Origin of the sequence: Vibrio sp. YQ_11 (assembly GCF_043103065.1) — a bacterium.
Taxonomy (GTDB): Bacteria; Pseudomonadota; Gammaproteobacteria; order Enterobacterales; family Vibrionaceae; genus Vibrio; species Vibrio parahaemolyticus.
In genome coordinates, this window is the sequence record NZ_JBICJM010000052.1 from 57,672 (window position 1) to 173,014 (window position 115,343).

A 115,343-nucleotide genomic window follows, 5' to 3' on the forward strand; every position below is an offset into this window, starting at 1 on the left:
TGCTGTTCTTCTACAGCAAAAATGAAGCAACCAAACCATTACCAGAGAGGGTGACATTCAAATGAAGAAGTGGATTGTAATTCTATTTGCTATGTTGCCATCTCTTGCGATGGCAGCAGGGGCCAACGTTCCGCTTGATAAAGCAAACGTGGACCTAACGGATAAAGCTTCGCTACAAAATGGCGCGAAGTTGTTCATGAACTATTGTTTTGCTTGTCACTCTACGCAATACCAGCGTTATGAGCGTGTAGCAACAGACTTAGATATTCCAGCTGACCTAATGAAGGAAAATCTGATTTTCAACCCTGAAGCGAAAATCGGTGACCTCATGGTTAATGCTATGCCACCGAAGCAGGCGGCAAACTGGTTTGGTGCTCCACCACCGGATCTAACTTTGGTAGCCCGAGTGCGTGGTGCGGATTGGTTGTACACATACTTACGCTCTTTCTATGTTGATCCATCTCGTCCATTTGGCGTGAACAACATCGTATTCCCAAGTGTTGGTATGCCGCACGTTCTTGAAGAACTGCAAGGTATTCCAACGCCAGTGTACGGCACTAAGATGGTTGATGGTGAAGAAGTCAAAGTGGTTGTTGGTACTGAGACAAACGGTACTGGCGAATTAAGCGAAGGCGAATATGACAAAGCGGTTGGTGACTTGGTGAACTTCTTGGTTTACGCCGGCGACCCAGTTCAACTTGAGCGTCATGCTTTGGGTTGGTGGGTAATGGGTTTCCTAGTTCTACTAACGATTGTTGTCGTGATGCTTAAGAAAGAGTATTGGCGTGATGTGCATTAATTGTGCTATCATACCGTGCTAATTCCCAATTTTAATTGATGGATAATGGAGGCTTAGCCTCCATTATTTTTATTTGTAAGTGTACTGGAGGGCTCCATGGCTGTAGCTGCCAATAAACGTTCTGTGATGACTCTTTTCTCAAGTGCATCAGATTTGTATAGCCATCAGGTTCGCATCGTACTAGCTGAAAAAGGCGTAAGTGTTGAAGTTGAGCTTGTTGATGAAGCTAATCTTCCTGCTGAGCTTGTTGAGCTAAACCCATATAAATCAGTGCCAACTCTTGTTGACCGTGAGCTAGCTCTTTACGATTCAAAAATCATCATGGAGTACTTGGACGAGCGTTTCCCTCATCCACCTCTAATGCCGGTTTACCCAGTTGCTCGTGGTAACAGCCGTTTGATGATGTACCGTATTGAACGTAACTGGTACTCACTAGCTGAAAAAATTGTTAAAGGTAATGCAGAAGAGTCAGAAAAAGCGCGTACGAAACTTCGTAACGATCTACTGACTCTAGCGCCAATTTTTGCTGAATACGAATACTTCATGAGTGAAGAATTCAGCCTAATCGATTGTTACCTAGCTCCACTATTGTGGCGCCTACCTCAACTTGGTATTGACCTAGTTGGCCCAGGCTCAAAAGAAATCAAGGTATACATGAACCGCGTATTTGAGCGTGATTCATTCCTTGCTTCTTTAACTGAAGCTGAACGTGAAATGCGTCTAGTTCGCTAAGCGATTTAGAGACGTTATGGATATTGCAAAAATGACTGCTCGCCGTCCGTATATGCTTCGCGCATTTTACGATTGGCTAGTAGACAATGACTTAACTCCCCACTTGGTTGTTGATGCAACTATGCCGGGTGTGCGTGTGCCTGTTGAGTTTGTTCAAGATGGTCAGATTATCTTGAATATTGCTCCTCGTGCCGTTGGTAACTTAGAGTTGGGTAATGATGCGATTACCTTCCATGCTCGTTTTAGTGGCCGACCACACTCAGTGATCGTGCCAGTGTATGCAGTTCAAGCGATTTATGCTCGTGAAAACGGTGCTGGAACAATGTTTGAACCAGAAGAAGCGTACACGCACATCGAAGAAGAAACGATTGAAGAAGAAGATTTGTCACCATCTTTTAAGGCGGTGACGGAAGAAACTTCTGAGGAGATTGGTGCAGAATCCCAAGAGGAAGAAGCTCCTCGTCCTAAAGGTCGACCAAGCTTAAGAGTGATTAAGTAAATAAAAAGCAGCGTTAACGCTGCTTTTTTTATACTTCGGTTTCAAGTTTTTCAATATCGTTTAGTCACTGATGGTAAACGTTTCGACATCTGGATCACTATCATCTTGTGTCTGTGTCTGTGTCTGTGTCTGTGTCTGTGTCTGTGTTGTCACACCGTCGCTAGGTAAATCGACTTTAACTGGTTCTGCGTCTCCGTATTGGAACCCTTTGATCACCTGTTTTACGCCAGAGATATTGCGCGAAATCTCCGTCGCGCGTTCACCTTGCTGAGCGGTTACATAGCCAAACAAAAATACGTCACCATCCTCTGTAATGACTTTGACTTTAACGCCATTGAGGTCCGAGTCGGTTAATAGAGCCGATTTTACCTTGGTTGTGATCCAGCTGTCGTTGCTGATTTGCGTCACGCTCAATGGCTCTTTAGCCTTAATTTGGTTATGAATGGTTTTGACGCCATCAATGGCTCTAGCTCGTTGCTCAATTTGATTAATCAAATCTTGAGTTGGAGCTTGGCCCATTAAAACAACCGTACCATTGTACGAGCTCGCAACAACTCGAACATGCCCTTTAAATGGTTCTTTATTACCGATCGCTGCGACTTCAAATTCAATATTGTTGTCTTGCCAGATCTGCTTCGTGGTGCGAGTATCTGTCACAATATTTGCCGTGGTGGCAGCTCCAGCAATGAACAGTCCTGCACATCCGCTCAAGCTTAAGATGGTACATAAAATGACAAGGCTACGTATCATAATGCTGATTCTCAAATCTGTTATTCTTCGTGAGCAGGGAAAAGTACTTGGTCAATCAAATCGCATAAGCAGTGAAGAGTGACCATATGCACTTCGTGAATGCGAGCCGTGCGATGGGATGGAATACGAATTTCTACATCGTTTTCGCCCAGTAATCCTGCCATCTCACCACCATCTTTACCTGTTAGGGCGATAATGGTCATGTCGCGAGTTACGGCCGCTTCCATCGCTTTGATGATGTTTTTGCTGTTGCCACTGGTAGAAAGCGCCAGAAGAATATCGCCTGGTTGGCCAAATGCACGAACTTGCTTAGAGAAAATCTCTTGATAGTGGTAGTCGTTTGCAACTGCCGTTAGCGTGGTGTTGTCCGCAGTCAGCGCCATAGCGGGAAGGCTAGGGCGTTCGGTCTCAAAGCGATTTAAAAGACAAGAAACAAACTGTTGTGCATTTGAGGCGCTGCCACCGTTGCCGCAGCAAAGAATCTTGTTGCCATTCAGCAAGCTCGAAACCATGGCTTGAGCGGCGTGCGTGATCGCATCAGGCAGAGCTTCTGCGGCTGCGATTTGAATTTGAATACTTTCTGTAAAGCTATCTTTAATGCTGTCTAGCATCGCTTATCCTTCAGATATTGCATTTTGTATCCAGTTGATGTCGCGACCACTGTCATGAATGGCGATGACATCGAACCGATAATCTATGGTGTTCATTGTGCGTTGTTGGCAGAGCCAAACTTGTGCTGTTTTGATCAGTTTGCGCATTTTAGCGTTTGTGACCATTTCTGCCGCTGAGCCAAAATGATCGTTCTTACGATATTTGACTTCAACAAAGACGATAGTTTCACCTTGTTGGAAGATTAAATCAATTTCGCCGAACTTTGTCAGATAATTTTGATTTAAAAAACGCAAACCCTGACGCTGCAGATACTGCTTCGCCAGGGTCTCGTACTGATTACCTATTTGACGCTTACTAAAGAGCCCCACGCTCAGCCCAGCTCAATTCGCGTTGTACAACACAGTTGTTGTCAATGCTTAACGTACCAGTTTGGCCGCTTACTGAGTAACCTGGTACCACTTTCATTTGTGGCAATTCACCGATCAGTTTGTAGGCATCCATCCCTAGAGCTTTTAAGCGTTTTTCCATGTTGGATTGATCTGCCCATAGCTCGTTCATTTCAGCGGTCACAATTGGGTCTGGGTTTACTAACAGCGGAATGTCACTGTAAATAATGCCTGTTAAGTCTTCGTACGTCGCACCACCGCTGTTGCTACGAGAGTTCGAGAACAGTTTTGGTGGCTTCGCATCTGGGTTAATTGCGACCTCAATGAATGGTTTGATAAGTGTTAGTTCAGAGCTACGAGCGACAATGTAAACTGCGTCCACATCACGACGACTGCGTGGCTGTGTTTCCAACTTAATGCGCATGAGCGATTGCATCTGTGCGATACGCTGTTTGCTCTCTTGTAATCCAAAGACGTCGTTAATGTCTTTTTGTAGTTGGCGCTTATCACCAAAGTAGCTTGTTGCGACTTTGTTTGAGCTGTACTTGCTCCATTCTTCATTGAAAGCTTGCACAACACGCTCACCGTAGCTGCCTTTTGGCGCTAGGATCAGCGGGAAGTTATAGCCTTCGCTAAACAAGTATTTTGCAGCTTGAGCCACTTCTTGCTCTGGTGACAACGCTAGGTAGCAAATGTCGGTACCTGGCTGAACATCTTCAGGAATATTCAGTGCCAGTGCTGGAATGGCTGGACTGTTTGCTGAACCATCCATCGTGGTTTGCAATAGTTCGACATTTTCTTTTTGCAGTGGGCCGACAACAAAATCGATGTTTTCGTTGATAAGACGTTGCTTCACTTCGTCAGCGCTGTACGCATTCGTATCAATGACGGTAAGCGTTGCGCTTGGATCGCGGTTTCTATCATTCATCATCGCGAACACAAAACCATCGCGGATCAATTGTGCCTGAGGCGCAAACTTACCTGTTAATGGTAACAACAATGCTGTGTTATTTGGTTTTACGATATCAAGTGACAGAATGTTTTGAATTTCTTCTGGTGTATAGATTGCCGCTGGGTGTGACGGGTTCTCGTTCAACCAACGCTCAAGGGTATTTTTTAACTGAGACAGATTGCCGGAGAGCGTTTTTGCGTAAACTGCTAATTGCAACCATCCGTCTAACACGTCTTCGCTGGGTTCAGTTTGTAGCGAAGTCAGTTCATATTCAGAGTAACTGCCAAAGTTCATCCAAATTCGGCTTGAGATTTCGCGTTGCTCTGCTGATGACGCGTATTGACTAAACGCTACCAGTTGGCGGTTGGCTTCAAACGGCTGATTTAGGCTTTGGTAAGCGTCGGCACGTAGAGAGTAGTAATCTTTCCACTGCTCATTTGGTAGTTTCCACCAAGGCTTAAAGTTGAGAAGTTGCAACAACTGAGAGTAATCGCCTTGCTTTTGCTGTATGGTCGCACGCGCCAGTTGCCACTCCGCCTGTTGAACTTCCGTCAATTGTTGGCGAGCCAGACGTTTTATCAGAAGGTCTGCTTGATCCAATTGGTTCGCTTGGATTGCGGCTTTGGTTGCCATGATCAACCAGTCGTTTTGTAAGCTGCCTTCCGTGCTATCAGCTTGAATCATGTAGTTCTGTACCGACTGGGTAGGCTCAAGTGTGACATCTACGCCATCAGGCTGTCTCGGGCCTGAAGAACAGGCGGCGAGCGTAATTGCTAGTGCAACGGGAGTGAGTATGCGTGGTACACTGAGTCTCTTATGGTTAATCATTGCCGTGAGTTCTCTATAATTTTGTACAAAATTGTCTCTATATTAATCGTTGAAGTGATGGTAAACAAATGACAGATAAAAATAAGTTGCCGAATGAGGGGCCAACTCTCTACATCGTACCGACTCCAATCGGAAATTTAGCGGATATCACACAACGTGCTATCGAAGTTCTGTCGAACGTGGACATCATCGCAGCAGAGGATACCCGACATACGGGTAAATTACTGTCTCACTTCAATATCCAAACCAAAACTTTTGCGTTGCATGATCACAATGAGCAACAAAAAGCACAGGTTTTGGTCGAAAAGCTATTGTCAGGTCAGTCTATCGCCTTGGTGTCTGACGCTGGTACACCACTAATCAGCGATCCAGGATACCATCTGGTGACAAAATGTCGTCAAGCGGGCGTAAGAGTTGTGCCTCTTCCTGGTGCGTGTGCAGTTATCACTGCGTTAAGCGCGTCGGGATTGCCGTCAGATCGCTTTAGTTTTGAAGGCTTTCTACCGCCAAAAAGTAAAGGCCGTAAAGATAAATTCTTAGAGATTGCATCGGTAGAGCGCACATGCATTTTTTACGAGTCACCACACCGAATTTTAGACTCGTTACAAGATATGTTAGACGTTCTTGGCTCTGAGCGAGAAGTCGTTCTAGCAAGAGAACTCACTAAAACATTTGAAACCATCCAAGGCATGCCTTTGGGTGAACTCATTGAGTGGGTGAAAAGTGACGATAACCAGCAACGTGGTGAAATGGTGCTTTTGATCCATGGTCATCGTGAAACATCGGATGAGGCATTGCCCGATGAGGCTTTGCGTACTTTGGGTATTCTGACGAAAGAACTGCCTTTGAAGAAAGCGGCAGCGTTGGTGGCAGAAATCCACAATCTGAAGAAGAACGCTCTATACAAATGGGGTTTAGAAAACTTAGATTAAGGGCTGTTTAGATTGAATATTGAAAAGGGTTGATGTGAAAGCATCGACCCTTTTTTATTGTTTACCTTTTGCGTTTTGACTAAAAACTCATCACTTGGTGCATTCATTTCATCATATCTGTGATCTAACTAGACTCTGAAGTGAGAACTCTATACAATCCGCCCTCGGAGCTGACTGGGTAGTCGCTGCTTTGTTGATGTCCTTCGGGAGACTGACGTTGAGGTCCTTAGGGAAACTGACGTTGACGTCCTTCGGGAGACTGACAAAGGGGAGGAAAGTCCGGGCTTCATAGAGCAAGGTGCCAGGTAACGCCTGGGGGGCGCAAGCCTACGACAAGTGCAGCAGAGAGAAGACCGCCGATGGCCCGCAAGGGAACAGGTAAGGGTGAAAGGGTGCGGTAAGAGCGCACCGGACGACTAGTAATAGTTCGTAGCAGGGTAAACTCCACCTGAAGCAAGACCAAATAGGCCTCCACATTGCGTTGCTCGCGTAAGGAGGCGGGTAGGTTGCTCGAGCCAGTGAGTGATTGCTGGCCTAGACGAATGGCTACCGCCGCGCAAGCGGAACAGAACCCGGCTTATGTGTCGGCTCCACCTATTCGAGACCCATCTCTACTTCGGTAGCGATGGGTTTTTTGCATTTAATTGACGCAAACTATGTCATTACCAATAAACTTGGCGTAAATCACGTCTAACTTTAGACTTGTGGTGGCGATGATGTAGGAAATCAGTACACTAAAGAATCGCTTCAAGATCATTCAACGAGAAAGCTATGACCGAAACCTTCCAACATATTTCCGTGTTATTAAATGAATCCATTGATGGCTTGGCTATCAAACCAGATGGTATCTACATTGATGGAACATTTGGCCGAGGCGGTCACAGCCGTACAATTTTATCCCAACTTGGCCCAAATGGCCGACTGTACAGTATTGACCGTGACCCTCAAGCGATTGCGGAAGCAGGCAAAATTGACGACCCTCGTTTTACCATTATTCATGGCCCGTTTTCTGGCATGGCTCAATACGCAGAAGAGTATGACCTAGTTGGTAAAGTAGACGGTGTGTTATTGGATCTTGGTGTGTCTTCGCCTCAGCTGGATGACGCAGAGCGTGGTTTCAGCTTTATGAAAGATGGCCCGCTAGATATGCGCATGGACCCAACTTCAGGCATCCCGGTTTCTCAATGGTTGATGGAAGCGGATCTGGATGACATCACTTGGGTGATTCGTGAATTCGGTGAAGACAAACACGCTCGTCGTATTGCTCGTGCGATTGTGGAATACCGTGAAAACGAAGAGAACGAGCCAATGGTTCGTACTGGACAGTTGGCAAAACTGATCTCTGAAGCAGCACCAAAAAGTTTTAAAGAGAAAAAGCACCCAGCGACGCGTGCTTTCCAAGCGTTCCGTATTTACATCAACAGTGAGCTAGAAGAAATTGATACTGCGCTGAAAGGCGCGGCTCGTATTTTAGCTCCTGAAGGTCGTTTATCTGTCATCAGTTTCCATTCGTTGGAAGACCGCATGGTAAAACGCTTTATCCGCAAAGAAAGTAAAGGTCCTGAGGTTCCACATGGGATTCCTTTGACGGAAGCGCAAATCAAAGAGCTTGGCAGCGCAAACATGAAAACTGTTGGCAAAGCGATAAAACCGAGCAAACAAGAAATTGACATGAACCCTCGTTCGCGCAGTTCTGTGCTAAGAATTGCTGAAAAGCTTTAATTATTATGACGAAACCCACTCCCAACCTTGCTAAGTTGATCGCCACGGATTTAATTACCGTTGGTCGCTGGTCATTACTATTGTTGCTATTGATCATGGCATCAGCAATGGGAGTGGTATTTGCTACCCACCATGCGCGTCAAGCGATCACTGAAAAAGATCACACTCTGGTTGAGCGCGAGCGATTAGATAGCGAATGGCGCAACCTGATGTTGGAAGAAACCGCCTTAGCAGAACACAGTCGAGTGCAAGATCTTGCGAAAAAGGATCTTGAAATGAAACGACCTGACGGCGATAAAGAAGTGGTTATCACGCTAAAATGATAAGAAAGAAAACCAACTCTAAACAAGGAAATAAGCGTAAGTCTTCTGCGAAACCCAAAGCCGCAGTAAACGACACCAAAACCGCACCGAAAGTAGAAGTAGAGCCATCATTTTTGATTCGCTGGCGCTTCCATTTATTGCTGTTTTTTGTTTTCTGCGCCTTTGCGCTTCTTGTCGCTCGTGTGGCCTATATTCAAATCATCGAGCCGGATAATCTCATTAAGCAGGGCGATCTACGTTCGATTCGTGTTAAGTCTATCCCGTCTGCACGAGGCATTATTTCTGATCGCAATGGTGAACCTTTAGCGGTGAGTGTGCCAGTTGAAGCGGTTTGGGCCGATCCAGCCACCATTTTTAAAGAAAATGCACTAAGTCAGAAACAAAACTGGTATGCCTTAGCAGACGTGTTAGGTGTGGATCGCCAAGGCCTGATTGACAAAATCAAGCGCAACGAAAAGCGTCGCTTTATTTACCTGCAACGCCAGGTGAGCCCAGCAATGGCAAACTACATTCGTGAACTGAAGCTACCAGGTATTGGTCTTAAGTCGGAGTCTCGTCGTTATTACCCGGCTGGCGAAGTCAGTGCGCACCTTGTCGGTGTCACAGGCATTGACGGTCATGGCCTAGAGGGGGTTGAGCGTAGTTACGATGAATGGCTAACCGGTGAAGAAGGTAAAAAGACCATTCGTAAAGACCGCTATGGCCGTGTCGTTGAAAACATCGCTTGGCAAGACAAACAAGAAGGCAAGTCGTTGCAGCTGACCATTGATCAGCGTTTGCAGGCTATCGCTTACCGCGCCATCAAACAGGCGGTTGCCGATCACCGTGCAACCTCTGGCTCCGTGGTGATGCTGGATGTAAAAACGGGTGCCGTGTTGGCGATGGTTAATGCTCCGTCATACAACCCAAATAACCGCACGGATTGGCAAAGTTATAAGATGCGTAACCGTGTGATCACGGACTCAATGGAGCCCGGCTCGACCATTAAGCCTTTCGTTATTTTAGCCGCCTTAGAAAATGGAGTGGCGGATAAAGATACTATCGTTGATACCGGTAATGGCGTGCTTCGATTGGGTGGTAGCCGAGTCAGGGACGTTTCGTGGGTAGGCAAAGCTAGCCTGTCTATGATTCTGAAAAAATCGAGTAACATCGGTGTGACCAAACTTGCGATGCAAATGCCTGTTGAGGCGCTGCTTGGCTTGTACAGTTCGGTGGGTTTTGGGGAACTTTCTGGTTTGAACTTAGTTGGGGAAGTGACGGGTATCTTCCCAACTCGAACGCGTTGGTCTCCCATTGAACGTGCAACCATTGCGTTTGGTTATGGTCTGTCTATCACGCCGATTCAGCTTGCACATGCGTATGCAACGTTAGGGAACCTTGGCAAGTACGAGCCGATTCATATTATCGAGAGTAATGACCGTGATATGTCACGTCAGGTAGTAAGCAAGGAAAATGCGCGTCTTGTGCTTGATATGCTTGAGACCGTAACTCAAAAAGGCGGTTCGGCTCGTCGTGCAGCCGTTCCGGGGTATCGAGTCGGTGCTAAAACGGGTACGTCTCGAAAAGCATCGGCGGGTGGCTATAGTGATGAATACATCACTTATACCGCAGGTCTAGCGCCTGTGAGCGACCCACGAATTGCGTTGGTGGTAATTGTGAATGAGCCGCAAGGTGATGATTACTACGGTGGTTCGGTCGCGTCTCCTGTCTTTTCTGAAATTATGAAAGGTGCACTGCAAATCCTGAACGTCGCACCTGATGAAAACAAATTCCAGCAGTAGGCGATGTAGCCTGCTGCAAAGCACTTTAAGAAAACCTGAGCCAAAGCTCGGAGAACAATTATGACTAAAGCCATCAGTATGGACGCGCTGCTTTCCCCTTGGGTGGATTGCCCTAGTTTGGCGTCCGTTCTCGTTTCAGAACTAGAACTTGATAGTCGCAAAGTTCAACCAGGTACAACTTTTGTCGCTCTTGTCGGCCATGTGGTAGATGGACGTAAGTTCATTGCCTCTGCGATTGAAAAAGGTGCCAATGCGGTGATTGCCCAGGCTTGTGATGTTAAAGCGCATGGCACAATCGACATCATCGATGATATTCCGGTGGTTTATCTCGATGCGCTTGATAAATGTTTATCTGAAATTGCCGGCCAGTTGTACACCTATCCTGATATGAAGTTGATTGGTGTGACAGGTACAAACGGTAAAACTACCATCACCCAGCTTATCGCGCAGTGGATTGGATTAGTTGGCTCAAAAGCAGCAGTGATGGGCACCACAGGTAATGGTTTCTTAGATGATTTAAAAGAAGCGGCGAACACCACAGGAAACGCAGTGGAAATCCAGCATACGCTGGCTTCTTTGGCCGAACAACAAGCGCAATATACGGCGTTAGAAGTGTCTTCTCATGGCTTGATCCAAGGCCGCGTTAAATCCCTTTCCTTTGCGGCTGGCGTATTTACCAACTTGAGCCGAGACCATCTTGATTATCACGGTACGATGGAAGAGTACGCCAACGCCAAACTAACGCTGTTTACCCAGCATCAATGTGATCAAGCAATCATCAATGTTGATGACGAAGTTGGCGCTGCGTGGGCGAAACAACTGACGAATGCGATTGCCGTTTCTCTTGCTCCTACAGCTGAGTTTGAACACGCGCTATGGGCGAGCCAAGTGGCTTATGCTGAATCCGGTATTACGATTCGTTTTGATGGTCAGTTTGGCGAAGGTACGCTGCATGCGCCGTTGATTGGTGAATTCAACGCAGCCAACTTAATGCTGGCATTTGCGACCTTATTGAGCCTTGGTTTTGATAAGAACGATTTGCTAGCGACGGCTGCTCAATTGCAGCCGGTGTTAGGTCGAATGGAGCTATTCCAAGCTGAGAATCGTGCCAAAGTTGTGGTCGATTACGCTCACACGCCTGATGCGCTTGAAAAAGCATTACAAGCACTGCGCGTGCATTGTGACGGACAGCTTTGGGCTATTTTCGGTTGTGGTGGCGATCGCGATGCGGGTAAGCGTCCGATGATGGCCGAAATCGCTGAGCGTTTGGGTGACAAAGTCGTCTTGACCGATGATAACCCGCGCAGTGAAGACCCTGTATTCATCGTCAAAGATATGCTTGCTGGCCTATCCAAACCAGCAGAAGCGATTGTCCAGCATGATCGCTTTAAAGCGCTTTCTTACGCGTTAGAAAACGCTGCGCCTCAAGACATTATCTTGCTGGCAGGTAAGGGCCACGAAGACTACCAAATTCGTAATGGCGAAACGATTCATTATTCCGACCGCGAATCCGCAATGCAGCTTTTAGGATTGTCCTCATGATCAAGGTTACTTTATCTCAAATTGCAGAAATCACTAGCGGAGCGTTATTTGGTAACGATCTGACTATCGACGCAGTGTCCACTGACACGCGAACGATCGACAATGGTGCGCTGTTTGTTGCGCTTGTCGGTGAACGATTCGATGCTCATAATTTTTGTCAGCAAGCATTTGAAGCGGGGGCTGGTGCCTTATTGGTTGAAAAGCGTCTTGATGTGAATGCGCCGCAAGTCGTGGTATCGGATACCAAAATCGCACTGGGCGAGTTAGCTTCTTGGGTGCACCATTCTTGCCAAACGCCTACCGTTGCGATAACTGGCAGCTGTGGAAAGACCACGGTGAAAGAGATGGTTGCCAGCATTCTTCAGCAAAAAGGCAACGTGTTGTTCACGGCAGGGAACTTCAATAATGATATTGGTGTTCCGCTGACCTTGCTGCGTTCTCAGCAAGATGACGATTACGCGGTGATTGAGCTAGGCGCAAACCATATTGGTGAAATTGCTTACACTACCCAGCTTGTGAAACCGGATATCGCGCTGGTAAACAATGTTGCGGCGGCGCATTTGGAAGGCTTTGGTTCTATTGAGGGTGTAAAGCAAGCCAAAGGTGAAATCTATCAAGGGTTACAGGCTGGTGGCATTGCCATCGTCAATCTCGATAGTAACGGTGACGCGCTGTGGCAATCGGTTCTTGCAGATAAAAAAGTGATCACTTTCTCGCATAATAATTCGCAAGCGGACTTTTACGCATCGAACGTGACAATGAATGAGGAAGGTAAAGCGAGCTTTACTTTGCATATTTCATCAGATTCGCGAGAAATTGAACTGTCACTTGGTATTATTGGTCAACATAACGTTGCAAATGCCATTGCGGCCTCAATCATTGCGCTACACATGGGAGCTACCGTTGAAGAGATTCAGTTTGGTCTTTTAAACCTTAACAAAGTAAAAGGCCGAGTGGATGTAGAGCAACTCAGCTCGACGATCAAGTTGATCGATGACAGCTACAATGCAAGCGTACCTGCGATGAAAGCGGCGGTTGATTTACTTGGGGCGTTTCGCGGTCAGCGCTGGTTGATTTTAGGCAATATGGCGGAATTGGGTGAGGAAAGTCTTGCACTTCACCGTCAAGTCGGGGAACATGCTGCCCCACAAAAATTTGAACATGTTCTCACATATGGTGCAGACGCAAAGATCATTAGCGAGCTTTGCCATGGCATTCACTTTGAGACACATCAAGAGATGATTGACTACATCAAGCAGCATCTAGACCAAACCGTTTCTGACCAACACACTATTTTGGTTAAAGGCGCGAACGGTGCACGTATGTTTGAAGTCGCTGCTGCTTTGAAGGAGTATTTTTAATGATTATTTGGCTTGCCGAGCTGCTACAGCCATACCTGTCTTTTTTCCGATTGTTTGAATACCTGTCTTTTCGAGCAATTCTCAGTGTACTTACTGCCCTAGGTCTTTCTCTTTGGATGGGACCTATCATGATCAAGCGTTTGCAAATGCTTCAAATTGGTCAGGTCGTGCGTAACGAAGGCCCTGAGTCTCACTTTAGCAAGCGTGGTACTCCTACTATGGGCGGTATCATGATTTTGGCGGCTATTTCGATCACGATTCTATTGTGGACTGATTTATCCAACCCTTATGTTTGGGCGGTACTGACGGTATTGCTAGGTTATGGCGCCGTTGGCTTTGTCGATGATTATCGTAAAGTGGTGCGTAAAAACACCGATGGTTTGATCGCGCGTTGGAAGTATTTCTGGCAGTCTTTGATCGCATTTGTTGTGGCATTTGCTCTATACGCTTATGGTAAAGACACAGCAGCGACGCAGCTTGTCGTACCATTCTTTAAAGACGTGATGCCACAGCTTGGTCTGATGTACATCATTCTGACTTACTTCGTGATTGTTGGCACCAGCAATGCGGTAAACCTCACTGATGGTTTAGATGGTTTGGCTATCATGCCGACGGTACTGGTTGCTGCAGGCTTTGCCGTTATCGCTTGGGCGACAGGTAACGTTAACTTTTCTGAATATCTGCACATCCCATATCTACCGCACGCCTCTGAGCTTGTTGTGGTATGTACGGCGATTGTGGGCGCGGGTCTTGGATTCTTATGGTTCAACACCTATCCAGCACAAGTATTTATGGGTGACGTAGGCTCTCTTGCGCTAGGTGGTGCACTAGGCACTATCGCTGTTTTGGTTCGTCAAGAATTGGTGCTGGTTATCATGGGCGGTGTATTTGTAATGGAAACACTGTCTGTAATCCTCCAAGTCGGTTCATACAAGCTGCGCGGTCAACGCATTTTCCGCATGGCACCAATTCATCATCACTACGAATTAAAAGGTTGGCCAGAACCTCGTGTAATCGTGCGTTTCTGGATAATTTCTATGGTTCTTGTTCTGATTGGTCTTGCGACATTGAAAGTGCGTTAAACGCACTTTCCAAGAACAAGCAATACAGTGTGATCACATATGGAACGTTGGCAAAACATACATAACGTTGTCGTCGTAGGGCTCGGTATTACCGGGCTCTCTGTCGTTAAACACCTCCGAAAAACTCAGCCGCAATTGACGGTTAAAGTTATTGATACGCGTGACAATCCGCCAGGCGCAGAGCGTCTGCCTGAACAGGTTGAACTACACCGTGGTGGTTGGAATACTCAGTGGCTTGCAGAAGCTGACTTGGTGGTGACCAACCCTGGTATTGCGTTAGCGACACCTGAGATACAAACGGTGCTAGCGAAAGGCACGCCTGTCGTAGGGGACATCGAGTTGTTTGCTTGGGCTGTGAATAAGCCAGTGGTGGCTATCACGGGTTCAAACGGCAAGAGCACGGTGACAGATTTAACTGGTGTGATGGCGAAAGCGGCAGGATTGACGGTGGGTGTCGGCGGTAACATTGGCGTGCCTGCACTGGAACTGCTTGAGCAAGATGCGGATTTGTATGTACTGGAACTTTCAAGTTTTCAGTTGGAAACGACGTCGAGTTTGAAACTCAAAGCGGCGGCATTTCTTAACCTTTCCGAAGATCACATGGATCGCTACGAAGGTATGGCAGATTATCGCGCTGCTAAGCTGCGTATTTTTGATCATGCAGAGTTAGCTGTAGTTAACCGTGATGATCAAGAGACGTACCCAGAGGTTGAGATGTCTGTGGTTACGTTTGGCAGCGATGAGCAAGCTTACGGCCTTGAAGTCGATGGTTCTCGCACATGGTTACTTGATCATGGTCAGCGCGTTATCGCCAGCGATGAATTGAAACTTGTCGGCAAACATAACTTAGCAAACGCTCTAGTCGCGTTGGCTCTGCTCAAAGCTGCAGGTGTTGATTACCACAACGCTTTGAATGCACTTAAAAATTACACTGGACTGACACATCGATGCCAGGTGGTTGCGGATAATCGTGGCGTAAAATGGGTGAATGACTCTAAAGCAACTAATATCGCAAGCACTATGGCTGCGCTATCAGGATTAGAGTCGACCGGTAAACTTTATCTGCTCGTTGGTGGTGTCGGTAAAGGCGCGGACTTCACGCCATTAAAACCGATCTTTGCAACGCTTAACCTACAACTGTGCTGTTTTGGCCTAGATGGCGATGATTTTATGCCACTACATGAGTCAGCAATCCGTTTCAACACCATGGAAGATGTGATTCAACAAATATCTTCGCAGTTAAAATCTGGTGATATGGTGATGCTGTCTCCCGCATGTGCTAGCTTTGATCAATTCGACAATTTTATGGCAAGAGGCGATGCATTTGCTGTTCTTGCTCAGAAATATGCATAACTAAAGGTTACTCGTTTCGTGGGTTTAAGTAACGTTAAACACAACATTGGTAATTGGCTTAAGCATCCAGCGCCAGAAGCGTTGTTTGATCGCCAGTTGGTGTGGATTGCGTTGGGTTTGATGTTGACTGGTTTGATTATGGTGACCTCTGCGTCTTTCCCAATCAGCTCACGATTGACCGATCAGCCGTTCCACTTCATGTTCCGTCATGCCACCTTCTTAGTGTTGGCGATCGGGACCTCTGCGGTGATACTTCAAGTACCTTTAGAGCAATGGTTTAAGAAAAGTCATTACTTGCTTTGGGTCTCATTTGGATTACTGATTGTTGTACTTCTTGCCGGTAAGTCAGTAAACGGCGCCTCTCGTTGGATTCCGCTTGGTCTGTTCAACTTACAGCCTGCCGAAGTTGCGAAGCTATCGCTGTTCATCTTCATGTCCGGTTATTTAGTCCGTAAGCAAGATGAAGTGCGCCAGACCTTCTTTGGCGGCTTTATGAAGCCAATCATGGTGTTTGCTTTCTTCGCCGTCTTGTTACTTGGTCAGCCGGACTTGGGTACCGTCGTTGTAATGCTGGTTACTCTGTTTGGCATGTTATTTATCGCGGGCGCGAAGCTAACCCAGTTTCTGGCCCTGATGATTGCAGGCATTGGCGCTGTCGTCGGTTTGATCTTGGTAGAACCGTACCGTATGCGCCGTGTTACTTCGTTTCTTGACCCATGGGAAGATCCGTTCGGTAGCGGCTATCAGTTGACTCAATCTTTGATGGCGTTTGGTCGCGGAGAATGGTTTGGTCAAGGGTTAGGGAACTCAATTCAAAAACTGGAATACCTACCAGAAGCGCACACCGACTTTGTATTTGCGGTATTGGCTGAAGAGCTTGGTTTCGTCGGTGTTGTTTTAGTGCTGATGTTGATTTTTAGCTTGGTACTTAAAGCTGTGTATATCGGCAAACGTGCTTTTGAAGAAGGCGAGATGTTTGGTGGTTACTTAGCGTTTGGGATTGGTATTTGGTTTGCGTTTCAAACCATGGTCAATGTGGGCGCAGCCGCTGGTATTGTTCCAACCAAAGGTTTGACGCTTCCACTAATCAGTTATGGTGGTTCCAGTCTGATTATTATGTCCGTTGCAGTGTCCATATTGCTGCGTATCGATCACGAATGCCGCTTGAAACGCGCGCAACAACAATCAGAACAACAGACGAATGAAACAGAATAAACGTTTGATGGTGATGGCTGGTGGTACCGGCGGTCACGTATTCCCAGGTTTGGCGGTTGCAAAGCAGCTTCAAGAACAAGGTTGGGAGATCCGTTGGTTAGGTACAGCGGATCGAATGGAAGCCGATTTGGTGCCAAAGCATGGTATTGAGATCGACTTTATCAAAGTAAAAGGTCTGCGAGGCCAAGGTGTTAAACGTCTTTTAGCTGCCCCTTTTCAAATTATTAATGCCATCATGCAAGCACGAGCGCACATGAAGCGCTGGCAGCCGGATGCCGTTTTAGGTATGGGCGGCTATGTGAGTGGTCCGGGTGGTATCGCGGCTTGGTTAAGCGGTATTCCGGTTGTTCTACACGAACAAAACGCGGTTGCAGGTTTAACAAATCAATGGCTATCAAAGATCGCTAAGAAAGTCTTTCAAGCGTTTCCCGGCGCATTTCCTTCTGCGGCGGTTGTCGGTAACCCAGTACGTGAAGACGTAACGCAGTTGGATGAGCCCGCTCAACGTATGCAAGAGAGAGAAGGACCAATTCGTATTCTTGTTATGGGCGGCAGCCAAGGGGCGCGTATTCTTAATCAAACATTGCCAGCGGTGATGGCAAACTTGGGACAAGACTACTGTATTCGTCATCAAGCAGGTAAAGGCGCAGCGCAAGAAGTGCAAGCTGCTTATCAAGCGAACAATGTTGCTAATGCAGAAGTGACCGAGTTTATCGATGATGTTGCACAAGCGTATGCGTGGGCAGATCTGTTAGTGTGCCGTTCTGGCGCATTGACGGTATCTGAAGTCTCAGCAGCAGGTGTAGGCGCGATTTTTATCCCGTTCATGCATAAAGACCGTCAACAGGCACTGAATGCCGACCATTTAGTGGAATGCGGTGCTGCGAAGATGATTGAACAACCTGATTTAACCGTGGAGTCTTTGACTCAACAGATCCAACAATTGGATCGCCAAGCTTTACTTTCAATGGCTCAAAAGGCACGCAGTGCCGCAAAATTAGATGCTGACAAAGTTGTCGCACAAGCCATTGTCGCTTTGACCGAAAAGCGTTAACGAATTATTGAGAATCGAATTAATGACTATCCAACATACACAAGACTTAGCTCAGATTCGCGCGATGGTACCAGAAATGCGTCGCGTGAAATGCATCCACTTCATCGGTATCGGTGGTGCGGGCATGAGCGGCATTGCTGAAGTTCTTCTAAACGAAGGTTATGAAATCACGGGTTCAGACTTGTCTGAAAACCCAGTAACCGAGCGCTTAGTGTCGAAAGGGGCAACCGTATTTATTGGTCACCAAGCAAGTAATGTCGAAAAGGCTAGTGTGGTAGTCGTTTCCACCGCGATTAACGAAGAAAACCCTGAAGTCATGGCGGCTCGTGAATGGCGTATTCCTATTGTTCGCCGAGCAGAAATGTTGGCTGAACTGATGCGATTCCGTCATGGTATCGCTGTTGCGGGTACACATGGTAAAACCACCACCACAGCACTAGTCACACAAATCTATTCCGAAGCAGGCCTTGATCCAACGTTTGTAAACGGCGGTCTAGTAAAGAGCGCGGGCACAAATGCGCGCTTGGGCTCTAGCCGTATTCTGATTGCAGAAGCGGATGAGAGCGACGCCTCTTTCTTGCACCTGCAACCTATGGTGAGCATCGTTACCAACATCGAAGCTGACCACATGGATACCTACGGTGGTGACTTCGAAACATTGAAACAAACCTTCATTGATTTTCTTCACAACCTGCCGTTTTATGGCCAAGCCATTGTCTGTATCGATGATCCAGTGATTCGTGAGCTGATTCCGCGTATTAGCCGTCAAGTGATCACCTACGGCTTTTCTGACGATGCGGACGTACGTATCGAAAATTATCATCAAGAAGGTCAGCAAGGTAAATTTACAGTAGTACGTAAAGGTCGAGCTAACCTCGATATCACGCTAAACATTCCAGGCCGTCACAATGCGTTGAACGCATCAGCAGCAATAGCGGTCGCAACGGAAGACGACATTGAAGATGACGCGATTCTAAAAGCGATGGCGGGTACTCAAGGTACTGGTCGCCGTTTTGATCACCTTGGTGAGTTTGATACAGGTAACGGTCATGCGATGTTAGTCGATGATTACGGTCATCACCCAACGGAAGTTGACGTCACCATTAATGCAGCTCGCAGTGGTTGGCAAGATAAGCGATTGGTTATGATTTTCCAACCACATCGTTACAGTCGCACTCGTGACCTTTACGATGATTTTGCAAACGTGCTTGAGCAGGTTGATGTATTGATCATGCTTGACGTGTATGCCGCGGGTGAAAAACCAATTGCTGGCGCGGATGGACGCTCTTTGTGCCGTACGATTCGCAGCCGAGGTAAAGTAGATCCGATTTTTGTTCCAGAAATCGAGCAATTACCATCAGTTTTGGCTAACGTTATACAAGACGGCGACCTAATTTTAACGCAAGGTGCTGGTGATGTTGGTAAAGTTGCCAAACAGCTGGCTAATCTTGAGTTAAATATAAACAAGATGCTTGGATAAGTCAGAGTGATGACGCAAAGGACAGATAAGACTCAGATCTCGATTTTGCGTCAAGATCGTTGTGATTTATTGTTATCAGTGTTTGATAGTTTACAAGAGCTCAGTATAATCCCAAGGTTAAAGTCAATACTTTTGCCGATACGATATTATGCGGTGAAAAGTACACGACAAAAGTCAGGAAACGAAGACGTTGTTGAATATTGCACTTAATGAAGAGCGACTAAACACGGACAATAACCGTGGTCGCCAAGATAAAATCTTGGGTGCGCTATTTTTCGTTGTGGTTGTGACCTTAATTAGTTCTGTTTTGTACTCGGCGATCAGTTGGATGTGGGATGACCAAAGGTTACCTCTCTCCAAAATAGTGCTTCAAGGTAAATTGGAGTACGTCAAAGCTGACGATGTTCAGGCTGCATTTAGTCGAATAGATCACATCGGTACATTCATGTCTCAGGATATTGATGTATTACAACAAAGTGTTGAAGCATTGCCGTGGGTTGCTCATGCAGCGATTCGCAAGCAGTGGCCCGATACAGTAAAAGTTTTCTTAACAGAGCATCAACCCGAAGCCATTTGGAATGGCAACGAACTGTTAGATAAAAACGGTTTGGTTTTCGATGGTGATGTTGCTTTGTTAAAGGGCGAAAAAGTTAAGTTGTATGGACCCAAAGACACTGGCCCGGAAGTGTTACAAACTTACCGCGAACTGAGTCCTAAGTTTCAACAATTGGGTTTAGCGATATCGTCTCTGGTGTTAAACGAGCGACGAGCTTGGCAAATCATCCTAGATAACGGTATTCGATTAGAGCTTGGTAAAGAGTCTCTTCTTGAGCGTATAGAGCGCTTTTTTTCGCTCTATAACAAGCTTGGCAGTGACACGCAACGAATCAGTTATATCGATCTCAGGTACGATACAGGAGCCGCAGTCGGTTGGTTTCCTGAAGAAGAGTTAGAAGAGAGTACAGATGACTAAGGCCGCAGATGACAACATTATTGTTGGTCTTGATATAGGCACTGCAACCGTATCAGCTCTAGTGGGTGAGATTCTACCTGATGGCCAAATTAATATTATTGGTGCGGGTAGTAGCCCTTCGCGTGGCATGGATAAAGGTGGCGTGAATGACTTGGAGTCGGTTGTAAAATCAGTACAACGTGCAATTGATCAAGCTGAGCTAATGGCCGAGTGCCAAATCAGCCGAGTCTTCATTTCGTTGTCTGGTAAGCATATCGCAAGCCGAATTGAAAAAGGCATGGGCACCATATCAGACGAGGAAGTTTCTCAAGAAGATATGGACAGAGCGATCCATACCGCGAAATCAATTAAAATCGGTGATGAACAGCGAATCCTTCACGTGATTCCTCAAGAGTTCACCATCGACTATCAAGAAGGGATCAAAAACCCTCTTGGTTTATCAGGGGTAAGAATGGAAGTCAGTGTCCATCTTATCTCGTGTCATAATGACATGGCGCGCAATATTATTAAGGCAGTAGAGCGCTGCGGCCTTAAAGTAGAGCAACTTGTGTTTTCAGGGCTTGCTGCAAGTAATGCGGTAATCACCGAGGATGAAAGAGAGCTCGGAGTTTGTGTGGTAGATATTGGCGCCGGCACGATGGATGTGGCTATCTGGACTGGTGGTGCGTTACGTCACACAGAAGTATTTTCGTACGCAGGAAATGCTGTAACGAGCGATATTGCTTTTGCTTTTGGTACGCCAGTGAGCGATGCTGAAGAAATAAAAGTCAAATATGGCTGTGCTTTGAGTGAACTGGTCAGTAAGGATGACACGGTTAATGTCCCAAGCGTAGGAGGACGTCCTTCACGTAGTCTACAGCGTCAGACTCTATCTGAAGTGATTGAGCCACGATACTCTGAGCTTATGGGATTAGTTAACCAAACTATCGACTCTGTACAAGCGAAACTGCGTGAAGAGGGCATTAAGCACCATCTTGCTGCGGGTGTAGTTCTAACCGGCGGTGCGGCGCAAATTGACGGAGTAGTAGAATGTGCGGAGCGCGTATTCCGCAATCAAGTAAGGGTCGGCAAACCGCTCGAAGTCAGCGGACTAACTGACTATGTAAAAGAGCCGTACCATTCTACGGCAGTTGGATTACTTCATTACGCAAGAGACATGCAGTCTAGCGACGATAGCGATTACAATGAACCTAAACGCTCATCTGTTACTGGCTTTTTCGATAAATTGCGTAATTGGATACAAAAAGAGTTTTAACCTGAGTTGCAGGATAAACGGAGACAACACATGTTTGAACCGATGATGGAAATGTCTGACGATGCAGTAATCAAGGTCGTTGGAGTTGGTGGCGGCGGTGGTAACGCCGTTGAACACATGGTGCGTGAATCCATCGAAGGTGTGGAATTCATCAGCGTCAACACTGATGCGCAAGCACTTCGTAAGACAAGCGTTGGCAATGTCATTCAGATTGGTGGTGATATCACTAAAGGTCTGGGTGCAGGTGCGAATCCACAAGTTGGCCGTGAGGCAGCTCTCGAAGACAGAGATAGAATTAAAGATTCCCTAACTGGTGCCGATATGGTGTTTATCGCAGCTGGTATGGGCGGTGGTACAGGTACTGGTGCAGCACCTGTTATTGCTGAAGTGGCGAAAGAGCTAGGTATTCTGACTGTAGCGGTTGTAACAAAACCGTTCAGCTTTGAAGGCAAAAAGCGTTTAGCGTTTGCTGAGCAAGGCATCGATGAGTTATCTAAGCACGTTGACTCGTTAATTACGATTCCAAACGAGAAGCTACTTAAAGTTCTTGGTCGTGGCGTAACATTGCTTGAAGCATTTGCGAGTGCGAATGACGTTCTTAAGAATGCAGTTCAAGGTATCGCCGAGCTAATCACTCGTCCTGGTATGATCAACGTCGACTTTGCAGACGTACGTACAGTGATGTCTGAAATGGGTCACGCGATGATGGGTAGTGGTATTGCGAAAGGTGAAGACCGAGCTGAAGAAGCGGCTGAGATGGCAATTTCTAGCCCACTTCTAGAAGATATCGATCTTGCTGGTGCTCGCGGTGTTCTTGTTAACATCACTGCTGGTCTGGACATGCGTCTTGATGAGTTTGAGACAGTGGGTAACACAGTGAAGGCATTTGCATCTGACAATGCGACCGTGGTTATCGGTACTTCTCTAGACCCAGATATGACAGATGAAATCCGTGTGACTGTAGTTGCGACAGGTATTGGCAATGAAAGAAAGCCAGATATCACGCTAGTCGCTGGTGGTAAAGCAAAAGTAGCTTCGGCTCCTCAAGCTCAGCCACAACAAGTTGCGGCAACGCAAGCTGAAGAAAAGCCGGCACAAACTTTGCAGAATCAAGTGCAAGAGAAGCCACAGGTAACTCCTCAGCCGACAAACACAGTTTCTTCTTCTCCTGCCGCGGGCCAAAGCTCAGCAGCACCAAAGCAAGAGAAAGAAAGCGGTTACTTAGATATCCCGGCATTTTTACGTCGTCAGGCTGATTAATCTTTAACCCATAAATTTGACATGGCTCAAAATTATGGTAGCATTCACGGTCGACGTTACAGACGGCCGTGTTTTGTAGCATATTTTAGAGAGGCAAGCAGATGATCAGACAACGTACTCTGAAAGAAATAGTGAAAACTACTGGTGTGGGTCTCCACTCTGGTCGTAAAGTCACGCTTACTCTGCGCCCGGCTGCTGCAAACACAGGTATTATTTACCGTCGTACAGATGTAAATCCACCTGTAGATTTTCCAGCTGATCCAGCTTCTGTTCGTGACACTATGCTTTGTACTGCATTAGTGAACGACGAAGGTGTGCGTATTTCAACGGTTGAACACTTGAACGCTGCACTTGCAGGTATGGGCATCGACAACATTATTGTTGAAGTTGACGCACCTGAAATCCCAATTATGGATGGTAGCGCAAGCCCGTTCGTTTACCTGCTTCAGCAAGCTGGTATCGAAATGCAAAACGTTCCTAAGCGTTTTATCCGCATTAAAAAGTCAGTTCGTTTTGAAGATGGCGATAAGTGGGCAGAATTTGTCCCATTTAACGGCTTCCGTATGGACTTCGAAATTGACTTTAACCACCCTGCGATTGAATCAGACGAGCAGCGCCTGCTGTTTGACTTCTCATCTCAAGGTTTCGTTCGCGAAATTTCTCGTGCACGTACGTTTGGCTTTATGCGTGATATCGAGTACCTACAATCTCAAAACCTAGTTTTGGGTGGTAGTTTCGACAATGCTATCGTATTGGACGATTACCGAATTCTGAACGAAGAAGGTCTGCGCTTTGAGAATGAGTTTGTTACTCACAAGGTGTTAGATGCAATTGGCGACCTTTACATGTGTGGTCATCCAATTATTGGTGAATTCCGTGCTTATAAATCAGGTCACGGTTTAAACAACCAACTTCTACGCGCAGTATTGGCGGATCAAGAAGCGTGGGAATGGACAACTTTCGAAGAAGAAGTCGGTTCTCCAGTCGCTTTTGCAGAGCCAAACATGGTGCTAGCATAAGTTAGTCAAAGAATATTAAAAACCAGGTTTCGACCTGGTTTTTTTCTATCTAAATTTTACCATCACTTGATGGTTGATGGTTGATGGTTATTGGCCAGATTTTTCTGCCATATCTGCGAGCCTTTTTAGTCGCTCTTGGATTTTTGGTGGGGCCATATCAGCGATGGTCATCAGTGATTGAGCTGCTGACTCAGTGAGTGGCGGGCGTTTTGGCCTATCGTCTTTCTCGTATCGATTACGATAAAGTGAAGGGTTGATCCGAACGTCGACACTTATCAATTTTGCATAACCTTGTGTGCGCAGTTTGTTTAAGATCATTAGACGATCGTAGTCGATCTTCATTTTGATGGCCGCGCTAGATACGTCTATCAGAAGATGGCCATTGCGAATATTTGCAACTCGGCAATGATCTGCCGTCCCTTTTGGTAAAATCGTTTGTAGAGCTTGGTTAAGCTGCAAGATTTCTCCGGCATGTTCTTGAATTTGCTTAAATTGAGACTCAGCAATTACATCCTCTGTCGAGGTTGGTCGATGATCACGCATAGGTAAAATCTAATTTTGTTGAGATATGACTATTCTAGAGCAGCTTTCTCACTAGGTATAGTTTACATTAACGTCTTTAGCCTCAGTTTTACAATGGAGATGGATTGAACGTGGTAAAGTCCTGTTTTTGCCAAGTTTCGTCGTGTAGCAGCTAATAATATTGGCTAATCCATCACCACTTTAACTAAAAATTTCAGAGTGCTTCAAACAAATACGTCTATTTATGGTTGTATCGATGAAAAATCCTTACACTAAGCCACATTGTTTCGAAACTTAGCCTTGAAATATGAATGTTTGAACTCAATATCTTTGATAAATGATTTATCTCAGTATTCTTAGTTCCAAACTGGCAGAGACTGAAGGCATTACGAGTAGATCGGGAACGGTCTGATTAAAGAGAGATTCACGAAAAATGATAACTAAGCTACTGACAAAAGTAATTGGCAGTCGCAACGACCGAACACTGCGCCGCCTTAGAAAAATTGTAAAAGAGATCAATAACTACGAACCAACATTTGAAGCACTTTCAGATGAAGAGCTTAAAGCGAAAACTGTTGAGTTCCGTGAGCGCCTAGAGCAAGGCGAAACTCTTGATAAGCTACTTCCAGAAGCTTTTGCTACTGTTCGTGAAGCGTCTAAACGTGTATACGGTATGCGTCACTTCGACGTGCAGCTCATCGGCGGTATGGTTCTAAATGCAGGCCAAATCGCAGAGATGCGCACGGGTGAAGGTAAAACTCTAACGGCAACTCTTCCTGCTTACCTAAATGCACTTCCTGGTAAAGGCGTACACGTTGTTACGGTCAACGACTACCTCGCTAAACGTGATGCGGAGACAAACCGTCCGCTATTTGAATTCTTAGGTATGACGGTTGGTGTTAACGTGCCGAACATGCCTCCTCAAGCGAAAAAAGAAGCGTACCAAGCTGATATTCTATACGGAACAAACAACGAGTTTGGTTTCGATTACTTGCGCGACAACATGGCTTTCCGCAATGAAGACCGTGTTCAGCGCGAACGTTTCTTTGCTGTGGTCGATGAGGTGGACTCAATCCTTATCGATGAAGCTCGTACTCCTTTGATCATCTCTGGTCCGGCAGAAGACAGTTCAGAACTTTACACTCGAATCAACCTGCTTATCCCACACCTACAGAAGCAAGATAAAGAAGATTCTGAAGAGTACCGTGGCGATGGTCACTACACTGTTGATGAAAAATCAAAGCAAGTTCACTTGACTGAAACGGGTCAAGAATACGTAGAAGAGCTATTGGTTAAAAATGGTTTGATGGAAGAAGGTGATACATTGTACTCACCAGCGAACATCAGCTTGCTTCACCATGTAAATGCTGCTCTACGAGCACATGTGCTGTTTGAGCGTAATGTGGATTACATCGTTAATGATGACGGCGAAGTTGTGATCGTTGATGAACACACTGGTCGTACAATGCCTGGTCGTCGTTGGTCAGAAGGTCTTCACCAAGCTGTCGAAGCGAAAGAAGGCGTTAAGATCCAAAACGAAAACCAAACGCTAGCCTCTATCACATTCCAGAATTACTTCCGTCTATACGAGAAACTGTCTGGTATGACTGGTACAGCGGATACTGAAGCGTTTGAGTTCCAATCTATTTATGGCTTGGAAACTGTTGTTATCCCAACCAACAAACCAATGATTCGTAACGATATGCCGGATGTGGTGTACCGTACCGAAGCTGAGAAGTTTGCTGCAATCATTGAAGATATCAAAGAGCGCGTTGCGAAAGGTCAGCCAACATTGGTTGGTACAGTATCGATTGAAAAATCAGAACTACTCTCCAACGCCTTGAAGAAAGCGAAGATCAAACACAACGTTTTGAACGCTAAGTTCCATGAGAAAGAAGCGGAAATCGTTGCTGAAGCGGGTATGCCAGGTGCGGTAACTATCGCAACAAACATGGCGGGTCGTGGTACAGATATCGTGCTAGGTGGTAGCTGGCAAGCAAAAGTTGAATCACTACAAGATCCAACGAAAGAGCAAATCGACGCAATCAAAGCTGAGTGGAAAAAAGTTCACGATCAAGTTTTAGATGCTGGTGGTCTGCACATCATCGGTACTGAGCGTCATGAATCTCGTCGTATCGATAACCAGTTACGTGGCCGTTCTGGTCGTCAAGGTGATGCGGGTTCATCTCGTTTCTACCTATCGATGGAAGACTCACTGCTGCGTATCTTCACTTCAGATCGTATGGCAAGCTTGATTCAAAGCGGTATGGAAGAAGGTGAAGCAATCGAATCTAAGATGTTGTCTCGTTCTATTGAAAAAGCACAACGCAAAGTGGAAGGTCGAAACTTCGACATCCGTAAACAGCTTCTTGAATACGATGACGTGGCGAACGATCAACGTAAAGTGGTTTACGAACTGCGTGATGAGCTCATGAACGTTGATGATATCAGCGATATGATTGAACAAAACCGTGAAGATGTGCTCACAGCGATCATCGACGAATACATTCCACCACAATCTCTAGAAGACATGTGGGATGTGGAAGGTCTTCAAGAACGTTTGAAAGCAGATTTCGATCTAGACGCGCCAATCAAGCAATGGCTTGAGGAGGACGACAAACTGTACGAAGAAGCGCTGCGCGAGAAGATTATCAGCCTAGCCGTTGAAGTATACAAAGCGAAAGAAGAAGTTGTGGGTGCACAAGTGCTTCGTAACTTCGAAAAATCAGTGATGCTTCAAACACTCGATACGCTTTGGAAAGAGCATCTGGCGGCGATGGATCATCTGCGTCAAGGTATCCACCTACGTGGCTACGCACAAAAGAACCCGAAACAAGAGTACAAACGTGAATCGTTTGAATTGTTTGAAGGTTTACTTGAAGCGCTGAAGACTGACGTTATTACTGTTCTGTCTCGTGTTCGCGTTCAACAGCAAGAAGAGGTTGAGCGTATGGAAGAGCAACGTCGTGCACAAGCAGAAGAAGCTGCTCGTCGTGCGCAGGCTCAGCATGCAGCTGCGGAAAATCAGTTGGCTGATGGTGAAGACTCTGAGGGCTCAAATCAACCTGTTGTTCGTGATGAGCGTAAAGTAGGTCGAAACGAACCTTGTCCATGTGGTAGTGGCAAGAAATACAAGCAGTGTCACGGTCAGATCAATTAATCTAACTTGATAACTTAATAAGAAAGAGTCGCTTAGGCGGCTCTTTTTGTATCGATAGATCCTAGGTAAATATCCATGAAAAGAATTCACATTGTTGCAGCGATCATTTTCAATCAAGATAAGTCGCAAATCTTTATTACTAAACGTCCTGATGATAAACATAAAGGTGGTTTTTGGGAGTTTCCGGGCGGTAAAGTCGAGCTAGGAGAAACAGTTGAACAAGCGATGGTTCGTGAGCTTGAAGAGGAAGTGGGGATTCGAGTGATTGAACAAGCACCGTTTGAACACCTTGAATACGATTACCCAGATAAGTCACTAAAATTTGATTTTATTACCGTCTCTCAGTTCGAGAACGAACCTTATGGTCGAGAAGGTCAAGAAGGGCGCTGGGTCGCAGTTGGTGAATTAGGGGATTACACCTTCCCTGAAGCGAACGTGCCTATCTTACAACGTGTCGTAAAAGAGTTTGCTTAAGCCCAATGAACGTGCTTGTGGTTAACACAGTATGTTGTTAGTTTAAAAAGATTCAGCGAAACGAAAGAGAACGAGAAGCCTCGTTATCCAGAGAAGGAGAGAAAGCGCAATGGTTCGTATTGCAATCGCAGGAGCTGCTGGCCGTATGGGTCGCAACCTAGTCAAAGCCTCGCACATAAACCCAGATGCATCTGTAACGGCAGGTTCAGAACGTCCAGAATCTTCGCTCGTCGGTGTTGATATCGGTGAACTTTGTGGTGAAGGAAAGTTCGATGTTTTCCTGACCGATGACCTAGAGAAAGAGGTCGACAATTTTGATGTTGTTATCGACTTTACCGCTCCAGTAAGTACGTTAGCGAACTTAGAGTTATGTAAACAGCATGGGAAGTCTATCGTAATTGGTACCACTGGCTTTAGTGAAGAAGAGCGAGCACTGATTGATGCAGTTGCGAAGCACGTACCTGTTGTGATGGCTCCTAACTACTCTGTTGGTGTGAACCTAGTATTTAAGTTGCTTGAGAAAGCTGCAAAAGTAATGGGTGATTACTGCGATGTCGAGATTGTCGAAGCTCATCACCGCCATAAAGTTGATGCTCCGTCAGGTACTGCGATTGGTATGGGTGAGGCGATTGCTGGCGCTATGGGCAACAAGTTAAGTGATGTTGCGGTGTATGCGCGTGAAGGCATTACTGGTGAGCGTACTAAAGATGAAATCGGTTTTGCAACCATTCGTGCAGGTGACATTGTCGGCGAGCACACAGCAATGTTTGCTGATATTGGTGAGCGAGTCGAAATAACGCACAAAGCGACGGACCGCATGACTTTTGCTAATGGTGCCGTGAAGGCTGCAGTGTGGCTACATTCCAAGCCGGCGGGCTTTTATACCATGACCGATGTGCTTGGTTTGAATGAGCTTTAAATACATAATTATTCGCCGGCGTAAGCCGGCTTTTTTGTATTTGAAGAAAGTTATGTAAATAAAATGAGTATTGTAGAGCGTCAGTTTTGAACTTGTTTGTGTGTATTTTTGCTGGCTTGGTTGTCTTATTTGTCTTAACTGCTTAAAAGTTGATGTTGTTTTGTTGTGATTAACGTTTGCGTGAAAATCTCATAAAAATTTGTGATCTATAAAAAGTTCAAATTTGTAAAATCTAAAAAAAGAACCATCTTCAAAGTTTGCAGGTGGTGGAAACTTGTGTTTTTGGGGCTTATTGCTAGTAAATGCTATTACTCTTTAGAAAAAGATAATTTATTTTTCATTGTGTGTTGACAGGTTTGCAGTCCATCTTTAGAATACCGCCAATTTGTCTGAAATACCTATTTATGTAGATTTTATAGGTAAAGGAAGGCATGATTGCAGTTTGATTTATTTTTTTTGCATTTTTATTCTGGAGGTTGTCTTGAGTAAATTAGCACTGTTAGTCCTAGAAGATGGGACAGTGTTCCGCGGAGTGTCCATTGGGGCAGATGGCGTTTCCGTCGGTGAAGTCGTTTTCAATACCTCGATGACGGGGTATCAAGAAATCCTCACTGATCCTTCCTATTCTCAGCAAATCGTTACTCTTACTTACCCTCACATTGGCAATACCGGAACCAATTCCGAAGACGAAGAATCCTCTTCCATTCATGCACAAGGCCTTGTGATTCGCGATCTCCCTCTTATCGCTTCTAACTTCCGTAATGAACAATCCCTTTCTGATTATCTTAAGTCGCAAAACATCGTCGGCATCGCAGACATCGACACGCGTAAGTTAACTCGTATCCTGCGTGAAAAAGGTGCTCAAAACGGTTGTATCGTAGCTGGTAACAATCTAGACGAAGCTTTGGCGCTAGCGAAAGCAAAAGAATTTCCTGGTTTGAAAGGTATGGATCTTGCGAAAGAGGTTACAACAAAAGAAGCGTATCAATGGAAACAAGGTTCGTGGACGCTTGAGAGTGGACTTCCAGAAGCGAAAGGCGACAGCGAGTTGCCATACCATGTTGTTGCTTACGACTTCGGCGCAAAACGCAACATCTTACGAATGTTGGTTGACCGCGGCTGCCGCCTGACGGTTGTTCCTGCAGAAACTTCTGCTGAAGAAGTTCTGGCTCTGAATCCAGATGGCGTGTTCCTATCGAACGGCCCTGGTGATCCAGAACCATGTACCTACGCGATTGAAGCGACCAAAGTGTTCCTAGAAAAAGGCCTACCAATTTTTGGTATCTGTTTAGGTCACCAGATTCTGGCGCTAGCGTCGGGTGCGCAAACGGTGAAAATGAAGTTTGGTCACCACGGTGCGAACCACCCAGTAAAAGATTTAGAGCGTAACGTTGTGATGATCACTTCGCAAAACCACGGCTTTGCGGCAGATGAAGCAACATTACCGGAAAACTTACGTGCGACTCACGTATCACTATTTGACGGTTCTCTACAAGGTATTCACCGCACAGACAAGCCAGCATTTAGTTTCCAAGGTCACCCAGAAGCAAGCCCAGGTCCACACGACGCGGCACCGCTATTTGACCACTTTATCGAACTCATCAAAAAACACAGCGCTTAATTCGGAGTAGTAGATAATGCCAAAACGTACTGACATTCAAAGTATTCTAATTCTTGGTGCTGGTCCGATTGTAATCGGTCAGGCATGTGAGTTTGACTACTCTGGCGCACAAGCGTGTAAAGCTCTTCGTGAAGAAGGCTACCGAGTTATTCTAGTTAACTCTAACCCAGCAACCATCATGACAGACCCTGAAATGGCAGATGCAACTTACATCGAGCCGATTCAATGGGAAGTTGTTCGCAAGATCATTGAGAAAGAACGCCCAGATGCAGTATTGCCAACAATGGGTGGTCAGACGGCGCTTAACTGTGCGCTAGATCTAGAGAAGCACGGCGTTCTTGCTGAATTCGGCGTAGAGATGATTGGCGCTACCGCTGATGCGATTGATAAAGCAGAAGACCGTTCTCGCTTCGATAAAGCAATGAAGTCTATCGGCCTTGAGTGTCCTCGTGCTGATACCGCGAAGACGATGGAAGAAGCTTACAAAGTTTTAGACATGGTTGGCTTCCCTTGTATCATCCGTCCATCGTTCACCATGGGTGGTACGGGTGGCGGTATCGCGTACAACAAAGAAGAGTTTGAAGAAATCTGTCGTCGTGGTCTGGATCTTTCTCCGACTAACGAACTTCTTATCGATGAATCGCTAATCGGTTGGAAAGAGTACGAAATGGAAGTAGTTCGCGACAAAGCGGACAACTGTATCATCGTATGTTCAATCGAAAACTTCGACCCAATGGGCATCCACACCGGTGACTCAATCACGGTTGCTCCAGCGCAAACTCTGACTGACAAAGAATACCAGCTAATGCGTAATGCATCGCTAGCGGTTCTGCGTGAAATCGGTGTTGAGACAGGTGGTTCAAACGTACAGTTTGGTATCAACCCGAAAGATGGCCGTATGGTTATCATCGAGATGAACCCACGTGTATCTCGCTCTTCTGCTCTGGCATCAAAAGCAACAGGTTTCCCAATCGCTAAGATTGCGGCGAAACTGGCTGTTGGCTTTACTCTAGACGAGCTGCAAAACGACATTACAGGTGGTGCAACTCCGGCATCATTCGAGCCTACTATCGACTACGTAGTGACCAAGATTCCTCGTTTTAACTTCGAGAAATTTGCTGGCGCTAACGATCGCCTGACGACTCAGATGAAGTCAGTTGGTGAGGTAATGGCGATTGGTCGTAACCAACAAGAATCTCTTCACAAAGCATTACGTGGCCTAGAAGTTGGCGCGACTGGCTTTGATGAGATGGTTGACCTAGATGCACCTGACGCACTGACTAAGATTCGTCACGAACTAAAAGAAGCTGGCGCAGAGCGTATCTGGTATATCGCAGATGCATTCCGTGCGGGCATGTCAGTGGATGGCGTGTTTAACCTGACGAACATTGATCGCTGGTTCCTAGTTCAAATTGAAGAGCTAGTTAAACTAGAAGAGCAAGTGAAAGCCGGTGGCTTTGCTGGTCTAACAGAAGAAGTTCTACGCCAGATGAAACGTAAAGGTTTCTCTGATGCGCGCCTATCTAAACTGTTAGGTGTGGCTGAAAGCGAAATCCGTCGTCTACGTGACCAGTTTAACATCCACCCTGTCTACAAGCGTGTGGATACGTGTGCGGCTGAGTTCTCTTCTGATACGGCTTACATGTACTCATCTTACGATGAAGAGTGTGAAGCAAACCCAACAGATAAAGACAAGATCATGGTACTGGGCGGTGGTCCAAACCGTATCGGTCAAGGTATCGAATTCGACTACTGTTGTGTACATGCATCACTAGCGCTTCGTGAAGATGGCTACGAAACCATTATGGTGAACTGTAACCCAGAAACAGTATCGACAGACTACGATACATCTGACCGTCTTTACTTCGAACCAGTAACTCTTGAAGATGTGTTGTCTATCGCCCGCGTTGAAAAGCCAAAAGGTGTGATTGTTCAATACGGTGGTCAAACGCCACTTAAACTGGCTCGCGCACTAGAGGCTGCGGGCGTGCCAATCATCGGTACAAGCCCTGATGCGATTGACCGCGCAGAAGACCGTGAGCGTTTCCAGGCTGCAGTTGAGCGTTTAGGTCTTCTACAACCACAAAACGCAACAGTAACGGCGATGGAGCAAGCGGTTGAGAAATCTCGTGAAATCGGCTTCCCACTCGTTGTTCGTCCATCTTACGTTTTGGGTGGTCGTGCGATGGAAATCGTCTACGATGAACAAGACTTGCGTCGTTACTTCAACGAAGCAGTAAGCGTATCGAATGAATCTCCAGTTCTACTAGACCGATTCCTAGATGATGCAACAGAAGTGGATATCGACGCTATCTGTGACGGTGAGCGCGTGGTTATCGGCGGCATCATGGAGCACATTGAGCAAGCGGGCGTTCACTCTGGTGACTCTGCATGTTCGCTTCCTGCTTACACACTAAGCCAAGAAATCCAAGACAAGATGCGTGAGCAAGTTGAGAAGCTGGCGTTCGAACTTGGTGTTCGTGGTCTGATGAACACGCAGTTCGCAGTAAAAGACAACGAAGTTTACCTAATTGAAGTAAACCCTCGTGCTGCGCGTACGGTACCATTCGTATCGAAAGCGACAGGTGCACCACTAGCGAAAATCGCTGCACGTGTAATGGCGGGTCAATCTCTGGAATCACAAGGTTTCACTAAAGAGATTATTCCACCTTACTACTCAGTCAAAGAAGTCGTTCTACCTTTCAATAAGTTCCCTGGCGTTGACCCTCTATTAGGTCCTGAAATGCGCTCAACAGGTGAAGTGATGGGTGTTGGTGCTACGTTTGCAGAAGCTTACGCAAAAGCAGAGCTTGGCTGTGGCAGTGTGTACCCTGAAGGTGGTCGTGCGCTACTTTCTGTTCGTGAAGGTGATAAGCAGCGTGTAGTTGACCTTGCGTCTAAGCTAGTAAAATTGGGTTACCAATTGGATGCGACTCACGGTACTGCTGTAATCCTTGGTGAAGCGGGTATTAACCCTCGCCTGGTAAACAAAGTACATGAAGGTCGTCCACACATTCTTGACCGCATCAAGAACAACGAATACACCTACATTGTGAACACGGCTGCAGGTCGTCAAGCTATTGAAGATTCGAAAGTTCTACGCCGCGGTGCTCTAGCAGAGAAAGTGAACTACACAACAACGCTAAACGCTGCGTTTGCAACGTGTATGTCTCACACTGCTGATGCAAAAGCGTCAGTAACCTCTGTTCAAGAGCTACACGCTAAAGTAAAAGCGAGTCTGGAAGCGTAATAGATAAAAATCAATAAGCCCGGTAAATAGGGCTTATATGACAACCTCATTGCCCGCTCATTTGAGCGGGTTTTTTTTATTTTAGGCCTACCTAATTGAAGCGTGCTAAGAACTTTTGATATCTAAGACTCTGTACAGCGCTAAACTTGTTATGGAAAATGATATGTTATAGAACCACTATTTTTTAATAAAATTGATACAACAAGTGAGAGGGAATTGATTTGGTGGTAATCCAGTGTATTTTCTCTGAAATGCGCCCCTCTTTTTTAAAGAATATTCGGAGGGGAAATGATAACTATGATTACGAATCATAATAGAAAGATATGCAATGAATTCTATTCATTGAATGAAATGGGCTTATTTATTTTAAATTATTATTTTATTTTCAGGTATGGTCTCAGTGTTAAATGTAAAAATATACTCTTGATATGTTAATTATTTCAATGGGTTTTCTGCGTTATTTTAAGTTTTCTTATGTGTGACTAAGTTTTATACCTTCCAAAAAGAAAAGTACTTTTTAATGTACCAAATACTCCGGTTTAAAATGTTGATACCAGTTACTTTTTAAAAATATAAACTTTATCTTGTAACCAAGACTTGTCTTCGTCAATCGAGAAAGAATAACCTTGTCTTATTAAGTGTTCTTTAGTAAGAAACATAAGTGCAGTTGGCGCTACAATTGTTATGATTGAAAAGGAAATTATAACCCTTACGAAAAGTGCTTCTTTTTTGTGTGATAACTTTCTTTTATTTAAAAATACAGTTATTAAAAAAATAAAACAAGATATAAATATCCAGCTTCCAAATAGTCCATAAAGTGCGCCCTGAGAAATGACTATAACTTCATCTTTGTTATATATATATTTTATATAGTTAATTACATCGTTGTAAAAGAAGTAAATGCACGATAAGCCTAATAAAAGAAATAACAATGATATCAAAAGTGTTGATGTTAAATCCAAGTCATCTTCTTGTTTCATAAAAATACCCCATTCTTTATGTAACTTCTACCTATCACATCGTTGATTCTCATTTCTTCTTGTTTTAGTGATTCATTCAATGTTTTCTCTAGTGCTAGTTTGAATTTTTGGGTTATCTCATATTTATTATCAATGTGGTTTAAAATGTTCCCGACAACCAAGCTTACACCTATAGCTAAAAATAATGGGCCAGAAGTTAGAGCAAAAATAGTAGTCGCTCCAGAAATTCCTTTTACAGCAATTGCTGCTATTGCGGATGAAATTCCCAGTTTTATGATGTCACCAGTTATTGTTCCAAACAGACTTAATAGTGTGGCTTTATTGTTTTCTGAAAAGAAATATTCTAGTGCTCTGAAAGAACTAACTAACACTACCGTAATAATTGTGCCACTTTTTATCGATTGAATTGCCTGTTTTGAACCAACAGCAAAGTTTGCGATTATTGGCGTTGGGGCGCGAGAACCTAACACTCTTAGTTTTATTTTTAGTGCAGGAGTTCCTGTAAATACAAAATGTGCTTGGCCTGAATAATAATTGATATGGACGGGGTTTACAGCACCGGTTAGGTTATTAGCTAATCTCGATAAAAATACAAGGTCATCTGCTGTTGCATAGTAATTGGCAGTATTATCAAATTTATCTTTTAGAATTGTCCATTTTGATACTATATCTTTCCTCTTGATGTTCATGCTAATTAAAGAGTCGAGTGTATTAACTGATAATATATGTATTTCTTTGGCGTTGCTCGTTTTGTCTTGTTGTATTGCAGGATACATGTTTTTCTCCATGAATTCGTAATGATATTAGACCTGACTAGAATTTCATAGGCAATGAAAATACTATTTTTATGTATAATCTTGAGGCAAGCCTCCTTTTTTTATGAAAATATAAATGAAATTTTTGCAAAGGTGAAAATATGGAATAGGTTCATATCTCGACTTTCCTTTTTAGTTTGAGGTGTTAAGTGCTACCGTTTAGCTCTTTTCGTATTTTTGAACAAGGAAGTGTAAGTGGAGCTTACTTTAGAAGTATTAACCGCGTTGTTTTTGGTTGCATCTGTGGCTGGTTTTATCGATGCAATGGCTGGTGGTGGAGGGCTCCTCACGCTTCCTGCGCTTTTGGCTGCGGGATTGAGCCCTACTCAAGCTCTAGCAACCAACAAGTTACAAAGTTCGTTTGGCAGCTTCTCGGCTAGCTGGTATTTCGTGCGTAACGGTATTGTCAGCCTAAAGGAAATGCGTTTCGCGATACTCTGTACTTTTATTGGCGCTGCAATCGGTGCCGAGGCTGTTCAGTTTATTGATGCTAGCGTACTCACCAGTTTGATTCCTGTTCTTCTAATTGCGATTTCTCTTTATTTTTTACTCGCACCAAGCACTCGAAAGATCGATGGAGAACCAAAACTTGCCGAAGCGATGTTTGCATTATGTATTGGTGGTGGAGTTGGTTTCTACGATGGTTTCTTTGGCCCCGGTACGGGCTCGATTTTTACTGTGTGCTTTGTTGCTCTTGGCCACTTTTCCCTCGTGGATGCAACAGCACGAACTAAGATTTTGAATTTCACTTCGAACATCGCTGCATTGTCGTTTTTCGTTCTAGCAGGGTTACCTGTATGGGAAATTGGTTTGACGATGGCGATCGGTGGCTTTATTGGCGCTCAACTTGGCGCAAAAGTGGTGGTTACCAAAGGTCAAAAGTGGATTCGACCTCTAGTGATTACCATGTCTATGCTGATGGCAACAAAACTTCTTTGGCAACAACATCAGCAATGGCTTCTAACACTGTTTTAATTCGCTGATTGCGGTATGTGTTGTGGCGAAGACAGATGTGTATTGGGCGAATTAGAGGCTCTAGTTCTTCGAATTCAAAACAAAAATTTGATGCGATGTTGAGTGTTTTGATGATGGATTTAGGTATCAGTGCTGGTGCCATACCTTTTAAAGCTAATTGCGCTGCCGCAGTGTAGGAGTCCATCTCCATCAAAGGTTGGATTTCGTACTTGGACAAAATGGCTTGCTGATATGTATTGGCTGGGTTATTCAAATCGTTAGTTAAAATCGCTTTTGGTAATTGAGTTAGCGGGTGCTTACTTATTATAGAGAAAGGCTCATCGGCGAGATGAACGCTCATCAAACCGTGATGTGAAGGTAAGTAACCAGCGCAGAATCCCAGGGTCGCTCGCCCTGATTTTACGTTTTCAACGATTCTCGGAGTGTGATTGGTGGAGATTCTGAGATAAGGATCGCGTGCCAGTTGCTCTTCCATAATCATACTCAGATAACCTGCGACGAGAGTTTCTGAGCAATCCATTTTTATTAATGACGTATCTTCGAGCTCTTGCTGATCGTAAATCTGTCCTCGTAACTCATTGAATGTGGGCTCTATCGTATTGATAAGGGCCAGAGCATCCGAGGTTAGTTTAATGTGTCTGCCGTTTGGCTCGATCAGTTTCTTTCCTAACTTTTTTTCTAAATTGGCGATACGTTTACTCACCGCAGATTGGCTGATGTACAGCTGACTACCAGTGCGGCTCATGGTTTTTTCTTTACTTAGTACAAGTAACGTTTCAATGCCTTCTAATAACATAGCAATTAATGAAAATTAGGAATGAGACGGATAATTTAACGAATTGCTGAGGGATAAGCGAATCGTGTTAATTAAAATGCGAAGAGCCGAGATAAAGTCGGCTCTTTAGATTGAAAGCTGTACTTGAATTGCTTAGCGGTTGATGGCGAAAGTAGGTAAAGATAGATGCCAACGAATCGCACCAAGGCGAATCACTAGTGTTGAGATAACACCTGCGAGCAGGGCCGTGGAATGATCGTAACCCATACTCACAGCCATCGTGTGGAAGATGCCACCAATGATACAGGCTGTGGCGTAGACTTCGCTTCTTAGCACCATTGGTACCTCTCGGGCTAAGACATCTCGGATTATGCCGCCACCGCAACCGGTGATTACACCCATGATCACGGCAACCATGCCGGAGGCGTTGTAGGCGAGCGCTTTTTCTACCCCAATTCCCACAAATACGGCCAGACCGATGGCGTCACACACGGGTAAAACCCACCAAGCTAACCGTTTTGGTCTGCGAACCAAGATCATAGTTAACAAACAGGTGATGAAGATAACCCAAAGATAAGTGGTATCGGTAATCCAAAAGACGGGGGTCGCACCAAGTGCCATATCACGAATAGTGCCACCGCCAATGGCAGTCACGCTGCCTAGGACGATAACACCGAAGGGATCCATTTTTAATCGGCCAGCGAGTAAAACACCAGACACAGCGAAGATTGCTGTACCGAATAAATCGATCATATAAAGCAGCATGGAATCCATGTTACTTGGTACCTATAAAAAGTGTGAGAACAAAAATGGGCGGAAATTGTACGGCATTTCCAACGAAAACGTTAGCGTTTTCGTCTAACGCTTTCAAAGTGTTCACACACTTCAATGATCGCATTGAGTGTGCGTGGTGTTGGGCGATTTATCCAATCAGAATTGAGTGACCAAACATGATTGTTGCGCAGAGCTGGCAGTTCATTTTTCCATTGAGCCCACATTCCATCATCATTCATAGCATGACGAGAGGTGAAGAGTACTTCAGGTTGACGTGTTATCACTTGCTCGATACTGACTTGAGGATAGGGTGCTGCTGTATTGGCAAATACATTTTCTCCACCACAGAAGTTAAATACTTCGCTCGGCCAGTTTTTACCTGCCACAGTAATGATCGGCTTTTCGCTGAGTTGATAAAAATAGCGGACTTTCTCTGTGGTGTTGTATTTCGCTTTGAGAGCAGTTAGCTCCTCTCTAAAGTCCCGCGCTGCTTTTTGACCCTTTGATGGATCATCGCTGTATTGACTCAGCTGCTCAATATTATTTGCGATGTCTTCTAAAGTACCCGTGGTTGAGTAGTAGATAGGTACGCCAAATTGTTTTAACTTTTCGAGCTCTTTGGCGGGGTTACCCGCAGACCAAGCAATGACGAGATCGGGCTGAAGGGCAATGATGCGTTCCAACTTTATGCCTTGGTAATTGGATACTTTCTCCAGTTCACCAGCTTCCTTCGGATAATCACTCATCTCACTCACAGCGATCAGTTTGTCACCTAAGCCAGCAGCATAAGCAATCTCTGTGGCGTGAGGCGCTAAACTGATCACTCGTTCAACGGGTTCGTTCGCCATCGTAAGAGAGGAGAAGAAAAGGGAGAGGGATAGGCAAATTTTGTTCATCATAATCCTTGATAAATCAGTACTAGAATAAAGCTTTGAATCACAATCCAAGCAAAGATGCGCCAAACCAGTAAAATTTGGATTTGTGCAAGATGAATAGCAGAAGGCACAATGCGTCCACCAATCTTGGTGCGTTCTGCTCTGACGCCTTGGTATAGAGCTGGGCCTCCTAACGAAAGCTGGAACTTATTGCCGATAGTACACAGCACCCAAGCTGGCCCTGGCAATGGCCAAGATTTCGCTTGTTGTTTGAGTCCATTAAGCACTGCGGACATATTGTGACCAGTAAGCAACAGTAGGGCAAATAATCTCAATGGAATGAGCTCTAAAACGGCAACGATTTGAATGGCTGGTTTCCCAAATGGCGCATACTGACGACGGCTAGGAGACCAAGCTCGTGCTAGCTCCATGGTTAAGCGGTACATGAGCGCACCAATCCCACCTGCGATGGCATACCAAAACAGTACACACACTACATTGCGACCAAAGCCCATAATGATGGTTTCAGCTCCGGCTTTACCTATACCGACAAGCGACAACGTTTCGGTATCACGATTCACAAAAGGCTTGAGTAGATCGCGACAGCGCGTTTTATCCTCACGCGACAAGGCGAGGGCAAGTTGTTTGGTGAGGGTTTCGCAACTTCGCCAATCTAACGCTAATAGTAACAAGGCAAGTTCGTACAGAGGCTCTTGCCAAACTAAAGGCTTTAGAGCGATTAAGAGCACCAAACATGGCAATGTCATCAAAATAAGAGCGAGGCTTCCTGAGAGAATGCTTTGTGAATAGCTATGGTGGTTATTTACTTTCTCTGCTAATTGTTCGGCTACCTTGCGCCATAAAGTTGCAGGGTGAGCGGAATGAGGAATAGGGAGGATCAGGTGAAACAGTAATGCGCCCCACATCACGAGGAGCGCACCGTTAGCATAGAATTGCTGAAAAATTTCTTCCATGAATGACTTGGATTACTTAACCAGTTCCAGCATCTTGAAGACCATTTCTGAAGAGCTTTTTGCTGCTAGAGGCAGGAATTCTTCAAAGCTCATTGGTGATTCTTTATCAGCAACGTCAGAAATAGCACGAACAACAACAAATGGTGTGTTGAACTGGTGGCAAGTCTGAGCAATAGCTGATGCTTCCATTTCAACCGCAATAACGGATGGGAAGTTTTCACGAATGAACGCTTGGCGCTCAGCCGTGCAAACAAACGCATCGCCCGTACAGATCAAACCGCGAACGGCATGTGTATTTGCCATTTGCTCTAGTGCTTTTTCCGCTAGGTCCATCAGTTTTTCATCCGCTTTGAATGCTGCTGGTTGACCAGCCATTTGACCAATTTCATAGCCAAAAGCGGTCACGTCTGCGTCGTGGTGGCGCACTTCTGTAGAAATCACTACGTCACCTAGATTTAGGCTTGAATCGAAACCACCAGCAGAACCTGTGTTGATAACCACATCTGGTTGGTATTCATCAAGAAGAATTGTTGTACCAACTGCCGCAGCAACTTTACCGATACCAGATTGTAGTAGCACTACATCTACATCGTTAATTTGACCAGAGAAAAACGTACAACCTGCTTTGTTTACGGTTTGGCAGTTTGTCATAGCTTCTTTCAGGATGGTCACTTCTTGTTCCATCGCCCCGATGATACCAACTTTCATAGCACTCTCTTTAGGTAAAATATTTAATCGGCGAGAGTATAGCACTCCCTGTCAGCAGTTTTCTATTTGATGAGTTCTGCTTTAGAAAGTTCGGTTCGTAATTGCTCGGCCCGTTTTCGATTGACGCTAAAGTCGGAATACCCTACGCGTGATTCTGAACGCACGATCAGAGTATTCCCGTCGATCTTTAATTCGAGATCATCCACGAAGCGCATGATTTTAGATGTGCATTCAATGCGCAGATAATTGCCATCTTTCTCAGCTGTTTTAGCCCCCGATAGTTGCAATGCTGCTTGCTCAATTGCATCCAATGTGGCGGATTCGGTGAGAGTAAAAGGTTCGAGGTGGTGTTCTTCTCGTTGGTCTTGTGTTGAAACGCAGTTAGGTTTGTTTCCACATGGGGTTTGAGTTCTATCTGGCATCGAAGTGACTCCTTGGCTGCATGCGGTTAAGCCGAGAAAAGTGATGAGCATCAGAGCGGCTTTTTTCATGAGTTCTATTCCTTAACAGAGGAATTTAATTATATGTAATAAAAGAAAAAAGGATCCAATCTTTGGATCCTTTTTGAGTGTTGGGACGACGCTATACGTTTAAGTAATCAAGAATGCCTTCTGCTGCTTTTCGTCCTTCATCAATGGCGGTTACCACTAAATCAGAACCGCGAACTGCGTCTCCCCCAGCAAAGATCTTTTCATTGCTGGTTTGATATTGAAACTCTTGGTTGTTGGGTGCTTTGATTCGTCCCCATTGATCAAGTTCAACATTGAACGGAGTAAGCCAGTTCATTTGATGAGGTTGGAAACCAAATGCCATGATGACAGCATCGGCAGGCAGTACGTGTTCACTTCCTTCTACAGGTTCTGGGCGACGGCGACCTGCGTCATCAGGCTCGCCTAAAGCAGTTTTGACCACTTTCACGCCTGAAACTTTGCCATACGCATCAACCTCAATACCTAAAGGCTGAAGGTTAAACATGAACTTCACGCCCTCTTCTTTGGCATTTTTCACTTCTCGACGGGAGCCTGGCATGTTTTCTTCATCACGACGGTAGGCACAAATCACGTTAGATGCGCCTTGACGGATCGAAGTTCGCACGCAGTCCATCGCGGTATCACCACCACCAAGCACTACTACTTTTTTGCCAGCCATATCGATAAACGGTTGGTTATGTTCTAGCTCCATAACCTTATAGGTATTGGAAATCAAAAATGGTAGGGCGTCATAAACGCCCGGCGCGTCTTCATTTTCCAAACCCGCGCGCATGTATTTGTATGTGCCCACACCTAAGAAAACCGCATCGTATTCATCAAGCAGTTCTTGCATCTGCACATCTTGGCCGACTTCCACATTCATGCGGAACTCAACGCCCATTTCGGTAAATACCCGACGACGATTTTCCATGACCCCTTTTTCCAATTTGAAAGAAGGAATACCAAAGGTTAGTAGGCCACCAATCTCTGGGTAACGGTCAAACACCACAGGTTTTACACCGTTGCGAACTAAGATGTCTGCTGCTGCCAGACCAGCAGGGCCAGCGCCGATGATTGCCACCTTTTTATCCGTCCACTCCACTTTGGACATGTCAGGCTTCCAGCCCATTTCAAAGGCTTTGTCGGTGATGTACTTTTCAATGTTACCTATCGTGACTGCACCAAAATCATCATTTAGTGTGCACGACCCCTCACACAAACGGTCTTGCGGACACACTCGGCCACACACTTCAGGCAAGCTGTTGGTTTGGTGTGAAAGTTCCACGGCTTCTAAAATTCGACCTTCATTCGCCAGTTTTAGCCACTGAGGAATGTAGTTATGGACAGGGCACTTCCATTCACAATATGGGTTACCGCAATCCAAACAGCGATCGGCTTGCGCCGTTGCTTGTTGTTTCGTGAACGGCTCGTAGATTTCAACAAACTCAATCTTACGAATCTTAATTGGTTTTTTCGCCGGATCTACGCGTTGAACATCGATAAATTGGTAAACGTTCTGACTCATGATTCAAACATCCTCCATGATTTATTGGGCTTGAACGCGCAGTTCAGCAGCGCTGCGGCTTTGGTGACCAAGTAGCGTGTTTAAGTCAGCCGCTTGAGGTTTCACCAAGTAGAACTTCGGAATCCATTCGTCAAAGTTCGCCAAAATATGTTCTGCATGGCTAGAGCCAGTCTCTTCGAGATGCTCCGCAATTAGGCCGCGCAAGTGCTCTTGGTGGATGTATAGATCCGACAGTGAAATGGCTTCCACCGATTCGTTGTTTACACGACCTTGGAAGTCTTGATTTTCATCCAACACGTAAGCAAAACCGCCCGTCATACCAGCGCCGAAGTTCACACCTGTGGCGCCAAGAATAGCCACAATGCCGCCAGTCATGTATTCACAAGCGTTATCACCCGCGCCTTCTATGACGGCGATGGTGCCAGAGTTACGAACACCAAAACGCTCTCCTGCTTTACCCGCAGCAAACAGTTTTCCTCCTGTCGCGCCGTACAAACATGTGTTACCGATAATGGTGGCTTCGTTACATTTAAATGCAGTGCCTAGGTGAGGTTTAATCGCGATCTTACCGCCTGCCATACCTTTGCCTACGTAGTCGTTCGCGTCACCAGTGAGGTAAAGCTCTACGCCGCCCGCATTCCAAACGCCAAACGACTGGCCAGCCGTACCATCTAGATAGATTTTGATTGGCGAAGCTGCCAAACCTTGGTTGCCATAGCGTTTTGCTATCTCACCAGATAAACGCGCGCCAACAGAACGGTCGGTGTTGATGACGTTGTAGAAGAAACTTGCTGATTGGCTGTTTTCGACAGCATTCAAGGCATCATCAACGATTTTTTGGTTGAGTTCGGCTTTATCAAACGGTTTGTTTGGCTCCGTCCAAAATAGTGGATGACCTTCGGCTGAAATAGGAGCTTCTAAGATGTTTGATAGATCCAACTTGGTTTGCTTCGCTGTGAATCCCTCGACGGCTTCAAGTAAATCAGTACGACCAATTAAGTCTGTCAGTTTCTCTACGCCAAGTTCTGCGAGTAACTCACGTACTTCATCGGCAAGGCCAGTAAAATAGTTCATTACCATTTCTGGTAAGCCTTTAAAGTACTCTTTACGAAGGGTTTCATCTTGAGTTGCCACACCCGTTGCACAGCTGTTCAAGTGGCAAATACGTAAGAATTTACAACCCATAGCAACCATTGGTGCGGTACCAAATCCGAAGCTTTCCGCACCAAGAATTGCGGCCTTAACAACATCTAGCCCTGTTTTTAACCCGCCATCTACTTGAAGACGAATCTTATGGCGAAGGCCATTTGCAACCAGTGCTTGTTGGGTTTCTGCGAGGCCAAGTTCCCAAGGACTACCTGCGTATTTCACCGAAGTCAGTGGACTTGCGGCCGTACCGCCATCGTAACCTGAGATAGTGATGAGGTCGGCGTAAGCTTTTGCGACCCCTGTGGCTATGGTGCCAACACCAGGCTCGGAGACGAGTTTCACCGAAACCAGGGCATTCGGGTTGACTTGTTTTAGGTCGAAGATCAGCTGGGCTAAATCCTCGATCGAATAAATATCATGATGTGGAGGAGGGGAGATTAACGTCACCCCTTGCACCGAGTAACGCAGCTTGGCGATTTCTGCCGTGACTTTGTGCCCTGGTAGCTGACCACCTTCACCAGGTTTAGCTCCTTGCGCAACCTTGATTTGCAGTACGTCTGCATTGGTTAGGTAATGAGGCGTAACCCCAAAACGGCCTGATGCGATCTGCTTGATTCGCGAGTTACGCTCGGTGCCAAAACGACGAGGATCTTCACCACCTTCGCCAGAGTTAGAGTAACCACCAAGACGGTTCATCGCCGTTGCAAGTGCTTCGTGTGCTTCTGGGCTCAACGCTCCGATAGACATGGCGGCAGAATCAAAACGTTTGAACAATTCTGTTTTAGGTTCGATTCGTTCAAGTGGCAATGGCGAGTCAGATTTTTTCAGTGCCATTAGGTCACGCAACATCGCGACAGGGCGCTCGTTTACTTGTTTGGCAAAACTTTGATAATCGTTACTTTCACCAGATTTCACCGCTTTTTGCAGTGTACCAACCACATCAGGGTTGTAGGCATGGTACTCACCGCCATGTACGTATTTGAGTAATCCGCCATGTTCAATCGATTTACGTTTTGCCCACGCCTTGCGGGACAAGTTGGTTAAATCTTGTTGGAAATCATCAAAGTTTGCGCCTTCGATGCGAGTGGTTACGCCTTTAAAGCACAAGTCAACCACTTCTCGGCTCAACCCAACAGCTTCGAACAGTTGTGAGCAACGGTAAGAGGCGATGGTCGAAATACCCATCTTCGACATGATTTTGTACAAGCCTTTGTTGATGCCATACTGATAGTTCTGCATAACATCACGGTAGTCTTTATCTAGGGCACCATCGTCAATCAATTTGCCTAACGCTTCATAAGCTAGATACGGATAAACCGCCGTAGCGCCAAAGCCTAGCAATACGGCAAATTGATGAGGGTCACGTGCGGTTGCGGTTTCCGCGACGATGTTGGCATCACAGCGAAGGTTGGCTGTAACTAAGCGAGTTTGCACGGCGCCGACAGCCATGGCGGCTGGAATTGGCAATTTGCCTTTGACTAACGCGCGGTCGGAAAGAACCACTAAAACGGTACCTTCTCGCACCACTTGTTCAGCTTGATCACATAAGTCATCGATCGCTTGCTTGAGATCTTTCTCTTGTGGATCGTAGTTTATGTCGAGAATGGTATTGCGGTAGTGATCGTCATCCAGCTCAAGCAACTGCTGCATGTCAGAGTAAAGTAGCACTGGAGAATCAAATGTCACTCGATGCGCGTGGCCGTCGGTTTCACAGAAGACGTTCATCTCCTGACCTATACTGGTGGCTAACGACATAACATGCTTTTCACGTAGTGGATCGATAGGCGGGTTGGTGACCTGAGCAAACTTCTGGCGGAAGTAATCGGTAACCAAACGCTCTTTCGAAGACAGTACTGCCATTGGCGTGTCATCGCCCATAGAGCCTACGGCTTCTTGACCCATATCGCCAAGTACACGCAGCACCTGATCCACTTCTTCATTGGTCATAGCGAATTGCTTTTGATAGGTCTTAAGCAAATCTTCATCGAAGCTTCGTTCACCCACTTGATCTTCAGGTAACTGAGAGAATGGCGTTAGTTTGCGAACGTTGTTTTCCATCCATTCGCGGTATGGGTGACGAGATTTGAGATCGTTATCGATCTCGCTTGATTGCCACAGTTTACCTTTACGAGTATCGACAACTAACAACTCACCAGGGCCAACACGACCTTTTTTCGCAACTTCGTCTGGTGCGTAATCCCAAATACCGATTTCAGAAGCCAGCGTGATCAACTTGTCTTTTGTGATCACGTAGCGAGCTGGGCGCAGACCGTTTCGGTCGAGGTTACATGCTGCGTAGCGGCCATCGGAAAGTACGATCCCTGCAGGGCCATCCCAAGGCTCCATGTGTTTGGAGTTGAAATCATAGAAGGCTCGTAGATCGGGATCCATATCTGGGTGATTTTGCCATGCTGGTGGAACAAGCATTCGCATGGCTCGGAAGATATCCATGCCGCCGGCCAAGAACAGATCCAACATGTTATCCAGACTTGAAGAATCCGAACCAGTCTCATTTACAAACGGAGCTGCGGTTTGTAAATCGGGCAGCAATGGGGAAGAGAACTTATAAGCACGCGCTCGGGCCCATTGGCGGTTGCCTTCTATGGTATTGATCTCACCGTTGTGAGCAAGATAACGGAACGGCTGCGCCAGTGGCCAGCGAGGTTGAGTGTTGGTTGAAAAACGCTGGTGGAACAGGCAGATAGCGGATTCCATGCGTAGATCAGCAAGATCAAGGTAGAAGCGAGGCAAATCTGCAGGCATGCACAAACCTTTGTACACCAGCACTTGCGTCGATAAGCTGCAGATGTAGAAATCAGGATCCTCGGTGATCTGTTTTTCCATACGGCGACGGGCAATATAGAGACGACGTTCAATGTCGCGTTCACGCCAGCCCGCTGGAGCTGAGATAAAGACTTGCTGAATATTGGGCAGTGAGTTGGCCGCAATCGGGCCGAGTACTGCAGAATTTGTTGGAACTTCGCGCCAACCCGCAACCGTTAAGGTCTCTTGAGCGAGTTCTTTATTGACGATGTCTTTAGATAATTGAGCTTTAACCGGATCTTGGCTGAAGAAAAGCATCCCTACGGCATATTGTTTGCCTAGGTTGAAACCATTCTCTTCGGCGATAAGGCGTAAATAGGAATCGGGCTTTTGTAAAAGAAGACCACAACCATCACCTGTTTTACCATCGGCGGCAATACCACCACGGTGGGTCATTCGGTCAAGTGCAGAAATTGCTGTACGAACCAGCTTATGGCTTTGCTCGCCTTCCATATGTGCGATCAAGCCAAATCCACAGTTGTCTTTCTCAAGACTTGGATCATAAAGAGCCATTGCAATTCTCCCTTTGCTTATCTGTCATCCCGACAGATACATCAACACTGCTTACGTTGATAGTGATGACTAACTATGCGTCACTTTTATATTTTTGTGTGTATTTATTCAGTTAATTTAGAAAAATATTTAACAAGATTTGTGTGTTTTATTTTCATCAACTTCACAAGCTATAGCTTATTGTAAAAAAGGTCAAGTTATTAGTGGATAATCACGTGAATATGCGATTTACCGTTTAATTACCTAAAATAGTATAATAATTTCAATGAGATAGAAAATTGATTGTTACAAAAAAGTAACATTTGATGCTGGGAGGAATAAAAAAGACCAGCATAAAATGCTGGTCAAAAGATAAAGATTGGAAGGAATTGTTTTCTTTCTTGGTCTTTAGCCATCGATATCGCTGATGGCTAAGTGATGACTTTGAAAGAAGGAAGCGTGAATGCCCCCTTTATGCTGAAAGCATTAGCGAATTTGCTTTTGCTTCAAGGTTAGTGCCACCCATCAGGTATTCATCAATAGCACGAGCACATTCGCGACCTTCGTTGATACAACGAACCACCAAAGATTGGCCAGTACGCATATCACCTGCGGCGAATACGCCTTCTTGATTCGTCGCGAAACCTTGCGTTGCAACGTTGCCGCGATCATCGAGTGCGATATCCAGTTGAGCAAGCACGCCAGTTGGTTCTGGGTGCAGGAAGCCCATCGCTAGGAAAGCCATGTCACATGGGATCACGCGCTCGCTGCCTTCTACTTCTTTAAAGTTTGGGCGCTCGCCTGGTTTCGCATCTTCCCAAACGATGTCTGCAAGACGAAGACCTGTAACTTCACCTTTGTCGTTACCGATGAACTCTTTGGTCAAGATGTTCCAGTGACGATCGACACCTTCTTCATGAGAAGTCGAAGTGCGTAGGATCATTGGGTATTGAGGCCAAGGCATATTGGCTGGGCGCTTCTCTGGTGGAATCGGCATGATTTCAACTTGAGTTATGCTTGCTGCGCCGTGACGGTTTGATGTACCCACACAGTCTGAACCGGTATCACCACCACCGATTACGACAACATGTTTTTCTGCTGCGTGAATTTCTTCACCTTTTAGATCCATGTTGTTTGCTCGGCGATTGTTTTGTCCGAGGAACTGCATTGCAAAGTACACGCCTTTTAGATCGCGTCCCGGAACAGAAAGATCGCGAGGAACGGTTGAGCCACCAGTCAGCAGTACCACATCGTACTCTTGACGCAGTTGTTGCGCGTTTACATCGACACCAACGTGTTGATTTACTCTAAACTCAACGCCAGCTTCTGCCATTAGATTGATCTTACGATCAATGACTTCCATGCTCAGTTTGAAATCTGGAATACCGAAACGCAGCAGACCACCCACTTTCTCGTCACGCTCGAATACGGTCACGGTATGGCCTGCGCTGTTTAGCTGCTCGGCAGCCGCAAGACCCGCAGGGCCAGAACCAATAATAGCGACTGTTTTACCAGTGCGAGAACGCGGAGTTTTTGGTTTGGCGTATCCTTCACGATACGCCGTTTCCACGATGGTTTTCTCAATATTACAAATAGTGATTGGGTCTTGGTTAATGCCAAGCACACATGCACTTTCACAAGGAGCGGGACAAACTCGACCAGTAAACTCCGGGAAGTTGTTGGTTGAACTTAGAATGTTCCATGCTTCTTCCCAGCTATCACGATAAACCGCATCGTTAAATTCTGGGATGATGTTGCCGATAGGGCAGCCGTTATGACAAAACGGCACACCACAATCCATACAACGAGAAGCCTGAGTATTGATTTTGCTACCAAACTCCTCGTTCAGAACGAACTCTTTGTTGTTCTTGATACGTTCAGCTGGGTCGATCTTCTGTGGTAGTTCACGACCATGCTCTAAAAATCCAGTAGGCTTACCCATTACACTGCCTCCGCTTGAGTTTCATTTCCTTGAGACTGAGCCTCCTCAGCTTTACGCTTTTGAAGAACCGCTTTGTAATCGCGCGGCATCACCTTAACCATAGAGTTTAGGCTTGCTTCAAAATTGTCTAGGAAAGACTGAGCGACTTCACTTCCTGTGAATTGGACATGCTTAGTCAGCATGTCGAGTAACAGATCTCTGTCTTCTTGCTCGATTGGGTCTAGGTCAACCAGCTCTGGGTTCAGTTTCGACTCAAAGTCGCCTGATTTATCCCATACGTAGGCCACGCCGCCACTCATACCTGCAGCAAAGTTACGACCTGTTGAACCCAGGATGATGGCTGCACCGCCCGTCATGTATTCACAACCGTGGTCACCGACACCTTCTACAACCACTTTCGCGCCTGAGTTACGAACACAGAAACGTTCACCTGCCATACCGCGAATGAAAGACTCACCCGAAGTTGCACCGTAGAAACATACGTTACCAACTACGATGTTGTCTTCTGCGACAATGCTCGATTTCGCGTCTGGGTAGAGCACCAAAGTACCGCCAGATAAGCCTTTACCCCAGTAGTCGTTTGCATCACCTTCCACTTCGAACTTCACGCCCTTAGCGAGGAACGCGCCGAAAGATTGACCTGCAGAACCTTTGAATTTGACATTCATTGGTTGAGGTAGACCTTGGTCTTTGTACACTTTCGAAATTTCATTAGACAGCATGGTTCCGACAGAGCGGTCTGTGTTAACGATAGGGAAGTCAGCACTTACTGCTTCACCTTTTTCTAGAGCTGGAATTGCGGCTTGAATCAGCTTACGGTCTAGTACTGCTTCAAGGTTGTGGTTCTGCTGCGCTTGGTTAAATACGCCATCAGCTTCGCGAGGCTGTTCAACATGAAGTACAGGAGATAGATCTAGGTTCTTGTATTTCCAATGAGAAACGTCTTGGCGAACTTTCAGTTTTTGACCTTGCCCTACCATCTCATCGATAGTGCGGAAGCCAAGTTCAGCCATGATTTCTCGTAGACCTTGGGCCATGTATTGGAAGAAGGTTACGACGTCTTCTACGCGACCATCAAAGCGCTCGCGAAGTGTTTTGTTCTGAGTCGCGATACCAACAGGACAGGTGTTCTTATGACACTTACGCATCATGATACAGCCTTCAACCACCAATGCTGCGGTTGCTACGCCCCATTCTTCTGCACCTAGTAGTGTTGCGACTGCAAGGTCACGAGGTGTCTTCATCTGACCATCTGCTTGAACAACGATACGGTTACGTAGGCCGTTCTTCAGTAGCGTTTGGTGGGTTTCTGCCAAGCCCAGTTCCCAAGGAAGACCAGTATGACGGATTGAAGACATTGGTGACGCACCCGTACCGCCATCGAAACCTGCGATAAGCACAACGTCCGCTTTCGCTTTCGCAACACCAGAAGCGATCGTACCTACGCCCGCTTCCGATACCAGTTTCACGTTAACGCGGCCCGCACGGTTAGCGTTCTTCAAGTCGTAGATCAGCTGAGCCAAATCTTCGATTGAGTAGATATCGTGGTGTGGCGGTGGTGAGATCAGACCGACGCCTGGAGTCGAGTGACGAGTGGCACCGATCCAGTCATCCACTTTGTCTCCTGGTAGCTGACCACCTTCACCCGGTTTCGCACCTTGAGCCATCTTGATTTGAAGTTCTTCAGCGTTAGTCAGGTAGTAAGACGTCACACCGAAACGACCAGAAGCCACCTGTTTGATTGCAGAGCGTTCCCAATCACCATTTTCTTTGCGCTCGAAACGCATTGGGTCTTCACCACCTTCACCAGAGTTCGATTTCGCGCCAAGACGGTTCATCGCAACTGCCAGTGTTGAGTGCGCTTCATAAGAGATCGAACCAAACGACATTGCGCCTGTTGCAAAGCGTTTTACGATGCTTTCGATTGGTTCTACTTCGTCGATAGAGATAGAGCCCGCTGGGTTCTTGATGAACTCCAGTTGGCTACGTAGCGTTACCGCGTTGTCGCCTTGTTTATCGACGGCACTCGCATACTGCTTGAACTGCTCGTAATCTTTGTTGCGAGTTGATTGCTGGAGTAGAGAGATAGTTTCTGGGTTGAATAGGTGTTTCTCACCACGTTGTTTCCACTGGTAAACACCGCCCACATCCAGCATTTGAATTGGGATTTCGCGTTGTGGGTAACCGATGCGGTGGCGAATCAGCACTTCTTTCGCGATGTCATCCAGAGTCAAACCTTGGATACGAGAAACGGTACCTGTGAAGTACTTATCTACCACTGACTTGTGGATGCCTAACGCTTCGAAGATTTGCGCACCATGGTACGACTGCAGGGTTGAGATACCCATCTTCGAGAAGATCTTCAGAAGACCGCCATTGATCGCTTTACGGTAGTTGTTGAACAGATCGCGAGGGTTCGCTTCTGGATCCAACTTCTTAGTACGTTGAAGTTCAATGATGGTTTCAATCACTAGGTACGGGTTAACCGCATTCGCACCGTAACCAAGTAGCGTTGCAAAGTGGTGCGTTTCACGCGCGTCACCGGTTTCAACCACGATGTCACACTTCGCTCGTAGACCTTTACGGATCAAATGGTGATGTACTGCACCAACTGCCAGCATTGCTGGGATCGCCGCGTGGTTTGAGTTCACTGCACGGTCAGTTAGAAGGATGATTGAGTAACCATCGATAACCGCATCTTCGGCGTATTGGCAGATACGTTTTAGTGCGCGCTCAAGCTTGCCTTGGTCTTCACTGGCTTGGAATACGATATCCAGAGTTTTGGCTTGCAGGTGCTCATTGTCGATTGCACGCAGTTTCTCAAGCTCAGAGTTAGCCAGAACTGGCGATTCCAATTCCACTTTCTGACAGTGAAGTGGCGTTTCTGTCAGAAGGTTTTGGTCTTTACCCAAGTAAGTATTCAACGACATTACCATACGCTCACGGATCGGGTCGATCGGTGGGTTGGTTACCTGCGCAAACAACTGCTTGAAGTAGTTTGAAAGATGTTGCGACTGGTGTGACAGCACGGCCAGCGGCCAGTCAGCACCCATTGCAGATAGCGGTTCTTTACCTTCATTTGCCATTGGAACGATGATTTCGTTCACTTCTTCAGTACTTACGCCAAACGCTTGTTGACGGTGTAGAAGATGTTCTGGCTTAGGTTGGCTGAACTGGTTGCTCGCATCAGGCAGCTTCTTCAAGCTCAGTAGGTTTTCTTCTACCCACTTCTCGTAAGGTTGTGCCGTTGCGATGGTGTCTTTCACTTCTTCATCAGAAATGATGCGACCTTGCTCTAGATCCGCAACGAAGATACGACCTGGTTGCAGACGACCACGGAACTCTACGTTCTCTGGTGCAATATCCACTACGCCAGATTCTGATGCCATGACTAGGAAGTTATCTTTGGTCACTGTGTAGCGAGAAGGGCGTAGACCGTTGCGGTCGAGCGTTGCACCTACTTGAACACCATCGGTAAAACAGACAGATGCCGGGCCATCCCACGGTTCCATAATGTTTGCGTGGTACTGGTAAAACGCGCGACGCTTAGGATCCATGTTTTTATTTTCTTGCCATGCTTCAGGGATCATCATCATTAAGGCATGTGGCAGGCTACGACCAGAAAGAACTAGGAGCTCAAGTGCCATATCAAAGTTTGATGAATCTGAGCTGCCTTCCTGACAGATAGGAAGAAGCATGTCGATTTCAGCCTGAGTAAACAGGTCTGATTCTAGGATTGCTTCACGGGCTTTCATCCAGTTCAAGTTACCGCGAACTGTGTTGATTTCACCGTTGTGAGCGATGTAACGGAAAGGCTGTGCAAGACGCCATTTCGGGAAGGTATTGGTAGAGAAACGAGAGTGTACCAGTGCCAGAGCGGTCACCATGGTCGGGTTTTGCAGATCAAGGAAGTACTGAGGCACTTGCTCTGTCGTTAACTGACCTTTGTACACCAATGTCTTGTAAGACATTGAGTTAATGTAGAAGTCGTCACCAATGTTCGAAACGCTTTCTAGGCAAACGCGTACGGTGTAATTACGAAGTACGTAAAGTTTGCGTTCTAGCTCTTCAGGTGTGATGCCAGGGCCGCCGGAGATAAACACGTGCTCAAATTGAGGCTCTGTGCTTAGAGGGTCGGCACCAATCATGGAGTTGTCGGTTGGTAATACGCGGTAGCCGATGACTTCGAGATCTAAGCGTTTGGCATTACGCTCTAAAATGTCACGGCATTGTTCGCGTTTGTATTCGTCTTTCGGGAAAAGAACGACACCAACGCCATACTTTTCAAACGAAGGCAGTTTAATGCCTAGTTTAACGGCCTCTTCTAATAGGAATTCATGAGGTTTTTGCAACAAAATACCCGCACCGTCACCGCTGCATGGGTCACAACCTTGACCGCCACGGTGTTCCATGCGAGCCAGCATATCCAATGCTTGAGTCACTACTTCATGAGATTTACGGTTTTTAAGGTGAGCAACAAAACCGATACCACAAGCGTCATGCTCCAATTCCGGAGTGTATAGACCCTGTGAATTTTGCTCTCTATCTACCATAGATACATCCTTCCAGTTCAATGCGACGCAAAGGTACGAGGCAGACCGAAGTTGCCTTGTGACACATGATGCGTCTTGTCCTTTATATTTATTATCGCCACCAGTCGAGGTTGACTGGTCTTGATTCCTTTCCGTATCTCGCAGGAAAAGTATTGCGAGAAAAACAATCCTTGGTGATATCCCTTTATTTATTCTCACTATTTAGTGATTTATATAGGTGGGAGTGGGATAACACCGACAATTTCCGCTGTGCGTGCTGTAATAAAAGTCACAAAAAATGCGGGGTTGTGTAAGTATCCTACAATTTTGTTACTTCGGATTGCAATGAAAAGTCGCCTCTGTGACCCAATTTTTTCGTTTAAATATGCATTTTTAGTTTAACATTTACGCAACATGACGCTTTTTTGTCTGTATTTATGCAAGTTTATTGATTTCACACCGATTGGGCGTTGTTTGGATTGAGTAATATTGTTTGTTTTTTCTTGCAGGGATGTAATTTAGTTACATAAATCGTAGTGAGATTTATTACGGTTTACTATTGGTGAGAATCTATGCAGTTACATGAGTTGGTCAATACACTAGGCCAAGATCTTCAGCGTCGTTACGGCGAAAAAGTCCATAAGCTGACTTTACATGGTGGCTTTAGTTGCCCAAACCGCGACGGCACGATTGGCCGAGGTGGTTGTACATTTTGTAATGTGGCTTCGTTTGCTGACGAAGAAGTGCAGATCAAAAGCATCCACGATCAATTGAAAGATCGTGCTGGAGAGATCCATCGAGCGAAGAAGTATCTGGCTTATTTTCAGGCGTACACCAGTACCTATGCAGAAGTACAAGTACTGAAAAATATGTATGAAGAAGCACTTAAAGCTGCTGATATTGTGGGTTTGTGTGTGGGAACTCGCCCAGACTGTGTGCCTGACTCGGTATTAGATTTGCTGTCGGATTACGTAAACCAAGGTTATGAAATTTGGCTTGAGCTAGGTCTTCAAACTGCAAATAACGATACGCTCAAACGCATCAACCGCGGACATGATTTTGAATGTTATGCGGAGATCACTCAGCGAGCTCGAGCCTTAGGGATCAAAGTTTGTACTCATTTGATTGTTGGATTACCGAAAGAAACCCGCGACGATAATATTGAAACGCTGCAAAAAGTGCTGGCCGTGGGCACTGATGGCATCAAGTTACATGGCCTGCATATTGTGGAAGGCAGTACGATGGCGAAAGCTTGGAGAGCTGGCAGATTAGAAGCTCCTGAATTGGAAGAATATGTTGCGATTGCCAGTGAAATGATTCGTATGACGCCCGCTGATGTTGTGTTTCATCGTGTCTCTTCCGCAGCTCGTCGTCCAACGTTGTTGTCCCCGCTTTGGTGTGAAAACCGTTGGTTAGCCATGACTGAAATTGGTCGCGCATTAAATAAAGATGGCGCTCAAGGCAGCTTAATAGGAAAGCCTTTTATCTACACGAAGCCGGAATTAAAAGCAGATTGCTCAATAAATAACTGATATATTTTTAGCAGTTTGCTTTATAGGTGGAAAAATGGATCAGTTACTTAATTGGCTTTGGAATGGGCAGGAGAGTTATGGATATATTGTCCTGCTATCGATAGTCAGTGCGATTGCGATAGCACTTATCTACTTTCGTTTCCAAAACGCACTTAAGCAGCTTATTACTGATTCGCCTTATCCAGTGCTGGTGCTAGATGCCAGCCATGGACAAATCCTACTTTCGAATCAAGCAGCGATGCAGTTGCTTGGCATTCGATCTCTGGGTACAGGCTTTTTGTACCCAGCCTTGTTTGAGCTTCACAAACTTTCTTCGTTGCTAGATAGTTTTTCCAGTCGCTATTTCCGTCACCAAGTCTTTGATTGGCGTTTATCTGAAAACGAATCTATTAAGGTTGAATTGTCCGGCCGAAAGAGTTTGCTACGTGGTCATCGTGTTTGGATCATGTACGCGCAACCTTATCAAGTCACTTTACAAGAGCAGCAGCAAGAGTTGGCGCAGTTAGAGATGGCTCGCTCAGCGCTAGATTCGCTGTCCGAGTTGATCTGCTTGCAAGATTGCCAAGGTAACTTATTGACGACGAATCGTGCCTTTGACCAGTTTTGGGAGGGGCGACGAGAAGAAGCCATCACTGCAACGGCGAGCCGAGTCGCTACCCGTAAAAGTGAACGAAAATGGACGACGGACACGCAAGGTCGCAGCTGCTTGCTTGAAGTGAATTTAAGCTCATTAGTATCGCCAAGTGGTGAGCTACTCGGAACGTTGTCTATTAGTCACGATGTGACGGAGTGGCATAAGATTCAGCAAAACTTACGTGATGAAATGGAACGTCGTAAAGACACTGAAGTCGCCTTGGCTCAACGTGACACCGTTCTTCAAACAATCTTAGATGCAAGCCCTGACTCTATCGGTATTTTTAATGAGAATATGGTGTACCAAGCGTGCAATAAGCCATTTGTAAACGCTTTAGGTATATCTGAAGTTTCTGATTTGATTGGTAAGCGTCTTCAAGATGTCATTCCCGTTGAAATGTACACGCGGTTGGAAACGAGCGACCTACACGCTTTACGACAAGCGGAACCGGTAAGGTACATCGATAAGGTCGTGAGTAGTGATGGCCATATTACTTGGTTTGATGTGGTGAAATCGCCGTTTAAAGACAAGGCATCGGGTACGAATGGCGTTCTTATCATGGCGCGTGATATTTCAGAGCGTTATCTCGCCGAGCAAAAACTCGAACAAGCGAACCTTGAACTTGAGAAATTGAGCTTTATGGACAGCTTGACGCAAGTGGCGAATAGACGCCGATTTGATGAACGTCTTCATGTACTTTGGTATCACCACATTCGTGAAAAATTGCCTTTGACTATCATGTTGTGCGACATCGACTTCTTTAAAGATTACAACGACTGTTACGGGCACCCACAAGGCGACGAGGCGTTGATTCGTGTCGCGGCGGTCTTCAAGCAAGTGGTCAACCGTTCTTCAGACTGCGTGGCTCGATACGGTGGTGAAGAGTTTGGTTTTATCTTGCCAAACACGACAACAGAAGGTGCAGAGCAAGTCGCTCAACGCATTCATCAACAAATTAGACAGCTTGATATGGAGCACGGTAGTTCGGAAGCTTCAGAGCACCTCAGTGTGAGTATCGGCTTTGTTTCTTACGTTCCTCAGCATGGTGATGAACCTGAAATGGGCATCGCTATGGCCGACAGTGCGCTATACCAGGCCAAAGCCGATGGCCGTAATCGCACCTGCATCCACCCTAGCTCCTTCTAGCGCTTTGTGACCGCTTGCTCTAAGTTGATAGCAAGCGGTTTAAATCACCGTATTAAACACGTTAAACTGCTTATACCTTGTGTTCTCGTCTGTGATCTCATGGTTCTCGCCAGTTCATCAAGGTGAATGCCTCAAAATCAAACAGACCTAAATTGCGTTAGGCCTTGTACATCTGCCCGTTTTCAATATGTCGGGTTGATAGTTTGCTTGTGCCATGGAGTAGTGAATGAAGCCCATGAAAAATCTCGCCCAGTACTATGTAGACTTACTGGTGAAACTAGGGATTGTCCGTTTTTCAATTTTGTTAGCCCTAGCGCTGGTGGCACTTGCTGTCGTCGTACAAGTTGGTATCACTTTGGCTCTCAAAGGGCGCGTCGATGATATCGACATCGTACGTTCCGTTTTCTTTGGTTTGTTAATCACGCCTTGGGCCGTTTACTTCCTATCTGTGGTGGTTGATCAGTTAGAAGAGTCTCGTCAACGATTGACTAAGCTGGTTTCTAAATTGAAAGACATGCGTTCACGCGACCAAGAACTGAACTTCCAACTACAGCAGAATATCGAAAAGCTCAATCTAGAGATTGAAGAGCGGATTAAAGCGGAAGAAGCGCGTGAAGAGGCGATGCAGGATCTAGAGAATGAGGTTTTCCAGCGTGAGCGAACGCAATTAGAGTTGGCTGAGCGTACCGCTTTGTTACGTTCATTCATCGATGCGTCACCTGATTTGATTTATTACCGTAATGCCGATGGCGTCTTCTCTGGTTGTAACCGAGCGATGGAAGAGTTAACGGGCAAGAAGGAGCATCAACTTGTCGGCTTGAGCCCGTGGGATGTCTACAGTAAAGAAATTGCGCAGCCAATCGTAGATACCGACCAAAAAGTCTTTAGCGACAACCAAGCGATCACCTACGAGCAATGGTTGGAATACCCTGATGGGCGAAAACACTATTTTGAATTGCGCAAAGTACCATTTTATAGCAAAGACGGTCGCCACTTGGGGTTGGTTGGTTTTGGGCGTGACATTACTGAGCGTAAGCGTCACGAAGAATCTCTAGAAAAAGCCAGCCGAGATAAAACGACGTTTATCTCTACAATTAGCCATGAACTTCGCACACCGTTAAACGGCATTGTTGGCTTGAGTCGAATGTTGCTTGATAGCCCGCTGACGGAAGAGCAGCGTAAGCACATGCAGACGATCAACGTGAGTGCGATTACGTTGGGGAATATCTTCAATGACATCATCGATATGGACAAATTCGACCGTCGCAAGCTTGAGCTGTTACCTGCGCCATTGAACTTTGAAGACTTTGTCGCCGAGATAGAGAGTATTTCGGCGCTCATGGCGGAACAAAAAGGACTGCGTTTCGACTTAGAACGTTTGAGTGACCTACCAAAAGCGATCGAGGTGGATGCGACCCGTTTACGTCAGGTGATTTGGAACCTAGTCAGCAACGCGATGAAGTTCACCAAAGAAGGTGGCGTTGTGATGACAGTCAGCGCTGATGTCGAAGAAGACTTCGCGACTATCATTATGGAAGTCGAAGACACTGGCATCGGTATTCCTGAAGCTGAACTGGATAAGATTTTTGCTATGTATTATCAAGTTAAGTCGGGCAAAGACAACTTGCATGCAGTAGGTACAGGTATTGGGTTAGCGGTTTCGAAACAGCTGATCAATATGATGGATGGGGACATTACGGTCACAAGTGAAGAAGGCTTTGGTAGTACTTTTACTGTGTCGATTCACGTTCCTATTGTTGAACTCGAAGAGCCGGTAATCGATGCAAAGCGCGACAATGTGCATCTCAACATCTTTATGGTTGAAGACATTGAACTTAACGTGACGGTGGCTAAGTCGCTGCTAGAAAGTTTGGGGCATTCCGTGACGGTCGCGATGACTGGGGAAGAAGCGTTAGTCAACTTTGTGCCGGATCAATACGACCTTGCGCTGTTGGACATTCAACTGCCAGACATGACAGGGTTTGATGTGGCGAAGTACTACCGTGAGCATTATGACCACTTACCTCCGTTGGTGGCGTTAACGGCGAACGTGATGAAAGATCGTCGAGAGTACTTAGAAAATGGAATGGATGACGCAATCAGTAAACCATTAGCTGTGCATGCTATTCAGTCAGTGATAGATAAGTTCTTTGTTGATCGAGTCGATAAACCCGCGGTGATTGTTAAGCCTGAAGTCAAGGAAGAAGCGGCGCCTTCTCCTGTGATTGAGACACATCTACTGGATCTGGATATGCTAGAGTCTTATGTGGATATTGTCGGCGTTAAACCCGTGTACGACAGCATCAAGATGTTTGAAGACATGATGCCAGATTACATTGAGGTATTAGACTCAAACATGACCGCAAAAGATCAAGATGGCATTGTTTCTGAAGCGCATAAAATCAAAGGTGCGGCAGGATCTATTGGTCTTAAACGTATCCAAAGCGTTGCTCAAAAAGCGCAATCCCCGGATATGCCGGCATGGTGGGAAAATATTTCTGACTGGGTCGAAGAGATAAAGAACGAATACCAAAACGATATTCAGGTACTCAAAAGTTGGTTGGATCAAAGGAAATAACATGAAGAAACTTGCACCCGTAGCCTTACTTATTGCATCGCTCGTAGGTTGTAGTTCTGTTCCTCAAGTGAACTGGCAACAAGGCAGCCAAATTACGATGAATCAGGTGAATGTTGAACTAAAGAGCAATCTTTGGGTGAACTTAATGCCTGCGATTGAGGAAGAACCCGTGCAAGACGTTCAAGAGTTGAGTATTCAAGGTGCTTTGTATCTGGAAGGCGACAAACAGCTGCCTGCGAATTTGACTGCTGAGGCTCTGATTATAAAGCAGGGTACTACCGAGTGGATGATTGATGGTGGGGACTTGGAAACTCGCACTCACAGCGAAAATCAGTGGGAAGTGACGTTTATTTGGCAAGTTGAAGCCGATACAGATAAATCCGTCGATTTGGCGTTGCTGCTTGATGATGCGGGTAAACAACGTTGGCTTGTTGAAAAGCACGTGAAGATAAACAAGGTTTATTAGTTTCTTTGCCGCATAGAAAAAGGGCTTGCTCCAATGAGCAAGCCCTTCGTATTTCTAGCAGACTGCATTAGTCTTCTAAGTCACCACAGAAGCGGTAGCCTTCACCGTGGATAGTCGCGATGATTTCTGGCGTACCAGATACTGATTCGAAGTGTTTACGAATACGGCGAATCGTTACGTCGACAGTACGGTCATGTGGTTTAAGCTCACGGCCAGTCATCTTCTTAAGAAGATCAGCACGTGTTTGGATCTTACCTGGGTTCTCACAGAAGTGCAGAAGTGCACGGAATTCAGAACGAGGCAGCTTGTAGCTATCGCCAGCAGGGCTCACTAGTGAGCGGCTGTTAATATCTAGCACCCAACCGTTGAATTCGTATTTTTCTACTGAGCGCTTTTCTTCTTGAACTGCGTTAGTGCTCATTGAGCGGCTTAGCAGGTTGCGCGCACGAATAGTCAATTCACGTGGGTTGAATGGTTTTGTGATGTAGTCATCAGCACCAATTTCAAGACCTAGGATCTTGTCTACTTCATTGTCGCGGCCTGTTAGGAACATCAGAGCGATGTTCGCTTGCTCACGTAGTTCACGTGCTAACAGTAGACCATTCTTGCCTGGAAGATTAATGTCCATAATGACCAAGTTGATAGAGTTGTCAGACAACACTTGGTGCATCTCTTCACCGTCACTGGCTTCAAAAACAGCGTATCCCTCTGCTTCAAAAATACTCTTAAGAGTGTTACGAGTTACTTGCTCATCTTCTACGATAAGAATCTGCGGGGTTTGCATTGGCGGTACCTAAATTTGTGACAAAATTGTGCTAATAGAATAAATTCTAGGCAAAAATATAACATACAGGTAATGTGATTTTGATAATAAATCAAGTTGATCAAAAAAACACTTCTTTCAGCTATCCGCCTTCCTTGGAATTTTGCCAACTCACCAGTATCCAATGGCGACGTTTATTCTATAGGGCTTGTTTACCTTTCAGTTCCTTGCTTTGCAGGGCATGAAACGTAAACACCCTAAGATATGGAGCGGATTTTATATTGTTAACAGCATGCTAACAATGCTCAAATGTTAATTCCATTCAGTTTGTTGATTTACATCAATTGATGAAATGTAACTGTTATTAATCGTTTAAGAGTTATGATAGAAAAAAGTAATACGAACATAGATGTATCGTTATGGAATGCTTATTCAGAATCTTTTTTTCATTTTGAAGCTGAATGGCATACGTCAAGTTATGCGGTGATAACTGCTTGGAACCCCTACAGTAATTTGCGGTCAAAGAAAGAGAACTGCATAAGTAATCAAGAGTTAGAAAAACAACTTAAACACTCGAATTACGTGCTCGTTAACGTAGGTGATCGCAGCTTTGAATGGTGTGAAGAGAGTTTTGCGGCGGATATATCATTAGAAGAGGCTGTGCGATTGGCAAAAGCGTTTCAACAAAATGCCATTTACTATGTGATAGATAGTGATCTTTACTTAGTTGCGTGCGCGGCACCGAGCAAAAAACACTGGCTAGGAAAAATTAACGACAGGCTCGTATAACAGGATATCTCTCGTTGGGGTTATGCCCGAGCGAGCAAATTCACGGAGGAAATATGAGAGACATAACACCAGATATTTGTGATCAATTTGAAGACCAAGTGACGTTGCTAAATTTACCACTACAGAACTTTGGTCAACGTACCGCCTTTCATGGCGAAATTGTCACAGTGCGTTGCTATCACGATAATTCTAAAGTACGTGAAGTTCTAGAACAGGATGGCACTGGCAAAGTCTTGATTGTTGATGGACACGGTTCCTGCCAAAAAGCGCTGCTTGGTGATCAGCTGGCGATAGTCGGTATCGAAAATGGTTGGGAAGGTATCATCGTGTACGGAGCAGTGCGTGATGTGGCACAAATGTCGCAAATGGACATAGGAGTGCAAGCGCTGGGTACATGCCCGTTTAAAACGGAAAAGCGTGGTGTGGGTGAAGTCAACGTGACGTTAACGATGCTGAACCAAATTGTTCAACCAAAACATCATGTTTATGCCGATTGGAATGGGGTGTTGATTTCAAAAGAAGCACTCGATTTTTAAAATCGGAAACCTAAACCTACCTCAAAGCCTTGTTGCCAATCTTGGTAATCCAACGTCGCGTGAATGTCTAACTTATCGGTAATTTTCACGCGGCTAGAAAGTTCAGCAGCGAGGCTACTGTCTTCGGTTTGAATGCCGTTGCTATTCTCAGATTTGTAAGATCTTACGGTACTTTTTACGGTGACACGATCATTGAAGTGGTAGCTGATCCCGCTGAGAAAGCCGCTTTGGTTTTGAGTCGGAGAGTTATTGACTCGCGCACCTACATAAAGGTCAACAGAATCAAAAAGTTCATAGGCGTAGCCACCATCAATATTCCATACATCAAAGCTGTCGGTTTGGTAACTTTCACTCGAGATAAACAGTTTGTGAGGAGACGTGCTTGTTTTCCCTGGAAGGGGAGGGAGATCGTTAGCAAAAGAAACGCCAGACACTAAAAACAGTAACAGAAAAAGCCATTTTTTCATGTCCACCACTCCTTGTGTCTAACTTTTTTATTAGTATCTGCTAAAAGCTTCTCACTATTAAAGCATAGAATATGAAAGCCAACACATCTATTTTCTAAATAATTCGATCCTAGGAACATTGATCACAGTTAAGTTGTTGTTAACGAGAAACAACACCGTCTAAATGTTTGATCTTGCGCTTTATGAGAAAGATCCGCTTACCTATGGCTCCTAATCACCCTTCGTTTAATGGCATTAACTCCTGAAGTTAGAAAACAAGGATGTTTTTCTTAAAATCAAGCGTAAGTAATTGCACTTATATATCAATGACATTACGCAGAATAAACCTCTGGAAGACTGGAAAATAAACAATTTTTTGTTGACTCTGAATAGGAAACTCGGTAAACGTAGATATAAGCAAACACGATTAACGTTGAATATTTATTTATGCCATCTAACAGCCTAGTAGTAATGACCACGACCATTATTATTACCGACACGACAAATGTTGGGGCAGGCTGCTGAGCGAAAGAAATTCACAAAAAAGGCCTGTATCCAACAAGATACAGGCCTTTTTTTATGCGTTTTTAGACAGAATTTAGACAAAAATTAAGAAAATACATCGGAGGAAGGGATGCGAGTATTGAAGTTTGGCGGTTCATCACTAGCGGATGCAGATCGCTTTTTAAGAGCGGCAGATATCATTGCCAATAACGCTCAACAAGAAGAAGTGGCCGTTGTACTTTCAGCGCCGGGTAAAACGACGAATAAGTTAGTCGCAGTCATTGAAGGTGCACTTCGCAATGGTGAAGCTGAGCTGCAAATCAATGAGTTGGAAGAGTCGTTTAAAACGCTTTTTGCTGATATCCAAGCGGTATTGCCTAACCTAGAAGGTGCGGCGTTCGATAACCAAGTTAAAACCTCTCTTTCTCAACTGCGTCAGTTTGTGCACGGCATTAACTTACTTGGTATGTGTCCAAACAACGTCAATGCTCGCATCATTAGTAAAGGTGAGCGAGTTTCGATTCAATTGATGAAGGCGGTACTGGAAGCTAAAGGGCAAAAAGCGAACCTCATTGATCCTGTTGAATATCTGTATGCGAAAGGCGATCACCTAGAAGCCATGGTGGATGTTGATGTATCGACACAGAACTTCCGTCAAAATCCTCTTCCTAAAGATCATGTGAACATCATGCCGGGCTTTACTGCGGGTAATGAAAAAGGCGAATTGGTGACGCTGGGTCGTAACGGTTCTGACTATTCAGCGGCAGTATTAGCGGCTTGTTTACGTGCTGATTGTTGTGAAATTTGGACGGACGTGGATGGTGTTTACAACTGCGATCCTCGATTGGTTGAAGATGCTCGATTGCTTAAGTCACTCAGCTATCAAGAAGCAATGGAGCTTTCTTACTTCGGTGCATCCGTTCTGCATCCGAAGACCATTGCTCCTATCGCGCAATTCCACATTCCATGTCTGATCAAAAACAGCTTTAACCCTCAAGGCGCGGGTACGCTTATCGGCCAAGATACTGGTGAAGATAATCTTGCGATCAAAGGTATTACAACGCTTAACGACCTAACCATGGTTAACGTATCAGGCCCAGGTATGAAGGGGATGGTAGGCATGGCGAGCCGAGTATTTGGTGCGATGTCTTCTGCTGGCGTATCTATTGTTTTGATTACTCAATCATCGTCTGAGTACAGCATCAGCTTCTGTATCGAGGCCGATGATAAGCTGAAAGCTCAACAAGTTCTGGCGGATGCGTTTGAGCTTGAACTAAAAGACGGTCTATTGGAACCGGTTGATTTTATCGATGATGTTTCTATCGTTACCTTGGTTGGTGACGGCATGCGTACATCTCGTGGTGTTGCTTCACGTTTCTTCTCTTCTCTTGCGGAAGTGAACGTCAATATCGTCGCGATTGCGCAGGGTTCTTCAGAGCGTGCTATCTCTGCGGTAATTCCGGAAGACAAAATTTCTGAGGCGATCAAAGCGTGTCACGAAAACCTATTTAACTCGAAATACTTCCTCGATGTGTTTGTTGTTGGTGTTGGTGGTGTTGGCGGTGAGCTGGTGGATCAGATCCAACGTCAACAATCCAAACTGGCAGAAAAAGGTATCGTGATTCGAGTGTGTGGTTTAGCAAATAGCAAAGGCTTGCTACTCGATAGTGAAGGCTTACCACTAGAACACTGGCGCGACCGCATGTCAGCGGCAACAGAAGAATTCAGTCTAGCTCGCTTAATCGCGCTGGTTCAGCGCAATCACATCATCAACCCTGTACTTGTGGATTGTACGTCTAGTGAAGACATTGCAAATCAATATGCAGACTTTCTAGCAGCAGGTTTCCACGTGGTCACGCCAAACAAAAAAGCAAACACAGCAAGCATGGCGTACTACCATCAGCTTCGAGATGTCGCTCGTAGCTCGCGTCGCAAGTTGATGTACGAAACAACCGTAGGGGCAGGCCTACCGGTTATCGAAAACTTACAAAACCTGATTGCAGCAGGCGATGAGCTTGAACGATTTAGTGGCATTTTGTCAGGTTCACTGTCTTACATCTTCGGTAAACTTGACGAGGGTATGAGCCTGAGCGAAGCGACGAATATTGCGAAAGAAAATGGCTTCACTGAGCCAGATCCTCGTGATGACCTATCTGGTATGGACGTTGCGCGCAAGCTGCTCATCCTAGCTCGCGAAGCAGGTATGTCATTAGAGCTTGAAGATGTGGTCGTTGACCAAGCGCTACCACCAGGCTTTGATGATTCAGGCAGTGTTGATGAATTTATGGCTCGTTTGCCAGAAGCGGACGCGTACTTCAAAGAGTTATCAGCGAAAGCGGCAGAAGAAGGCAAAGTGCTACGTTATGTTGGTGAAATTAATGATGGCAAGTGCACTGTGAGCATGGCCGCTGTCGATGAAAATGATCCAATGTTCAAAATTAAAGACGGTGAAAACGCGTTGGCGTTTTATAGTCGCTACTACCAGCCAATTCCTTTAGTGCTGCGTGGTTACGGTGCCGGTACAGAAGTGACGGCAGCAGGCGTATTCTCTGATGTAATGCGTACTTTAGGTTGGAAACTAGGGGTATAACAAGAATGAGTTCAAGTGATATGGGCGTGGTGGTTTATGCCCCTGCTTCAATTGGTAATGTTAGCGTAGGTTTTGACGTGCTGGGGGCGGCAGTGTCCCCAGTTGACGGCACTTTGTTGGGTGACCGAGTTCAAGTAAAAGCAGGGACTGAGCCGTTCAGTCTAAACACTGCTGGGCACTTTGTTTCGAAGTTACCAACCGATCCAAAAGAGAACATCGTTTACGATTGTTGGGTGGTGTTTGCTCGTGAACTGGATAAAAAAGGCATTGAGCTAAAACCACTTGAAATGACGCTAGAGAAAAACATGCCTATTGGTTCTGGTTTGGGCTCAAGTGCTTGTTCTATTGTGGCAGCGTTAGACGCGCTAAACCGATTCCACGACCAGCCTTTGAATGAAACGGAATTACTGGCTTTAATGGGTGAAATGGAAGGTAAAATTTCGGGTGGTATTCACTACGACAATGTTGCTCCATGTTACCTTGGTGGTGTCCAGTTGATGCTTGAAGAGCTGGGCATCATCAGCCAAGAAGTCCCTTGCTTTGACGAGTGGTATTGGGTGATGGCGTATCCGGGCATTAAAGTGTCGACGGCTGAAGCGCGTGAAATTCTACCATCTCAATATCGTCGACAAGATATCATTGCTCATGGCCGTCACCTTGCGGGCTTTATTCATGCATGTCATTCTGGTCAGCCAGAGCTTGCTGCAAAAATGATCAAAGACGTGATCGCAGAACCGTATCGTGAGAAACTGCTTCCGGGCTTTGCGAATGCGCGTCAGTACGCAGCATCAGCAGGCGCGTTAGCAACTGGTATTTCTGGCAGTGGTCCGACACTGTTCAGTATTTGCAAACAGAAAGATGTCGCTGAGCGAGTTGCTCGCTGGCTAGAACAAAATTACGTACAAAACGAAGAAGGATTCGTCCACGTTTGTCGTTTAGATAAGCAGGGTTCGAAAGTAACAGGAAGTGAGCTATGAAGCTTTACAATATAAAAGAAAATGATGAACAAGTTTCCTTTGGCCAAGCCGTTCGCCAAGGATTAGGTCGTAATCAAGGCCTATTTTTCCCATCGGAATTACCAAAATTTGAAGACGTTGATGCGTTGTTAGCAGAAGATTTTGTCTCTCGTAGCACTGAGATCCTATCAGCACTGATTGGTGATGAACTGGCGGAAGAGCAAGTTAACGCAATGGTTGACGCTGCGTTCCAATTCCCAGCACCAATCAACCAAGTAAAAGAAGGCGTTTACGCGCTAGAACTTTTCCATGGCCCGACGTTAGCATTTAAAGATTTCGGTGGCCGTTTCATGGCGCAATCCCTTGCGGCAGTTTCTAATGGCGGCAAGATCACTATTTTGACCGCAACGTCAGGTGATACTGGCGCTGCTGTAGCGCATGCTTTCTACGGAATGGAAGACATTAATGTTGTGATTCTTTACCCGAAAGGCAAGATCAGCCCGCTCCAAGAGAAGCTGTTTTGTACACTAGGTAAAAACATCCACACTGTAGCAATCAATGGCGATTTCGATGCATGTCAAGCATTGGTGAAACAAGCGTTTGATGATGCGGAGCTGCGTGAAGAGATCGGTCTGAACTCTGCAAACTCAATCAACATCAGCCGCTTGATGGCACAAATCTGTTACTACTTTGAAGCTGCGGCGCAAATGAGTAAGCAAGAGCGTGAAAACCTCGTGGTTTCTGTACCAAGCGGTAACTTTGGTAACCTAACAGCAGGTCTATTAGCAAAAGCGCTAGGTTTACCTATCAAACGTTTTATTGCTGCTACCAACGCGAATGACACGGTGCCTCGTTACCTCGAAACGGGCAAATGGGAGCCAAAACCAACGGTTGCAACCACTTCAAATGCGATGGACGTGAGCCAACCGAACAACTGGCCGCGTATCGAAGAGCTGTGCCGTGTGAAAGAGTGGGGTCTAGAGACACTAGGTAAAGGCGCAGTTTCTGATGAGCAAAGCGCACAATCAGTAAAAGACTTGTACGCATTAGGCTACCTATGTGAGCCACACGGTGCGATTGCTTACCGCGTATTGGAAGAGCAACTGCAAGAAGGTGAAACGGGTCTGTTCTTGTGTACTGCGCACCCAGCGAAGTTCAAAGAGGTTGTAGATGATATTCTTCAGACGGATATCGAATTGCCTGCACCACTAGCTAAACATGCTGCGATGGAGTTGTTGTCTGAAGATCTTGACGCGGATTTTGATGCACTAAAAACAGTATTACGCCGCGTTCAGTAACCAAAACTGAATATGTGATAAAAGGTGGGGCATTGTCTCCGCCTTTTTGTTTTTATAGGGCTGGTCTAGGGCAGAAATCGAACATAAAAAAACGGCGCTCATTGAGCGCCGTTTTTAAAACTTACTTGAGCGTACTCTATTATAGAGTCTCAGTAAATGTACGAGCGATAACATCACGTTGTTGTTCTGGCGTTAGCGAGTTGAAGCGTACTGCGTAACCAGAAACACGGATTGTTAGCTGTGGGTATTTTTCTGGGTGAGCAACTGCATCTTCTAGCGTTTCACGTTTAAGAACGTTCACGTTTAGGTGTTGACCACCTTCGATGCGAGGTGCAGTTTCGATAGCTACTTCGCGGCTTTCGTATTCACCTAGGTCGCTGATTGCGATAACTTGGTCTGCTTCGTAACCAGTTGCTGCAGCAACACAACGTGCTTCATTCTTCTCGCTATCTAGTAGCCAGATTGAGTTTAGTAGTTCGTCGTTTGCTGCTTTAGTAATTTGGATACCTTGGATCATCACTATCTCCTAGACCACTTACGTGGTGATTATTGGTGTTAATTTTCGAATTTTTGTTGAGCTGAGTATTATATAGCTAATATCCACTATTTTAATATTGATTTAAGTCAAAAAACAACCAAAAACATTATTTTTATTAAGGTGATTTTGTTGAGTTAAATCAATAAAACCTTTGAAAACATACTAATTACAATTTATTTGATAATATAAAAAATATTTAATAACTCACTTTGTTGTAAATTTACTACAAAGTGAGCTTAGAATTTAAACTGATTAACGCAACTATCTGTATTTGGGTAGCGATACTGAAAGTCTAAAGTGATTAAATGACAAACATGAAAAACAAGTTTGGTAATAAACTCATAGGTGCACATGTCTCTGCTGCTGGTGGGGTCGATCAAGCGCCGTTGAGAGCTCGCGAAATTGGCGCGAATGCGTTCGCACTATTTACAAAAAACCAACGCCAGTGGGTGGCGAAGCCTTTAGAAGCAAAAACCATCAGTGCATTTAAAGCGAACTGTAAAATGCTGGGTTTCGGCGCAGAACATATTCTCCCGCACGACTCATACCTGATTAACTTAGGTGCTCCAGAAGCGGACAAGTTGGATAAGTCACGCGCTGCGTTCATCGATGAAATGGAGCGTTGTAATCAGTTGGGACTGACTTTGCTTAACTTCCACCCGGGTAGTCACCTAAAGAAAGTCTCTGAACAGGAATGCTTGGCAACGATTGCTGCGTCAATCAACTTAGCGCACAAAACTGTACCGGATGTGGTAGCGGTGATTGAGAATACTGCGGGGCAGGGCACAAATCTTGGCTGGAAGTTTGAGCACTTAGCTGAAATCATCGAGCAAGTGGAAGATAAAGATCGTGTCGGTGTTTGTATTGATACCTGCCATACCTTTACGGCTGGTTATGACTTGCGTACAAAAGAAGATTGCGAACGCACTTTTGCTGAATTTGACCGTATTGTGGGTATGCACTATTTGCGAGCAATGCATCTAAATGATTCAAAAGTAGAGTTTGCTAGCAAAGTGGATCGCCACCATTCTTTAGGTAAAGGAGAGATCGGGTGGGATTGTTTCGAGTACATTGCGAAAGACTCTCGTTTTGATGGTATCCCTCTGATTTTAGAAACAATTGATCCGGACATCTGGCAGCAAGAGATCAACACACTGCGCCAGTTTCATTTAGCCGCTATTAACAACCAATAATGTAATCGCAAAGTTGGCACCTTTCTTTCTTAGTCGTTTAAGTCAATTTGAATTAAGAAAGAAGGATGCCACTATGTCTCGACCACTCTCTTTTGCTCCCTATGCTTACAGTCGCCGCGTATTGCGTCTGCCGATGCCTAATCGCCATATTACTGGGCAAGGTCATTTTAGAACGCCGCAGAAGCATTAGCCTTTTATTACTGTTCTCAAGTTCGTGGTAAGTTTTTGTTTGTTTGGGTTTCGCTCGTTAGAATAGAAGCAAAACTCAGGACAGGAACTTTCCATGAATCAGTCACCCACTTGGCACGATGTGATCGGCGAAGAGAAAAAGCAGAGCTACTTTGTAGACACGTTGAATTTTGTTGAAGCAGAACGAGCAGCAGGCAAAGCGATTTACCCGCCAGCAAAAGATGTTTTTAACGCATTTCGTTTCACGGAGTTTAACGATGTGAAAGTGGTGATCTTAGGACAAGACCCATACCACGGTCCAAATCAGGCGCATGGTTTGTGCTTCTCTGTGCTTCCTGGAATCAAAACGCCACCGTCGCTCGTGAACATGTATAAAGAATTGGCTCAAGATATCGAAGGATTCCAGATCCCTCAGCACGGATTCTTGCAAAGCTGGGCAGAGCAAGGCGTATTGTTGCTCAATACGGTTTTGACGGTTGAGCAAGGCAAAGCGCACTCACACTCTAAAACAGGGTGGGAAACATTCACAGACCGAGTGATTGAAGCGATAAACCAGCATCAGCATGGGGTCGTGTTCCTTTTATGGGGCTCTCACGCTCAGAAGAAAGGGCGTTTCATCGACCGCTCGAAGCACCATGTATTAGCCGCGCCGCATCCATCGCCATTGTCTGCTCATCGAGGGTTCTTGGGTTGTAAGCATTTCTCCCAAGCAAACCAATTACTTGCTTCGCAAGGAAAAGAGCCAATCAACTGGCATTTACCGTTAACGGTATAAAAGAAGAGACAGCGATCATGGTGCTATGATCGCTGTTTTTTTGAGCATGCTCGAAGCTGGTAGCGAATTTCTCATGTACACTTATTAAAAGTAGGTGTTAAGGAGAGACGCTATGATGATCGAAAGAATTCGACGCGAACACGGCTACATGGTTCGCCTGCTGGCCATATTGCGCCATAAACTCAACGAAATTAAAGAAGAAAACGCCATTAATTACTCGCTAGTAAGCGAGATTGTTGATTACCTCTCAAACCATTCGGAAAAAATTCATCATCCGAAAGAAGATATTCTCTACCATCATTTCCTCAAGCATTACGGTAAGCAACAAACCATGGAAAACTTGGAGAAAGAGCACCAAGAGCTTGCCGAGAAGACCAAAGAGTTTTCGATGCTCATTGAGATGATTTTGCAAGATGCGGTTGTTCCTCAAGATATCTTTATTGCTCAGCTAGAAGATTTCATTGAGTCGCAAAAGCGTCACCTTGAGCTCGAAGAGAGAAAAATCCTGCCATTAATTGAAGAGCTTTTTACTACTGAAGACTGGCAACACGTTGAAAGTCTGTGGACAGAGAGCGAAGACGACCCTGTATTTGGTGACACGATTGCGGATCGCTACAAACAGCTTGCTGAGCGCGTTCGTCAAAGCGATATGGAGTTTGTTTAACTCACTCAAAGCCCGAGTATCTATAAACCTTGCTCGGGTTTATTTGTGGTAATTCTTATTATTTGAGAATTGAATGGAAATTCAACTTAACCAGTTCTCGATAAAAAGAACGGCTAATTCTCATTGAGTAAGAATTCCGTCCACGTAAACATTTAGACGTAGAGAATCAGAACATGTAACCCTTCTCTATACAAAAACAAAAGGCACCGTTAGGGTGCCTTTTGTTCAAATTAGAGTTTGATGTCGTCTAAGCTGTAGTCGTTGCAAACATCAAGTTCACGTAGTTCTTTAAGTAAGTTACGTCTGTCGTTCATCTCTTCTATTTCACGCCACTTTCTTTTTACTGGTTTAGCGCGAGATCTTGTTGTTGAGGTAGTATCCAGATTGAAAATCTCATCTAGTTGAAAGCCTTCCATAAGCCACCTTTACCCTTCTTTATCTAAACTGTTGTAACCAGTCCTTGTGGAGTTTTTTAAGTACCACAATAGGTGTGAGAATAACCATGATATATTTCGCATTTGTGTCGGTAACATGACAGTTTCGTGCAAAAGTTCTCTCAAAATCACATTTTGCTTCGTGAACAATTGAATAAAAAGTGTACAAACGAGAAAAGGAAAACGATTAAATGAAGAGATTTTCAATGTTAATTTGATGCGTTCAATTAGAGTACTAAGCAAAGGTTGAAGTTGCATAAAATGTGTTTGATGAAATAGTGTTCGATTACCTCTCTGGCGGCAAAGATAAATTTATGTAACACCTTGTGAATACTAGCTTGGTTCGTTTTTTATGGAGTGCTGTTCTATTAACGTCGGTGTAATTATTTATGTTGGATGTTGGTAATTGAAATGTTACGCATTTGGGGTGTTAAGCTCTCTTTTTATGTTATTTTTTGGTGACTTTATAGTGAAAAATAACAATGTTATTGTAATGGTTGCATATTGATTTTTGCGTTCCTAGGTTGCATTATCCGCCCGTCAAAAAATACGCTGGTACGTAAAATGGATGCATGAAGCGACGTTTACGATTCTAGATTGCGCATAAACATTACTCAAAAAGCTAAGCACACTTTGACACTTAGCAGGCAATCTGGTGGATGGCTCGGACGCACAGACTGGCGCAACTCACTTTGAGGTACACATGACAGACTTAATCAATTTGATGAACGACCTCCTTTGGGGTTCGATTCTGGTTTATCTTCTTGTAGGTGTAGGAATCTACTTCACCGTTCGATTGGGATTCATCCAATTCCGCCACTTCGGCCACATGTTCTCTGTTCTTAAGAACAGCCGTAAAGCAGACAAAGCTGGTATTTCTTCTTTCCAAGCGCTTTGTACTAGTCTTGCTGCTCGTGTAGGTACTGGTAACATGGCGGGTGTTGCAGTTGCATTGACTGCGGGTGGCCCTGGCGCGATCTTCTGGATGTGGCTGATCGCAATGCTTGGTATGGCAACGTCGTTTGCAGAGAGTACTCTGGCGCAGCTATACAAAACCAAAGATGATGATGGCAACTACCGTGGTGGTCCTGCTTACTACATGGAAAAAGGCTTGGGCATGCGTTGGATGGGCGTGTTGTTCTCTGTTTTCCTAATCATCGCTTTTGGTTTGGTATTCAACGCCGTACAAGCGAACTCAATTGCAAACGCAATGAGCAACGCATTTGGTTGGAATGACCTATACGTTGGTATTGCTGTTGTTGCACTTTCAGCTGTAGTTATCTTCGGTGGTATCAAGCGTATCGCGAAAGTAGCTGAGCTGATCGTTCCTATCATGGCACTGCTATACCTAGTACTTGCATTGTTCGTTGTATTCTCAAACCTAGAGAAACTACCAGATGTATTGATGCTGATCTTCAAGAGCGCATTCGGTCTGCAAGAAGCAGCAGCGGGTGGTCTTGGTTATGCGATTGCACAAGCAATGATCAACGGTATCAAACGTGGTCTATTCTCGAACGAAGCGGGTATGGGTTCTGCGCCTAACGCGGCAGCGTCGGCAACGCCTTACCCACCGCACCCAGCATCTCAAGGTTACGTTCAGATGCTAGGCGTGTTCATGGATACGATTGTTATCTGTTCTGCAACAGTAGCGATTATCCTGATGTCGGGCGAGTATGTAGGTCAAGCAACGGAAGTTACTGGTATTGAGCTAACTCAGCGTGCGTTGAGCTCGCAAGTTGGTGATTGGGGCGGCATCTTTGTTGCAGTTGCAATCTTCTTCTTCGCGTTTACTTCAATCATCGCGAACTACTCTTACGCAGAAACGAACCTGATCTTCTTGGAGCACAACCATAAAGCTGGTCTAAGCATCTTCCGCGTTGTGGTTCTGGGCATGGTAATGTTTGGTGCGCTAGCGTCTCTTCCTGTGGTTTGGTCGTTAGCTGACGTTTCGATGGGTCTGATGGCGATTGTTAACTTGGTAGCGATTCTGTTGCTATCGGGCATCGTGATCAAACTGGCGAAAGACTACAACCGCCAGCTAGGCGAAGGTAAAGTACCAACGTTCGATGCGAACGATTTCCCTGAGCTTAAGTCTCAGCTAGAAGACGGTATTTGGGACAACACTAAGAAAGACTAAGTGTTCTCCTATCGTTAAAAGCTATTAAGACGATTCGTAAAGCCATGCAGACAATGCATGGCTTTTTTTGTACCCTAATAAAAAACAAAATTAGGGAAGTGAAAGTCATGCTTATCGTAGTTTCTCCAGCGAAGACCCTCGATTACGAGTCTCCGTTAGCGACAGAAAAATTTACTCAACCAGAGTTAATTGAATATTCAAAAGAATTGATCGACGTTTGCCGCAAACTGACGCCTGCTGATGTTGCCTCTTTAATGAAAGTGAGTGACAAAATAGCCGATCTGAACGTCGGGCGATTCCAAGAGTGGAGCGAAACGTTCACAACGGAAAACTCGCGTCAAGCCATTTTGGCGTTTAAAGGTGATGTGTACACGGGCTTGGAAGCTGAAACACTATCAGATGCGGACTTCGAATACGCGCAAAAACACTTACGCATGCTATCTGGTCTGTACGGTCTGCTCAAACCGCTCGACTTAATGCAACCATACCGTCTGGAGATGGGGACAAAACTGGCGAACGAGAAAGGTAGCAACCTGTACCAGTTCTGGGGCAATGTGATTACCGACAAGCTCAATGAAGCGATTGCTGAGCAAGGCGACAATGTTTTGATCAATCTTGCGTCGAATGAGTATTTTAAAGCGGTGAAGCCAAAGAACTTGGATGCACAAGTGATTACGCCAATTTTCAAAGACTGTAAGAATGGTCAATACAAGGTGATCAGTTTTTATGCGAAGAAAGCACGTGGCATGATGGCGCGTTACATCATCGAAAATCGCATTGAGAGCGTGGCGGATTTAACGAAGTTTGATACCGCTGGCTACTACTTCGTTGAGGAAGAGTCGACACCAACAGACTTGGTATTTAAACGTGAAGAGCAAAACTGATTGAAGCGCAATACGCGTTATTAATTGAAAGCTACACAAACGAAAAAGGGTTGGCACTGCCAACCCTTTGTTATTTCTATTTGGGCTTTTTAAGCCTCAACAAGATTACTTCTTCTTAGCGGTTTTCTTTTTCGCTGTTTTCTTCTTGTCTTCTTTTTTCTTTTTCTTCTTAAACACAGGTTTCTTGTGCTTAGGGCGCATCTCTTTAATGAAACGCTCTTTGATGTCTTCTTTCACGTAACGTGCTACGCGATCCATCATTGGCTGGTCGTGCGCTTCTACGATTGAGATTGCGTTACCTTTCTTACCTGCACGAGCTGTACGGCCGATACGGTGAAGGTATACGTCAGCCGTGCGCGGCATGTCGTAGTTGATAACGTGAGAAACATCAGGAAGGTCGATACCACGCGCCGCAACGTCAGTTGCTAGTAGCACGTTCACAGTGCCGTCACGGAAACGTGCAATGGCATTATTACGACGATCTTGAGGCATTTCACCTTGAATCCACGAACACGGGATTTGTGCGCTCTCAAGTTGTGCACGTAGCTCTGCCAAGCGTTCACGAGTTTTTAAGAACACGATAGTGCGCTCAGCTTGCTCTGTGATGATATGTTTCAGCAGAGCCAGTTTGTGTTCTGCGCTATCAGCACGGTGATACCATTGAGCAATCTTCTTACGCTCACGCAGTGGCGATTTTGCGTCGATCTCTGCTGGCTCGTTCAATAGGTCAGCCGTGAAGCCTTCTACGCCTTTACCTTCTAGTGTTGCTGAGAACAGAAGGGTTTGCTTACGCCAGCGACATTCATTCGACAGACGGTCAACCGTTGGAGCAAAGCCCATGTCCAGCATGCGGTCTGCTTCATCGAGAACCAGCCATTCGATAGCACGACAATCAAAACGTTCTGCATCAATGTACTCACGTAGACGGCCTGGTGTTGCAACTACGATGTCTTGCGTAGTTGCTAGGATGTCTGCGTGTTCTTGGTATTGAACGCCGCCTGTGATCGTGAAGATGTTCAGCTTAGTGTTCTTTGCCAAAGCACGAGCTTGGTCGGCAACCTGCATCGCCAGTTCGCGAGTTGGCGTAAGGATCAAAATACGCGCAGGCCCAGGTTTACGACGAGGGAAATCTTGCAAGTATTGCAATGCTGGCAGAACGAAGGCTGCCGTTTTACCAGTACCCGTTGGCGCTGACGCTAGAATGTCACGACCATCCAACGCTTGTGGAATCGCTTCTGCCTGAATTTTAGTTGGGCGTTCGTAGCCCATCTCTTCAATGGCTTCAAGTAGGTTTTGGTCTAGATCAAGTTCAGCAAAGGTTCTGATCACAATGAGTTCTCCACAAGCAAAGCTTGGTTAATGGTTCGCCAAAGCAGCATAGAATATAAAAAGGTCGCACATTATAAAGTGATTGGTGATAAGGATCACATGTTATTTCACATCTTAAGATAAAACTCGTGGGTTAAGCGGACAAAATCATCGCTGTAACCGTCTGATGAGTGAATAATCAAATGTGACTCTTGAGTATCGCAAGGTTGCTTTGCCAGTTCAAACAGCAAACGGTGTACGGGTTTCTTTTCCGATGGTTGCACGCGGCACAGTCGAGATAGAGCCCAACCCTGGGTTAATGCTAGTTCAATAAATAGCTCCCCTTCGGTGATTGGCAGCACAAAGCTGGCTTTTCCTTCTGTATCTAGCAACTGATAACAACACTTAAGCAACGCATCATGGCGTAGGGAGTCGGTATGCCTAGCGGTTGCTCGCTGGCTTTGTTTAGCTTGCTCACCAGTGTTGAAATAGGGTGGGTTGCAAACAATGCGTTGAAAGCGTTGCGGCGGCGAAAAAATCAAAACATTGGTATGCTGAACTGAGAGTCGGTCGTGCCACGGCGAGTGCGAAAAATTGTGGCTTGCGGCTTCAACCGCTGTGGTTTCGATGTCAACGGCGGTAATTTTTGCGTCAGGAAAGCGTTGAGCACACATCAAAGCGAGTAACCCTGTTCCTGTCCCGATATCCAAGATATGGGCAGAGCTCGGACTTTCCATCCACGCGCCAAGCATCACGCCGTCGGTACTCACCGGCATGCCACTTTCGCCTCCTTCGATACAAAACTGCTTAAACTTGAAGCCTTTAGTTTGAAATTTTCCGCTCTTCATGATTGTTTTTTATCTGCTCAATATTTAAGTGAAATTCTCTATTGTTTCTTATTTGTATAGATTGTTGTTTTGTTGGTTATTAAATTGTATGGTTAATTGATCGAGATAAAGAACTGTACGGTTCTTTTGATCTAGTTAGATACACTGCTTTTAAGTTTAAAAACTAAATTAATATGGTGTTTTTTTCTTAAAGGTTGCCAAATGATGAGTCTTTCGTCATTATGCGGCGAAAATTTTATAGATTGAACCACAGATACTCATTAACTTTTGGGTATACAAAAAAGTGGTCGATGCATACACAACATTCATTAAATAAAGAAAAGGGTTATCTGTGAAGCAGACGTTAAAACTAACAGATATTGTCGCAGTAGGCTTTATGCTATTTGCGTTCTTTTTAGGTGCAGGCAACATCATCTTTCCACCTCTAGCGGGTCAGCTCGCGGGTGAAAACCTATTGCCAGCGATGTTTGGTTTCTTGCTAACAGCGGTAGGTCTACCTCTTATTACTATCGTTGCTATTGCTGTTGCAGGTGGATCATGGGATCACTTGACTCAAGATCTTCCGAAAAAAGCAGCAGTATTGATGGCAGCACTTATCTTCATCATTATTGGTCCTGCGTTTGCAGCGCCTCGTACAGGTCTAGTGGCTTACGAGATGGCCGTGAAGCCATTCTTTGTTGAAGCTTCTCAAGCGCACCTTACCGCGTTCTCTGTGATCTTTTTTGCGGTTGCAATGCTGTTCTCTTGGTTCCAAGGCCGTCTTATCGACTTGATCGGTAAAGTGCTGACTCCAGCGCTGTTTGTCGGTTTGATCATTCTTGCTGTTGCAGTATTCCTAGATCCTCAAGGCGATATGATTGGAGCTCGTGGTGAGTACCTAACTCAGCCACTAACCAAAGGCTTCCTTGAAGGCTACAACACCATGGATACTTTCGCATCGCTGATGTTTGGTATGTTGATGGTGGATGCACTGCGCGGCAAAGGCATCACGGAGCGTTCTGCGACGACTAAGTACCTGATTTTTGCAGGTTGTATCGCTGCGGCTGGTCTAGCATTTGTTTACATTTCGCTATTCTACCTAGGCGCTACCAGTGCAACAGTTGCTGCGGGCGCAGACAACGGTGGTCTGATTTTAAGCCAGTACGTTCAAGCGTTGTTTGGCCCTTACGGTCAAATCGTTCTTTCTGTGATTGTATTGTTAGCGTGTTTGACAACGGCTATCGGTCTGATTTCAGCATGTTCTGATTTCTTCAGCTCGAAGACATCACTGTCATACAAGCAGTGGGTTCTAATCAACGGTGCAGTATGTGCGCTAGTTGCTAACGTTGGTCTAGCGCAATTGATTTCGCTCTCTGTACCTGTACTGTTTGCCCTTTACCCAGTGGCGATTGCTTTGGTTGCTCTTACCTTTGTTCGTAGCAAACTGCCAAATCCTCGCTTTGCATACCGTGCGGTACTGCTAGTATCACTATTGTTCGCACTTGTTGATGCAGCGAAAGTTGCTGGTTTGGATGTATCTGCGTTCAACGTACTACCGCTGTTTGAAGTGGGCATGGGTTGGGTTCTTCCTACTCTGGCAGCTATCATCTGCATGTTCTTCATCTCTAAATCTGTTCAACCAGAACTACGAGAAGAAGCGGCGTAAAGACGCTAGAAATTGAATAATGAAAAAGCCCGATGAAGTGATTCATCGGGCTTTTTTGTATCAGGTTCGCATCAACGTAAGCGTCGGTGCTTAAAGCGTATCGTGGAACTCCACAAGTACTTGTTCACACCACTTTTCAATTCGCTCGTCACTCAAGTCGTATTGAGAGTCTTCATCTAGTGCTAAGCCAACAAATTGGCTGCCATCTTCCGTTAGCGCTTTAGAGGCTTCAAACTCATAGCCTTCGTTTGGCCAATAACCGATAAACTGGGCGCCGGTTGCTTTTAACTCATCGTGCAGTAGGCCCATGGCATCAAGGTACCATTCACCGTAGCCTTCTTGGTCGCCAAGACCAAATAGCGCCACAACTTTGCCTTTCAACGGCGTAGACGCGATGTCTTGCCAAATAGCGCTCCAATCTTCTTGGATCTCACCAAAGTCCCAAGTCGAGATGCCTAGAAGCAATAAATCATATTCAGCCATCAGCGATAGCGGCGTCTCTTTCACATTGTGAATATCGACAAGGTCTGCACCAATAATGTTGCGAATTTTCTCTGCTGCCATCTCGGTGTAGCAGGTTGTTGAGCCGTAAAAGAGTCCGATTTTCATTATATTCGTCGTTTTTTGTGTTGCTGTTGCAGAGGATTTTAACCTTAAACTGCCTAGGAATGCAGCGAATATCGTGAGATTCCCCACCTGAGCCAATTTTTTATAGCATTCACACTGGCGCTGTCTTACTCTCACTGGGTATAGATGAACAATAAAAGGAAGCGTGAATGACGGCACAACAGCCTGTCAATCAACAAGATTTTGCGCTTGTTGAGCAGTTCTTAGATGCAATGTGGATGGAGCGCGGTCTGTCAGAGAATACGCTGGCTTCGTACCGAAATGACTTAATGAAGCTTCTCACTTGGATGGAGCATCATCGTTACCGCCTCGATTTCATCAGTTTGTCTGGACTTCAAGAATACCAAACGTATCTGGTGGATTTGGATTACAAGCAGACGTCACGTGCTCGTATGCTGTCAGCCATTCGCCGTTTGTTTCAGTATCTTCACCGCGAAAAAGTGCGTGCCGATGACCCAAGTGCCTTGTTGGTCAGCCCGAAATTGCCACAACGCTTACCGAAAGACATCAGTGAAGAGCAAGTGGACGCACTTTTGGACGCGCCAGATCCGAATGATCCGGTAGAGCTGCGCGATAAAGCCATGCTTGAGTTGTTGTATGCGACTGGGTTGCGTGTGACAGAACTCGTCAGCCTGACGATGGAAAACATCAGTTTACGTCAGGGCGTCGTGCGTGTGACGGGTAAAGGTGGCAAGGAACGTTTGGTGCCGATGGGGGAGAATGCGATCGATTGGATTGAAACATTCATCCAGCAAGGTCGCCCTGCATTATTGGGAGAAACGTCTTCCGATGTGGTATTCCCAAGTAAACGAGCACGCCAAATGACTCGTCAGACGTTTTGGCATCGTATCAAATACTATGCTGTCATTGCTGGTATCGATACCGACCAGCTGTCGCCGCACGTTTTACGCCACGCGTTTGCAACGCATTTATTGAACTATGGCGCAGATCTCAGGGTCGTACAGATGCTGCTAGGGCATAGTGACTTATCGACCACGCAAATTTATACTCACGTGGCGACTGAACGATTGAAGCAGATCCACAGTCAACACCACCCAAGAGCATAATGATGGCTTGCTTCATCCTTCTTGATTGGATGAAAAGAATTTATTTAAAGGTGACTTTAATGAGCGTATTACGCCGACTAACTCTGCTGACTTTACCATTCTTTATTACCGCGTGTGGTGCGGAAGAAAGTCAGGCAAAAACCGAAACTCCTGCACAACAGGCTGCGCCAACTGCGCAACAACACTTTGATGAAGCGGCGCTAAAAGCGAAGTTCTCGAAACTAGGTCTGTCTATTATTGATATTCAACCTTCAGACGTGGCGGGCTTGCTAGAAATTCAAACCAATGGCGGCATATTGTTTGCGTCAAACAATGGCGATCACTTTATTGCAGGTACGCTATACGCGATTGATGACAACGGTGGTTACAAAGACGTACTTGCAGAACGCCAAGCGCCTTTGAATGCTGAGAAAATTGCTAAGTTTGCAGACAGCATGATCGAATACAAAGCGGACAACGAAAAGTACGTGGTGACGGTATTTACTGACATCACTTGTGGCTACTGTGTTCGTCTGCATAACCAAATGCAGGGCTACAATGATCTAGGTATTACTGTGCGTTACATGGCATACCCTCGCCAAGGTGCGACAGGGCCTGTTGCTGAGCAAATGGCAACGATTTGGTGTGCAGAAGATCCAAAAGCGGCGATGCATAACGCGAAAGTGAGCCGCACTTTCGACAATCCAGCGAAAGATCTTGAGCAATGTAAAGAGACCATTCAAGCGCACTACAACGTTGGTCGTCAGTTAGGTATTTCAGGTACGCCTGCAATCTTCCTTCCAAACGGTGAGATGGTTGGTGGGTACTTACCGCCAGCTGAACTACTGAAACGTTTAGAGCAACTGTAATCCTTTAAGGAGCAGAGCCGACGCAATAGTCGGCTCTTTTCAAGCATGATAGAAATTCAACGACGTCCCGAACCGGATCTTTCCCTTCTCCCAGATTCCATTCCTCCGATCTTAAAACGCATTTACATCAATCGCGGTATTACTGACATCGCGCAGCTAGAAACCTCTGCTCGTGGATTGCATTCGTACCAAAAGCTTGGCGGCATTGAGCAGGCGGTTGAGTTATTGTTCCAAGCGATTCAAGAGCAAAAACGCATCATCGTGGTGGGTGACTTTGACGCAGATGGCGCAACGAGTTCTGCTCTTTCTGTATTGGCATTGCGTATGCTTGGCAGCAATAACGTCGATTACTTGGTGCCGAACCGCTTTGAAGATGGCTACGGTTTGAGCCCAGAGGTGGTCGATCAAGCATTGGAACTTGGCGCAGAAATGATCATGACGGTCGACAATGGCGTATCGTCGATTGAAGGTGTGCGCTACGCCAAAGAGAATGGCATTACCGTATTGGTGACAGACCACCATTTGCCAGGACAAGTTCTACCAGAAGTGGATGCGATGGTGAACCCAAACCTCGACAGTTGTGCGTTTCCTTCTAAAGCGTTGGCTGGCGTTGGTGTGGCGTTCTACCTGATGATGGCGTTGTGCGTCCACATGCGAAAACACAATTGGTTTGCTCAGCAAGGCATGCAAGAGCCGAAACTGATGGAGCTGATCGACCTTGTCGCACTGGGCACTGTTGCTGATGTTGTGCCGCTTGATGAGAACAACCGAATTCTGGTGCATCAAGGTTTGCAGCGCATTCGTGCGGGGAAAGCGCGCCCAGGTATTCAGGCACTGATTGAAGTGGCGAAACGCGATGCGCGACGTTTGGTGGCATCGGACTTCGGCTTTGCATTGGGGCCGCGTATTAATGCCGCTGGCCGTTTAGACGACATGTCTTTTGGTGTTGAGCTGCTGATGTGTAACAACATCCACGCTGCACGTCGCATGGCCAGTGAGCTTGATGGGCTCAATCAGACTCGTAAAGAGATTGAAGAAGGCATGAAGCAAGAAGCGATGGCGTTTTGTGAACGTTTGCAGTTTGGCGAAAACAGCGAACTGCCATACGGTTTATCGCTGTTCCAACGCGATTGGCACCAAGGTGTGATTGGTATTCTCGCTTCGCGTATCAAAGAGAAATACCATCGCCCAGTCATTGCCTTTGCTGACGGTGGTGAAGGGACGATCAAGGGTTCTTGTCGTTCGATTCCTGGATTACACATGCGTGATGCGTTGGACTTCATCGATACGCAAAATCCAGGTTTGATCATCAAGTTTGGCGGTCACGCGATGGCGGCAGGCTTAACCATCAAAGAGCAAGATTTTGAGCGTTTCAGTCGTTTATTCGATGAAGTGGTGAAAAAAGAGCTCGACGAAGCGGCTCTAAAAGGCGTGATTCTTACTGATGGCGAGTTAAAACCGGAAGAGTTTTCTATGCACATTGCGGAGCAGTTGCGCGCTGGTGGGCCATTCGGACAAGCTTTTCCTGAGCCAATCTTTGATGGTGAGTTTAAGGTGTTGCACCAAAAATTGGTGGGAGAAAAACATCTTAAACTGATGTTGGAGCCTTTATACAAAGGGCATCCGACCAATGTGATGATTGATGGAATTGCATTTAACGTCGATTTACGCCGTTGGCCTGACGCATCGGTCAAAACTGTACGTTTGGCTTACAAGCTGGATGTGAATGAATTTCGTGGTAACCAATCATTGCAACTGATGATTGACCACATCGAAGCCAAGTAATACCTAAGCTTTTCTTAAATATAGAGTACGGTTGCCCTTAAGCGGGTGTAAAATTTTATGACTGTGCTCTCTCTAATCGTAATCTGATTTCTCAGCCGAAATTTTCCTGTATCTCCGTCACATTTTTCAGTAGAATTTCTCGGTTAAATTCTATTCTAAAATGTTGAGCAAACATGTTTGAAATCAATCCCATTAAAAACCGTCTTCAGGACGTGTCTGAGCGCACGAATGTCCTGAGGGGGTATCTTTGACTATGACGCGAAGAAAGAGCGTCTAGAAGAAGTCAACGCAGAACTTGAACAGCCAGATGTATGGAACGAGCCTGAACGTGCACAAGCACTAGGTAAAGAACGTGCATCACTTGAAGCCGTAGTTGAAACTATTGATCAACTAGAGCAAGGTGTAGAAGATGTTGATGGTCTTCTTGAACTGGCTGTTGAAGAACAAGACCAAGAAACGTTTGATGAAATCGAACCAGAACTTGCAGAGTTGGAAGAGAAGCTTGCGCAGCTAGAATTCCGCCGCATGTTCTCTGGTGACCACGATAGCTCTGATTGCTACATTGACTTGCAAGCAGGTTCAGGTGGTACTGAGGCGCAAGACTGGACCAACATGATGTTACGCATGTACTTACGCTGGGCAGAAGCGAAAGGCTTCAAGGCGGAAGTAATCGAAGTATCTGAAGGTGAGGTTGCGGGTCTTAAATCTGCAACGGTTCGTATCTCTGGTGATTACGCTTACGGTTGGCTACGTACAGAAACTGGTGTTCACCGTTTAGTACGTAAATCGCCATTCGATTCAGGCGGCCGTCGTCATACGTCTTTTGCGTCTGCGTTCATCTACCCAGAGATTGATGAAAACATTGCTATCGACATTAACCCTGCTGATCTACGTATCGACGTTTACCGTGCGTCAGGTGCGGGTGGTCAGCACGTCAACACCACTGAATCTGCGGTACGTATTACGCACGTGCCAACGAATACTGTGGTGCAGTGTCAAAACGACCGTTCTCAACATAAGAACAAAGATCAGGCAATGAAACAGCTTCGAGCGAAGCTATTTGAGCTTGAATTGCAAAAGCAAAACGCGGAAAAACAAGCTAATGAAGACGCTAAGTCTGACATTGGCTGGGGTAGCCAGATCCGTTCTTACGTATTGGATGATTCACGCATTAAAGACCTCCGTACGGGCGTTGAAAACCGTAATACTCAAGCGGTTCTTGATGGCGATCTGGACAAATTTATTGAAGCTAGCCTGAAATCAGGCCTATAAAGCTTTTCACCGACAAAAACAGGATACATCGAAAATGACTGATGCTGTTCAAAACGAAACTGTACAAGAAGAAAACAAGCTGATTGCTGAGCGCCGCGCTAAACTGGACGAAATCCGAAAGAGCTGCAAAGCAAACGGCCACCCAAACGACTTCCGTCGTGACGCACTAGCGGGCGACCTTCAAAAAGAGTTCGGTGAAAAGACTAAGGAAGAGCTAGAAGAGCTTAACCACGTAGTAGCGATCGCTGGTCGTATTATGGCAAAACGTGGTCCATTCCTAGTAATTCAAGAAACATCTGGCCGTATCCAAGCTTACGCAGACAAAGAAGTTCAAAAAGAACTGAAAGAGAAATACCAAGGTCTTGATATCGGCGACATCATCGGTGTTAAAGGTGCGCTACACAAATCTGGTAAAGGCGACCTATACGTGAACATGGAAGAGTACGAGTTGCTAACAAAAGCACTTCGTCCACTTCCTGAGAAGTTCCACGGTCTGACTGACCAAGAAATGCGTTACCGTCAGCGTTACGTAGACCTAATCGTTAACGAAGATTCTCGTAATGCATTCGTTGTACGTTCTAAAGTTATGTCTGCAATTCGTAACTTCATGATCTCTAAACAGTTCATGGAAGTTGAAACGCCAATGATGCACGTGATCCCTGGTGGTGCAAGTGCTCGTCCATTCATTACGCATCACAACGCGCTAGACATGCCAATGTACCTGCGTATTGCGCCTGAGCTATACCTGAAGCGTCTAGTTGTTGGTGGCTTTGATCGCGTATTCGAAATCAACCGTAACTTCCGTAACGAAGGTCTTTCTCCACGTCACAACCCAGAATTCACAATGATGGAATTCTACATGGCGTACGCGGATTACAAAGATCTAATGGACTTCACTGAGGAACTACTAAGCTCTGTAGCACTAGAAGTTCTAGGTTCAACATCAATGCCTTACGGTGAAGATACTGTTGAGTTTGGCGGTAAGTACGCTCGCATGAGCATGTTTGAAGCAATCAAACACTACAACCCAGACCACGCTCAAATCCAAGCGCTAACGGAAGAAGATCTACAAAACCGCGAACTAATGGTTTCTATCGCGAAATCTGTTCACGTTGAAGTAGAACCTTTCTGGACTTGTGGTCAGCTTCTTGAAGAGATCTTCGGTGAAACTGCAGAACCTAAACTAATGCAGCCTACGTTCATCACTGGCTACCCAGCGGATATTTCTCCACTGGCACGTCGTAGCGATGACAACCCATTCTTCACAGACCGCTTTGAGTTCTTCATCGGTGGCCGTGAAGTAGCAAACGGCTTCTCAGAGCTTAACGATGCAGAAGACCAAGACGCGCGCTTTAAAGCACAGGTTGAAGCAAAAGAATCTGGTGATGACGAAGCGATGTTCTACGATGCAGACTACATCACTGCACTAGAACACGGTCTACCACCAACAGCAGGTCAAGGTATCGGTATCGACCGCCTAGTTATGCTGCTAACTAACACGCACACCATCCGTGACGTGATCTTGTTCCCTGCAATGCGCCCACAAGCGTAATTCTTTGCTGAACAATGACAAAAAAACCACCTTCGGGTGGTTTTTTTGTATCTTTAATTTCCTAAAATTCAATAGGTTGCATTTTGATTTTGATGGCATATGCAAATAAGTATTCGCCAAATCTCAATCTATTGCATAGTCTTAATATTGAGACAGACTTCGAGCGTCGTAGTCTCGATAATGTTACCCGTTCGCAAAGATGGGTTTGTGGCGCGAAATTTCTATCAACAAAAGAATAAGGGTTAGAGAATGGCTGGGCAGTTTAAGATGGATTCCATCCCGGGATCGCTTGTGGTAGTTGGCGGTACTTATGAGCCTTGGTTATCAGTACTGGAACAAGTTGGCTGGAAGTGTCACCAAGTAGGCGACTTACGCAAAGCTAACACGTTATTGGAAGATATTGGGCCTTGTATCGGTATCGTTGACCTGAGCCATGACGAGTTTAGCTTGAATGGTCTGGCAAACTTAGTGAGTTCTCATAAGCACGTGCGTTGGTTGGCGTTTATTCGTGAGTCTCAGCTCGGCACAGACACCATCTGCCAATTTATCGTTAACTTCTGTATCGACTTTTTTACTGCCCCAATCCCAGATGCCCAACTGTTGAGCACCATCGGCCACCAACTTGGTATGCTCAAGCTAGAGAAAAAAGTTTGGCCAAGCTTTGGCAATAGCCTCGATATGGGGCTGATTGGCGAATCTATCCCGATGAAGCGCTTACGCGATCAAGTTAAGCGAATTGGTCCTACGGACGTGAGTATTCTGATCTCTGGCGAGAGCGGTACTGGTAAAGAAGCGGTTGCTCGTGCAATTCACAAAGTATCTTCCCGTTCTCATAAGCCCTTTATGTCGATTAACTGCCGCGCTTTGAATGAGCAACGTTTCCAAGCGGAAGTCTTTGGTATTGCTGCGGATGCTGAGATGGGCCCAAGTCTGTTGGAGCAAGCAGATGGCGGTACTGTGTTGTTTAATGACATTCTGACCATTTCGAAAGACCAGCAAATGAACCTGTTAAGGTTTTTGCAAGAGGGCACGATTGAAACGCGCGAAGGTGTGAAGAATGTGAATGTGCGTATTCTTGCTGCTAACTCGTCAGACGTAGAAAAAGCCTTGATTGATGGCGACTTCAACGAAGAGTTGTACCATTACATCAATGTACTTCGTATCAACGTACCAAGCTTGAAAGAGCGCGCGAGTGACATTGCACTACTAGCTCGCTTCTATCTGCAAGAGTTCTCTAAAGAGTACAACTCTCAAGCAAAAAGTTTCTCAGAGGACGCTTTGAAAGCTCTGACTCGTTACTTCTGGCCTGGTAATGTTCGCGAGTTGATGAACCAAGTTAAGCGTGCGGTGTTGATGTCTGACAGCGTGATGATTGAAGAGCATCATCTCGATTTGCCGCAACGTAATGATTCAAAACGCAGTTTGAAATCAATTCGAGAAAAGAGTGAGCGTGATGCGTTATTGGTCGTGTTGGAATCGCACTCAGGTCAAGTTTCCAATGCGGCGAAAGAACTTGGTGTGTCGCGTGCAACTATGTATCGACTACTTAACAAGCACAACTTGATTTCCGATCAAGCGATGTAATTCAATGAGTGAATCGAATTGAAAGAGCGACCTTGCTGGTCGCTCTTTTTCGTTGTATACGTTCTGATTTATAAAACTCGAAGTTTTATATATTCCCTAGATGAATATGTTATATGAAAAAACATATGCAACTTATCTTCAGGGTATTGATTTGTTTTTTATCGAAAGCATAGAAATTGTTTGATATATATTCATCAACGCTTACAATTTAGCCATAACTCGTTGAGTTATATCACTTCACACACGGATTATTTTTTTAGCTAGGAGGCGCAAGATGAAACATTACGTTGTTAACACCACTGCTTGCGCTGATCGTATGTCTAAATCTCCGATAGCTTTTAAATCGGATATTAACGATACCACTGGCTCACAAGATAAAAATTAATCCGTAACCTAATTTATGTTTACTAGGCTGCGGAAAAGTAGCGGCTTAGTCTCAACAGATCTCTCTGTGTCTCTGCGTACTATTTTTCCCAGTCGATCATTTATCGTTTAATTGGAGAAAAATTATGCGTCACTCAATTTACTTAACATTGGCGACTTTGCTTATTAAAGCGGATTTAAAACGTGAAGAGAGAGAATGGCAACGTACCGTGCGCCGCAGTTCTCATGATGTTCCATGGACCAATGTTCATTTATTAAGGGATATTGGTTTAGATCGTGAAGGGCGAGTTACTCAAACCAGCGTGCCTGAAGCGGTTAAAGTTGAACGTCGAGTTCGTCATCTTCGTCGAGTGCTAACTGCGCGAATACCGACGTAATCTATAGCGTGTTGAGCTTCCAACATTACGCTTTAGTTAACCCTAAAAGCTCAACACGCTGTAAACGCATATCGAAATAGATTTGTTCTAAGTGCTATTAACAGGCTGACCTATGTGGTCAGCCTGTTTGCTTTTATGGACATGGGTTAGAGTAGGTAGTACCGATCGCTTGAATGTCTGTTAACAGCTCATCACTAAGCTTGATATCGATGCTGTCAATGTTGGCTTTAAGTTGATCAAGGTTGGTCGCACCGATGATATTGGAAGCGACAAATGGACGTTGATTGACGAACGCCAATGCCATTTGCGCAGGATCTAGGCCATGCTCACGTGCCAAGTTCACGTATGTTTCTGTCGCTTTGACGCCTTGAGGTGTGAAGTAACGAGCGAAACGCTCCCACTTAGTACAGCGTGCACCTTCTGGTTTTGCGCCATTTAAGTATTTACCACTCAAACAACCAAACGCCAGAGGTGAATACGCTAACAGTTGGACACCTTCATAATGGCTGATTTCAGACAAACCCACTTCGAAGCTGCGGTTGAGTAGATTGTATGGGTTTTGAATTGAAACGATACGCGGTAAATCATGCTTCTCAGCTAAACGAAGCAAAGACATCACCCCCCAAGGTGTTTCGTTAGATACGCCGATGTAACGCACTTTACCCATCTTAACCAGTTCAGTTAATGCTTCTAGGGTTTCAATTAACGTCACTTCTTCTTGCTTGTCTGGGTAAGGGTAGTTGAGTTGGCCAAAGCAGTTAGTTTGACGCTGTGGCCAGTGAAGTTGGTACAAATCTACGTAATCGGTTTGGAGTCGTTGAAGGCTAGAGTCGATGGCATCATGGATATTGCGACGATTTAAACTCATGTTTTCACGGATGTGAGGCACATTGCGCGGCCCTGCCACTTTTGTCGCTAGAACGACTTTTTCTCGCTTGCCGGATTTTGTCAGCCAGTTGCCGATGTATTGTTCTGTTAGGCCTTGTGTTTCTGCTTTTGGCGGAACAGGGTACATCTCTGCGGTATCAATGAAGTTCACCCCATGATCGACAGCAAAGTCGAGCTGCTCAAAAGCTTCCTGTTCGATATTTTGCTCACCAAAAGTCATAGTGCCGAGACAGATTTTACTGATCTCGAGTGATGAGTGCGGTAGTTTGGTGTATTGCATTTCACTTCCTTGAAAAATAGCCAACTGAATAGGTTATCCATCAATATATGGGATTTTTGGTCGCTATCGCAAATCATTTACGTATAAGCGCAAGTGTGGCTCGAAAGGTATTCATCCCCCAACTACACTAAAAAGATCTTGTGAAGGAGGTGCACTATGCAGAAGCATCAACTGGACATGTGGCTACATGGTCAACATAAAGACACCTATACGTTACCCAAAGTATTTGTCATTGGGTGTTCCGATGTCTCTGACTATTTGTTGGCTGTGGAATATAAGCACCAGCTCGAGCCGATTAAAGATGGAGAGGAACCGCTTCATTTTGGTTCCTTAGATTTGGTGAAAGAAGAGCTGCTCAGGTTAGGTATCGACAAAGCTTATTTGCGGTTACACAACGCTTACGATGAGTGCGGTAGTGAGGGTACTGCCTCTTACTGCGATATCGAATTATCGTTGGTTACCCATTAGAGTGAACAGATGAGTTACTCAGATTGCACATTGATATAGTGCTTCAGTAAGATCTGTTCGGTGAATTGTGTTCGTAGGTAAAAGCCTCGTGGTAGCGTCTTCATTGGTTTCCCGTTGGAGCTATAGGCTTCAGTTAGTGCTTTGGCATTAGCGGCCTTTGGGCGCAGGTGAAGCGCTTCGCCATGTCTGGCTGAAATTTGATCAAATTTGCCAAAGACGATCATTTCCATCAGTTCTTCCCAGTCATTTCGTAAGATCTGCTCTTCTTCTTTATCTGGCGACCAAATAAGAGGTGTCCCTACACGACGCTCGGCAAGGGGGATTTCTCGTTCACCTTCTACAGGAACCCACAATACGCGCGAGAGCTTATTGCGCACATGGCTGGTTTCCCATGTCAGTCCTTGAACACCAGTTAAGGGTGCAACGCATACAAATGTAGTTTCTAACGGTCGTCCGTTGTAGCCAATTGGAATGCTCTTTAACTCGATACCAAGTTTGGAAAAGTCTTGTTGAGGTTTGCTACCCGCAGGAGCGCCCAAATGCCATTCCAGCAATTGTCCCACCCAGCCTTTATCGCGTTTGAGGTTTTCTGGAACGATCATCTCTGCTTCGTCCGCTAATTCCGCAAAACTGAGTCCGGCAATATCGTGAGCGCGTTCCATTAACTCCGCTTCTGATTGTGGTTCTGGTTTCATAATAACTGCATGACAATGGAAAAATCCTAGTCTAACAAATTTCAACAAAATCTACTGTCCAAGATTTCATCGAGATGGATTAAGAATGATCAATTCATAACTTATCCACAGATATAGGTACATATAAGTGGATCTACTGATGGGCTGGATGAATAAACAGGGGTTTTGAAACGTTTTTAGGCTTGATTTTATGTAGATGTCATGAAGTTAGAGAATGAATGTGTGGATAAATAACCGATCGGTTGATCTTTGACCGATCTGAGTTTGGTGAAAAGATCATCAGAATTGACAAGATCGTTTTATCACCAGGTTTGTTTTTAAGTTTATATTTATCATTGAGTTATGATTGGTCGTTATTTTTATTGATGAGTAAGAGAATAATGTTTTTGATTGAAAATCGGAGTTGATATGGAATTCTTCACAAAGTTATTCACAGAAAAGGTGAATAAATGTGGGCAATGTCTCACTCTTGTGTTGATAAACTTTAATTTGATTAAAAGATATCCAATAACGGTGAAAAGGTAATAAATCTTGCTCATATCACATCAGTAAGTTTGCTAGTAATGGGGATATGTGGAAAAATCACGGTAATAAAAAATTATTCATAGAGGTTAGCCAGTGATAGATGGCGATGGTTACCGACTGAATGTTGGTATTGTGATATGTAATAACCATGGTCAGGTCTTCTGGGCTAAACGATACGGGCAACACTCATGGCAATTTCCACAAGGTGGGATTGACGAAGGTGAAACACCTGAACAGGCGATGTTCAGGGAGTTGTATGAAGAAGTCGGATTAACGAAAAAAGACGTTAAGATCATTGCAACAAGTCGTCATTGGTTAAGATATAAACTACCAAAGCGATTGGTGCGTTGGGACTCCAAGCCTGTTTGTATCGGCCAAAAACAGAAATGGTTTCTGCTGCGATTGGAATGCGATGAATCGCGCATCAATATGCAGCGCGGGAAATCCCCTGAATTTGATGGTTGGCGCTGGGTGAGCTATTGGTATCCAGTTAGGCAAGTTGTTTCTTTCAAGCGTGATGTTTATCGTCGAGCGATGAAAGAGTTTGCATCTTTAGCCATGCCTTTTCGAGAGAGAAAAGCGAAAGGGAAAAGAAAAAAGCAACAACGTAGAGGATAGTCATGCTCAGCCAGCTAAGGGAAATAGTTGAGAAAGTCTCCAGAGTCGATGATGTGCATCTGGCACTAGATATATTGGTAAAAGAGACTTGTGCCGCCCTTCGCACTGAGTGTTGTACTATCTATCTCGCCAATGAAGAAATGCAGCGCCTTGAGTTGATGGCAACTCAAGGCCTTATTTTTGAAGGCGATAGCATCCACATTAATTTCAATGAAGGTTTAGTTGGTCTCGTTAAACGCAGCGCAGAACCTCTTAACCTCGCAGAAGCTTCAAAACACCCTGAATTTAAATTTTTCCCGCAGCTTGGTGAACAGGTTTATCACTCTTTCCTCGCCACTCCAATCATCCATCGCAAACAAGTATTAGGTGTATTAGTCATTCAGCAAAAGACGCCACGATTGTTTAGTGAGATGGAAGAATCTTTCTTAGTGACCTTATCTGCGCAGTTAGCCGTGATCATCGCTCACGCGCAAAGTTTAGGTCATTGGCAATTAGCCTCAAAACCGACGGTTCTTAAAGGCTTGCCTGCATCAACGGGTGTCGCCATCGGAGAGTTTTGGTTTGACAACACGCAGCCGAGTTTGTCGGACGTATTCCCGTCTTCCACGCTGGATAAAGAGCGAGAGCAAGAGCTGCTGCTGGTAGCGATTGAGCGTGCGCTGAATGATTTCCGCCGGATGCGGAAAAAGTTCGACAGCGAAATCAATAAAGATGCGTTAGCGATATTCGATTTGTTTACCCACTTGCTCAATGATCCAATGTTGCGCGGCGATCTTAAGAAACAGATTGAAAAAGGCGATCGAGCGGATTGGGCGCTGCGTCAGGTAGTCGAAACTTATTCAAACCGCTTTGCTCGTATGTCAGATGTCTATTTGCGTGAACGAGCACAAGATATCCGAGAGTTGGGGCAAAGGTTGCTGTATTTTCTGCACAACAGTGAGCAAGAGAATGCGGCCATCGATCGTCCTATCATCTTAGTGGCCAATGAGCTTACTGCGACTTTGTTAGCATCGGTGCCGAAAGAACATTTATTAGCGGTCGTTTCGCTTGAAGGGGGCGCAAACTCACACGCTGCAATTCTTTCGCGCGCATTGGGTGTGCCGGCTGTTATGGGCGCTAACATCAATACGGATGTGGTTAACGGCAAATTAGGCATCGTTGATGGTTATACGGGCGAGATTTTTCTAGAGCCCAACCGTCAGCTGTTGCGTGAGTATCGCAGTTTGGTTAGTGAAGAGTCAGAGCTCTTCGCGATGGTCAATAAAGATCTCGCGTTACCTGCCGTAACGTTAGATAACCAGCACATTGAAGTGATGCTGAATGCGGGTCTCAGTGCCGATAGCAACATTGCCATTAATACGGGCGTCGATGGTGTCGGTTTATATCGAACTGAAATTGCATTTTTACTTCAACATCACTTTCCATCGGAAGATGAGCAGTATCATCAATATCGAGCAATATTAAACAGCTACTCGAGCCAACGCGTGGTGATGCGTACTCTAGACATCGGTGGTGATAAACCATTGCCATACCTGCCAATCGAAGAGGACAATCCGTTTTTAGGTTGGCGCGGGATTCGCTTTACGTTAGATCATCCTGATATCTTTTTGATTCAATTGCGTGCGATGCTAAGAGCCAGTGCTGAAAGTGGTAATTTAAGTATCTTGTTACCCATGGTATCTGGTATTAAAGAGCTGGATGATGCGATGACGCTGATCAACCAAGCCTACAGCGAAGTTGTCTTGCTTGATGAGCGTATCCAGGCTCCAAAGGTCGGGGTGATGATCGAAGTACCATCGATGGTATATCTGCTTCCTGCCATCGCGCATCGAGTGGATTTTGTCTCTGTTGGTACTAACGACTTAACTCAGTATTTACTGGCGGTGGATCGGAACAATTCCCGCGTCGCTGATGTCTATGAATCCATGCATCCGGCAGTGCTGTTAGCACTCAAACAGATTCATGACGTGTGCGATAAATATCATGTGCCAGTGTGCATCTGCGGTGAATTAGCCGGTGATCCATTTGGTGCGCTCTTATTACTTGGGTTGGGATACACCAGCTTAAGTATGAACACATCTAACGTGGCTAAGGTGAAGTATTTGATTCGTCATAGCCAACAACAGGAACTAGAAAAACTAGCGGAACAGGCGATGACAAAATCGTACGGAGAGGAGATTCATCAAATGATGCATGATTTCTTTATCCAACAAGGTTTTGCAGGCTTCGTTCGTGCAGGGAAAAAGTAGGTAATCGTGACCGTCTCTTTATTTTTGTTATTGCTGGCGCTGGGCGCTTTTGTTGGTGTGATGGCGGGGCTACTCGGCATTGGGGGCGGATTAATCGTCGTACCTGCGTTGTTATTTTTGCTGCCTTGGGCGGGCATTTCTCCAGAAATGAGCATGCACATGGCGCTTGCGACATCTCTGGCAAGCATCATCGTCACATCAGGTTCTTCTGCTCTCAACCATCTTAAACTTGGCAACGTAGATATGTTTGTTGTGAAGTGGCTAATGCCCGGAGTGGTGATTGGTGGCTTTGTTGGTGCCAACATTGCCGAATGGATCCCAACTCACTACTTACCGAAAGTATTTGGTGTCATTGTACTGTGTCTAGCTGTGCAGATGTTCCGATCCATTAAAGTAAAAAGTGAGAAGCCAATGCCGAGTAGTCCGGTCACTATGATGTACGGAACGGGAATTGGTGTGGTTTCGAGCTTAGCTGGTATCGGTGGTGGTTCTTTATCTGTGCCTTTTCTCAACAAGCACGGCGTAGAAATGCGTAAAGCGGTCGGCTCATCGTCAGTTTGTGGCTGCATCATCGCCATTTCTGGCATGATCGGCTTTATTTTGCACGGCTATAAGGTTGAAGGTTTACCTGCGTACAGTATTGGTTATGTTTACCTTCCTGCGTTACTTGCGATTGCGATGACTTCGATGTTGACCACGAAAGTGGGGGCGAAGCTCGCGACCAATCTTCCTACTGCGGTATTAAAGAAAATATTCGCAATATTCTTAATGTTTGTTGCAGCAACAATGCTGCTGTAAGTTTATTCCCTAGTTATTCACGCTGAACCGAGCATTTTAGGTGACTTGGGTATATTGGTTTTATTTGTAAATAAGAAGAGAATGATTTATGTCTCAGGGATACCTTCAATTTCCCAATATTGATCCGGTTTTAGTCTCTATTGGTCCTGTTTCAATTCGTTGGTACGGTTTGATGTACCTCGTCGGTTTCATGTTTGCATTGTGGTTGGCGAACCGTCGTGCTGACAAACCAGGCAGCGGCTGGACTCGAGAGCAAGTCTCGGATCTACTTTTTGCGGGCTTCTTAGGGGTCGTCATCGGTGGGCGCGTCGGTTACGTTATCTTCTATAACTTTGAACTGTTTTTAGATGATCCTTTGTATCTCTTCAAAGTTTGGACTGGCGGTATGTCGTTCCACGGTGGTTTGTTGGGTGTGATTACGGCAATGTTCTGGTATGCACACAAGAACGGTCGTACCTTCTTCGGCGTTGCTGACTTTGTCGCGCCGTTAGTGCCATTTGGCTTGGGTATGGGCCGTATGGGTAACTTCATGAACAGCGAGCTTTGGGGGCGTGTAACAGATGTGCCTTGGGCTATCGTTTTCCCAAATGGCGGGCCTTTACCACGTCACCCATCGCAACTGTATGAAATGCTGTTAGAAGGCGTAGTGCTGTTTTTCATCTTGAACTGGTTCATCAAAAAGCCTCGCCCATTGGGTTCGGTATCAGGGTTATTTTTAGCTGGATATGGTACATTCCGCTTCTTAGTCGAGTTCGTTCGCGAACCGGATGCTCAGCTTGGTCTATTTGGTGGTTATATTTCGATGGGACAAATTCTATCAACGCCAATGATCGTGTTGGGTATTCTGATGATGGTTTGGGCTTACAAACGTGGTCTTTACCAAGACAAAGCTCAAGTTAAAACGAAGTAAGGTATTGGTGTGAAACAGTATTTAGATTTGTGTCAACGCATCGTTGATCAAGGTGTTTGGGTTGAAAATGAACGTACAGGTAAGCGTTGCCTGACGGTAATCAACGCGGATTTAACCTACGATGTTGCGAACAATCAATTCCCATTGGTAACGACGCGTAAAAGTTTTTGGAAAGCAGCAGTGGCTGAGCTACTTGGCTACATTCGTGGTTATGATAATGCTGAAGATTTCCGTAAATTAGGCACCAAAACGTGGGATGCGAACGCCAACTTAAACGACGCTTGGTTGAATAACCCATACCGTAAGGGTGAAGACGACATGGGCCGTGTGTACGGCGTTCAAGGTCGTGCATGGGCAAAGCCTGATGGTGGTCATATCGACCAGCTACGCAAGATTGTGGATGATTTGACTCGCGGTGTTGATGATCGTGGTGAAATCTTGAACTTTTACAACCCTGGCGAGTTCCATATGGGGTGCTTGCGACCTTGTATGTACAGTCATCACTTCTCGCTACTGGATGACACTTTGTATCTCAACAGTACACAGCGTTCGTGCGATGTGCCGCTTGGATTGAACTTCAACATGGTTCAAGTTTATGTGTTCTTAGCGATCATGGCGCAAATTACGGGTAAGAAGCCAGGTCAGGCCTTCCATAAAATCGTTAACGCGCACATTTATGAAGATCAGCTTGAGTTGATGCGTGATGTTCAGTTGAAGCGTGAACCGTTACAAGCACCAACATTCCATATCAATCCGGAGATTAAATCTCTAGAAGATTTGGAAACTTGGGTGACGCTGGATGACTTTTGGGTGGAAGGGTACGAACACCACGATCCAATTCGTTATCCATTCTCAGTGTAATCACGCTGGTTCTTGATACTACAAAAAGCTCCGAATGGAGCTTTTTTGCTTTTGCGATGCGTTTGAGTTTCGTTACTTCAAGGCGCTAACGATATAGCGATGAATTGGGTTAGTTTGCTTCGGAGTCGATAGTGCAGGGCTAATGAACTTCGGTTGTGTGAAAATCCCTTTATTAACGAGAGAACGGATCAGATCGAAATACTTCAATTCCGTTTTACCACATAGCAGCAGTGAAAAATCGTCCCCTAGCTTATCGTACGCGTTGAGCACTTCTCTAAATCCTCTCAGGTACAAATAATCTTTAGTTAAGCCACCTCCGCGGTATACGCGCGAAGTAATGGTAAAGGCTTGAACGTCAGACGCTTTGTACTGCTCCTTTAGCAACATAAAGGTGTGGCGGAAATCGCGCTCTTTAATCATAGATTCTACAGCAAGTACGCGAAGAGCTAAGGTTCTTAAACGTTTGATACTGAAGTGTCCAGAGAGGTACTCACACAAAATTGCCAACCCTTCCTGCGTATTGGTATTGGCAGGGCAACCTAAACTAAGCACTTTAAGTGGCTGTTGACGGCCATTAAGCGTAGTTAGCAAATGCACGCCCATCTCGTGGTGTGCGAGCGCTTCAAGCTCGTCAGTTGTGATGTGCGCAGCGCTGTTAATCTTCACTCGAGAGCCTGACACCAAAGCGTTTGCTAGCATGCCATCTAAGATTTGAATTTCACATTCGTACCCATTTTTATCAGCGAAGCTTTGCATGAAATGAGCAATGGAGCGACTATCATGCTCTGGTTTGCTCTCTTCTTCTGTCGGCAGATGCAAAATGAAATGTGCGTTAGCAATGTCTTTCGCACTTGGTTCACCGTAATAGCGCAGAGAGTTGTATAGGAACTCTTGCGTACCTATGGTGTTGACTTGATCAAGTTTGTCGGCGTAAGACTGAATGACATCCTCATAAAGCTTTTGCAGCTGAGTATCTTCGATGTGTTCCAAAGGCAATTCGTACAAACGGCGTTTTGACTGATGAGTGTCAAGAGGCGCTTTCTGGTACTGAAAGTTAGGTTCTTGCGAGTACTTATTATTGATGAACCTTTCTCGCTCTTGGGCGTAATTAAGCGGGTTTACGCTGCTAAGAATATCAATATCAGTGACTAACTGAGAGAGGTTTTCATCTATTGCTAATAGCTGGCTAGAAATTGGTTCATTAAACTGAGCCATGTCGTTCAACTCCATGTGAAGGTAAGACCTTTTTCAACAACGCGCAGAGTACCTGTCAGTCATCGAAGATAACTATGGGAGGCAAGAGCCGTTATCCACTGTGTATATGACCGTCTCTGTACTTTTGGCTAACGGTGATTGTATTGAAAGAGGTAGAGCCAAATTATCATTGAGTGTTTGGTTTGAACAACAAATATTTCTCAGTCTCAATCGGAGTTACATCAGCTCTCATTTTTGCATCATGATTACAGATACAAAAAAGGCCCCACAACGTGGAGCCTTAAACAATAAGCGATGGTTGGTATTATCAGGTTGTCAGAGCTAGGATTGCGCCTGGCAGAATGATGAATACAGACATCAGGTAGCCACCCACAACGGCTTTGTTTTTGATAGCAAGCTCTGAAATCATTTCAGCGCCTTTTACTGGGATTTCACGTAAGAACGGAATACCAAAGATAAACAGTGTCGCCAAAATATTAAAGGTTAAGTGTACTAGCGCAATCTGAAGAGCAAACACAGCAAACTCACCAGATACTGCGGTAGCTGCAAGTAGCGCAGTGATACACGTACCGATGTTCGCACCTAGAGTGAATGGGTAAATGTCACGAACTTTAAGAACACCAGTACCTACAAGTGGAACCATCAAGCTTGTTGTTGTTGATGAAGATTGTACCAACACCGTCACGATCGAGCCTGATACGATACCGTGGATAGGACCACGACCAATTGCATTCTTCAGAATATCGCGAGCACGGCCAACCATTAGGCTCTTCATTAGCTTACCCATTACTGTGATAGCAACGAAGATTGTAGCGATACCTAAAGCAATTAGAGCCACGCCACCCATGGTGTCACCAAATGTTGATAGCGGTTCTTTGATAGCAGAAACAACAGGCTTAGTGATTGGCTTGATGAAGTCAAAACCCTTCATGCTCATGTCGCCAGTGTTCAATAGTGGCGAAACCAACCAGTGAGAAATTTTCTCTAGAATGCCGAACATCATTTCCAAAGGAAGGAATATCAGAACAGCAAGAAGGTTAAAGAAGTCGTGGATCGTCGCACTAGCAAATGCGCGCTTGAATTCTTCCTTACAACGTACGTGACCTAGTGAAACCAAAGTATTGGTCACTGTGGTACCAATATTGGCACCCATTACCATTGGAATCGCTGTCTCTACAGGTAGACCACCTGCAACTAAGCCCACAATAATAGAAGTTACAGTACTTGAGGATTGGATTAGGGCTGTTGCTACTAGGCCGATCATAAGACCAGCGATAGGGTGAGATGCAAACTCAAACAATACTTTTGCTTGGTCGCCAGTTGCCCATTTGAAACCGCTACCAACCATAGATACTGCTAGAAGAAGCAGATACAGCATGAATGCCAAGTTAGCCCAGCGTAACCAACGAGTCGTGCTCGAGATAGGCGCTGCTGTTGAAGTAGCTTGGGTCATCATAATTTTCTCCGTTGACCTTTAAGTTCGTTTTTCGGTCTTAAGTTGAAACTTCGGGCGATGTTAGAGAACAAATATTTCAGTAATATTACAGATTGATTTCTGTGGGCACTTTTTATTGTGCTTTTTAATAGTTCAAAAAAAAACAGCGGATTATCCTGCTTTAATTCATTGAAAAATATAAGCTTTATTGGTTTTATGAACTGAGATTTTTTTGATGAGAATTCGATAAAAAGTGCGTTTTACTTCAAGTTTTATGACAATACTGAGATTGTTTTTTCGGTAAAACTTAATTTTAGTTGGTTAAAGTGATGGTTTTGCCGAGTATCTTGTCTGTCTCTGTCACATTTGGTATAAAAAGCATCACCTTCTTTTCTGGAATTGGCCGATGTCACATCTAAATTACAACCATCTTTATTATTTCTGGATGGTGTGCAAGCAAGGCTCTGTTACCAAGGCCGCGGATGCGCTTTTTCTCACTCCTCAAACGGTGACCGGGCAAATCAAAGCGCTTGAAGAGCGGATGAAAGGCAAGCTAACCAAGCGAAACGGCCGTACTGTCGAACCAACAGAACTCGGACAATTGGTCTTCAAATATGCGGATCGTATGTTTGGTTTAAGCTATGAGATGCTTGATATTGTGAACTACAGTCAGCACTCCAACATTTTGTTTGAAGTTGGTGTGGCCGATGCGCTGTCAAAACGGCTAGTTAGTAAAGTGCTGATGACAACCGTGCCTGAAGACAACAGTATCCACTTACGTTGTTACGAGTCGACGCACGAACTGTTATTAGAACGGCTATCGCAGCACAAGTTGGATATGATTCTTTCTGATTGCCCGGTGGACTCGACGCAAAGTCCAGGCCTTTATAGTAAGAAGCTTGGCGAGAGTAGCATGAGTTTCTTTGCTTCTTCTGACATTCCAGACGTGAAGTTCCCTGAAATTTTGGAAAAGAAAAAGCTGTTGATCCCAGCAAGTCGAACGGCGATGGGGCGAAAAGTCATTCAATGGTTTGATCGCCAAGGATTACAACCTGATGTCTTGGGAGAGTTTGATGACGTCGCGTTGATGAAAGCCTTTGCGAGATACCGTGATGATGTAATCTTTTTGGCGCCGACGGTTTACATGTCAGAAATCGAAGATGACCGCAGCTTACAGTTGATCGGTCATGTTGAGGATTTGAAAGAAGAGTATTACGTTATTTTCGCCGAGCGAATGATTCAGCATCCTGCGGTAAAAAACGTATGCGATGCTGATTTCAGCCAAATGTTTGAGTAAACCCGTATCGTTGCTCAAATAAATAGATTACTATCGATAAAAATATAAATCTAAATGATACCTAAGTAATTCAAGATACTTGGTTTAGTGAGCAAAATTATTTCTCGTCGATAAAGCTCCAGTGAACACTGCTGGTGGGTTAAATTGATATATCGCTTTAAAGCCAAATTTAGAGGTTCTAATAAAGAAGACTCTGGAGAAGAATCTTGATGTCCTTAGAGATATTAAATCAGTGCAACACAACAAGCTGGCCAGGGTTGGAATAAGTAAGTTGTAGCTAGAGGTCCAACACATGAATCTACAAGAAATGGAGAAAAACTCCGCAAAAGCCGTCGTGTTGCTCAAAGCGATGGCAAACGAAAGACGCCTACAAATTCTTTGTATGCTGCATAACCAAGAGTTGTCCGTTGGGGAGCTGTGTACCAAACTGGAATTAAGCCAGTCGGCGTTATCGCAACATTTAGCTTGGCTTCGTCGTGACGAATTGGTCGCGACGAGAAAAGAAGCGCAAACGGTGTATTACACGTTAAAAAGTGATGAGGTGAAGACATTGATTCAAACCCTTCACGGTCTTTATTGCGCAAACTGATCGCACAGACTGAAATGCGTTAGGGTTATCTGTGTTGTTTAGGCAACGGTAGGTAACTGGCAGATTTGAGTCGTTCTAAATAACAAAAGCTGGCAGTGCCAGCTTTTTTCTTATCTTGGATTCGTGATTTGACGAATTTTAGATATAAAAAAACCGACATAAAGCCGGTTTTTTCTTCACTGTAAAATCAAGTGTCTATTAAAGAGCTTTGATTTGTGCAGCGAAACGAGACTTATGGCGAGCTGCTTTATTCTTGTGAATAAGGCCTTTAGTTGCCATGCGGTCTAGGATAGGTGTAACTACAGCGAATGCAGCAGTTGCAGCTTCTTTGTCGCCTGCTTCGATAGCAGCAACAGTTTTCTTCATGTAAGTACGCATCATTGAGCGACGGCTAGCATTGTGCTGACGACGTTTCTCAGCTTGGATAGCGCGCTTCTTAGCAGATTTACTATTTGCCAAGGGTCTAACTCCCAAAAACTTAGTTCTGTGACAATTTAAGGGCGAGGAATATCCCTCATTTGCGCCTAAATGTCAAATGATTTGTGCAAAAACCCATCTAAACCAAAACAAATTTTGGTATGAAAGGTTATCGCGGTTAAGATGGCGGGGATTCTAACAGCATTTTTATACCAATGCTAATAATTATCCGCTTAGAACTAACAATAAACGGATATATTTTTGACGTCTATTTAGAGCCTCCACGAGCTTAACAGTATAGGGTTGGCTGTCTTATAGTGATATTCCGAGGTTACAGTGAGTAAACGACTACTCAAGTCAGGCATGATCGTCAGTGCTATGACATTAATTTCCCGCGTTCTGGGTTTAGTTCGCGATGTTGTAGTGGCAAATTTAATGGGGGCAGGAGCAAGCGCTGACGTCTTTTTCTTCGCCAACAAAATTCCGAATTTCTTACGACGTTTGTTTGCTGAAGGGGCTTTTTCTCAAGCGTTTGTCCCTGTTTTAACGGAGAATCACGCTCAAGGTGATATGGACAAAACACGCGAGTTGATTGCTCGTGCTGCCGGTACGTTAGGGGTTATTGTCTCTATTGTTACCGTGCTGGGCGTGCTGGGCTCTGGTGTGGTAACCGCGCTGTTTGGTTTTGGCTGGTTTTTAGATTGGATGCATGGTGGGCCGGCCGCAGAGAAATTTGAGCTAGCCAGTCTGATGCTCAAAATTACCTTCCCTTATTTATGGTTCATCACCTTTGTTGCGCTTTCCGGAGCCATTCTTAACACACTCGGCAAGTTTGCCGTCTCCTCATTCACTCCGGTCTTTTTGAATGTCATGATCATTCTGGCGGCTTGGTTTATCTCGCCACAGATGTCTCAACCGGAAATCGGTCTGGCTATCGGTGTATTTTTAGGTGGTTTGGTTCAGTTCTTATTCCAAATTCCTTTCCTTATTAAAGCGGGCGTGATGGTTAAGCCTAAGTGGGGGTGGCGCGATCCTGGGGTGGTAAAAATCCGCACGTTGATGATTCCCGCTTTGTTTGGCGTCTCTGTCAGTCAAATCAACCTGCTATTTGATACTTTTATTGCCAGCTTTCTACAAACTGGCTCAATCAGCTGGTTGTATTATTCCGATCGTTTGTTGGAGTTCCCGCTGGGGCTGTTTGGTATTGCGATTGCGACGGTGATTTTGCCTGCGCTGTCTCGTAAACATGTGGACTCGCAGAGCGAAGGTTTTGCACATACCATGGATTGGGGCGTTCGCATGGTAACGCTGCTCGGGATTCCGGCGATGTTGGGTTTGATGGCGTTGGCGAAGCCGATGTTGATGGTGCTATTTATGCGCGGTGAGTTCTCTCCACAAGATGTGCACCAAGCGTCTCTGTCGTTGCTCGCTTACGCATCTGGCCTATTGAATTTCATGTTAATTAAAGTGTTAGCGCCAGGCTATTACTCACGTCAAGACACAAAAACGCCAGTGAAATACGGCATCATCGCGATGGTGACTAACATGGTGTTCAACGCAATTTTTGCCTATTTCTACGGTTACGTCGGCTTGGCTATTGCTACGGCATTGTCAGCGTTCGTCAACATGGCGCTGTTGTACCGAGGTCTGCACATTGCAGGTGTCTATCAAATCACTAAGCGTACCGTCTTCTTTATTATACGTTTGGTTGTTGCTGGCGCTGCGATGGTCGCTGCGATCTTATGGCAATTGGAAGACATGTCGGTTTGGCTAGAGTGGAGCTTTGCTCACCGTAGCGGCATGTTAGGAATGTTAATTGGTCTAGGCGCCGCAGTTTACCTAGCGGTTCTATTTTTGACAGGCGTACGTTTAAAAGACCTAAAAGCTGGGACAGATTGAGGTTGATTAGTATATAATCCGTCAGTTTCACACAGTGCAAAGTAAAAACAGAGGCAGAACGCAGTATCCAATGGAACTGATTAGAGGCATTCATAATATCGCACCACACCATTATGGTTGTGTGTTGACGATCGGCAATTTCGATGGCGTACACAAAGGCCATCAACAAGTATTGCAGCAAGTGTCTGAGCAAGCGGAGAAACTTTCGTTACCGTCGGTTGTGATGACCTTTGAACCTCAGCCAATGGAGCTGTTTGCCAAAGACAAAGCGCCCGCAAGGTTGACGCGACTGCGCGACAAGTTCGTTCAATTAAGCAAGCTCGACATCGACCGTTTGCTTTGCGTCAACTTTAATCGCCATTTTGCCAGCCTGACAGCGGAAGAGTTTATCCGCGACTTGTTGGTCGAGCGTTTGGGTGTTAAGTTTCTTGTCGTTGGTGATGATTTCTGCTTTGGCAAAGGCCGTTTAGGTAACTTTGCTATGTTGCAGGAAGCAGGGGAAAAATACGGCTTTGAAGTCGTCAGTACCCAAAGCTTTTGTTTACAACAGTTACGAGTGAGTAGTACCGCGATTCGGGAAGCACTAGCTCGTGACGATTTGCATGCCGCACAAGAGATGCTGGGAAGAGATTACAGCATCAGCGGTCGCGTTTCACACGGAAGAAAGTTAGGAAGAACCATTGGGTTCCCGACGGCCAATATTCCACTGAAACGTTGTGTTTCTCCGGTTTCCGGAGTCTATGTTGTTCAAGCGCTAGGCTTGGGTGATAAGCCAGTCGGTGGCGTGGCTAATATTGGCCAACGACCTACAGTAAATGGCGTTCGCCAACAGTTAGAAGTACACTTATTTGACTTTCATGCCAATTTATATGGCAAGCAACTAGAAGTGGAACTTTTGCACAAACTTCGAGATGAGCAAAAGTTTGAGTCGTTTGAAGAACTTAAACAACAAATCGAATTGGATGCTGAAGCAGCAAGGGTGTGGCTGCGTCAGCTTAAGAGTTGAACGGTTTATTCCACCGTTCGACATAATGTCTAATTTTCGCCCAATATAACGGAATTAAGAATCGATGAGTGAGTATAAAGATACCCTGAACTTACCTGAAACAGGGTTTCCAATGCGCGGCAACCTGGCTAATCGTGAGCCAGAAATGCTTGAGCGTTGGTACAAAGAAGATCTTTACGGTGAAATCCGTAAAGCTAAAAAAGGCAAAAAGTCATTCGTATTGCACGATGGCCCTCCTTACGCAAATGGTGACATTCACATTGGTCACGCACTAAACAAGATTCTTAAAGACATTATTATTAAATCCAAAACACTTTCAGGTTTTGACGCACCTTACATCCCAGGCTGGGACTGCCACGGTCTGCCAATCGAATTGATGGTAGAAAAGAAAGTAGGCAAACCAGGCCAAAAAGTAACGGCAGCGGAATTCCGCGAAAAATGTCGCGAATACGCAGCAGGTCAGGTTGAAGGTCAGAAAGAAAGCTTCAAGCGTCTTGGCATCATGGGTGAGTGGGATAAGCCATACCGCACTATGGATTTCGCAACTGAAGCGAACATTATTCGTGCGCTTGGTAAAATCGCAAGTAATGGCCACCTATTAAAAGGTTTCAAACCTGTTCACTGGTGTACGGATTGTGGTTCTGCACTTGCAGAAGCAGAAGTAGAATACAAAGATAAAGTATCGCCATCTATCGACGTACGTTTTAAAACAGCGGACGAAGCTGCGCTGCTATCTAAATTTGAATTGACGGAAGGTCACGAAGGTAAGGGTGACGTTTCAATCGTTATCTGGACAACCACTCCTTGGACTCTGCCTGCAAACCGCGCAGTATGTCTACGTGATGATCTTGAATACGTGCTAATCCAAGTTGAGGGTGACAACCCTGAGCGTATTATCGTTGCTGCTGAATTGGCAAAAGATGTGATGGATCGCGCGGGTATCGAGCACTTCCATAACCTTGGTTTTGCGAAAGGTGCGGATCTAGAGCTTTCTCAGTTCCAACACCCATTCTACGATTTCACAGTTCCGGCGATCCTTGGTGATCACGTGACGACTGACTCAGGTACTGGTGTGGTTCACACGGCACCTGGTCATGGTCAGGAAGACTTTGCGGTTGGTCAAAAGTACAACCTAGAAGTGGCAAACCCAGTGGGCTCTAACGGTGTTTACCTACCAGACACTGAGCTTTTTGCTGGCCAGCACGTATTCAAAGCGAATGACGCTGTCGTAGAAACGCTAAAAGAAAAAGGCGCGCTACTACATCATCACGCTTACGAGCACAGCTACCCGCACTGTTGGCGTCATAAGACTCCAATCATCTTCCGAGCAACACCTCAATGGTTCGTATCAATGGACCAAGCTGGCCTACGTGCAAAAGCACTAGAGTCAATCAAAGGTGTTCAGTGGATGCCGGAATGGGGTCAAAGCCGTATCGAAGGTATGATCGAAGGTCGCCCTGAGTGGTGTATCTCTCGTCAACGTACTTGGGGTGTACCAATCGCTCTGTTTGTTCATAAAGAAACAGCAGAACTTCATCCAAACACGTTAGAGCTAATTGAAAAAGTAGCGAAGCTTGTTGAAGAAAAAGGCATCCAAGCATGGTGGGATGTAGACGCAGCTGAACTACTAGGCGACGAAGCAGAGCAGTACGAAAAAGTACTCGATACGCTAGACGTATGGTTCGATTCAGGTGTTACGCACTTCTCTGTTGTTGATGCTCGTGAAGAGTACAACGGTAACAGTGCCGACCTATACCTTGAAGGTTCTGACCAACACCGTGGTTGGTTCCAGTCTTCTCTAATTTCATCAATTGCGATGAAAGGTGTAGCGCCATACAAACAAGTTCTGACGCACGGTTTCGTGGTTGATGGTCACGGCCGTAAGATGTCTAAATCTATCGGTAACGTGGTTGCGCCAAAAGACGTAACGAACAAACTCGGTGCAGACATTTTGCGTCTATGGGTTGCTTCTACAGACTACACTGGTGAAGTTGCGGTTTCTGATGAAATCCTAAAACGCTCTGCAGATGCGTATCGTCGTATCCGTAACACAGCGCGTTTCTTCCTAGCGAACCTAAATGGCTTCAACCCAGCAACAGACATCGTTCCTGCTGAAGAAATGGTGGCGCTAGACCGTTGGGCAGTTGGTCGTGCACTTGCTGCGCAAGAAGAGATCATCAAAGCGTACGATGAATACAACATCCACGCCGTAACTCAGCGTCTAATGCAGTTCTGTTCTATCGAGATGGGCTCATTCTACCTAGACGTAATCAAAGACCGTCAGTACACAGCGAAGCAGGGCGGCCACGCTCAACGTAGCTGTCAGACTGCACTTTACTACATCGTAGAAGCACTAGTTCGTTGGATGGCGCCAATCATGTCATTCACCGCAGATGAGATCTGGAACGAGATGCCAGGCGAGCGCGAAAAATTCGTGTTCACAGGTGAGTGGTTCGATGGTCTATTTGGTCTAGCGGAAGGTGAAGAGCTGAACAACGAATTCTGGACTGAAATTCAGAAAGTTCGTGGGGCGGTGAACAAACTTCTTGAAGCGGCGCGTGCAGAGAAAACCATCGGTGGTGCACTACAAGCTGAGCTAACTCTATTTGCTGATGACGCACTAGCGGCGAAAATCAACAAGCTAGAAGACGAGTTACGCTTCGTGCTACTGACGTCTGCAGCAGCAGTTAAGCCTTTAAGCGAGAAATCTGACGCGGCGCAAGCAACAGACATCGAAGGTCTGTTTGTTGAAGTGAAAGCGACAGAAGCTGAGAAGTGTGATCGTTGTTGGCACCACACGCCAGACGTAGGCACAATTGCGGGTCACGAGAAGATTTGTGGTCGCTGTGTATCTAACGTTGATGGCGAAGGTGAAGTACGTAAATTCGCGTAATTGCCTAGAACGACTGAACTTTTTTTAAAATTAACAGCCCCAGTATTTACTGGGGCTGTTTGTAGGTAAAGTAATGAGTGAAAAAGCACTGACGTTAAAGCAATCAGGTGTACGTTGGCTGTGGCTAGCGATTGTGATTTTTTTGGCCGATATAGGCATTAAATACGTTGTCATGAACAACATGGGATATGGCTGGGCAAACCGAATTGAAATTTTGCCTTTCTTCAATCTTCTCTATGTTCACAACTATGGCGCAGCTTTCAGCTTTTTGAGCGATCAAGCGGGTTGGCAACGTTGGTTGTTTACCGGTATCGCATTTATAGTCACAGGTCTTTTGACTTATTGGATGAGTAAGCTTCCTGCAAAAGAAAAGTGGAACAACATTGCTTACGCCATGATTATTGGCGGTGCAGTTGGTAACGTATTTGACCGCGTGATCCATGGTTTTGTGGTCGATTACTTAGACTTCTACTGGGGCAATTATCACTGGCCGGCATTTAACCTTGCTGATATGGCGATTTGTCTTGGTGCGGCGATGATTATCCTAGACGGCTTTCGCAAGAAAGACACAGCAAAAGCCTAAATCGTGGCCATGTATATTGGAAAAGTCGAATAACCCTAAGCGTCGTCCGTTGATTCGTACGACGCTTTTTATTATGTTGGAGCGCAAATCCGCACATCAGTGTATAAAAAGACAAAGCGGATAGACGTAATGACCCAAGAACAAGGAAGCAGTAACGTGACAACAATAACGAATGATTCGGTAGTAACCCTGCACTTTACGATCAAAATGAAAGATGGTTCGGTGGCAGACAGCACTCATAATATGGGCAAACCAGCGAAGTTTGTGATGGGTGACGGTAGCCTGAGTGAGAACTTCGAGCAGTGCTTGGTGGGTCTCCAATCTGGTGAGAAAAAAGCGATTGAACTCAAAGCGCAAGATGCTTTTGGTATGCCTAACCCAGACCATATTCATCATATGGATCGCACCAAATTTGTTGGTGAAGCGGAAGTTGAAGTCGGTACTATCATGGCTTTCAGTGGCCCTGATGGTATGGAAATTCCGGGCATCATTACTGAGATTGCAGGCGATTCGGTAACGGTAGACTTTAATCACCCTTTAGCGGGACAAGACGTGACTTTCGAAGTCGAAATTTTGTCAGTAGAATAGCCACCCCAATAAAAGATAATTTCCATGAGCAATGAAATGAAAATCCTATTAGCTAACCCACGCGGTTTTTGTGCTGGTGTTGACCGTGCGATTAGCATCGTAGAGCGTGCGCTAGAGCTGTATCAGCCACCGATTTATGTTCGCCATGAAGTGGTACATAACCGTTTTGTGGTTGAGGGGCTAAAGCAACGAGGCGCTATCTTCGTTGAAGAGCTACATGAAGTGCCTGACAACAACATCGTGATTTTCTCTGCTCATGGTGTATCGCAAGCGGTTCGCCAAGAAGCAAAACAGCGTGATCTGACGGTATTTGATGCAACCTGCCCATTGGTAACGAAAGTTCATATGGAAGTTGCTCGTGCAAGCCGCCGCAATATGGAAGTGGTTCTGATTGGTCATGCTGGTCACCCAGAAGTCGAAGGTACCATGGGTCAGTACTCAAGCGAAACTGGCGGCATGTACTTAGTGGAAACTCCTGCGGACGTTGAGAAACTAAAAGCGATCGTGAAAGATCCATCGGATCTGCACTATGTAAGCCAAACCACATTGTCTGTCGATGAAACCGCTGATGTGATTGAAGAGCTACGCCGCGTATTTCCTGACATCCAAGGCCCACGTAAAGACGATATTTGTTACGCAACACAAAACCGCCAAGATGCCGTGCGAGAGCTGGCTGGTGATGTGGATGTAATGGTGGTTGTGGGTTCTAAGAATTCTTCAAACTCTACTCGTCTTAAAGAGTTGGCTGAGAAACTTGGCACGCCTGGTTACTTGACGGATTGTCCTGAAGATATCAAGCCTGAGTGGTTTGAAGGTAAGACAAAAGTAGGTGTGACAGCGGGTGCTTCTGCGCCAGAAGAGTTGGTGAATCAGATTCTTGAGCGTATCAAAGAGCTAGTGGGTGCACGCTCAGTCGATGAAGTCTTAGGTCGAGAAGAAAACATGTTCTTCGAAGTACCAAAAGAGCTGCAAATCAAGCAAGTGGACTGATATCCATTTATCGAATATTCAAAAGGCGACCTCAAGGTCGCCTTTTTTGATCACATGTTTCGCTCATATTCGGCACTTAGTGGCTGATACCTAGCATCTCTTTGAGTACTTTGAGGTAACGACGGCTTACTGGGATCTCAAAGCCTGTTTTGGTGATGATTTCGGCTAGACCATTTTCCAGCAGCTTGATTTCACTGATGGCTTTAATGCTCACTAAATATTGGCGATGACAACGCACTAAGGGCGTTTTTTCTTCCAGTGTTTTTAACGTGAGCTGAGTGCTTGCTGTTTGGCTGGTGGAACGTACATGCACACCGCTAATATCGCTATAAGCACATTCCACCGTCTCGGTTGCCATGATCACAATCCGATTGTGTCCAATACAAGGAATTTGATCCAAAGTCTCGGGTGTAATCGCAGACAGTTGTTGAGTTAACGCTGATTGACTGATCACCTTGTTTAGGCGCTTAACGGTTTTGTTCAAGCGGCATGGGTCGACAGGTTTGAGGAGATAATCAAACGCGTTATCTTCAAAAGCTTGGATTGCGTATTGGTCATAAGCGGTAACAAAAACCACATACGGCATGGTTTCAGGATCGAGCATGCCAAGCAGCTCGATCCCGGTTACTTGAGGCATTTGGATATCTAAGAACACCACATCAGGTTTGAGCTCGTTGATTTTTTTGAGGCCCAAGATGGCATTGGACGCATCACCGACCACCTCCACTTGACCTGTTTCATCCAAGAGCTCTGCCAGCTCTTCTCGAGCAAACTGTTCATCATCAATGACGAGTGCGGTTAACATCCAACATTACCTTTATTGCTGCTGATTGGGTTTATGATTTCGGGGGAATGATAAAGCTCATTTTAGTAAATTGATGCGTCACACACGCAATTTTTAGCGCTGAGTCACGCCCAAATTGATTAGTGAGACGTTTGTCTACAATTTCCAAGCCTAAACCTGAGTGGTTGTCTTTTGGTGGCTGGAAACTGCCTGCGTTGTCCTCGACCGTAATCAGGTGTCCTTGAGGGTGCGCTTCGCTGTAAATTTTAACTTTTCCACCTTCAAGCATATTGGAGATGCCGTGTTTGATGGCATTTTCCACCAAGGGTTGAAGTGTAAAACTTGGCAGCTTGATATCGAGCAACTCTGGGTCGATATCTATTTCTACTTCCAAGCGATCCGTGAAGCGTGCTTTTTCGATACTGAGGTAAGAATTGACGTGTGCAAGCTCTTCTTTCAGCGTCACCGTATTGATGTTCTGTTTTAAGTTACTGCGGAAGAAATGCGACAAGTTTTGGATAAGCTCACGGGCTTTATCTGGGTCGCGGCGTGTAATTGCACTGATGGTATTGAGCGCGTTAAACAAAAAGTGAGGGTTTACCTGCGCGTGCAGCAGTTTGATTTCTGCCTGCGCTAACAGCGCTTGTTGTTGTTGATAATCGCCATACAAAATTTGGCTGGAGAGCAACTGAGCTATCCCTTCTGCCATTGACATGTTGGCGGTTGAGAACAGCTTACGCTTAGGTTCATAGAGTTTGATTGTTCCGATGACCGCCTTACCCGCTCGCAATGGAATGATCAACGCCGAACCGAGTTTGCAATCTTTCGCCAAAGAACACTGATACGGACGCTCTGTACCATCAAGATAGATGATGTCGTTTTTCTCCATCGAATCTAATGTGCTTTGCGATGAAATAGGTGTATTCGGTCTATGGTGGTCATCGCCAATGCCGACAAACGCCAAAATCTTCTCTTGGTCAGTAATTGCAACTGCGCCAACCTTGGTTTCTTCGTAAATGATACGAGCGATTTTTTCTGCATTCTCGGTGTTAAAACCGTTGCTCAAAATGCCTACGGAGCGATCGGCGATGGTAAGCGCGCGGCGTGAAAAGGTTGCGGAGTACTTTTCAAAAATGGTTTTTCTATCTTGTAGGATGCTCATGAAAAGTGCGGCACCGAACGAGTTGGCAATGATCATCGGAGCGGCAATCGCTGACACCAGTTCGTAGGCTTGGTCGAAGGGTTTGGCTACCGCCAACAACAAAATCATCTGCACAACTTCGGCAACAAATGTCACGCTGAACACCACGCTTGGGTTGAACAGCAATGCGCCCTTGTTGCGTTTGATAAGGTAGACATGTAACAAGCCACCAATCACGCCTTCAGCAGTGGTTGAAATAGCACAGGCTAGGTCGGTAAAGCCACCAAGTGAATAACGATGAATCCCGCCGGTTAAGCCGACAGCAAAACCGACTACTGGCCCGCCGAACAACCCACCCATGACAGCGCCAATGGCACGCGTGTTGGCGATTGCATCATTGATGTGCAGGCCAAAGTACGTCCCGAGGATACAAAAGCCAGAAAAGAGCACGTAGCAAATCAAACGATGGCTAAGGCGAGACGAAATACTCAGTAGCGGTAAGATGATGGGTGTTTTACTCAGCATGTAAGCCAAGACTAAGTAAACACACATTTGCTGCAAGAGAGAGATAACCAGTTCCATAGCGAACCTAACCTGAAATTAATGTTGTTATTGTATACCTAAACAACCTCAAGGTTTTATCGGCCTTTAAAGTCATTTAGGTATAAAACAAAAAGAGCCTGCAAACGGCAGGCTCCTTGTCTTAACCAGTCAATATGTGGTTGGCTTACGCAGTTTCTGTGACTGCTTGTGGTTTTTCTTCATCCGCCAGTTCAGATTCGCCTTTACCTTTAGAGGTTTTGATAACGTAACCTGTAACGACTAGAGAGAAGATGACACCCGCGATAGTCGACACTTGCATTGGTAGGCCGAAACCTAGTGAGCTGTTGTTCAGAATGAAAGTTACACACACTGTAGTCATGAACATTGCAGGGATAGTTGTAATCCAGTGCAGTTTGTTGTGACGCAGTAGGTAAGCTGACGCAGTCCACAACATCATTACTGCGGTTGTTTGGTTTGCGAAGCCGAAGTAACGCCAGATGATGCCAAAGTCTACTTGAGTCAACACTCCACCGATAACGAATAGCGGTACAGCCATTAGTAGACGGTTACGTAGTGTTTTCTGTTCCATGTTGAAGTATTCAGCAAGGATTAGACGGCTTGAACGGAACGCAGTGTCACCTGAAGTGATTGGTAGGATAACCACGCCTAGGAAAGCAATGATACCACCGAATACACCTAGTAGACCAAATGACGCGCTGTATACCACGTTACCAGGACCACCGTTTTTCACTGCTTCAGAAAGCGCTTCTAGAGAGCCGAAGAATGATAGGGCGATAGCACACCAGATTAGAGCGATAACACCTTCACCAATCATTGCACCGTAGAATACGAAGCGACCGTTTTTCTCGTTTTCCATACAACGCGCCATTAGTGGCGACTGAGTTGCGTGGAAGCCAGAGATTGCACCACAAGCGATAGTGATGAACAGCGCAGGCCATAAAGGCATATCATTTGGATTTAGGTTAGAGAACATGTCTGTTACTTGGAAATCACCCATCACTGTGTGCTCGCTAGATAGAGCAACCGCAGTCATTAGACCAACCGACATGAAGATAAGTAGTGCGCCAAATAGAGGGTAGAAACGACCGATGATCTTATCTACTGGAACGATTGTCGCGATGATGTAGTAAGCAAAAATAACTACAACCATTGTTGTCATGCTTACGTTTAGGCTGGTTTGATCATTGATTAGGTTTGTGATCATGCCCGCTGGCGCTGATACGAATACCACACCAACAAGAAGCAACAGGACAATGGCAAAGATATTCATAAAGTGTTTTGCGCCATTACCTAGGTAGCGACCAGTAATCGTTGGCACTGATGCACCGCCGTTACGCACAGAAAGCATACCTGAGAAGTAATCGTGTACGGCACCTGCAAAGATACAACCTACAACAATCCAAAGCATTGCGGCTGGGCCGTAAAGTGCACCCATGATTGGGCCAAAGATAGGACCTACACCAGCGATGTTAAGTAGCTGAACTAGGTAAACCTTCTTTGTTGACATTGGAACAAAGTCAACACCATCCGTTTTGGTGTGTGCAGGGGTTTGGCGTTTCTCATTGATGCCGAAAATTTTCTCAACGAAAGCGCCGTAGATGAAGTATCCGCCGATGAGGGCAGCGACACAAGTTAGAAACCACATCATAGCAATTGTCCTTGGTTGGGTAGGGTAATTTTTTAATTTCAGGGTGCATGTTATGCGCTACTTTTGTTAATTGCATTCGCTTAGTAGATGAGTGGTCGAATACAGTAGCGAGTGGTCGATATACCGATTGAGTGGTTTGTGATGCTAGTGAGTGGCGCGTTTTATCATTAAGTGGTTTAACGGCAGCGTGAGTGGCGAAATCTGGGTGTTGAGCGGCAGATTCAGAGAATTAGTGATAAGCTTGTTTTGAAAACAATCAGTTAAGGAAGAGTTATGAAAAAAGCGACGTTGGGGTTGGCGCTGGTATTATTGGCTGGGTGTGCTGCAACCACGGAAGATCTCGCCAAATCGGGTGATTGGTATCAGATTGGTTATCAAGATGGCATCGCAGGACACACTTCTCGTAGTGTAAAAGAGCTGAAAACGTTGGGCATTGCTAATCCTGGTGATTATGACCGTGGCTATTTGGAAGGTGTCGCTGAATATTGCAATCCAGACTTTGCTTATCAAATGGGTCTATCTGGCCAATATTATGAGGGTGTCTGTGAGGGCACTGAGCAAGCGCAAAAATTCCGTATGGAATGGCAACGAGGCTGGAACGAATACAGTAATTAACGCCAAGACTCATTCTGTTTCATAATCAAGACGATAGTTTGGCTTGTTGAACTTCTGACAATTCTATCGGATCGCTTTGGTCTACTTGGCTCATTGAGATTGAGTAATAAGTGATATTGAAATATGAAAAAGTACTTTTTAGTTGCGTTAGTATTACTGCCGCTAACCGCAAGTGCCAGCAATATGCTGAAAGATACGATCAAAGCGAAACGCAAATACGACCATAACAAGCATCAGATTACGAATACGCTCAATAATACCAAGCGGGATATTGAAGATCTCACCAACGGTACTTACGTGCAAAACAAAATGAAACGGGAAGTAAACGAGGCGACAAGCCAGTACACGAATAAAGTGGAACGCGTTAAAAATGCCACTGATCCAGACCAGCTCAAGCGTAAGGTGAATAACGAGTTAAATCGCGAATTTGATGAGTGGTTGTATGACGAGGATTGATGCTTGATGTATCAGCTCCGGCAAAAAGATAAGGTGGCCCATGAGCCACCTTTTTACTGTCCAACCTTCTTACATTAGGTCAGTTTGCTTTGTGGCTTTCTACCGCTTTACGCAAGAAGCCCTCTTGATGATGAAGGTGCTGACGTGCGGACTCGATATCAAGATCGGTCAAGATCATTAAGATTGCCAGTTTCACCTCATAATTGGTCTGCTTAAGTACCTCGGTTGCCTCTTCTTTAGTGCACTCCGTCGCCTGCATAACAATGCGAGCAGCACGCGCGACCAATTTGTTGTTGGTCGCTTTCACGTCCACCATCAAGTTTTGGTAGCTCTTACCTAAACGGATCATACTTGCTGTAGTGAGCATGTTGAGCACCAACTTTTGAGCGGTGCCTGATTTTAAGCGAGTGGACCCCGTCAAGGCTTCTGGGCCAACAACGGGACTTATTGCGATATCAGCAATATCTGCGATAGGAGAATCCGGATTGCACGACAACGCAACGGTAGTTGATCCAATCGTATTCGCGTATTCCAAACCGCCAATCACATAAGGTGTACGACCACTGGCTGCTATTCCTACCAGTACATCATTGCTGCTGAAGTCGATATCCTTTAAATCTTGCTCACCAAGTTGAGGTGAATCCTCTGCACCTTCTTTGGCTTTTAGTATCGCTTCTGGGCCACCAGCGATAAGGCCGATCACCATTTTGTCCGATACGCCAAACGTTGGTGGGCATTCCGAGGCATCCAGTACACCTAAACGGCCGCTCGTGCCTGCACCCATATAAATTAAGCGTCCACCCACTTTAAAGGCGTCGGTGATCTTATCGACCGCTTGAGCAATCTCAGGCAGCACTTTTTCAACGGCAAGCGGAACGAGTTTGTCCTGTTGGTTGATGCGCTGAACAATATCGAGA

General features: G+C 45.4%; 96 protein-coding genes, 1 other RNA gene and 1 other annotated feature (2 of these 98 cut by a window edge). Of the genes, 64 read left to right on the plus strand and 33 right to left on the minus strand.

Going from position 1 to position 115,343, the window contains the following annotated elements; translation table 11 throughout:
- The 4 genes from ACF8EG_RS24225 to sspB form a co-directional block, all read left to right on the plus strand.
- Positions 1-65, plus strand: partial view of a cytochrome bc complex cytochrome b subunit gene (locus ACF8EG_RS24225; protein WP_005479717.1) — the 3' end only. It extends 1,201 nt beyond the left edge of the window; only the last 65 of its 1,266 coding nucleotides appear in the window; the start codon falls outside the window, past its left edge; it ends in the stop codon at positions 63-65.
- Positions 62-799 carry a cytochrome c1 gene (locus tag ACF8EG_RS24230; protein ID WP_005479715.1) on the plus strand — a complete coding sequence of 246 codons (738 nt, stop codon included), beginning with the start codon at positions 62-64 and terminating at the stop codon, positions 797-799. Before ACF8EG_RS24225 ends, ACF8EG_RS24230 begins: the two co-directional genes overlap by 4 nt.
- Positions 800-895: 96 nt before the next feature.
- Complete coding sequence (gene sspA / locus ACF8EG_RS24235) at positions 896-1,531, plus strand: stringent starvation protein SspA (RefSeq protein ID WP_005458199.1); 636 nt, start codon at positions 896-898, stop codon at positions 1,529-1,531.
- Positions 1,532-1,547: 16 nt separating this feature from the next.
- On the plus strand, positions 1,548-2,030 hold the full coding sequence (gene sspB / locus ACF8EG_RS24240; RefSeq protein ID WP_005458208.1) for a ClpXP protease specificity-enhancing factor: 483 nt from the start codon (positions 1,548-1,550) through the stop codon (positions 2,028-2,030).
- Between the two features lie 60 nt (positions 2,031-2,090).
- Here sspB and ACF8EG_RS24245 read toward each other — a convergent pair whose 3' ends face one another.
- Genes ACF8EG_RS24245 through ACF8EG_RS24260 form a run of 4 tightly spaced genes read right to left on the minus strand, consistent with a single transcriptional unit; the run spans position 2,091 to position 5,558 of the window.
- The gene (locus ACF8EG_RS24245; RefSeq protein ID WP_025522878.1) at positions 2,091-2,780 is read right to left on the minus strand and encodes a BON domain-containing protein; all 690 of its coding nucleotides are present in this window, start codon (positions 2,778-2,780) and stop codon (positions 2,091-2,093) included.
- A gap of 20 nt (positions 2,781-2,800) precedes the next feature.
- On the minus strand, positions 2,801-3,391 hold the full coding sequence (locus ACF8EG_RS24250) for a phosphoheptose isomerase (RefSeq protein ID WP_005458175.1): 591 nt from the start codon (positions 3,389-3,391) through the stop codon (positions 2,801-2,803).
- A gap of 3 nt (positions 3,392-3,394) precedes the next feature.
- Positions 3,395-3,760 (minus strand): YraN family protein, encoded by a 366-nt coding sequence (locus ACF8EG_RS24255; RefSeq protein WP_069505205.1) that lies wholly within the window; start codon positions 3,758-3,760, stop codon positions 3,395-3,397.
- Positions 3,747-5,558 carry a penicillin-binding protein activator gene (locus ACF8EG_RS24260; RefSeq protein ID WP_005497074.1) on the minus strand — a complete coding sequence of 604 codons (1,812 nt, stop codon included), beginning with the start codon at positions 5,556-5,558 and terminating at the stop codon, positions 3,747-3,749. Before ACF8EG_RS24260 ends, ACF8EG_RS24255 begins: the two co-directional genes overlap by 14 nt.
- Positions 5,559-5,626: 68 nt before the next feature.
- Here ACF8EG_RS24260 and rsmI point away from each other — a divergent pair, with 68 nt between their 5' ends.
- The 16 genes from rsmI to lpxC all read left to right on the plus strand — a co-directional run bounded on the left by rsmI (position 5,627) and on the right by lpxC (position 23,910).
- Positions 5,627-6,490, plus strand: coding sequence for a 16S rRNA (cytidine(1402)-2'-O)-methyltransferase (rsmI, locus tag ACF8EG_RS24265; protein ID WP_005483678.1), 864 nt, complete (start codon positions 5,627-5,629; stop codon positions 6,488-6,490).
- A 166-nt stretch (positions 6,491-6,656) separates the two neighbouring features.
- Positions 6,657-7,086, plus strand: an RNA gene (rnpB, locus tag ACF8EG_RS24270) — RNase P RNA component class A.
- A 175-nt stretch (positions 7,087-7,261) separates the two neighbouring features.
- Positions 7,262-8,212, plus strand: a complete 951-nt coding sequence (rsmH, locus tag ACF8EG_RS24275) for a 16S rRNA (cytosine(1402)-N(4))-methyltransferase RsmH (RefSeq protein ID WP_045605721.1) — start codon at positions 7,262-7,264, stop codon at positions 8,210-8,212.
- Positions 8,213-8,217: 5 nt separating this feature from the next.
- Positions 8,218-8,535: a cell division protein FtsL gene (gene ftsL / locus ACF8EG_RS24280; RefSeq protein WP_005458197.1), complete on the plus strand. Its 318-nt coding sequence runs from the start codon at positions 8,218-8,220 to the stop codon at positions 8,533-8,535.
- Positions 8,532-10,316, plus strand: coding sequence for a penicillin-binding transpeptidase domain-containing protein (locus ACF8EG_RS24285; protein ID WP_069505203.1), 1,785 nt, complete (start codon positions 8,532-8,534; stop codon positions 10,314-10,316). The genes ftsL and ACF8EG_RS24285 overlap by 4 nt, the downstream gene beginning before the upstream one ends.
- Before the next feature lie 60 nt (positions 10,317-10,376).
- Positions 10,377-11,858, plus strand: coding sequence for a UDP-N-acetylmuramoyl-L-alanyl-D-glutamate--2,6-diaminopimelate ligase (gene murE / locus ACF8EG_RS24290; RefSeq protein ID WP_069505201.1), 1,482 nt, complete (start codon positions 10,377-10,379; stop codon positions 11,856-11,858).
- The gene (murF, locus tag ACF8EG_RS24295; protein ID WP_069505199.1) at positions 11,855-13,219 is read left to right on the plus strand and encodes a UDP-N-acetylmuramoyl-tripeptide--D-alanyl-D-alanine ligase; all 1,365 of its coding nucleotides are present in this window, start codon (positions 11,855-11,857) and stop codon (positions 13,217-13,219) included. The genes murE and murF overlap by 4 nt, the downstream gene beginning before the upstream one ends.
- Positions 13,219-14,301: a phospho-N-acetylmuramoyl-pentapeptide-transferase gene (gene mraY, locus ACF8EG_RS24300; RefSeq protein WP_005458164.1), complete on the plus strand. Its 1,083-nt coding sequence runs from the start codon at positions 13,219-13,221 to the stop codon at positions 14,299-14,301. Before murF ends, mraY begins: the two co-directional genes overlap by 1 nt.
- Positions 14,302-14,340: 39 nt before the next feature.
- Positions 14,341-15,654, plus strand: a complete 1,314-nt coding sequence (murD, locus tag ACF8EG_RS24305; protein ID WP_069505197.1) for a UDP-N-acetylmuramoyl-L-alanine--D-glutamate ligase — start codon at positions 14,341-14,343, stop codon at positions 15,652-15,654.
- Between the two features lie 18 nt (positions 15,655-15,672).
- Positions 15,673-16,869, plus strand: a complete 1,197-nt coding sequence (gene ftsW / locus ACF8EG_RS24310; RefSeq protein WP_005458190.1) for a cell division protein FtsW — start codon at positions 15,673-15,675, stop codon at positions 16,867-16,869.
- On the plus strand, positions 16,856-17,923 hold the full coding sequence (murG, locus tag ACF8EG_RS24315) for an undecaprenyldiphospho-muramoylpentapeptide beta-N-acetylglucosaminyltransferase (protein WP_005458193.1): 1,068 nt from the start codon (positions 16,856-16,858) through the stop codon (positions 17,921-17,923). The genes ftsW and murG overlap by 14 nt, the downstream gene beginning before the upstream one ends.
- A gap of 22 nt (positions 17,924-17,945) precedes the next feature.
- Positions 17,946-19,403: a UDP-N-acetylmuramate--L-alanine ligase gene (gene murC / locus ACF8EG_RS24320; protein ID WP_069505195.1), complete on the plus strand. Its 1,458-nt coding sequence runs from the start codon at positions 17,946-17,948 to the stop codon at positions 19,401-19,403.
- Positions 19,404-19,593: 190 nt separating this feature from the next.
- A complete protein-coding gene (locus ACF8EG_RS24325; RefSeq protein ID WP_042764988.1) occupies positions 19,594-20,376 on the plus strand; it encodes a cell division protein FtsQ/DivIB in 783 nt (260 codons plus the stop codon).
- A complete protein-coding gene (gene ftsA / locus ACF8EG_RS24330; RefSeq protein ID WP_005458184.1) occupies positions 20,369-21,631 on the plus strand; it encodes a cell division protein FtsA in 1,263 nt (420 codons plus the stop codon). The genes ACF8EG_RS24325 and ftsA overlap by 8 nt, the downstream gene beginning before the upstream one ends.
- 30 nt (positions 21,632-21,661) lie before the next feature.
- A complete protein-coding gene (gene ftsZ, locus ACF8EG_RS24335; RefSeq protein ID WP_005497096.1) occupies positions 21,662-22,891 on the plus strand; it encodes a cell division protein FtsZ in 1,230 nt (409 codons plus the stop codon).
- Positions 22,892-22,992: 101 nt separating this feature from the next.
- The gene (gene lpxC, locus ACF8EG_RS24340) at positions 22,993-23,910 is read left to right on the plus strand and encodes a UDP-3-O-acyl-N-acetylglucosamine deacetylase (RefSeq protein ID WP_023584959.1); all 918 of its coding nucleotides are present in this window, start codon (positions 22,993-22,995) and stop codon (positions 23,908-23,910) included.
- A gap of 87 nt (positions 23,911-23,997) precedes the next feature.
- Here the strand turns inward: lpxC and ACF8EG_RS24345 are convergent, their stop codons facing one another.
- Positions 23,998-24,453 (minus strand): DUF721 domain-containing protein, encoded by a 456-nt coding sequence (locus tag ACF8EG_RS24345; RefSeq protein ID WP_005497100.1) that lies wholly within the window; start codon positions 24,451-24,453, stop codon positions 23,998-24,000.
- Between the two features lie 412 nt (positions 24,454-24,865).
- Here ACF8EG_RS24345 and secA point away from each other — a divergent pair, with 412 nt between their 5' ends.
- From secA to carB, 5 genes are all read left to right on the plus strand, one after another.
- Positions 24,866-27,592, plus strand: a complete 2,727-nt coding sequence (secA, locus tag ACF8EG_RS24350; RefSeq protein ID WP_140061743.1) for a preprotein translocase subunit SecA — start codon at positions 24,866-24,868, stop codon at positions 27,590-27,592.
- A gap of 75 nt (positions 27,593-27,667) precedes the next feature.
- Positions 27,668-28,066, plus strand: a complete 399-nt coding sequence (gene mutT / locus ACF8EG_RS24355) for an 8-oxo-dGTP diphosphatase MutT (RefSeq protein ID WP_005461225.1) — start codon at positions 27,668-27,670, stop codon at positions 28,064-28,066.
- Between the two features lie 109 nt (positions 28,067-28,175).
- On the plus strand, positions 28,176-28,985 hold the full coding sequence (gene dapB / locus ACF8EG_RS24360; RefSeq protein ID WP_015296233.1) for a 4-hydroxy-tetrahydrodipicolinate reductase: 810 nt from the start codon (positions 28,176-28,178) through the stop codon (positions 28,983-28,985).
- Between the two features lie 481 nt (positions 28,986-29,466).
- The gene (carA, locus tag ACF8EG_RS24365) at positions 29,467-30,606 is read left to right on the plus strand and encodes a glutamine-hydrolyzing carbamoyl-phosphate synthase small subunit (protein ID WP_025516345.1); all 1,140 of its coding nucleotides are present in this window, start codon (positions 29,467-29,469) and stop codon (positions 30,604-30,606) included.
- Positions 30,607-30,622: 16 nt separating this feature from the next.
- Complete coding sequence (carB, locus tag ACF8EG_RS24370) at positions 30,623-33,856, plus strand: carbamoyl-phosphate synthase large subunit (protein ID WP_025539978.1); 3,234 nt, start codon at positions 30,623-30,625, stop codon at positions 33,854-33,856.
- 557 nt (positions 33,857-34,413) lie between these two features.
- Here the strand turns inward: carB and ACF8EG_RS24375 are convergent.
- Positions 34,414-34,836, minus strand: coding sequence for a hypothetical protein (locus tag ACF8EG_RS24375; protein ID WP_069505193.1), 423 nt, complete (start codon positions 34,834-34,836; stop codon positions 34,414-34,416).
- Positions 34,833-35,612 (minus strand): hypothetical protein, encoded by a 780-nt coding sequence (locus tag ACF8EG_RS24380; protein ID WP_069505191.1) that lies wholly within the window; start codon positions 35,610-35,612, stop codon positions 34,833-34,835. Before ACF8EG_RS24380 ends, ACF8EG_RS24375 begins: the two co-directional genes overlap by 4 nt.
- Positions 35,613-35,846: 234 nt before the next feature.
- On the opposite strand from ACF8EG_RS24380, the gene ACF8EG_RS24385 reads away from it, so the two are divergent.
- Positions 35,847-36,626: a TSUP family transporter gene (locus ACF8EG_RS24385; protein WP_031850002.1), complete on the plus strand. Its 780-nt coding sequence runs from the start codon at positions 35,847-35,849 to the stop codon at positions 36,624-36,626.
- On the opposite strand, the gene ACF8EG_RS24390 is transcribed toward ACF8EG_RS24385, so the two are convergent.
- From ACF8EG_RS24390 to gltB (ACF8EG_RS24435), 10 genes are all read right to left on the minus strand, one after another.
- Complete coding sequence (locus ACF8EG_RS24390; RefSeq protein WP_011105668.1) at positions 36,562-37,422, minus strand: LysR family transcriptional regulator; 861 nt, start codon at positions 37,420-37,422, stop codon at positions 36,562-36,564. The two genes, ACF8EG_RS24385 and ACF8EG_RS24390, sit on opposite strands and share 65 nt — an antisense overlap.
- A 132-nt stretch (positions 37,423-37,554) precedes the next feature.
- The gene (locus tag ACF8EG_RS24395; protein ID WP_005461192.1) at positions 37,555-38,175 is read right to left on the minus strand and encodes a TRIC cation channel family protein; all 621 of its coding nucleotides are present in this window, start codon (positions 38,173-38,175) and stop codon (positions 37,555-37,557) included.
- A 71-nt stretch (positions 38,176-38,246) separates the two neighbouring features.
- Positions 38,247-39,071, minus strand: a complete 825-nt coding sequence (gene btuF / locus ACF8EG_RS24400) for a vitamin B12 ABC transporter substrate-binding protein BtuF (RefSeq protein WP_025795738.1) — start codon at positions 39,069-39,071, stop codon at positions 38,247-38,249.
- On the minus strand, positions 39,071-40,024 hold the full coding sequence (locus ACF8EG_RS24405) for a cobalamin biosynthesis family protein (protein WP_069505189.1): 954 nt from the start codon (positions 40,022-40,024) through the stop codon (positions 39,071-39,073). Before ACF8EG_RS24405 ends, btuF begins: the two co-directional genes overlap by 1 nt.
- A gap of 12 nt (positions 40,025-40,036) precedes the next feature.
- Positions 40,037-40,732 (minus strand): 5'-methylthioadenosine/S-adenosylhomocysteine nucleosidase, encoded by a 696-nt coding sequence (gene mtnN, locus ACF8EG_RS24410; protein ID WP_005461186.1) that lies wholly within the window; start codon positions 40,730-40,732, stop codon positions 40,037-40,039.
- A gap of 62 nt (positions 40,733-40,794) precedes the next feature.
- The gene (locus ACF8EG_RS24415; RefSeq protein WP_069505187.1) at positions 40,795-41,223 is read right to left on the minus strand and encodes a DUF1499 domain-containing protein; all 429 of its coding nucleotides are present in this window, start codon (positions 41,221-41,223) and stop codon (positions 40,795-40,797) included.
- A 91-nt stretch (positions 41,224-41,314) separates the two neighbouring features.
- The gene (locus ACF8EG_RS24420; protein ID WP_023584951.1) at positions 41,315-42,727 is read right to left on the minus strand and encodes an FAD-dependent oxidoreductase; all 1,413 of its coding nucleotides are present in this window, start codon (positions 42,725-42,727) and stop codon (positions 41,315-41,317) included.
- A 21-nt stretch (positions 42,728-42,748) separates the two neighbouring features.
- Positions 42,749-47,212, minus strand: a complete 4,464-nt coding sequence (gene gltB, locus ACF8EG_RS24425; RefSeq protein ID WP_069505185.1) for a glutamate synthase large subunit — start codon at positions 47,210-47,212, stop codon at positions 42,749-42,751.
- Between the two features lie 451 nt (positions 47,213-47,663).
- Positions 47,664-49,133: a glutamate synthase subunit beta gene (locus ACF8EG_RS24430; protein WP_069505183.1), complete on the minus strand. Its 1,470-nt coding sequence runs from the start codon at positions 49,131-49,133 to the stop codon at positions 47,664-47,666.
- A complete protein-coding gene (gltB, locus tag ACF8EG_RS24435) occupies positions 49,133-53,686 on the minus strand; it encodes a glutamate synthase large subunit (protein WP_053815948.1) in 4,554 nt (1,517 codons plus the stop codon). The genes ACF8EG_RS24430 and gltB (ACF8EG_RS24435) overlap by 1 nt, the downstream gene beginning before the upstream one ends.
- Positions 53,687-54,237: 551 nt before the next feature.
- Here gltB (ACF8EG_RS24435) and ACF8EG_RS24440 point away from each other — a divergent pair.
- The 4 genes from ACF8EG_RS24440 (at position 54,238) to ACF8EG_RS24455 (ending at position 60,021) form a co-directional block, all read left to right on the plus strand.
- Complete coding sequence (locus ACF8EG_RS24440) at positions 54,238-55,197, plus strand: TIGR01212 family radical SAM protein (protein ID WP_020840096.1); 960 nt, start codon at positions 54,238-54,240, stop codon at positions 55,195-55,197.
- 34 nt (positions 55,198-55,231) lie between these two features.
- On the plus strand, positions 55,232-56,977 hold the full coding sequence (locus ACF8EG_RS24445) for a diguanylate cyclase (RefSeq protein ID WP_025795746.1): 1,746 nt from the start codon (positions 55,232-55,234) through the stop codon (positions 56,975-56,977).
- A gap of 226 nt (positions 56,978-57,203) precedes the next feature.
- Positions 57,204-59,555 (plus strand): aerobic respiration two-component sensor histidine kinase ArcB, encoded by a 2,352-nt coding sequence (gene arcB, locus ACF8EG_RS24450; protein WP_017449171.1) that lies wholly within the window; start codon positions 57,204-57,206, stop codon positions 59,553-59,555.
- A 1-nt stretch (position 59,556) separates the two neighbouring features.
- Complete coding sequence (locus tag ACF8EG_RS24455) at positions 59,557-60,021, plus strand: hypothetical protein (protein WP_025795748.1); 465 nt, start codon at positions 59,557-59,559, stop codon at positions 60,019-60,021.
- A 67-nt stretch (positions 60,022-60,088) separates the two neighbouring features.
- On the opposite strand, the gene arcA is transcribed toward ACF8EG_RS24455, so the two are convergent.
- Positions 60,089-60,805: a two-component system response regulator ArcA gene (gene arcA, locus ACF8EG_RS24460; protein ID WP_005479585.1), complete on the minus strand. Its 717-nt coding sequence runs from the start codon at positions 60,803-60,805 to the stop codon at positions 60,089-60,091.
- A gap of 360 nt (positions 60,806-61,165) precedes the next feature.
- On the opposite strand from arcA, the gene ACF8EG_RS24465 reads away from it, so the two are divergent.
- A complete protein-coding gene (locus ACF8EG_RS24465; protein WP_025795750.1) occupies positions 61,166-61,573 on the plus strand; it encodes a DUF3293 domain-containing protein in 408 nt (135 codons plus the stop codon).
- 53 nt (positions 61,574-61,626) lie between these two features.
- Positions 61,627-62,109 (plus strand): putative 4-hydroxy-4-methyl-2-oxoglutarate aldolase, encoded by a 483-nt coding sequence (locus ACF8EG_RS24470; protein WP_025795751.1) that lies wholly within the window; start codon positions 61,627-61,629, stop codon positions 62,107-62,109.
- Here ACF8EG_RS24470 and ACF8EG_RS24475 read toward each other — a convergent pair.
- Entirely contained in the window at positions 62,106-62,576 is a 471-nt protein-coding gene (locus tag ACF8EG_RS24475) for a hypothetical protein (protein ID WP_005460677.1), read from the minus strand. The two genes, ACF8EG_RS24470 and ACF8EG_RS24475, sit on opposite strands and share 4 nt — an antisense overlap.
- Positions 62,577-63,015: 439 nt before the next feature.
- Positions 63,016-63,135 (plus strand) — a sequence feature (Thr leader region).
- Between the two features lie 54 nt (positions 63,136-63,189).
- On the opposite strand from ACF8EG_RS24475, the gene thrA reads away from it, so the two are divergent.
- Genes thrA through thrC form a run of 3 tightly spaced genes read left to right on the plus strand, consistent with a single transcriptional unit; the run spans position 63,190 to position 67,903 of the window.
- On the plus strand, positions 63,190-65,649 hold the full coding sequence (gene thrA / locus ACF8EG_RS24480; RefSeq protein WP_005479590.1) for a bifunctional aspartate kinase/homoserine dehydrogenase I: 2,460 nt from the start codon (positions 63,190-63,192) through the stop codon (positions 65,647-65,649).
- A gap of 20 nt (positions 65,650-65,669) precedes the next feature.
- Positions 65,670-66,626, plus strand: coding sequence for a homoserine kinase (gene thrB, locus ACF8EG_RS24485; RefSeq protein ID WP_005479586.1), 957 nt, complete (start codon positions 65,670-65,672; stop codon positions 66,624-66,626).
- Positions 66,623-67,903, plus strand: coding sequence for a threonine synthase (gene thrC / locus ACF8EG_RS24490; protein WP_025542033.1), 1,281 nt, complete (start codon positions 66,623-66,625; stop codon positions 67,901-67,903). The genes thrB and thrC overlap by 4 nt, the downstream gene beginning before the upstream one ends.
- 139 nt (positions 67,904-68,042) lie before the next feature.
- Here thrC and grcA read toward each other — a convergent pair whose 3' ends face one another.
- Positions 68,043-68,420, minus strand: coding sequence for an autonomous glycyl radical cofactor GrcA (grcA, locus tag ACF8EG_RS24495; RefSeq protein WP_005459053.1), 378 nt, complete (start codon positions 68,418-68,420; stop codon positions 68,043-68,045).
- Between the two features lie 326 nt (positions 68,421-68,746).
- Between grcA and nfo the strand changes: the two genes are divergently transcribed.
- From nfo to ACF8EG_RS24510, 3 genes are all read left to right on the plus strand, one after another.
- A complete protein-coding gene (gene nfo, locus ACF8EG_RS24500) occupies positions 68,747-69,634 on the plus strand; it encodes a deoxyribonuclease IV (RefSeq protein WP_029859666.1) in 888 nt (295 codons plus the stop codon).
- A gap of 283 nt (positions 69,635-69,917) precedes the next feature.
- Positions 69,918-70,598, plus strand: coding sequence for a uracil-DNA glycosylase (ung, locus tag ACF8EG_RS24505; protein WP_005465920.1), 681 nt, complete (start codon positions 69,918-69,920; stop codon positions 70,596-70,598).
- A 112-nt stretch (positions 70,599-70,710) separates the two neighbouring features.
- Entirely contained in the window at positions 70,711-71,262 is a 552-nt protein-coding gene (locus tag ACF8EG_RS24510) for a hemerythrin domain-containing protein (protein WP_005459058.1), read from the plus strand.
- Positions 71,263-71,492: 230 nt separating this feature from the next.
- Here ACF8EG_RS24510 and ACF8EG_RS24515 read toward each other — a convergent pair whose 3' ends face one another.
- Positions 71,493-71,678: a DUF3545 family protein gene (locus ACF8EG_RS24515; protein ID WP_005459060.1), complete on the minus strand. Its 186-nt coding sequence runs from the start codon at positions 71,676-71,678 to the stop codon at positions 71,493-71,495.
- 721 nt (positions 71,679-72,399) lie between these two features.
- Here ACF8EG_RS24515 and ACF8EG_RS24520 point away from each other — a divergent pair.
- On the plus strand, positions 72,400-73,833 hold the full coding sequence (locus ACF8EG_RS24520; RefSeq protein ID WP_005459389.1) for a sodium:alanine symporter family protein: 1,434 nt from the start codon (positions 72,400-72,402) through the stop codon (positions 73,831-73,833).
- Between the two features lie 107 nt (positions 73,834-73,940).
- A complete protein-coding gene (gene yaaA / locus ACF8EG_RS24525; RefSeq protein ID WP_025523242.1) occupies positions 73,941-74,717 on the plus strand; it encodes a peroxide stress protein YaaA in 777 nt (258 codons plus the stop codon).
- Between the two features lie 105 nt (positions 74,718-74,822).
- Here yaaA and srmB read toward each other — a convergent pair whose 3' ends face one another.
- The gene (srmB, locus tag ACF8EG_RS24530) at positions 74,823-76,046 is read right to left on the minus strand and encodes an ATP-dependent RNA helicase SrmB (RefSeq protein WP_005479730.1); all 1,224 of its coding nucleotides are present in this window, start codon (positions 76,044-76,046) and stop codon (positions 74,823-74,825) included.
- A 107-nt stretch (positions 76,047-76,153) separates the two neighbouring features.
- On the minus strand, positions 76,154-76,873 hold the full coding sequence (locus ACF8EG_RS24535) for a tRNA1(Val) (adenine(37)-N6)-methyltransferase (protein WP_053815953.1): 720 nt from the start codon (positions 76,871-76,873) through the stop codon (positions 76,154-76,156).
- Positions 76,874-77,204: 331 nt separating this feature from the next.
- Between ACF8EG_RS24535 and brnQ the strand changes: the two genes are divergently transcribed.
- Positions 77,205-78,518, plus strand: a complete 1,314-nt coding sequence (brnQ, locus tag ACF8EG_RS24540) for a branched-chain amino acid transport system II carrier protein (protein ID WP_005459396.1) — start codon at positions 77,205-77,207, stop codon at positions 78,516-78,518.
- A 90-nt stretch (positions 78,519-78,608) separates the two neighbouring features.
- Here the strand turns inward: brnQ and fldB are convergent, their stop codons facing one another.
- On the minus strand, positions 78,609-79,127 hold the full coding sequence (gene fldB / locus ACF8EG_RS24545; protein WP_005479739.1) for a flavodoxin FldB: 519 nt from the start codon (positions 79,125-79,127) through the stop codon (positions 78,609-78,611).
- A 167-nt stretch (positions 79,128-79,294) separates the two neighbouring features.
- Between fldB and xerD the strand changes: the two genes are divergently transcribed.
- The 7 genes from xerD (at position 79,295) to ACF8EG_RS24580 (ending at position 88,014) form a co-directional block, all read left to right on the plus strand.
- Positions 79,295-80,212, plus strand: a complete 918-nt coding sequence (gene xerD / locus ACF8EG_RS24550; protein ID WP_005459400.1) for a site-specific tyrosine recombinase XerD — start codon at positions 79,295-79,297, stop codon at positions 80,210-80,212.
- Between the two features lie 59 nt (positions 80,213-80,271).
- A complete protein-coding gene (gene dsbC / locus ACF8EG_RS24555; protein WP_005497149.1) occupies positions 80,272-81,060 on the plus strand; it encodes a bifunctional protein-disulfide isomerase/oxidoreductase DsbC in 789 nt (262 codons plus the stop codon).
- Positions 81,061-81,105: 45 nt separating this feature from the next.
- Positions 81,106-82,845 carry a single-stranded-DNA-specific exonuclease RecJ gene (gene recJ / locus ACF8EG_RS24560; RefSeq protein ID WP_069505179.1) on the plus strand — a complete coding sequence of 580 codons (1,740 nt, stop codon included), beginning with the start codon at positions 81,106-81,108 and terminating at the stop codon, positions 82,843-82,845.
- A gap of 173 nt (positions 82,846-83,018) precedes the next feature.
- Positions 83,019-84,117 (plus strand): peptide chain release factor 2 gene (prfB, locus tag ACF8EG_RS24565; protein WP_097371395.1). Its coding sequence is split into 2 segments (ribosomal slippage): positions 83,019-83,093 and positions 83,095-84,117, totalling 1,098 coding nucleotides; the frame shifts between segments, so codons are not numbered across the junction.
- A gap of 34 nt (positions 84,118-84,151) precedes the next feature.
- Positions 84,152-85,669: a lysine--tRNA ligase gene (gene lysS, locus ACF8EG_RS24570; RefSeq protein ID WP_005459407.1), complete on the plus strand. Its 1,518-nt coding sequence runs from the start codon at positions 84,152-84,154 to the stop codon at positions 85,667-85,669.
- 249 nt (positions 85,670-85,918) lie between these two features.
- Positions 85,919-87,253 carry a cyclic-di-GMP-binding transcriptional regulator VpsR gene (gene vpsR / locus ACF8EG_RS24575; protein WP_005459408.1) on the plus strand — a complete coding sequence of 445 codons (1,335 nt, stop codon included), beginning with the start codon at positions 85,919-85,921 and terminating at the stop codon, positions 87,251-87,253.
- 509 nt (positions 87,254-87,762) lie between these two features.
- Positions 87,763-88,014 carry a hypothetical protein gene (locus tag ACF8EG_RS24580; protein WP_005459410.1) on the plus strand — a complete coding sequence of 84 codons (252 nt, stop codon included), beginning with the start codon at positions 87,763-87,765 and terminating at the stop codon, positions 88,012-88,014.
- A 133-nt stretch (positions 88,015-88,147) separates the two neighbouring features.
- Here the strand turns inward: ACF8EG_RS24580 and ACF8EG_RS24585 are convergent, their stop codons facing one another.
- Positions 88,148-89,182 (minus strand): NADP(H)-dependent aldo-keto reductase, encoded by a 1,035-nt coding sequence (locus tag ACF8EG_RS24585; RefSeq protein ID WP_069484739.1) that lies wholly within the window; start codon positions 89,180-89,182, stop codon positions 88,148-88,150.
- 156 nt (positions 89,183-89,338) lie between these two features.
- On the opposite strand from ACF8EG_RS24585, the gene ACF8EG_RS24590 reads away from it, so the two are divergent.
- The gene (locus ACF8EG_RS24590; protein WP_005481791.1) at positions 89,339-89,650 is read left to right on the plus strand and encodes a DUF6482 family protein; all 312 of its coding nucleotides are present in this window, start codon (positions 89,339-89,341) and stop codon (positions 89,648-89,650) included.
- 14 nt (positions 89,651-89,664) lie between these two features.
- Here the strand turns inward: ACF8EG_RS24590 and mutH are convergent, their stop codons facing one another.
- Positions 89,665-90,345 (minus strand): DNA mismatch repair endonuclease MutH, encoded by a 681-nt coding sequence (mutH, locus tag ACF8EG_RS24595; RefSeq protein ID WP_021450221.1) that lies wholly within the window; start codon positions 90,343-90,345, stop codon positions 89,665-89,667.
- A 618-nt stretch (positions 90,346-90,963) separates the two neighbouring features.
- On the opposite strand from mutH, the gene rppH reads away from it, so the two are divergent.
- The 5 genes from rppH (at position 90,964) to ACF8EG_RS24620 (ending at position 96,306) form a co-directional block, all read left to right on the plus strand.
- The gene (gene rppH / locus ACF8EG_RS24600; protein WP_005457789.1) at positions 90,964-91,488 is read left to right on the plus strand and encodes an RNA pyrophosphohydrolase; all 525 of its coding nucleotides are present in this window, start codon (positions 90,964-90,966) and stop codon (positions 91,486-91,488) included.
- Positions 91,489-91,490: 2 nt separating this feature from the next.
- Complete coding sequence (gene ptsP, locus ACF8EG_RS24605) at positions 91,491-93,737, plus strand: phosphoenolpyruvate--protein phosphotransferase (protein ID WP_005497165.1); 2,247 nt, start codon at positions 91,491-91,493, stop codon at positions 93,735-93,737.
- Positions 93,738-93,743: 6 nt separating this feature from the next.
- Positions 93,744-94,535 carry a sulfite exporter TauE/SafE family protein gene (locus ACF8EG_RS24610; protein WP_005481395.1) on the plus strand — a complete coding sequence of 264 codons (792 nt, stop codon included), beginning with the start codon at positions 93,744-93,746 and terminating at the stop codon, positions 94,533-94,535.
- 88 nt (positions 94,536-94,623) lie between these two features.
- A complete protein-coding gene (gene lgt, locus ACF8EG_RS24615; RefSeq protein WP_005497169.1) occupies positions 94,624-95,445 on the plus strand; it encodes a prolipoprotein diacylglyceryl transferase in 822 nt (273 codons plus the stop codon).
- A 9-nt stretch (positions 95,446-95,454) separates the two neighbouring features.
- On the plus strand, positions 95,455-96,306 hold the full coding sequence (locus ACF8EG_RS24620; protein ID WP_005481388.1) for a thymidylate synthase: 852 nt from the start codon (positions 95,455-95,457) through the stop codon (positions 96,304-96,306).
- A 72-nt stretch (positions 96,307-96,378) separates the two neighbouring features.
- Here ACF8EG_RS24620 and ACF8EG_RS24625 read toward each other — a convergent pair whose 3' ends face one another.
- Both ACF8EG_RS24625 and ACF8EG_RS24630 read right to left on the minus strand, forming a co-directional pair.
- On the minus strand, positions 96,379-97,521 hold the full coding sequence (locus ACF8EG_RS24625) for a flavohemoglobin expression-modulating QEGLA motif protein (protein ID WP_069505177.1): 1,143 nt from the start codon (positions 97,519-97,521) through the stop codon (positions 96,379-96,381).
- A gap of 307 nt (positions 97,522-97,828) precedes the next feature.
- Positions 97,829-98,977, minus strand: coding sequence for a Na/Pi symporter (locus tag ACF8EG_RS24630; protein ID WP_069505175.1), 1,149 nt, complete (start codon positions 98,975-98,977; stop codon positions 97,829-97,831).
- A gap of 385 nt (positions 98,978-99,362) precedes the next feature.
- Between ACF8EG_RS24630 and nhaR the strand changes: the two genes are divergently transcribed.
- Both nhaR and ACF8EG_RS24640 read left to right on the plus strand, forming a co-directional pair.
- Positions 99,363-100,253 carry a transcriptional activator NhaR gene (gene nhaR / locus ACF8EG_RS24635; protein WP_005457134.1) on the plus strand — a complete coding sequence of 297 codons (891 nt, stop codon included), beginning with the start codon at positions 99,363-99,365 and terminating at the stop codon, positions 100,251-100,253.
- Positions 100,254-100,545: 292 nt separating this feature from the next.
- Positions 100,546-100,842, plus strand: a complete 297-nt coding sequence (locus tag ACF8EG_RS24640) for a metalloregulator ArsR/SmtB family transcription factor (protein WP_005461077.1) — start codon at positions 100,546-100,548, stop codon at positions 100,840-100,842.
- 198 nt (positions 100,843-101,040) lie between these two features.
- Here the strand turns inward: ACF8EG_RS24640 and rpsT are convergent, their stop codons facing one another.
- On the minus strand, positions 101,041-101,301 hold the full coding sequence (gene rpsT, locus ACF8EG_RS24645; protein ID WP_005381938.1) for a 30S ribosomal protein S20: 261 nt from the start codon (positions 101,299-101,301) through the stop codon (positions 101,041-101,043).
- Positions 101,302-101,595: 294 nt separating this feature from the next.
- Between rpsT and murJ the strand changes: the two genes are divergently transcribed.
- The 6 genes from murJ to ispH all read left to right on the plus strand — a co-directional run bounded on the left by murJ (position 101,596) and on the right by ispH (position 109,218).
- On the plus strand, positions 101,596-103,158 hold the full coding sequence (gene murJ, locus ACF8EG_RS24650; protein WP_025532833.1) for a murein biosynthesis integral membrane protein MurJ: 1,563 nt from the start codon (positions 101,596-101,598) through the stop codon (positions 103,156-103,158).
- Between the two features lie 70 nt (positions 103,159-103,228).
- Positions 103,229-104,164 carry a bifunctional riboflavin kinase/FAD synthetase gene (gene ribF / locus ACF8EG_RS24655; RefSeq protein WP_069505173.1) on the plus strand — a complete coding sequence of 312 codons (936 nt, stop codon included), beginning with the start codon at positions 103,229-103,231 and terminating at the stop codon, positions 104,162-104,164.
- A 64-nt stretch (positions 104,165-104,228) separates the two neighbouring features.
- A complete protein-coding gene (gene ileS, locus ACF8EG_RS24660; RefSeq protein ID WP_005488293.1) occupies positions 104,229-107,057 on the plus strand; it encodes an isoleucine--tRNA ligase in 2,829 nt (942 codons plus the stop codon).
- A 73-nt stretch (positions 107,058-107,130) separates the two neighbouring features.
- Positions 107,131-107,640: a signal peptidase II gene (lspA, locus tag ACF8EG_RS24665; protein WP_017449479.1), complete on the plus strand. Its 510-nt coding sequence runs from the start codon at positions 107,131-107,133 to the stop codon at positions 107,638-107,640.
- A gap of 156 nt (positions 107,641-107,796) precedes the next feature.
- Positions 107,797-108,228 carry an FKBP-type peptidyl-prolyl cis-trans isomerase gene (gene fkpB / locus ACF8EG_RS24670; RefSeq protein WP_021450225.1) on the plus strand — a complete coding sequence of 144 codons (432 nt, stop codon included), beginning with the start codon at positions 107,797-107,799 and terminating at the stop codon, positions 108,226-108,228.
- A 24-nt stretch (positions 108,229-108,252) separates the two neighbouring features.
- Entirely contained in the window at positions 108,253-109,218 is a 966-nt protein-coding gene (gene ispH / locus ACF8EG_RS24675; protein WP_005460282.1) for a 4-hydroxy-3-methylbut-2-enyl diphosphate reductase, read from the plus strand.
- 76 nt (positions 109,219-109,294) lie between these two features.
- Here the strand turns inward: ispH and btsR are convergent, their stop codons facing one another.
- The 3 genes from btsR to ACF8EG_RS24690 form a co-directional block, all read right to left on the minus strand.
- Positions 109,295-110,023: a two-component system response regulator BtsR gene (gene btsR / locus ACF8EG_RS24680; protein ID WP_024702562.1), complete on the minus strand. Its 729-nt coding sequence runs from the start codon at positions 110,021-110,023 to the stop codon at positions 109,295-109,297.
- A 31-nt stretch (positions 110,024-110,054) separates the two neighbouring features.
- Positions 110,055-111,725, minus strand: a complete 1,671-nt coding sequence (locus ACF8EG_RS24685) for a sensor histidine kinase (RefSeq protein ID WP_005488281.1) — start codon at positions 111,723-111,725, stop codon at positions 110,055-110,057.
- 145 nt (positions 111,726-111,870) lie between these two features.
- Positions 111,871-113,355: a carbon starvation protein A gene (locus tag ACF8EG_RS24690; protein WP_005477897.1), complete on the minus strand. Its 1,485-nt coding sequence runs from the start codon at positions 113,353-113,355 to the stop codon at positions 111,871-111,873.
- Positions 113,356-113,628: 273 nt separating this feature from the next.
- Between ACF8EG_RS24690 and ACF8EG_RS24695 the strand changes: the two genes are divergently transcribed.
- Together ACF8EG_RS24695 and ACF8EG_RS24700 are read left to right on the plus strand one after the other, a co-directional pair.
- Positions 113,629-113,970, plus strand: a complete 342-nt coding sequence (locus tag ACF8EG_RS24695) for a DUF2799 domain-containing protein (protein ID WP_025522016.1) — start codon at positions 113,629-113,631, stop codon at positions 113,968-113,970.
- A 123-nt stretch (positions 113,971-114,093) separates the two neighbouring features.
- Positions 114,094-114,426, plus strand: a complete 333-nt coding sequence (locus ACF8EG_RS24700) for a hypothetical protein (protein WP_021450227.1) — start codon at positions 114,094-114,096, stop codon at positions 114,424-114,426.
- 79 nt (positions 114,427-114,505) lie between these two features.
- On the opposite strand, the gene murQ is transcribed toward ACF8EG_RS24700, so the two are convergent.
- Positions 114,506-115,343: the 3' portion of an N-acetylmuramic acid 6-phosphate etherase gene (gene murQ / locus ACF8EG_RS24705; protein WP_025578453.1), read on the minus strand. 89 nt of this gene lie beyond the right edge of the window; 838 of the gene's 927 nt are visible here — the last part of the coding sequence; its start codon lies off the right edge, out of view; its stop codon occupies positions 114,506-114,508.

What these genes read in the sequence shown, in the direction of transcription:
- ACF8EG_RS24230 (WP_005479715.1), top strand. Translation starts at nt 62, where the DNA reads ATGAAGAAGTGGATTGTAATTCTATTTGCTATGTTGCCATCTCTTGCG.
- sspA (WP_005458199.1), top strand. Translation starts at nt 896, where the DNA reads ATGGCTGTAGCTGCCAATAAACGTTCTGTGATGACTCTTTTCTCAAGT.
- sspB (WP_005458208.1), top strand. Translation starts at nt 1,548, where the DNA reads ATGGATATTGCAAAAATGACTGCTCGCCGTCCGTATATGCTTCGCGCA.
- ACF8EG_RS24245 (WP_025522878.1), bottom strand. Translation starts at nt 2,780, where the DNA reads ATGATACGTAGCCTTGTCATTTTATGTACCATCTTAAGCTTGAGCGGA.
- ACF8EG_RS24250 (WP_005458175.1), bottom strand. Translation starts at nt 3,391, where the DNA reads ATGCTAGACAGCATTAAAGATAGCTTTACAGAAAGTATTCAAATTCAA.
- ACF8EG_RS24260 (WP_005497074.1), bottom strand. Translation starts at nt 5,558, where the DNA reads ATGATTAACCATAAGAGACTCAGTGTACCACGCATACTCACTCCCGTT.
- rsmI (WP_005483678.1), top strand. Translation starts at nt 5,627, where the DNA reads ATGACAGATAAAAATAAGTTGCCGAATGAGGGGCCAACTCTCTACATC.
- rsmH (WP_045605721.1), top strand. Translation starts at nt 7,262, where the DNA reads ATGACCGAAACCTTCCAACATATTTCCGTGTTATTAAATGAATCCATT.
- ftsL (WP_005458197.1), top strand. Translation starts at nt 8,218, where the DNA reads ATGACGAAACCCACTCCCAACCTTGCTAAGTTGATCGCCACGGATTTA.
- ACF8EG_RS24285 (WP_069505203.1), top strand. Translation starts at nt 8,532, where the DNA reads ATGATAAGAAAGAAAACCAACTCTAAACAAGGAAATAAGCGTAAGTCT.
- murE (WP_069505201.1), top strand. Translation starts at nt 10,377, where the DNA reads ATGACTAAAGCCATCAGTATGGACGCGCTGCTTTCCCCTTGGGTGGAT.
- murF (WP_069505199.1), top strand. Translation starts at nt 11,855, where the DNA reads ATGATCAAGGTTACTTTATCTCAAATTGCAGAAATCACTAGCGGAGCG.
- mraY (WP_005458164.1), top strand. Translation starts at nt 13,219, where the DNA reads ATGATTATTTGGCTTGCCGAGCTGCTACAGCCATACCTGTCTTTTTTC.
- murD (WP_069505197.1), top strand. Translation starts at nt 14,341, where the DNA reads ATGGAACGTTGGCAAAACATACATAACGTTGTCGTCGTAGGGCTCGGT.
- murG (WP_005458193.1), top strand. Translation starts at nt 16,856, where the DNA reads ATGAAACAGAATAAACGTTTGATGGTGATGGCTGGTGGTACCGGCGGT.
- murC (WP_069505195.1), top strand. Translation starts at nt 17,946, where the DNA reads ATGACTATCCAACATACACAAGACTTAGCTCAGATTCGCGCGATGGTA.
- ftsA (WP_005458184.1), top strand. Translation starts at nt 20,369, where the DNA reads ATGACTAAGGCCGCAGATGACAACATTATTGTTGGTCTTGATATAGGC.
- ftsZ (WP_005497096.1), top strand. Translation starts at nt 21,662, where the DNA reads ATGTTTGAACCGATGATGGAAATGTCTGACGATGCAGTAATCAAGGTC.
- lpxC (WP_023584959.1), top strand. Translation starts at nt 22,993, where the DNA reads ATGATCAGACAACGTACTCTGAAAGAAATAGTGAAAACTACTGGTGTG.
- ACF8EG_RS24345 (WP_005497100.1), bottom strand. Translation starts at nt 24,453, where the DNA reads ATGCGTGATCATCGACCAACCTCGACAGAGGATGTAATTGCTGAGTCT.
- secA (WP_140061743.1), top strand. Translation starts at nt 24,866, where the DNA reads ATGATAACTAAGCTACTGACAAAAGTAATTGGCAGTCGCAACGACCGA.
- mutT (WP_005461225.1), top strand. Translation starts at nt 27,668, where the DNA reads ATGAAAAGAATTCACATTGTTGCAGCGATCATTTTCAATCAAGATAAG.
- dapB (WP_015296233.1), top strand. Translation starts at nt 28,176, where the DNA reads ATGGTTCGTATTGCAATCGCAGGAGCTGCTGGCCGTATGGGTCGCAAC.
- carB (WP_025539978.1), top strand. Translation starts at nt 30,623, where the DNA reads ATGCCAAAACGTACTGACATTCAAAGTATTCTAATTCTTGGTGCTGGT.
- ACF8EG_RS24375 (WP_069505193.1), bottom strand. Translation starts at nt 34,836, where the DNA reads ATGAAACAAGAAGATGACTTGGATTTAACATCAACACTTTTGATATCA.
- ACF8EG_RS24380 (WP_069505191.1), bottom strand. Translation starts at nt 35,612, where the DNA reads ATGTATCCTGCAATACAACAAGACAAAACGAGCAACGCCAAAGAAATA.
- ACF8EG_RS24390 (WP_011105668.1), bottom strand. Translation starts at nt 37,422, where the DNA reads ATGTTATTAGAAGGCATTGAAACGTTACTTGTACTAAGTAAAGAAAAA.
- ACF8EG_RS24395 (WP_005461192.1), bottom strand. Translation starts at nt 38,175, where the DNA reads ATGGATTCCATGCTGCTTTATATGATCGATTTATTCGGTACAGCAATC.
- btuF (WP_025795738.1), bottom strand. Translation starts at nt 39,071, where the DNA reads ATGAACAAAATTTGCCTATCCCTCTCCCTTTTCTTCTCCTCTCTTACG.
- ACF8EG_RS24405 (WP_069505189.1), bottom strand. Translation starts at nt 40,024, where the DNA reads ATGGAAGAAATTTTTCAGCAATTCTATGCTAACGGTGCGCTCCTCGTG.
- mtnN (WP_005461186.1), bottom strand. Translation starts at nt 40,732, where the DNA reads ATGAAAGTTGGTATCATCGGGGCGATGGAACAAGAAGTGACCATCCTG.
- ACF8EG_RS24415 (WP_069505187.1), bottom strand. Translation starts at nt 41,223, where the DNA reads ATGAAAAAAGCCGCTCTGATGCTCATCACTTTTCTCGGCTTAACCGCA.
- ACF8EG_RS24420 (WP_023584951.1), bottom strand. Translation starts at nt 42,727, where the DNA reads ATGAGTCAGAACGTTTACCAATTTATCGATGTTCAACGCGTAGATCCG.
- gltB (WP_069505185.1), bottom strand. Translation starts at nt 47,212, where the DNA reads ATGGCTCTTTATGATCCAAGTCTTGAGAAAGACAACTGTGGATTTGGC.
- ACF8EG_RS24430 (WP_069505183.1), bottom strand. Translation starts at nt 49,133, where the DNA reads ATGGGTAAGCCTACTGGATTTTTAGAGCATGGTCGTGAACTACCACAG.
- gltB (WP_053815948.1), bottom strand. Translation starts at nt 53,686, where the DNA reads ATGGTAGATAGAGAGCAAAATTCACAGGGTCTATACACTCCGGAATTG.
- ACF8EG_RS24440 (WP_020840096.1), top strand. Translation starts at nt 54,238, where the DNA reads ATGCAGTTACATGAGTTGGTCAATACACTAGGCCAAGATCTTCAGCGT.
- ACF8EG_RS24445 (WP_025795746.1), top strand. Translation starts at nt 55,232, where the DNA reads ATGGATCAGTTACTTAATTGGCTTTGGAATGGGCAGGAGAGTTATGGA.
- arcB (WP_017449171.1), top strand. Translation starts at nt 57,204, where the DNA reads ATGAAGCCCATGAAAAATCTCGCCCAGTACTATGTAGACTTACTGGTG.
- ACF8EG_RS24455 (WP_025795748.1), top strand. Translation starts at nt 59,557, where the DNA reads ATGAAGAAACTTGCACCCGTAGCCTTACTTATTGCATCGCTCGTAGGT.
- arcA (WP_005479585.1), bottom strand. Translation starts at nt 60,805, where the DNA reads ATGCAAACCCCGCAGATTCTTATCGTAGAAGATGAGCAAGTAACTCGT.
- ACF8EG_RS24465 (WP_025795750.1), top strand. Translation starts at nt 61,166, where the DNA reads ATGATAGAAAAAAGTAATACGAACATAGATGTATCGTTATGGAATGCT.
- ACF8EG_RS24470 (WP_025795751.1), top strand. Translation starts at nt 61,627, where the DNA reads ATGAGAGACATAACACCAGATATTTGTGATCAATTTGAAGACCAAGTG.
- ACF8EG_RS24475 (WP_005460677.1), bottom strand. Translation starts at nt 62,576, where the DNA reads ATGAAAAAATGGCTTTTTCTGTTACTGTTTTTAGTGTCTGGCGTTTCT.
- thrA (WP_005479590.1), top strand. Translation starts at nt 63,190, where the DNA reads ATGCGAGTATTGAAGTTTGGCGGTTCATCACTAGCGGATGCAGATCGC.
- thrB (WP_005479586.1), top strand. Translation starts at nt 65,670, where the DNA reads ATGGGCGTGGTGGTTTATGCCCCTGCTTCAATTGGTAATGTTAGCGTA.
- thrC (WP_025542033.1), top strand. Translation starts at nt 66,623, where the DNA reads ATGAAGCTTTACAATATAAAAGAAAATGATGAACAAGTTTCCTTTGGC.
- grcA (WP_005459053.1), bottom strand. Translation starts at nt 68,420, where the DNA reads ATGATCCAAGGTATCCAAATTACTAAAGCAGCAAACGACGAACTACTA.
- nfo (WP_029859666.1), top strand. Translation starts at nt 68,747, where the DNA reads ATGACAAACATGAAAAACAAGTTTGGTAATAAACTCATAGGTGCACAT.
- ung (WP_005465920.1), top strand. Translation starts at nt 69,918, where the DNA reads ATGAATCAGTCACCCACTTGGCACGATGTGATCGGCGAAGAGAAAAAG.
- ACF8EG_RS24510 (WP_005459058.1), top strand. Translation starts at nt 70,711, where the DNA reads ATGATGATCGAAAGAATTCGACGCGAACACGGCTACATGGTTCGCCTG.
- ACF8EG_RS24515 (WP_005459060.1), bottom strand. Translation starts at nt 71,678, where the DNA reads ATGGAAGGCTTTCAACTAGATGAGATTTTCAATCTGGATACTACCTCA.
- ACF8EG_RS24520 (WP_005459389.1), top strand. Translation starts at nt 72,400, where the DNA reads ATGACAGACTTAATCAATTTGATGAACGACCTCCTTTGGGGTTCGATT.
- yaaA (WP_025523242.1), top strand. Translation starts at nt 73,941, where the DNA reads ATGCTTATCGTAGTTTCTCCAGCGAAGACCCTCGATTACGAGTCTCCG.
- ACF8EG_RS24535 (WP_053815953.1), bottom strand. Translation starts at nt 76,873, where the DNA reads ATGAAGAGCGGAAAATTTCAAACTAAAGGCTTCAAGTTTAAGCAGTTT.
- fldB (WP_005479739.1), bottom strand. Translation starts at nt 79,127, where the DNA reads ATGAAAATCGGACTCTTTTACGGCTCAACAACCTGCTACACCGAGATG.
- xerD (WP_005459400.1), top strand. Translation starts at nt 79,295, where the DNA reads ATGACGGCACAACAGCCTGTCAATCAACAAGATTTTGCGCTTGTTGAG.
- dsbC (WP_005497149.1), top strand. Translation starts at nt 80,272, where the DNA reads ATGAGCGTATTACGCCGACTAACTCTGCTGACTTTACCATTCTTTATT.
- recJ (WP_069505179.1), top strand. Translation starts at nt 81,106, where the DNA reads ATGATAGAAATTCAACGACGTCCCGAACCGGATCTTTCCCTTCTCCCA.
- lysS (WP_005459407.1), top strand. Translation starts at nt 84,152, where the DNA reads ATGACTGATGCTGTTCAAAACGAAACTGTACAAGAAGAAAACAAGCTG.
- vpsR (WP_005459408.1), top strand. Translation starts at nt 85,919, where the DNA reads ATGGCTGGGCAGTTTAAGATGGATTCCATCCCGGGATCGCTTGTGGTA.
- ACF8EG_RS24580 (WP_005459410.1), top strand. Translation starts at nt 87,763, where the DNA reads ATGCGTCACTCAATTTACTTAACATTGGCGACTTTGCTTATTAAAGCG.
- ACF8EG_RS24585 (WP_069484739.1), bottom strand. Translation starts at nt 89,182, where the DNA reads ATGCAATACACCAAACTACCGCACTCATCACTCGAGATCAGTAAAATC.
- ACF8EG_RS24590 (WP_005481791.1), top strand. Translation starts at nt 89,339, where the DNA reads ATGCAGAAGCATCAACTGGACATGTGGCTACATGGTCAACATAAAGAC.
- mutH (WP_021450221.1), bottom strand. Translation starts at nt 90,345, where the DNA reads ATGAAACCAGAACCACAATCAGAAGCGGAGTTAATGGAACGCGCTCAC.
- ptsP (WP_005497165.1), top strand. Translation starts at nt 91,491, where the DNA reads ATGCTCAGCCAGCTAAGGGAAATAGTTGAGAAAGTCTCCAGAGTCGAT.
- lgt (WP_005497169.1), top strand. Translation starts at nt 94,624, where the DNA reads ATGTCTCAGGGATACCTTCAATTTCCCAATATTGATCCGGTTTTAGTC.
- ACF8EG_RS24625 (WP_069505177.1), bottom strand. Translation starts at nt 97,521, where the DNA reads ATGGCTCAGTTTAATGAACCAATTTCTAGCCAGCTATTAGCAATAGAT.
- ACF8EG_RS24630 (WP_069505175.1), bottom strand. Translation starts at nt 98,977, where the DNA reads ATGATGACCCAAGCTACTTCAACAGCAGCGCCTATCTCGAGCACGACT.
- nhaR (WP_005457134.1), top strand. Translation starts at nt 99,363, where the DNA reads ATGTCACATCTAAATTACAACCATCTTTATTATTTCTGGATGGTGTGC.
- ACF8EG_RS24640 (WP_005461077.1), top strand. Translation starts at nt 100,546, where the DNA reads ATGAATCTACAAGAAATGGAGAAAAACTCCGCAAAAGCCGTCGTGTTG.
- ribF (WP_069505173.1), top strand. Translation starts at nt 103,229, where the DNA reads ATGGAACTGATTAGAGGCATTCATAATATCGCACCACACCATTATGGT.
- ileS (WP_005488293.1), top strand. Translation starts at nt 104,229, where the DNA reads ATGAGTGAGTATAAAGATACCCTGAACTTACCTGAAACAGGGTTTCCA.
- lspA (WP_017449479.1), top strand. Translation starts at nt 107,131, where the DNA reads ATGAGTGAAAAAGCACTGACGTTAAAGCAATCAGGTGTACGTTGGCTG.
- ispH (WP_005460282.1), top strand. Translation starts at nt 108,253, where the DNA reads ATGAGCAATGAAATGAAAATCCTATTAGCTAACCCACGCGGTTTTTGT.
- btsR (WP_024702562.1), bottom strand. Translation starts at nt 110,023, where the DNA reads ATGTTAACCGCACTCGTCATTGATGATGAACAGTTTGCTCGAGAAGAG.
- ACF8EG_RS24685 (WP_005488281.1), bottom strand. Translation starts at nt 111,725, where the DNA reads ATGGAACTGGTTATCTCTCTCTTGCAGCAAATGTGTGTTTACTTAGTC.
- ACF8EG_RS24690 (WP_005477897.1), bottom strand. Translation starts at nt 113,355, where the DNA reads ATGATGTGGTTTCTAACTTGTGTCGCTGCCCTCATCGGCGGATACTTC.
- ACF8EG_RS24695 (WP_025522016.1), top strand. Translation starts at nt 113,629, where the DNA reads ATGAAAAAAGCGACGTTGGGGTTGGCGCTGGTATTATTGGCTGGGTGT.
- ACF8EG_RS24700 (WP_021450227.1), top strand. Translation starts at nt 114,094, where the DNA reads ATGAAAAAGTACTTTTTAGTTGCGTTAGTATTACTGCCGCTAACCGCA.